This is a genomic window from Pseudomonas sp. SZ40, from assembly GCF_052958135.1.
The window spans coordinates 1-111,613 of sequence record NZ_JBQWIF010000015.1; the positions used below are offsets into that span (position 1 = coordinate 1).

Sequence of the window (111,613 nt, forward strand, 5' to 3'; positions counted from 1 at the left end):
ATACGCCACTCGCCCCTTCAGGAGGCCGAACGGAATCGTTGTGTAGAGGGCCAGGCGGACAGCCTTGAATGGATGGCAGGCGTCGGGGTGCGATATCCAACCGCAAACCATGTGTTGCTGCCGATGGAGATTCGCGGGCATGGCCCGCTCCCACAAGTTGCTGTCCCACAGTTCCCCTCGCACAGGCATGGGCAGCACGCGGACTTCTCGGGCACCAACAAAAAGACCGATCAACTGATCGGCCTTTTCGTTACCTCACATCCCCTCAGCTATTACTCGGAAACGCAAATTGCGCGGCCTCGTGGCTCTTGCGCTGCGGCCAGCGCTGGGTGATGGATTTACGGCGGGTGTAGAAGCGCACGCCGTCGGGGCCGTAGGCGTGGAGGTCGCCGAACAGCGAGCGCTTCCAGCCGCCGAAGCTGTGGTAGGCCACCGGTACCGGCAGCGGTACGTTGACGCCGACCATGCCGACTTCGATCTCGTCGCAGAACAGCCGCGCCGCTTCGCCGTCTCGGGTGAAGATGCAGGTGCCGTTGCCGTACTCGTGATCGTTGATCAGTTGCATGGCCGCTTCCAGGCTGTCGACGCGGACGATGCACAGCACCGGGCCGAAGATCTCGTCGGTGTAGATGGTCATGTCCGCCGTCACCCGGTCGAACAGGCTGCCGCCTAGGAAGAAGCCGTTTTCATTGCCGGACACGCTCAGGCCACGGCCATCCACCACCAGCTCGGCACCCGCCTGCACGCCAGCCTCGATATAGCCGGTGACCTTGTCCTTCGCCGCGGCGGTGACCAGCGGGCCCATGTCCAGGCCGCATTGGGTGCCGGCGCCGATCTTCAGGGCCTTGATCTGCGGGACGATTTTGTCGACCAGCGCATCGGCGATCTGGTCGCCCACGCACACGGCCACGGAGATGGCCATGCAACGCTCGCCGCAGGAGCCATAGGCGGCGCCCATCAGTGCGCTGACGGCGTTGTCCAGGTCGGCATCGGGCATCAACACCGCGTGGTTCTTGGCGCCACCCAGGGCCTGTACGCGTTTGCCGCGTTTGCTGCCTTCGGCGTAGATGTATTCGGCGATGGGCGTGGAGCCGACGAAGCTCAGGGCCTTGACCTCGGGCGCCTGGATCAATGCATCCACTGCGGTCTTGTCGCCGTGCACGACGTTGAGCACGCCTTTGGGCAGGCCGGCTTCGTGGAGCAACTGGGCGATGTACAGGGTGGAGCTGGGGTCGCGCTCGGAGGGTTTGAGGATGAAGCAGTTGCCGCAGACGATGGCCAGCGGATACATCCACAGCGGCACCATGGCCGGGAAGTTGAACGGGGTGATGCCAGCGACCACGCCCACCGGCTGGAAGTCGCTCCAGGCGTCGATGTTGGGGCCGACGTTGCGGGTGTATTCACCCTTGAGGATTTCCGGCGCAGAGCAGGCGTATTCGACGTTCTCGATACCGCGCTTGAGTTCGCCGGCAGCGTCTTCGACGGTCTTGCCGTGCTCTTCGCTGATCAGTTTGGCGATGGCGTTCTCGTGCTGCTCGAGCAGTTGCTTGAAGCGGAACATGACCTGAGCGCGCTTGGCCGGCGGCGTGTTGCGCCAGGCCGGGAACGCCTCCTTGGCGGAGTCGATGGCCTGCTGCACGGTGGCCACATCGGCCAGGGCGACGCGACGTACCGCTTCACCGGTAGCGGGGTTGAAGACCTCGGCGCTGCGGCCGCCCTGGCCGTCGGTGAGTTCGCCGTGGATCAGGTGCTGGATGGTGGTCATGGAGCTTCCTCGATTGGAGACGTTGCGTAGGAGCTGGCTTGCCGGCGATCAATCCTGCAAGCATCGCCGGCAAGCCGGCTCCTACAGAAATGGGTTCAATGCGCTTTGATTTCGGTTTCGACGAAGACCACTTCATGGTCGCTGGCGTTGATCACGTTGTGTTCCACCCCCGCCTTGCGGAAGTAGCTCTGCCCGGCCACCAGCGGGGCGTGCTTGTCGCCCTCCGGGGTTTCCAGCAGCAGCGTGCCGTCGGTCATGGGTACCACCACGTAATCGTAACCATGCCGGTGGCGACCGGTTTCGGTACCCGGCGCGAACCGCCATTCGGTGACGATCACCTCGTCGTTATCCACCTGCACGGTGGCTACCGCCTGCTGCCGGACAGCCATCAGTCGATCCTTTGCAGGACATCGCCCACGGCGCTGAACACGCGGTCGAGGTCTTCGATCTTGGCGTTGAACATCGGCCCGAACTGCAGGCCGTCGCCGCCGAAACGGACATAGAAGCCGGCTTTCCACAGTGCCACACCGGCCTCGAAGGGACGGATCGACGGGTCGCCATCACGGGGCGCCAGCTGGATCGCGCCAGCGAGGCCGCAGTTGCGGATGTCGACGATGTGCTTGGCGCCCTTGAGGCCATGGATGGCGCTCTCGAACTTGGGCGCCAGCTCGGCGGACTGCTGCACCAGGTTCTCGCGTTTGAGCAACTCCAGGGAAGCCAGGCCAGCGGCGCAGGCTACCGGGTGGGCTGAGTAGGTGTAACCGTGGGTGAATTCGATCATGTGCTCGGGCGTCGGCTGGCCCATGAAGGTCTGGTAGATCTCGCGGGTGGCGATCACCGCGCCCATGGGCACAGCGCCGTTGGTGATCTGCTTGGCGACGTTGACGATGTCCGGGGTGACGCCGAAGTACTCGGCGCCGGTCCATTTGCCCATGCGCCCGAAGGCGGTGATCACCTCGTCGAAGATCAGCAGGATGTTGTGCTGGGTGCAGATCTCGCGCAGGCGCTGCAGATAACCGGCAGGCGGCACGATGACACCGGCCGAACCGGACATCGGCTCGACGATCACCGCGGCGATGTTGGAGGCGTCATGCAGTTCGATCAGCTTGAGCATCTCGTTGGCCAGTTCGACGCCGCCGGTCTCGGCCGCACCCTTGGTGAAGGCCATGCCTGGCTGCAGGGTGTGCGGCAGGTGGTCCACATCCATCAACTGGCCGTACATCTTGCGGTTGCCGCCAATGCCGCCGAGCGCGGTGCCGGCGATGTTGACGCCGTGGTACCCACGGGCACGGCCGATCATGCGGGTCTTGCTGGCCTGCCCCTTCAGGCGCCAGTAGGCCTTGGCCATCTTCACGGCGGTATCGGCGCACTCGGAGCCGGAGCCGGTGAAGAACACGTGGTTGAGGTCGCCCGGCATCAGGTCGGCGACTTCCTCGGCCAGCTTGAAGGACAGCGGGTGGGCGTACTGAAAACCGGGCGAGTAATCGAGGGTGCCGAGCTGCTTGGCCACGGCCTCCTGAATCTCCTTGCGGCAATGACCGGCGCCGCAAGTCCACAGGCCGGACAGGCTGTCGTAGACCTTGCGACCGGAGTCGTCGGTCAGCCAGGAGCCTTCGGCGCTGACGATGATCCGCGGGTCGCGCTGAAAGCTGCGGTTGGCGGAAAACGGCATCCAGTGGGCGTCCAACTTGAGCTGGCTGGCCAGGTGCGGCGTGGCGGTCTGCGGCATGTTCATGGAGTCAGCCTCGTAATGGCGTTTTCGTGAAGATGGATAGAAGCGTATCGGTTGCCTGAAAAGGTGCCACAGGCATAAAGTCACTCAAACCCGACTCTTCTTATCCTCAGTTCAGCGGTGACTAAACAATGAGCGTTCGACGCCCGGAGCCCCTGGCCCAGGTCAGCGATTTCGATATCCGCCTGCTCAAGCTGTTTCGCAGCGTGGTCGAGTGCGGCGGTTTTTCCGCTGCGGAGAGCGCGCTGGGCATCGGTCGCTCGGCGATCAGCCAGCAGATGAGCGACCTGGAGCAACGCCTCGGCCTGCGCCTGTGCCAGCGCGGCCGCGCCGGCTTCGCACTGACCGAAGAGGGTCGCGAGGTGTACCAGTCGACCCAGCAGTTGCTGGCGGCGCTGGAAAGCTTTCGTACCGAGGTCAATGGCCTGCATCAGCACCTGCGCGGCGAGCTGAATATCGGCCTGACCGACAACCTGGTGACGGTGCCGCACATGCGCATCACCAGCGCCCTCGCCCGCCTCAAGGATCGCGGCCCGGACGTGCACGTGCATATCCGCATGACGCCGCCCAGCGAGGTCGAACAGGGCGTGCTCGACGGGCGCCTGCACGTGGGCGTGGTGCCCATGGTCGGTGGCCTGTCCGGCCTCGATTACCAGCCGCTTTACGACGAGCGCTCGCTGCTCTACTGCGCGGTCGGCCACCCGCTGTTCTATGTGGATGACCGGGAGCTGCCCGACGAACGCCTCAATGCCCAGCATGCCATCGCCCCGACCTTTCGCCTGCCGCCGGACATCCAGAACCACTACCAGGCCCTGAATTGCACGGCCAGCGCCTCGGATCGCGAAGGCATGGCCTTTCTGATCCTCACCGGGCGCTATATTGGCTACCTGCCGGATCACTACGCCGCCGCCTGGATCAAGGAAGGCCGCCTGCGTGCACTGAAAGCCGATACGCGCTTCTACGACATCAACCTGGCCTCGGTCACCCGCAAGGGCCGCCGCCCGCACCTGGTGCTGGAGACCTTTCTCGAAGAGCTGGCGGCGAGCGCCTGAATGGTCGTTTCGATCAATTAGAGGCGTGTTTGAATTGGCTGCTATAAGGCGATAGCGGACCTTCGATTTGGTGGGCTGAAGCCCACCCTACAGCCGCGCACCTAGCCGTAGGGTGGGCTTTAGCCCACCAATTGGTCCCCGACTACGAACGGCGGCTATCGCCACCACCCTGCCATGCAGCGCTTACTCGATCTTCTGGTAACTGCCGCCACATTTGACGAAGCAGTTCTTGTAGACCTGCGAGCAGGTTCGGTAGTCAGGCCCGTCGATTGCCGTGGGCTTCGGGCACAGGGTCTTGAGATTGGGATCTTCGGTGGTGTGCAGGCAGTTCTGGTAGCTCTGGTTCTGGCTGTCGTGGATGACTTTGAAGCCTTGGTAGGCCTGATCCTCACGGCGTTCACAGGCCCGCTGCGTTTCGTTGCACTGCTGAACGCAGGCCTGGCCTTCGGCAGTTTGCGGCGGCACTTCGCGGTACTGGGTACAACCGCCGAGTAGCGTCAGTAGAGTAAATACGGGTAATAGCGAGTGGCGAGACAACACGGGTTGCAGGGTCCTTCGGCAACGGTTCGGGCAGGCGCCCTGAACATTCCAGGCGCATCGGAGAAGCTCATGGGCTCTGCTGTGATGGCCCTCGCGAAGGTTGGTTCCCTCTTCGCCGGCCAGCCGCTAGCGACATACCCGGTAACAGGCTGTCGATACTCCCTTGGGCTGGGCGTCTAGTCTCAAGCCATTGTCTCTTCAACCAGCCTCTGGAGCATGCCATGCCCAATCGTCGCCATTTCCTGCAGGGCAGCGCTGCTCTGATGACCCTCGCGGCCGGCAGCCAGTTGTTGCCGGGCTTCGCGTTCGCGGCCAACCCGGCCCCGCTGCTGCAGCGCAAGATTCCGTCGAGTGGCGAGGCACTGCCGGTGATCGGCCTGGGCACGTCGCAAACCTTCAACGTAAGCCTCGACGACGCCAGCCTGAAACCACTGGACGAGGTGGTGCGAGCCTTCATCAATGGCGGCGCCACGCTGATCGATACCGCGCCCAGTTACGGCGCCGCCGAGGCGGTGACCGGCGAGCTGCTCAAGCGCACCAAGACTCAGGGCAAGGCATTTCTCGCCTCCAAGCTGTCGAGCAGCGGACGCGAGCGCGGCCTGGCGCAGTTCGAGGCGAGCCTGAAAGCCTTGCAGACCGACAAGATGGACCTGCTGCAGGTGCACAACCTGCAGGACACCACCACGCAGTTGGCATTGGCCCGTGAGCTGCGCGAACAAGGCAAGGTGCTCTACATCGGCATCACCCATTACATCGAGTCGGCCCACGACGACCTGCTGGAGGTGCTGGCCAAGGAGAAGGTCGATTTCGTCCAGTTCAACTATTCGGTGGGCGAGCGCAACGCCGAGAAACGCCTGCTGCCTTACTGCGCCGAGCACGGCATCGCCACGTTGATCAACCGTCCGTTCCAGCGCGCGCAACTGCTCGCCCGGGTGAAAGGCAAGCCGCTGCCGGAGTGGGCCAACGAGGTGGATGCAACGTCCTGGGCGCAGTTGCTGCTCAAGTTCATCCTCGTCAACGAAGCGGTTACCGCGGTGATTCCGGCCACCTCGAACCCGCGCTATGTGGTCGATAACCTCAAGGCAGGTCAGGGTCGGCTGCCCAATGCCGAGCTGCGTGAGCGCATCGTCCAGGCCTTCAGTTGAGCGGATACAGTGGCCGGCAGTGAGACCGGCCAGATATTTTCAGCGACCAGCGCTTGTCACGTCGGCGGGTTCTGGAGTATCTGTTCTTGCGCTGTGCCCCCTGAACAGAACGGAAGCCTCCGATGTCCCTCGACGCCCTCGCCCCTAGCGCCACCTCCGGCAAGCCGAATGGCCGGATTCGGCAGAAGAACGTAGAAGCGATCATCGCCGCCGCCGAAGACGAGTTCGCCCGGCACGGCTTCAAGGGCACCAGCATGAACACCATCGCCCAGGCGGTGGGCCTGCCCAAGGCCAACCTGCATTATTACTTCAGCAGCAAGCAGGGCCTGTACCTGGCGGTGCTGAACAACATCCTCACGCTGTGGGACAGCGCCTTCAGCAACCTGCGTGCCGAGGATGACCCGGCCGAGGCCCTCGAGCGCTACATCCGCGCCAAGATGGAGTACTCGCGCCGCTACCCCAAGGCCTCGCGCATCTTCGCCATGGAGGTGATCAGCGGCGGTGTGTGCCTGTCGCAGCATTTCGGCAAGGACCACCAGAGCTGGTTTCGCGAGCGCGCGGCCGTCTTCGAAAGCTGGATCACCGCCGGCAAGATGGATGCGGTGGACCCCATGCACCTGATTTTCCTGCTCTGGGGCAGCACCCAGCATTACGCCGACTTCGCCTCCGAGATCTGCCGTGTCAGTGGCCGCTCGCGCCTGACCAAGCAGGATTACCAGGCCGCTGCCGATAACCTGGTGCGCATCATCCTCAAGGGCTGCGGACTGAAACCGAGCGTCTGATGGCCTTTCTGTTACTCGCTCCTTGCGACTACCGCGAGGAAATCCGCAAGAGCCGCTTTCTCGCCCAGGCCCGCGCCATCAAGGATGCAGCGGACGCTCAGGCGCTAATCGAGCAGCTCAGCGACCCGAGCGCATCGCACAACTGCTGGGCCTGGAAGCTCGGCCAACAGTATCGATTCAGCGACGACGGCGAGCCTGGTGGCACCGCAGGTCGGCCAATCCTCGCCGCCATCGAGGCTCAAGGGTTCGATGGCGTGGCGGTGGTGGTGACGCGCTGGTACGGCGGCATCCAACTCGGCACCGGCGGCCTGGCCCGCGCCTATGGCGGCAGCGCCAACAAATGCCTGCAGAACGCCGAACGCCAGGAGCAGGTCGCGCGGCTCTCCTGCTTCTGCCATTGCGGGTTCGCCGAGCTGGCGTTGCTCAAGTCGCGCCTGGCCGAGTTCGATGCGGTATTGGAGCAGGAAACCTTCGACGCCCAAGGCGCCGAGCTGCAACTGGCCGTGCCGCAGGCGCACATCGACGACCTGCAGCTCCTGCTCGCCGACATCAGCCGCGGGCGCAGCCGCCTGCAATTGCCTGGCTGAGGCTTGACCTCGCCGCGCATGACGCGACATGGTTGTGGCTTTGCACCGGGAGCCGCCCCATGAGCCTGCAATCCGTTCGCGCCTTCTTCGCCGAGAAGGCGCCCGACCTGCACGTCATCGAACTCGACACCAGCACCGCTACCGTGGCCCTGGCCGCCGAGGCCCACGGCGTGGAGCCCGGGCAGATCGCCAAGACCCTGGCCTTTCGCATGGGCGAGCGCACTCTGCTGATCGTCGCCCGCGGCGATGCGCGCATCGATAACCGCAAGATCAAGGAAACCTTCGGCAGCAAGGCCAAGATGCTCGATGCCGACACGGTACTCGCCCTGACCAGCCACCCAGTCGGCGGCGTCTGCCCGTTCGGCCTCGCCACGCCACTGCCGGTGTATTGCGATGTGTCGCTGCGCGCGTTCGAGGAAGTGGTGCCGGCTGCGGGATCTATCCACAGCGCGGTGCGCATCGCCCCGGCGCGCATGGCCGAGCTGGTCGAAGCCGAGTGGGTGGACGTGTGCCAGTCGCTGCCCGTTGAAAACCGCGAAGTCGCGGCCCCCTGAAACTGGAGAAACCATGAAACCGCACCTGCTGATTCTCAACCCGCTCAGCGAGGCCAGCCTGGCGCGTATCGCCGAGCGCTTCGAAGTAACCCATGCGCCCAATGCTGCAGCGCGGGAAGCGGCCATCTCGGAGCACGCCGACAGCGTGCAGGCGGTACTGACCATCGGCACCATCGGCCTGACCGGCGAAGAAATCGCCCGCCTGCCGAAACTGGGCTTCGTCGGCACCCTTGGCGTGGGCTATGAAAAGGTCGACCTGGAGGCCGCCCGCGCCCGTGGCATCGCCATGAGCAATGGCGCCGGCAGCAACGCCGATTGCGTCGCCGATCACGCCATGGCCCTGCTGCTGGCTGCCATTCGCGATGTGCGGCGGCTGGACGTCGCCTGCCGCGCCGGCATCTGGCGCGATGCGCTGCCGATGACCGATGGCGTGTGCGGCAAGCGCCTGGGCATTCTCGGCCTCGGCGCCATCGGCGAAAAACTCGCCCGCCGCGCAGCGGCCTTCGACATGCCGGTGGGCTATCACAACCGCTCGGCCAAAGCGGACAGCCCACACCGCTACTTCGCCAGCGCCCTGGAACTGGCGCGCTGGAGCGACTGCCTGGTGGTGGCTATTCCTGGCGGCGCCTCGACCCTCCATCTGGTCAACGCCGAGGTGCTCGACGCCCTGGGGCCGCAGGGTTACTTGGTCAACGTGGCGCGCGGCAGCGTGGTGGACACCGCCGCGCTGGGCCGTGCACTGCGCGAAAAACGCATCCGTTCCGCGGCGCTGGATGTCTACGAAAGCGAGCCGCTGCCGCCCAGTGAACTGCTCGACCTCGACAACCTGACCATCACCCCGCACGTGGGCGGCAACTCGCCCCAGGCGCTGGAGCAGTCGCTAACGCAGTTCCTTGGCAATATCGACCGGCATTTCCGTGGTGAGCCGCTGCTGACGCCGATCTGATAGCGCGACGCAATTGGTGGGCTAAAGCCCACCCTACGGCCAAAAACCACGGCGCATCCATCGAATCCGGTCACGAGGTCAACAAGCGCCCTACCCACCACCGCGGACCTGCAAACCAATACCCAGGGCCTTGGCGAGCGACAGCGGCAACAGCAGGGTATCGAGCAAGGCACTGGCTGGCAGGTCCACCGCGGCATAGGCAGGCGCTTCGGCCCCGAAACGCTCGACCGGGCAGCAACCGCCTTGCAGCGCGTACCAGTCCAGCCGAGTACCGGCGTACACCACTGGCGCACCGGGCTTGGCGGCGTCCAGGGTACGCGCGGCGGCACAGCCGCCCACGTGCAGGCAGGCCAGCAGGACCGCGCAGAGCGCGTGCTTACTCATCGCCACTGTTGAGGTGCTGCTCGCCCCAGCGCGGCAGCATGTCCTGGGGGATATTCAAGCAGTTGAGAATCCGCGCGACGACGAAGTCGATCAGATCGTCCAGGGTCTGCGGCTGGTGATAGAAACCAGGCGAGGCCGGCAGGATGGTCACGCCAAGGTTGGAAAGCTTGAGCATGTGTTCGAGATGAATGCTCGAGTACGGCGCCTCGCGGGGCACCAGAATCAGCTGGCGGCGCTCCTTGAGAGCCACGTCGGCGGCACGCTCGATCAGGTTGTTGCAGGCCCCGGTGGCGATCGCCGACAGGGTGCCGGTGCTGCACGGCACCACCACCATGGCCGAGGGCGCGCCGGAGCCGGAGGCCACCGGGGCCATCCAGTCTTCCTTGCCGTAGACACGAATCTGCCCGTCGGTGGCACCGGTGTATTCGGTGAGAAACGCCTGCATGGCCTGGGGCTTGGCCGGCAGGCTGACGTCCGTCTCGGTGGCCATCACCAACTGCGCGGCCTTGGAGATCAGGAAGTGCACTTCCCGGTCCTCACGCACCAGGCAGTCGAGCAGCCGCAACCCATACTGCGCGCCGGAGGCGCCGGTCATGGCGAGAGTGATGCGCTCCGGTCCGGCCATGCTCATGCCTCCAGCGCCGCGGCCAGCTTGCCGTGCAAGCCGCCGAAGCCACCGTTGCTCATGATCACCACCTGGGTGCCGGGACGCACCAGCGCCTTGACCCCAGCGATGATCGCCTCCAGCGAATCGCAGACCTGAGTCGGATTGGCAGCGCCAGCCACGGTAGCCGCCAGATCCCAGCCCAGATTCGGCGGCGCGTACCAGAACACCGCATCGGCCTGCTCGGCAGATTCCGCCAGGCCATCGCGATGGGCGCCGAGCTTCATGGAATTGGAACGCGGCTCGATGATCGCGATGACCTGCTCGTCGCCAACCCGTTTGCGCAGGCCGTCGAGGGTGGTGGCGATGGCGGTCGGGTGGTGGGCGAAGTCGTCGTAGACGGTCACGCCCTTCACCTCGGCGACCTTTTCCATGCGCCGCTTGGCATTGATGAAACGTCCCAGCGCCTCGATGCCCAGCGCCGGCACCACACCCACATGCCGCGCGGCAGCCAGCACGGCCAAGGCGTTGGCGACGTTGTGCTGGCCGGTGAGCCCCCACTCCACCACGCCCTCGACCTTGCCATCGAAACTCACCTCGAACCGCGAGCCGTCGGCAGCCAGCAGGCGCGCCTGCCACTGCCCACCGTCGCCAGTGGTCTGCACGGGCGTCCAGCAGCCCATGCCGATCACCCGAGTCAGCGCGGTTTCGCTGGCCGGGTGGATGACCAGGCCTTCGCCGGGAATGATCCGTACCAGGTGGTGGAACTGCCGCTCGATGGCCGCCAGATCCGGGAAAATATCCGCGTGGTCGAACTCGAGGTTGTTGAGGATCGCGGTACGCGGGCGGTAGTGGACGAACTTGCTGCGCTTGTCGAAGAACGCACTGTCGTATTCATCGGCTTCGACCACGAAGAACGGCGTATCGCCCAGACGCGCGGAGATGCCGAAATTCTGCGGCACGCCACCGATCAGGAAGCCTGGCGCCATGCCCGCATGCTCGAGCACCCAGGCGAGCATGCTCGAACTGCTGGTCTTGCCGTGGGTGCCGGCCACTGCCATCACCCAACGGCCCTGCAGCACATGGTCGGCCAGCCACTGCGGCCCGGACACGTAGGGCAGCCCCTTGTTGAGCACGTACTCCACCGCCGGGTTGCCGCGGCTCATGGCATTGCCTACCACCACCAGATCGGGTGCCGGCTGCAGGTGAGCGGGATCGTAGCCCTGCATCAGCTCGATGCCCTGGGCCTCGAGCTGGGTACTCATGGGCGGATAGACGTTGGCATCGGAGCCGGTGACGCGATGGCCCAGCGCCTTGGCCAGCACGGCCAGCGACCCCATGAACGTACCGCAGATGCCGAGAATGTGGATATGCATGAAAACCTCGAAAACAGGCGCGCCGAAAGCCGGGCGAGCCGAATGAAAACATGGCCGCAGATTAGCACAGCGGCGCCCCGCATCCTGCCTGCCAGGCGTCCCAGGCGCGCAAGCCCGGTCGCGTGGCGCTGCCAGGTGCATCTGCCAGGCGAACAGGCATGCCGTGGCCCTTCAACAGCGCGTAACGCCTGCGCGCTTGCGGTAAGCGGATGGCCTGCTTAAGGTGACGCCACCCTGCCATCGAGCTTTTGTCATGTGGTCGTTCAGCGCCTGGCGCCGTAAGCGCATCCTCTCCCGCAACCCTGTCAGCGACAGCAGCTGGGCCATCGTGCGCCAGCGCCTGGCGATTCTCGACGGGCTCGGCGAAGAGGAGCTGCAGCGCCTGCGCGAACGCGCCGTGCTGTTCCTGCACAACAAACACCTGACCACCCTGCCCGGCCTCGAACTCGACAACGACGATCGCCTGGCCCTGGCGACGCTGGCCGAACTGCCGCTGCTCGGGCTGGCCGAGCTGAATTGGTACCAAGGCTTTCACGAGGTGATCCTCTACCCGGACGACTTCGTCAGCCCGCAACGGCATCGCGACTCCGGCGGTATCGAACATGAGTGGGATGGCGAGCACAGCGGTGAAGCCTGGCAACAGGGCCCGGTGATCCTCGCCTGGCCCGGCGTACAGGCCAGCGGCGGCTGGGAAGGCTACAACCTGGTGATCCACGAACTGGCACACAAGCTGGACATGCTCGGCGGCGACGCCAACGGTCTACCGCCGCTGCACAGCAATATGGATATTCAGCAATGGGCCAGCGCCATGCAGCAGGCCTTCGACAGCCTGAATGCCGAACTGGACGCCGATGAGGAGGCGCAGACCGCCATCGACCCCTACGCAGCCGAAAACCCCGCCGAATTCTTCGCGGTGACCAGCGAATATTTCTTCAACGCTCCCGACCTGCTCGACGAGGCCTTTCCAGCGGTCTACGCCCAGTTGCGGCTGTTCTATCGACAGGATCCGCTGGCACGTTTACGCCGCCTGCAGGTCGAACACCCGGACTATCAGGAACCCAACCCCGCTCAGCCGGATACGACCAATGGCTGTAATGGCAACGACGCGGGAATCCACCTATAATCCGGCCACTTTTTTGGCCCACATCAGGGAGTCACCCATGAGCTACAGCAAGGTTCCGGCCGGTAAAGACCTGCCGAATGACATCTACGTCGCTATCGAAATCCCGGCCAACCACGCGCCGATCAAATACGAAATCGATCACGACACCGACTGCCTGTTCGTCGACCGTTTCATGGCGACCCCGATGTTCTACCCGGCCAACTACGGTTTCATCCCGCACACCCTGGCCGACGACGGTGACCCCCTCGACGTGCTGGTCGTGACCCCGTACCCGGTAGCACCAGGCTCGGTGATCCGCGCCCGTCCGGTCGGCGTGCTGCACATGACCGACGAAGCCGGTGGCGACGCCAAACTGATCGCCGTACCGCACGACAAGCTGACCACCATCTACAAGGACGTTCAGGAATACACCGACCTGCCCCCACTGCTGATCGAGCAGATCAAGCACTTCTTCGAGAACTACAAGGATCTCGAGAAAGGCAAATGGGTCAAGGTCGAAGGCTGGGGCAACGCTGAAGCGGCCCGCGCCGAGATCACCAAGGCGGCTGCTGCTTATCAAAAGTAAGCACAACCTGCCTTACGAAAGCCGGCCACAAGCCGGCTTTTTTATGTATTTTTGAAAGCGATTCTCATCTGCTGAAATCTGCGAAAGCCGTCGCTAGATCAAAGGTTTCGGCCTATGTTTGGTCTTGCGACTTCCGTTTTTATCCGTTGTGCTACACGCGAAAGTGGGGGAACAGAGGGAAGGGCCATAGGCAAGCTCACCGCGAAACAGGTCGAGAATCTGACTGAGCCAGGCACCTATGAAGACGGTGATGGACTCAGGCTTTTCGTAAAACCCACCGGTAGAAAAACCTAGGTTCTACGTTTCCAACTGAATGGCAAGCGACGGGAAATGGGGTTGGGTAGCTAGCCCCCTGCTCAATCTCAAGAAAGCCCGTGCGGCGGCGTACGAAAACCACATTCAGATCCTGAAGGGGAATGACCCGCTCGCGAAACGCCAAGCTGAGCAAACGGCGAAGAAAGAGGCTGAACGGCGCGAGAAAGCACAGCTAATAACCTTCGAGATGTTAGCGAACGATTACCGGGATGCCCACGGGTCGAGCTGGTCGGAGAAATGGCGCAAGGGCTGGTGTCGCAAACTCGAGCTCTATGCCTTTCCCTATTTAGGGAAACTATCCGCAGACTTGATCGAGACCAAGCAAGTTCTCAAAGCTCTGCAACCGATCTGGTCTACCAAGACACGAACCGCCGACTAAGTAAGCGGACAAATAGAGCAAATTCTGGACGCAGCTAAATCCCGAGGGCTTGCGAACTGGTGAAAACCCTGCTTGCTGGCGTGGCCATCTGGAAAATTTGCTCAGCCGTAATGAGAAGAAGAAAGCTCGCAAGCGTATTCATCACCCTGCCCTCGCGTGGCAGGAACTACCTGAGCTCATGCAGGCATTGCGTAGTGCCCCAACGCCGCATCGTTAGCAGCTCAACTCTTGATCCTTACCGGCGCAGGTAGCCACATGGTGAGATTTGCTCAATGGGGCGAGTTCGATCTGGAGTCAGGTCGATGGTCGCTGCCGGCTGAGCGAATGAAGACGCGCCAGTCACTCGCTATCCGCTCGCACCTGAGGTCGTCAAACTGGTGAAAGGCATATCACTAGTTCGAGTACGAAGCCCATACCTATTTCTTGGAAACGGCCGTAGCGGCGTGATGCACGCTAACGGCATTCGCAGCCTACTTCGAAAATTGGGCTACGAACACATCACGCGCCATGGCTTCCGCTCGACATTCCGAGACTGGGCAGGCCCCTCGAGAGATCTGTTAGCTTGCATTAGCTCAGTCACCAGCAACAGCGATGCCGACGATGGTGCCGCAGCCCAAGGAATGGACTGCACCTGACTGATAGTCATGCATGCCCCGGTCATCGCATTACTGCCTTCAACCGACTCAGGGTCTCGCAGTACCGGTCTCGTCAGCCAGGGCAGCCTCCACCCGCCCAGCGGTATCGGTGCTCAGGAGGCCAGATCATGAGATGCCCTTGCTCCCGGCCGTAAGGAGCCTCCAGCCCCGCGTAGTGGACATTCCCCACGGGTCGCAGGGACCTTGATCCCTGATAACACTCAGCATTCTTGGCGGGATGACGTGGGGAGGGTTTTAACGGTTTGGCTTTGAGAGGAGTTCGGATATAGCACTGGTCAGTGGACGGGATGGACGCTATTTCACTCTGACACTGCTTCATTAACAGATGCCCTTTCAACGAGCAAGGTTATAGAGTGACGAGGTAATATCAAAATGGCATGATCGTGTAAGACGCAACTGTCGTATGTCCTGATGAGAGGGAGCTAATTAATGCCTGACATTCGAGAGCAAAAACTGCTTTATCACCTGACGAGCGTGACTAACATTCCATCGATTCTTGAGAGAGGTTTGATGCCACGAGCGCAGCTTCAAGAATTTCAAGATGTCGCCGATCAAGAAATCATCACCAACCGTCAAGCGTTGGCGCTTGAGAATTACGTTCCCTTTCACTGGTTCGCTCGAAACCCCTTCGATGGTCGAGTCCAACGTGACCGACCGAACGCGCAATTCGTGTTAATTACGGTGAGAAGGGCATTGGCCCAGCGAGGGAACTGGAAGGTTGTCCCATGCCATCCCTTGGCAAGCGGCAATATCCAATTGCTTGACTACACGCCTGGGGTGGCTGCGATAGACTGGGAGGTGATGAACCTTCGCGATTACCTTGATCCGACCTGCAAAAGCGTCTGTATGGCGGAGTGTTTATCGCCACATCCAGTACCGCCTACGTGGTTTTTTAAGGTTTACGCGCCCTCAGATCAGGTTGCAGAAAGCGTAGCCCGCGTAGTAGCTGGGCTGAGGCTCTCACTTGAGGTTGAGGTCAACGGAGCAATGTTTACCCGATGATCTATAAGAATTTGAATCCGGAGAAAGCGCTGATTTGGCGTATTGTCCACCGTGACAACCTACCTTGGCTGCTTGATAATGGGCTGCATTGCGCTGAGTCGGGGATTCTGTCGCCCAGTTACGTCAGCATCGGCAATCCGGATTTAATCAGCAAGCGTCGTCACCGTGCCGTACCTATCGCTCCTGGAGGCACGCTGGGCGATTATGTGCCGTTCTATTTCACGCCTTTCTCAGTGATGATGAAAAACATTCATTCGGGATGGGGTGTGCAGCAACGTAAAAATGAAGAGATAGTGATTCTTGTGTCCAGTTTGTACCACATTCAAAATCTAAGCCTACCCTTCGTTTTTACAAACGCACACGCTTACCCTCACTGGACTGACTACTACAGCGATCTTGAGCGACTTGATCAAATCGATTGGGATGTACTTCAACGTCGTGATTTTAAGCGTGACCCTGACGACCCTAAAAAAATGGAACGCTATCAAGCCGAGGCCCTCGTGTACGGCCATGTGCCAGTAGAGGGCCTTCTGGGGATTGTCTGCTATACAGAAGCAATAAAGCGTCGCGTTGAAAAGGGGATTAAGGAGCGTGGACTGGATCTACCTGTTCATGCCCGGGCAAGGTGGTATTTCTGATGATTAGGTTCACACAAGGCAACCTGCTTGAGGCTAAGGTCGAAGCACTCGTCAATACGGTCAACACCGTCGGCGTGATGGGCAAAGGCATTGCGCTGATGTTCAAGGAGCGTTTTGCCGATAATTACCGATTATACGCAACTGCTTGCAAAGCAAATCAGGTGCACACGGGTAAGATGTTCATCACAGAAGTGCGTGAGCTCGATGGTCCGAGGTGGGTGATCAATTTTCCGACAAAGCAACACTGGCGCTCTCCCTCCAAGATAAGTTGGATTTCTGAAGGACTAGACGATCTCCGTCATTTTTTGATCGACCAGCAGGTTAAGTCAATCGCCATTCCGCCATTGGGTGCGGGTAACGGTGGACTTGAGTGGAACGTTGTCCGAGAACTGATCGAGGTGCAACTCAAGGATTTAGAAACCGATATCCTTGTCTTCGAGCCAACTAAGCAATATCAAAACGTTGCCAAACGCAGTGGAGTGGAAAAACTGACACCAGCCCGTGCTTTAATTGCCGAACTAGTGCGCCGCTACTGGGTACTAGGCATGGAGTGCAGCCTTCTAGAAATTCAAAAGTTAGCCTGGTTTTTAGAGCGTGCAATAGAACGCTTATGCCCCGGCGAGAACCCTCTAAACTTGAAATTTGCAGCACACAAATATGGGCCATATGCCAATCGACTCCAACATTTGCTAAATAATTTGGATGGAAGCTATCTGCACTGCGGTAAGCGAATAAGCGATGCGGGACCGCTAGATGCTATCTGGTTTGATGAAAGCCGCAAAACATTCGTTCAAGCCTATTTAAAAAGCGAAGGTAAAGCTTACGCGCCGGCTTTGGAGCTTACATCAAAATTAATTGATGGTTTTGAGTCTCCCTATGGCATGGAGCTTCTAGCTTCGGTGGACTGGCTGTTAGTAAATGATGGAATTAAACCGAACGTCACAGAAGTCCGCAAAGGCTTGTCTTCATGGAAAGCAACGACACCAGATGCTGGGGAACGCAAGAGTCGTTTATTTGATGATAAGTCCTTGGAAATCGCCATAGAGCGGTTAACCACCATATAAACTCACTACTCCTAGTCATCACTTGGCAGGCATATGGCGAGACCCCCCTACATGAGATCTCGCCGGCCTTTAGTTTTTAATCAACACCGAGTGGCCGCAATCGGCCGGCTCCTAGCGGTCCTTGCAGCTTCCCTTTTGTTAACTCCGGCTCGACGCGGTTAGTCTCGTCAATCAAGATCCTGTCAGCAAACAAATGTGGACTTTTGGTCAAACGCCTTAGTATGCCGAGAACAAAGCAACAGTTGCGAAAGCAAAGTCTTACGCCGCTTCATGATCAGCTCACATCCTTGAAGCTGTTGAGCAAGTATGCTTCAAAAAATGCTGCGCCACGCAAGGTGTACGAGAGCAAGTTGGTTTGCACCGTCAAACGTAGCCATCTCTCCAACTTTTTTGCGGTTCGGGAGCCTTCATCGATACCGAGCCTAATACGTATGACGCACTCATCGTTGACGAGCCCACAGGCTCAATGAGAAAAGCGGGCTTTACGGAAACCTGGGTGAAAACTAGATCAATTAGCTGATCGAATCAGCAAAATGCTCGATTTTTTCATCGACAAAGACCAGCGCGTGACCTTGAACGACATTGGTAACAAGTAGGCTATCCGCGCCCTTGCCAAAGCCAAAGGCGCAACCGTGGAGGAATACATACTGTCTTCCCAGTTCCGTTGCAGTGGTTCTGATGGCTACCTGGCGTGGTTGGATGACGTATTGGGGATTCACGCGATAGCCAACCCGCTGCTCAATACCAGCGAGTATGAGTTCAAGGTGTTCGACTCCCCTCAGACGATGCATGCGGCTATCGAGCAGAAAAACCGCGGAAACAAGGCTCGCGTTGTCGCGGGTTACTGCCGGTCTTGGCTCAGCAAGAAAGACTCCAAGGCCGCTGACATCGTTATCGGCAATGACTACGCACACCAATGGAATCTGGATCAGGATGGCAGCTTGTGGATCATCGCTGAAAATTCCATTGAACAGGCCGGTTGTATCCACACCTGCCAAGGGCTGGAAGTTGACTATGTTGGAGTAATCATCGGACCGGATCTAGTCGTGCGTGATGGGCAGGTGGTGACGTCGCCGCATGAGCGAGACAAGCACGACAAATCAATTCGTGGCTGGAAGAAGTTGATCCTGCTATGGCGCAGCAAGAGACAGACCTGATCATCAAAAACACGTATTGAACATTGATGACTCGTGGGATGAAGGGCTGCCACCTATACTGTACAGATCAGGAGACCGCTCAATACTTTGAGAGTCGACTTGCCGGGTACAGCAACGACTAATGGCCGCGCGGGCTGGATGTCACTATTCGGGTTCAGCCTCACGAAAAAAATGTAGGCTGAACCACAAAAAAACCAGGGCAGATGCCCTGGCTTCGATTGCACGGCCTCAGCACTACACCGCTTTCAGGCGCAGTTCCTTGGGCATGGAGAAAGTCACGTTCTCGGGGCGACCGTCGAGTTCCTGGACGTTGCTGGCGCCCCATTCGCCGAGTTTGTCGATCACGCCGCGCACCAGCACTTCCGGAGCGGACGCGCCGGCGGTGATGCCGATGCCTTTGGCACCTTCGAACCACTCGCGCTTGAGGTCTTCGGCGCCGTCGATCAGGTAGGCAGGCGTGCCCATGCGCTCGGCCAGCTCGCGCAGGCGATTGGAGTTGGAGCTGTTGGGGCTACCGACCACCAGCAGGACGTCGCACTCGTCGGCCAGTTGCTTGACCGCATCCTGACGGTTTTGGGTGGCGTAGCAGATGTCGTCCTTGCGCGGGCCGCCGATACTGGGGAAGCGTGTGCGCAGGGCATCGATGACCTTGCTGGTGTCGTCCATCGACAGCGTGGTCTGGGTCACGAAAGCTAGCGAATCGGGGTCGCGCACCTGAAGCTTGGCGACATCCTCTTCATCTTCTACCAGGTAGATGGCGCCGCCATTGCTGGCGTCGTACTGGCCCATGGTGCCTTCGACTTCCGGGTGACCGGCGTGGCCGATGAGAATGCACTCGCGGCCGTCACGGCTGTAGCGCACCACTTCCAGATGCACCTTGGTGACCAGCGGGCAGGTGGCGTCGAACACTTTCAGACCACGGTTGGTGGCTTCGTTGCGCACGGCCTGGGATACGCCGTGGGCGCTGAAGATGACGATGACGTCATCGGGCACCTGATCCAGCTCTTCGACGAAAATCGCGCCGCGAGAACGCAGATCCTCGACCACGAACTTGTTGTGCACCACTTCGTGACGCACGTAGATCGGCGGACCGAACACCTCGAGGGCACGGTTGACGATCTCGATGGCGCGGTCGACACCGGCGCAGAAACCGCGGGGATTGGCGAGTTTGATATGCATGGCACGCTCGGCACGGAGGCTTGAGTGGAGAGTCTATCGCGTAAGCCCAAAAGACCTTACGCGATAGACAGCGCGTTCGCGAGGAATGTCCGACTGGATCGATGTCGCCGCTTCAAATCGCCTGGACGTCGATGATCTCGACGTCGAACGTCAGCGTCTTTCCAGCCAGAGGGTGGTTGAAGTCGATGGTCACCTGGGCGTCATCGAAGGCTTTGACCACACCGGGCAGCTCGGTATTGGCGGCGTCGTTGAAGATTACCAGCAGCCCTTCGGACAACTCCATGCCCTGGAACTGCGAACGCGGCATGATCTGCACGTTCTGCGGGTTCGGCTGGCCAAAGCCCTGCTCCGGCAGCACGGTCACGCTGCGCTTGTCGCCGGCCTTGAAACCGTACAGCGCGGATTCGAACCCCGGCAGCAGGTTGCCATCGCCGACCTTGAAGGTGGGCGGCTGCTTGTCGAAGGTGCTGTCGACTACATCGCCGTTGTCCAGCTTCAGCGCGAAATGCAGGGTTACCTGCCGGTCCGGGCCGATACGTACATCAGTCACGTGCCACCTCTTCTTCCGACTTCTTGCTCTTGAACATGTCCAGCGCCAGCAGCACGGCACCGACGGTGATCGCGCTGTCGGCCAGGTTGAAGGCCGGGAAATACCAGCGGTTCTGCCAGTGCACCAGGATGAAGTCGACCACGTGGCCGAACACCACGCGATCCACCAGATTGCCCAGCGCGCCGCCGAGCACCAGGGCCAGGCCGACGGCCAGCCAGGTCTCGTCGGGCTTCAGACGCTTGAGCCACACCACCAGCACCACGCTGACCACCAGGGCGATCAGGGTGAACAGCCAGCGCTGCCAGCCGCCCGCACCGGCCAGGAAGCTGAAGGCGGCGCCGGTGTTGTAGGCCAGGGTCCAGCTGAAGTAGTCGGGGATGACCACGATGCGCTCGTACATCTGCAGGTTGTTGTCGAACCAGTACTTGGTGATCTGATCGACCACGAAGATCACCACACTCAACCACACCCAGCCGAGCTTGCCGAAACGCGCGCTCATGATGGCATCTCCGTGGTGCGGGCTGGGGCGTTACGCATGATGGCGCACCTCGCCCTTGCCTTCGATGTTGTCCACGCAACGGCCACAGATATCCGGGTGGTTGGCATGGGTGCCGACGTCGGCACAGAAGTGCCAGCAGCGAGCGCACTTGGTCAGGCCGGATTTGACGATCTTCAGCTTCAGCCCGGCAACCTCGGTCTGCACCGCGTCAGCTGGCGCAGCGGCCAGCGGTGCCAGGCTGGCGCCGGAGGTGATCAGCACGAAGCGCAACTCGTCGCCCAGACGGGTCAGGTCGGCCACCAGCGGCGCTTCACCGTAGAGGGTCACTTCGGCCTGCAGGTTGCCACCGATCAGCTTGGCGCTGCGCTGGTTCTCCAGTTCCTTGTTGACCGCGGTCTTGACCGCCATGACGCGATCCCAGAAGGCGCGATCCAGCTCGCAACCGGCCGGCAGCTCGCTCAGGCCTGCGTACCAGGTATTGAGCATCACCGACTCGTTGCGCTCGCCCGGCAGGTACTGCCAGATTTCGTCCGCAGTGAACGACAGGATCGGCGCGATCCAGCGCACCAGCGCTTCGGCGATATGGAACATGGCGGTCTGGCAGGAACGACGCGCCACGCTGTCAGCTGCGGTGGTGTACTGACGGTCCTTGATGATGTCGAGGTAGAAGCCGCCCAGCTCCTGCACGCAGAAGTTGTGCACCTTCTGGTACACGTTCCAGAAGCGATAGCTGGTGTAGGCCTCTTCGATCTCGCGCTGCAGCAGCAGAGCACGATCCACCGCCCAGCGATCCAGGGCCAGCATGTCTTCGGGGGCCAGCAGGTGCTGAGCCGGATCGAAGCCGCTGAGGTTGGAGAGCAGGAAGCGCGCCGTGTTGCGGATACGCCGATAGGCATCGGCGCTGCGCTGCAGGATCTGGTCGGAGACGGCCATCTCGCCCGAGTAATCGGTGGAGGCGACCCACAGGCGCAGGATGTCGGCGCCCAGGCTGTCGATCACCTTTTGCGGGGCGACCACGTTGCCCAGCGATTTGGACTGCTTGCGGCCCTGCTCGTCGACGGTGAAGCCGTGTGTCAGCAGTTCCTTGTAGGGCGCGTGGCCGTCGATGGCACACCCGGTCAGCAGCGAGGAATGGAACCAGCCGCGGTGCTGGTCGGAGCCTTCCAGGTAGAGGTCGGCGGCCGGGCCATTCGGGTGCGCCAGCTCGGCATGGGAGCCGCGCAGCACGTGCCAGTGGGTGGTACCCGAATCGAACCAGACGTCCAGGGTGTCGCGGCTCTTGTCGTACTGGCCGGCTTCGTCACCCAGCAGCTCGGCGGTGTCGAGCTTGAACCAGGCTTCGATGCCTTCCTGCTCGACGCGCTGCGCCACCTGCTCCATCAGCTCGGCGGTACGCGGGTGCAGCTCGCCGCTTTCCTTGTGTGTGAAGAACGGGATCGGTACGCCCCAGTTGCGCTGACGCGAGATGCACCAGTCGGGGCGGCCAGCGATCATGCTGTGCAGACGCGCCTGGCCCCAGGCCGGTACGAACTGGGTTTCTTCGATGGCAGCCAGGGAGCGCTCACGCAGAGTGGAACCCTCGTTCGGCTGCTTGTCCATGCCGATGAACCACTGTGCCGTGGCACGGTAGATCAGTGGCGTCTTGTGGCGCCAGCAGTGCATGTAGCTGTGGTTGATCGCTTCGTGCTTGAGCAGCGCGCCGACTTCTTCGAGCTTGGCGACGATGGCCGGGTTGGCCTTCCAGATGAACTGGCCACCGAAGAACGGCAGCGAGTCAACGTAGACGCCGTTGCTCTGTACCGGGTTGAGGATGTCGTCGTTGCTCATGCCGTAGCGCTTGCAACTGTAGAAGTCGTCCTCACCGTAGGCTGGCGCGGAATGCACGATACCGGTACCGGCACCCAGTTCGACGTAGTCGGCCAGGTACAGCGGCGACAGACGATCGTAGAACGGGTGACGGAAGTTGATCAGTTCCAGCTTGGCGCCCGCCGCGATGGCGACGACTTCGCCCTGCAGGCCGTAACGCTGCAGGCTGCTCTCGACCATTTCTTCGGCCAGCAGCAGCAGGCGATCACCGACGTCCACCAGGGCGTAGTTGAATTCCGGGTGCACGTTCAGTGCCTGGTTGGCCGGGATGGTCCAGGGCGTGGTGGTCCAGATGACGATGGCGGTCGGCTTGCTCAGGCTGGCCAGGCCGAATGCGGCAGCCAGCTTGTCGGCGTCTTCCACCGGGAAGGCGACGTCGATGGCATCGGACTTCTTGTCTTGATACTCGACTTCGGCCTCGGCCAGTGCCGAACCGCAATCGAAGCAGAAGTTGACCGGTTTCAGGCCCTTGAACACGAAGCCCTTCTTGACGATTTCCGCCAGGGCACGGATTTCACCGGCCTCGTTGGCGAAGTTCATGGTCAGGTACGGGTTGTTCCACTCGCCCAGCACGCCGAGACGGATGAAGTTGCCCTTCTGCTCTTCGACCTGCTCGCCAGCGTAGGTACGGCAACGCTCGCGGGTCAGATCCGCAGGCTGATTCTTGCCAAAGGTGGTTTCGACCTTGTGCTCGATCGGCAGGCCATGGCAATCCCAACCCGGAACGTAAGGTGCATCGAAGCCCGCGATGGTCTTGGAGCGGGTGATGATGTCCTTGAGGATCTTGTTCAGCGCGTGACCGATATGAATGCTGCCGTTCGCATAGGGCGGGCCGTCGTGCAGGACGAACTTCGGCCGGTCGGCGCCAATCTCACGCAGCTTCCGATACAGACCAATCTCGTCCCAGCGTTGCAGGATCTGCGGCTCGCGCTGCGGCAGGCCGGCCTTCATCGGGAACTGGGTATCAGGAAGATTCAACGTGGCTTTATAGTCGGTCATCTCGGCTCTTCACTTAAGCGGTTGGCCGTGCCAATGGGCGCGGGCGGCGGCAATATCGGCAGCAATTGCCGTCTTCAGTGCCTCGAGTGAGGCGAAACGCTGCTCATCGCGCAGCTTGTGGTGGAATGCCACCGTCAAACGCCGGCCATACAGGTCGCCGGCAAAATCCAGCAGGTGCACCTCGAGGTGGGCGCTCCCGTCACCGGCCACGCTGGGGCGCACGCCGATATTGGCGACGCCTGGCCATGGCCGGCCATCTATCTCGGCGCTGACCAGGTAAACCCCGGTCAGCGGTACGCGCTTGCGCTTGAGCTGCACGTTGGCGGTCGGCGCGTTCAACTGGCGACCGAGCTTCTGCCCGTGCAGGACCCGCCCAACGATCCGGAACGGCCGCCCGAGCATGCCTTCGGCGACCTTGAAATCACCGCTGGCCAGGGCCTCGCGCACACGCGTGCTGCTGACCCGCTGGCCATCGACTTCCACGGTCTTGGCCGCCTCGACGGTGAAGCCTTCGCGTTGCGCGGCTTCGGCCAGAAAGGCGAAATCGCCGGCGCGGTCGCAACCGAAGCGAAAGTCGTCCCCGACCTCCAGATGCAGAACGCCCAGGCCATCGAGCAATACGCGCTGCACGAACTCCGCCGCGCTCAACTCACGCAGACGTGGGTTGAAGGCCAGGCACAGCACGCGGTCGACACCTTCGGCAGCCAGCAGGGCGAGCTTGTCACGCAGCCGGCTCAACCGGGCAGGAGCACCGCTGGGGTCGAAGTATTCACGCGGTTGCGGCTCGAACAGCACCACGCAGCTCGGTACGCCAAGCTCCGCCGAACGCTCACGCAAACGCGCCAGAATCGCCTGGTGGCCACGATGAACGCCGTCGAAATTACCGATGGTGGCGACACAGCCCCGATGCTGGGGCCGCAGATTATGAAGGCCTCGAACCAGCTGCATAACGCGCTTCTTGCTCACAAAGTGGCCAATTATACGCACAGCGGCTGGCGCCGGGTAGGCTGATCCGGCGCTCTATTAGCGTTAGCCCGCTCAGCCGACCGAACGTCGGGCGAAGTCGCGCAAGCGGAAACCGAGAATGCCCAGCACCGCGAAATAGCTCAGCGCCCCGGCCGCGACCAATGCCCCCAGGCGCAGCAGGCGCTGCAGCATGTTGCCGTCGCTCCAGGCGGGCATCAGCCACAGCATGCCGACCAGAACCACGACCATCACCAGCATCGCCGCCAGCAGCTTGCTGGCGAACATGCCCCAACCGGGTTGCGGCTGATAGAAACCGCGCGCGCGCAACTTCCAGAACAACAGCCCGGCATTCAGGCAGGCCGCCAGGCCAATGGCCAGGGCCAGGCCAGCATGGGCCAGGGGAATGACGAAGACGAACAGCACGTTCATCACCTGCGTCATCAGCAGCGTGAACATGGCGATGCGCACGGGGGTACGGATGTCCTGACGGGCGTAGAACGCCGGGGCCAGCACCTTGACCAGCAGCATGCCGAGCAGGCCCACCGAGTAGGCGAGCAAGGCGCGCTGGGTCATGTCGGCGTCGGCAGCGGTGAACTTGCCGTACTGAAACAGTGCCACCACCAATGGCTCGGACAGCAGCGCCAGGGCCAGCGCACAGGGCAGCGCCAGCAGAACGCAAAGGCGCAGGCCCCAGTCGAGCAGTTTCGAGTAGGCGGCGGGGTCCTCGGCGGCATGGGTCTTCGCCAGCGACGGCAACAGGATGGTGCCCAGCGCCACGCCCAGCACACCGGCCGGCAGTTCCATCAGGCGGTCGGCGTAATACATCCACGACACCGAACCGGCCACCAGGAAGGAGGCGAACACGGTGTTGATGATCAGGGAGATCTGCGCCACCGACACGCCGAGAATCGCCGGGCCCATCTGCCGCAACACACGCCACACGCCGCTATCGCGAAGGTTGAGACGCGGCAGCACCAGCAGGCCGATCTTGCGCAGGTGCGGCAACTGATAAAGCAGCTGCAGCAGGCCACCCACCAGCACGGCCCAGCCCATGGCCATGATCGGCGGGTCGAAGTACGGCGTCAGGAACAGGGCGAAGACAATCATGCTGACGTTGAGCAGCGTCGGCACGAAAGCCGGTACCGCGAAGCGGTTCCAGGTGTTGAGCAGCGCGCCGACGAAGGACGACAGGGAAATCAGGAATATATAAGGAAAGGTCACCCGCAGCAGGTCACTGGTCAGCTCGAAGCGCTCGGGGTTGTCGCTGAAGCCCGGCGCCGATGCCCAGACAATCCATGGCGCGGCCAGCACGCCGAGCAGCGTGACCAGGGCCAGGACCAGAGTCAGTTGACCGGCAACGTACGCGACGAAGGTACGCGTGGCCTCCTCGCCCTTCTGGGTCTTGTACTCCGCCAGGATCGGCACGAAGGCCTGGGAAAAGGCTCCTTCGGCGAAAATGCGCCGCAACAGGTTGGGCAGTTTGAACGCCACCACGAAAGCATCCGAGGCGATGCCCGCCCCGAAGATCCGCGCCATGATGGTGTCCCGCACGAAACCGAGAATGCGCGACAGCATGGTGATGGAACTGACCGCGGCCAGCGACTTGAGAAGATTCATTCGGCAGGGATGCTCTATCGACGATTACAGGGCCCACTACGCGCAACGCCCGTCGCACGCCAGCAACAGACCGCGACACCGCACGAAGGTGCGGCGCCACAAGTGCGGGCCGGGAGTGTAGAATCGCCGGCCCGATAAAGCATCCTTTCTTGCAACGGCTCTACGACGACTGACCAAGGATCGACCTTGACAAGTGCTTCGCTCGCCTGCATGATTCGCGGCCTTATTTGTCTGTAACCCCTTAGTTTTCGAGGAGCTTGACGGTGGCCAATACACCTTCTGCCAAAAAACGCGCAAAACAGGCTGAGAAGCGTCGTAGCCATAACGCCAGCCTGCGCTCCATGGTTCGTACCTACATCAAGAACGTAGTCAAGGCTATCGACGCCAAAGACCACGAAAAAGCACAAGCTGCTTACGTTCTGGCTGTGCCTGTTATCGACCGTATGGCCGACAAAGGCATCATCCACAAGAACAAGGCCGCTCGTCACAAGAGCCGCCTGAACGGTCACGTAAAAGCACTCAGCCAAGCTGCTGCTTAAGCGTCCCGTTTCGTGAAAAACCGACCTCAGGGTCGGTTTTTTATTGCCTGAAGAAAAGTACGATCAACGACCCCCGGACCATTTCAAGCCCGCGAGAACCCTGCCGATACCCTCAACATCGTCCGCTGCATGGTGCGCGGATAACGGAAAGGATGTCTGCTATGTGGTCGAGAGGATTGGATATAGGAAAGCGCGCCGGCCTGGCATTCGCATTGCTGGCAGCCCTGCTGCTAGGGCTCGGGCTTTTCGCGCTGTCGCAGATGAATCGCATGGACAGCGCCTCGGACCAGATCCGCGACAACTGGTTACCGTCACTGATCACCGCCGAAGGCCTGGCCACCAACATAGGCCGCATCCGTGCCCTGACGCTACGCAGCGTACTACTGACCGACGAAGCCGAACGGCAGAGCACCCTCGGCACCATCGACGGCCTGGTGAAGGCGGTTCCGGGACAGTTCGACGCCTACGCCAAACTGGTCAGCTCGCCCCAGGAGCAGGCACTGCTCGATCAGCTTCATAAAGCCTACGACGAATACTCCAACCTGCAGCAGCAGGTAGTCGGCGCGGCGCGCGCCGGGCGCATCGACGAAGCCACGCGCCTGGCCAATGGCCCGCTGTCCACCTATGCCGACGGGCTGGCGGCAGCGATCAAGAGCATTTCCAGCTTCAACAATGACGGCGCCATACAATCCACGGACGCCAGCCAGGCCGCCTTCGATGACGCACAACAGATGGTCATCGCCACCCTGGTCGCCAGCCTGGCACTGACCGTACTGCTGGCCGTGGTGCTGACCCGCAGCATCGTCGTGCCACTGGGCGAATCGCTGCGCGTCGCCGAAGTCATCGCGGCTGGCGACCTGACGCAAAGCATCCAGGTGAAGGGCACGGATGAGCCGGCTCGCCTGATGACCGCCCTGCAGGTCATGCAGAAGAACCTGCACGCCGCCATCCAGAGCATTTCCGACTCCTCGAACCAGCTGGCGTCCGCCTCAGAAGAACTGCATGCGGTCACCGAAGACTCCACGCGCGGCCTGCATCAGCAGAATACCGAAATCGAACAGGCCGCCACCGCGGTCAACGAGATGACTGCCGCCGTGGAAGAAGTGGCGCGCAACGCGGTAAGCACCTCGGAAGCCTCCCAGGCATCGAACAGCACAGCCCTGAGGGGCCGCGAGCAGGTACGTGAAACCGTCGAGTCGATCAGCCAGCTGACCCGGGACGTAACCGCCACATCCAGTGAAGTGGAACAGCTCGCCGAGCGGATTCGCGAAATCAGCAAGGTGCTCGACGTGATTCGCTCCATCGCCGAGCAAACCAACCTGCTCGCCCTCAACGCAGCCATCGAAGCGGCACGAGCCGGCGATGCCGGGCGCGGATTCGCCGTGGTCGCCGACGAGGTTCGCGCCCTGGCGCACCGCACTCAGCAGTCGACCCAGGAAATCGAGGGCATGATCGGCGGCATTCAGGTGGGTACCGAGAAAACCGTCGCCGCCATGCAGAACAGTAATGACCGGGCACGCTCGACACTGGAAGTGGCGAAAGGCGCAGGCAGCGCGCTGGAGCAGATCACCGAAGCCATCGCCATGATCAACGAACGCAACCTGGTGATCGCCAGCGCCTCGGAGGAGCAGGCTCAGGTCGCCCGGGAAGTCGATCGCAACCTGGTGAACATTCGCGACCTGTCGCTGCAGACATCCGCCGGCGCCAACCAGACCAGTGCGGCCAGCCAGGAACTCTCGCGCCTGGCCGTCGACCTCAACACACTGGTGGCGCGCTTCCGGATCTGAATGTCAGCAAGGGAAAGGGTCGGCAAGCGCCCGCCCCCACGCCCGGAAGCGCGCGACGCAGGTCGCAAGGAGGATTACTGCGCTTTCGGCCAGGGCAGAATCGGGATGGCGGTCACCGCATTCTGCGGGCTACCTTCGATGATTCTGTCGCTGTAGACCAGATACACCAGCGTGTTGCGTTTCTGGTCGAAGAAGCGCACCACCTGCATGGTCTTGAACACCAGCGAGGTACGCTCGCGGAAGACCTCCTCGCCATCCTTGAGCTCACCGGCGAAGCTGATCGGGCCGACCTGCCGACAGGCAATCGATGCCTCGGCGCGGTCTTCCGCCAGGCCGAGACCACCCTTCACGCCACCGGTCTTGGCGCGCGACAGGTAACAGGTCACGCCCGCCACCTTCGGGTCGTCGAAGGCCTCGACCACGATCTTGTCGTTAGGCCCCACCCACTTGAAGACGGTAGACACCTGCCCGATCTCTTCGGCAGACACCCACAGCGGCAACAGACACAACAACCCCAGCCATCCTGCCTTCATACGTCACCTCTCATGGATACCGACAAAACACTCGCAACCTGTAGCGGCGTCTAAACCAGAATCAGGTTGTCGCGATGCACCAGTTCGGTCTCATCGACATAGCCGAGCAGACGCTCGATGTCATCCGAAGGACGGCCAATGATCTTCTGCGCCTCGAGCGCGCTGTAGTTGGCCAGACCGCGGGCGATCTCACGACCGTCCGGCGCCACGCAAACCACCATCTCACCGCGCCGGAAACTGCCCTGCACCGCCTTCACGCCCACCGGCAGCAGGCTCTTGCGGTCGGACACCAGCGCCTTCACCGCACCGGCATCCAGCACCAGCGTACCGCGCGTCTGCAGATGCCCCGCCAGCCACTGCTTGCGCGCCGCCAGCATGCCGCGCTCCGGCACCAGCAGGGTACCGAGCAACTCGCCGGCCTTGAGCCGCGCCAGCACCTGCTCGATGGCACCACCGACAATCACGGTATGCGCCCCGGAACGCGCCGCCAGCCGTGCAGCCCGCAACTTGGTCTGCATGCCACCACGGCCCAGTGCACCACCGACACCACCGGCGACGGCATCCAGCGCCGGATCGTCGGCACGCGCCTCGTGGATCAGCTGGGCATCGGGGTTGTTGCGCGGATCAGCGTCGAACATGCCGTCGCGGTCGGTGAGGATCACCAGCAGGTCGGCCTCTACCAGGTTGGCCACCAGCGCAGCCAGGGTGTCGTTGTCACCGAAACGAATGCCGTCGGTCACCACGGTATCGTTCTCGTTGATCACCGGGACCACGTCGAGATCGATCAGCGTGCGCAAGGTACTGCGCGCATTGAGGTAACGCTTGCGATCGGACAGGTCGTCGTGGGTCAGCAGAATCTGCGCCGTGCGCCGACCGTGCTCGCCGAAACTCGACTCCCAGGCCTGCACCAGGCCCATCTGACCGATGGCGGCAGCCGCCTGCAGCTCGTGAATGGCACTCGGTCGCGCAGTCCAGCCAAGGCGGCTCATGCCCGCCGCCACAGCGCCGGACGACACCAGCACCAGCTCGACGCCCTGCGCCCGCAGCGCCACCATCTGCTCGACCCACACCGCCATGGCGCCGCGATCCAGGCCCTTGCCATCGGCCGTCAGCAAGGCACTGCCAATCTTCACCACCCAGCGCTGCGCACCGCTTACCTTGTCACGCATGTTCACCAACCCCAGCCAGAAGCTCATTTCGCAAGCCATCACCGACGGCAACGGCCAAAACTTACGAAAACGCCGCTAAAAAGCGGCGTCTGTCGTCCAATCAGTCCCGGACGTAAATGATTTCCGGGCCATCGTCTTCATCTTCCTCGTCCCAGAAGCTGTCATCCTCTTCAGCCTCAGCGACAGGCCGCACACCGGAGCGGCGCAGCGCGCGCTTGTCATCCAGCGCCTGCAACTGAGCGCGCGCCTCATCTTCGATACGGGTATCGAGCTCGGCCAGCTCGGCTGCATATTCTGGATTCTCCTGGATGCGCTCAGCGCGCGCCTCGAGGAAGTCCATGATGTCATAACACAGCTGCTCGGTGCCCTGCCGCGCCAGGGCGGATACCACATACACAGGTCCAGTCCACTCGATCCGCGCAACGATCTCGGCGATCCGCGCCTCCTGCTCCTCATCGAGGATCTGGTCGGCCTTGTTCAGCACCAGCCAGCGTTCACGCTCAGCCAGCGACGGACTGAACTTGGTCAGCTCGGCGACGATGACGGCAGCCGCTTCGGCCGGATCGGTCAGGTCCAGTGGAGCCATGTCGACAAGATGCAGCAGCAAGCGAGTACGCGACAAATGCTTGAGGAAGCGAATCCCCAGGCCCGCACCGTCGGAAGCACCTTCGATCAGACCCGGAATGTCGGCGACCACGAAGCTCTTGTAACGATCGACACTCACCACCCCCAGATTCGGCACCAGCGTGGTGAAGGGGTAATCGGCGACCTTCGGCTTGGCCGCCGAAACCGAACGGATAAAGGTGCTCTTGCCAGCATTGGGCAGGCCAAGCAGACCGACGTCCGCCAGCACCTTCAACTCCAGCTTGAGGTCACGCGCATCACCCGGCTTGCCTGGCGTGGTCTGCCGCGGCGCACGGTTGGTACTGGATTTGAAGCGGGTATTGCCCAGACCATGCCAGCCACCCTGAGCGACCAGCAGGCGCTGTCCGGCCTTGGTCAGGTCACCAATCACTTCCTGGGTACCAGCGTCGATCACCGTGGTGCCAATCGGCACTGGCAGAATGAGATCTTCACCTTTGGCACCGGTGCAATCGGTGCTGCCACCCTTCTCACCATTGGGCGCCTGGAAGCGACGGGTGTAGCGGTAGTCCACCAAGGTATTGAGGTTGGCCATCGCCTCGATAAAGATCGAGCCGCCATCACCACCATCACCACCGTTGGGGCCACCGTTCTCGATGAACTTCTCACGACGGAAGCTCATCATGCCGTTACCACCATCACCAGCCTTTACAGAAATCGATACTTCATCGACGAATTTCATGGATACGCCTCCCGCTTAAAACGCGGGTCACTGAAACAAGAAACACCGGGTGCTTGCAAAATTGCCCTGAAACCGCCCGCGTCAACCCAGGACAGTTTGGCAAGAACCCACGCAATACGTGCCTCGCAGCCACTTTGCAGATAGCAAGCAGAGCCAAGCCACGCCATAGGATACAGAAACAAAAAAGCCCCGTCGCAGGACGGGGCTTTTCCAGCAACGTCGCGGTTAAGCTGCGACGACGCTCACGTAACGACGACCGAAGGCGCCTTTTACTTCAAACTTGATCACGCCTTCGATTTTCGCGAAGAGGGTGTGATCCTTACCCATGCCAACGCCGTAACCAGCGTGGAATTGGGTGCCGCGCTGACGCACGATGATGTTGCCAGGAATGATTTTCTGGCCGCCATACATCTTCACGCCAAGGCGTTTGGCTTCTGAGTCGCGACCGTTGCGGGTACTACCGCCAGCTTTTTTGTGTGCCATGAGTTCAATACTCCTATAAAGGGTTCAGGCGAAACGAATCAGGCCTGAATACCGGTGATTTTGATCTCAGTGAACCACTGACGGTGGCCCTGACGCTTCATGTGGTGCTTACGACGGCGGAACTTGATGATGGTGACTTTATCGTGACGACCTTGCGAAACGACTTCAGCCGACACCTTGGCGCCTTCGATGACCGGACCACCGATGGTCACGTCGTCACCGTTGCCGATCAGCAACACGCGGTCGAAAGTAACGGCTTCGCCAGTGGCGATTTCCAGTTTCTCGACCTTGAGGTATTCGCCTTCGGTGACTTTGTATTGCTTGCCACCAGTAACAATTACTGCGTACATGGTAAATCTCCGTTAATCCTGCTCACCCAGCGCTTTATAGGAATAAGTGTCGGCTGGCATGGCTGCTTGGGGCCGGAAGGACACCCTTGCAATTGCGTAAGGCAGGGAAATACCCAGGGGGAAGTTCAGGGTGCGCGATTGTACGCAAGCCCCCGGAGCTGCGCAAGCACCATGAGCGCTCGCCACGACCGCTCTGCCACGGCACGCCGGGTCGCAGCCTTTTAAGCGCGCCCTTCGGCTTGCACTGAAACGTCAAGAGCCCCTAACATGCCGCGCAACCTAGAAGGAGCACGTGTCGCTGATGCAACCCCAGGCTTTTTACAGTGTGGTAGCGGATGACTTTACCGCCGTGGACGGCATTATCCGTCAACAGCTGGTTTCCCGCGTCCCGCTGGTCGAGAAGATCGGCGACTACATCATTTCCGCCGGTGGCAAACGCCTGCGCCCGCTGCTCGTGCTGCTCAGCGGCAAGGCACTGGGCATGAGCGACGACCGTCTGCGCCTGCTGGCCGCCACCATCGAGTTCCTGCACACCGCCACCCTGCTGCATGACGATGTGGTCGACATGTCGGACATGCGCCGCGGCCGCAGCACCGCCAACGCACAGTGGGGCAATGCGCCAAGCGTGCTGGTCGGCGACTTCCTCTATTCGCGCTCGTTCGAAATGATGGTCGAACTGGGCTCGATGCCGGTCATGAAGATCCTTGCCAAGGCCACTCGCGTGATCGCCGAAGGCGAAGTGCTGCAGCTGACCAAGATCCGCGACGCCAGCACCACCGAAGAAACCTACATGGAAGTCATCCGCGGCAAGACGGCCATGCTGTTCGAGGCCTCGACCCAGAGCGCCGCAGCGCTGGCCGAAGCCACGCCAGAGCAGAACGAAGCACTGCGCACGTTCGGTGATCACCTGGGCGTGGCCTTCCAATTGGTCGACGACCTGCTCGACTACAAAGGCGATGCAGCCACCCTGGGCAAGAACGTCGGTGACGACCTGGCCGAAGGCAAGCCCACCCTGCCACTCATCTACACCATGCGCGAAGGCCAGCCGGAGCAGGCGGCACTGGTACGCAAGGCGATTCAGAAGGGTGGCCTGGAAGACCTGGAAAGCATCCGCAATGCCGTGGAAGCGGCCGGTGCCCTGGATTACACCGCCAACCTGGCCCGCGACTACGCCGAACGCGCCATCGCCTGCCTGGAAGTGCTGCCGCCAAGCCCGTATCGCGACGCGCTGGTGGAACTGAGCCACTTCGCCGTAGCCCGCACGCACTGACCGCGAGAACAGCGTACCGAGGCCCGTCCATGTGACGGGCTTTTTTGTGGCACACGCTGCGGGTTGCCCGCTCCCCGCTCATCGGCAGGGACTGGAAATCAGCGCTGACGGCTGGATCGACGAAAGGCTGCGATTAACGCTTGCTATTATCGTAATAAGAATTATTCTCATATCTACCATTGACTCAGGGAGATGATGAGCATGACTTACTTGATAGACGCCTGGCTGGATCGCCCTCACCCCTATCTGCGCATCCTGCACCGGGAAACGGGCGAAGTCTGCGCCGTTCTCGAAGAAGAAGCGCTGGATGAACTGCGTAAACAGGGTGATCTGGATCTGCACGAGCTGAATTCCAGCGAGCCACTGGTGCTCAAGGAACTGGTCCGCAGTTTGTTCCTGTACTGCTACGCCCGGGCCTTGCGCCCGTGAAGTTGGCGTATGCGAAGGCTCGCGAGCCAGCTGTAGGGTGGGCAGCGCTGCACCGCCCACCACCACTGGACCGCAATGCTGGATGAATAGCGCGACCGCAGGCGCACCATCCACCCTGTGCCGCGATTACAGAATGTCGAGCAGCTCGACATCGAATACCAGCACGCTGTGTGGTGGGATGCTGCCAACGCCCTGGGCGCCATAGGCCAGCTCGCTCGGCACGTAGAGGCGCCATTTGCTGCCGGTACCCATCAGTTGCAGGGCCTCAGTCCAACCGGCGATCACGCCACCGACCGGGAATTCGGCCGGCTGGCCGCGCTCGTAGGAGCTGTCGAATACGCTGCCGTCGATCAGGGTGCCGTGATAGTGAGTGCGCACGCTGTCATCACGCGATGGCTTGGCGCCCTCGCCTGCGGTCAGTACTTCGTACTGCAGACCGGATTCCAGCACGGTGATGCCCTGGCGCTTGGCGTTCTCGGCCAGGAAAGCCAGGCCGGCACCAGCAGCAGCGTCGGCCTTGGCCTTGGCTTCGGCCTGCATGACATCACGGATTACCTTGAAGCTGGCCGACAGCTCGGCTTCGCTGACACGGCTTTCCTGACCAGCGAATGCATCGGCCAGCCCCGCCAGAACGGCTTCGAGGCTGACGCCCGGCGGCGGATTGTCACGCAGTTGGCCACCGAGTTGGCGGCCGATGCCGTAGCTGACGCGTGCTTCGTCAGTGGAAAGATTGAGTTCGGGCATGTCGCCGCTCCGCAAGCTGGAAAAAAGGCTGACTAGCCTATGGGCTGTTGGCGCTTCAACGCAAGCCGCGTTGCAGCGAGAAATCTCGCAAGGTCGGGCGGCGAGGCGAGGCGAAGAACGCAGGGAGTGGTATTCCCTTTTCAAGTCATCCAGCGACGCATGGCGAAATTTCCCGCGCAACCCACAGTGCCGCGCCGGCGCGGTCCTGCTGAAACGTCAACAGACCCGATGACGGCTCACCAGCGGCTGCGCAGGCTGACAGGCACACGCAGCGCGTCACGGGTTCCGCCTGGCAGGCCACACATCTCGTCGTACGCCGAGACATGCACCAGAAACAGCGGCACCTCGGGCAGCTCCTGCAGCAGGTCCCTGGCGTGTTCCACGGAGCGCAAGCGCAGGTTGCGGCCGGCGTCATCGAGGAGATGACAGCGCCGCTGGCTAGCGACGATCTGCAACAGGTAGATCCCCCCTTCCAGAGAAATCAGTTCGAGTTCGCTTACCGCACCATCGCGAGCCGCGCGCAGCAATTCGGGCAGAGTCATGGCATATCCTCGAGAGCTGGAACCGTCACTATACGTTCGCCGCCACGCAGATAACAAAACGCCCGGCCTTGCAGTGCAAAGCCGGGCGTTCCTGGCTGCATCGGCGTACCGATCAGTGCTTGGTCAGCTTGTCCAGGTAGCCCATGGCGAAGGCTGAAACGACGAACGTCATGTGGATGATCACGTACCACATGAGGTGATCGGCTTCGTGATTACGTGCGTCCATGAATACCCGCAGCAGGTGAATCGAGGAAATGGCCACGATGGAGGCCGCGACCTTCATCTTCAGCGAGCTGGAGTCCATCTTGCCCAGCCAGCTGAGCTTTTCCTTGCCTTCATCAATATCCAGTTGCGAAACGAAGTTCTCGTAGCCGGACATCATCACCATCACCAGCAGACCACCGACCAAGGCCATGTCGACCAGCGACAGCAGCACCAGAATCAGATCCGCTTCGGCAATGGCGAAAACGTTGGGCAGGACATGAAAGACTTCCTGGAAGAACTTCAGTGCCAGCGCCAGCAGGCCAAGCGACAGACCTAGATAGATGGGGGCCAGCAGCCAGCGCGATGCGTACATCGCGTTTTCGATAAAGCGTTCCATGGACTCTCACAAATGATTGAAACAGCGGGCGAGTATACCCAGCAGCGAGGCGCAGGCAAGCCAAGGCCGGCAGCCTGAAAGGGGCCTATATAACGCAATCGATAGCAGCAATGCACATTGTGGATAAGAACTGCGACGCATAGCCGCAGTGCACCGCTCAGCCCCTCGAAAAAACATCCGAGAGGCTCCTCGCTCAGCTGTCAGGCAACAACGGATGGGCAGCAGTCGAGTGGCGATTGTCACCGTTGATGCGCCGCAACTCGGCCTGGGCATGCAGGCGCCAGATCGGCGGTTCACTGCAGGCACCATACCCCTGAACGGCCAGGCTCTCGGCGATTTCATCGAGCAGCTCTTCAACCACCAAAGGCCCGTGGAATGGGCCTTGTGCCTTGACGGCGGAGGGTTGCCTGGCGGACATGCCGGCGATGCAGATCAATGTCCAAAGACCTCGATCACCCGCCAGCGGCAGTACCGCGCACTCGATGCGCGTGGTCACGCCCAGGTATTCACGAGTCAGGCAGAGGCTACGCGACACGGCGGCAATCCTCGCGGAAACAGACTTGCAGCCTACACCTGTAACCTCTATTGGCAAAGGCAGGCTTATTCACAGAACCTGTGGATAACTCTGTGCATGACAGGTGCGCAAGCGCGGCCATCCAGCATGCTGAATAGCCGCGGGCGAGACGTTCATGAATTGATCAGCTCGCCCGCGCCTACCTCACTCGACCAACGGTTTTTTCACCCGCGGCTTCTTGGGCGCCTTCTCTGGCAGCGCAGCGGTCAGCGCTTCCTTGGCCTGCTCGGGTTTGTCTTCCTCACCCATGCCGATCTCGGCGATCTCGCGCAGGCGCTCGACCACTCGCGCATTGACGCTGCCTTTCGGGAAGACGCCCTTGTCGTCCGGGGTACCGGCGTCTTCGCCGACCAGCAGGCTCAGCGCCTCGTCGACATGGCGCACCGAATAGACATGGAATTGACCGGCACGCACGGCCTGCAGCACACGCTCGTCGAGCATCAGGGTGGAGACGTTCGAATGCGGGATGATCGCCCCTTGCTCGCCCGTCAGCCCGCGTGCCTCGCACAGGCGGAAGAAGCCTTCGATCTTCTCGTTGACCCCACCGACGGCCTGCACTTCACCGAACTGGTTGATCGAACCGGTAATCGCGAAACACTGCTTGAGCGGCGTGCGCGACAGGGCCGAGATCAGCGTGCAGACTTCGCCGAGCGAGGCGCTGTCGCCGTCCACGTACCCGTAGGACTGTTCCAGCGCGATACTGGCGGAGATCTCCAGCGGGAATTCCTGAGCGTAACGGCTGCCGAGAAAGCCGGTGAGGATCATCACCCCCTTGGAGTGGATCGGCTGACCGAGATTGACCTCACGCTCGATGTCGACGATGCCCGAGCCGCCTGGATAGACGGTCGCGGAAATTCGCGCCGGTACGCCGAACGCCGAGTCACCGACCTCGAGCACGGTCAGGCCGTTGCATTTGCCGATGGCCGCACCGGCGGTGTCGATGAGGATGATACCGGCCAGCATGTCGTCGATGATCCGCGCGGAGACCCGCCCGGTGCGCGTGGCCTTGGCCTTTAGCGCACGCTCGATATGGTCGGCGTCGGTAACCGTTTCACCGGCCAGGTTGCGGATGAAGTCCGCCTCGCTGACCAGCTGGAACAGATCGCCGATGCGCGCCGACAGCCGCCCCTGGTGCTCCGCCAGGCGGGCGCTGTAGGTCGCCAGCCGCGCGACTGCCGCAGCGCTCAGCGGTGCCATGCCTTCTTCGTTGGTACGGGTTTTCATCAACTGGGCGAACTGCTCCAGGCTGTCGTCGGCAAGCGGAATGTCCTCGTCGAAATCGACCAGCACCCGGAACATCTCCTGAAAGTCAGGATCGGCGTCCTGCAGCGCGTAATAGAGCTGGCGCGAGCCGATGATCACCACTTTGAGCTGCAGCGGGATGGTTTCCGGGTTGAGAGTGACCGTGGCGATACGGCCCAGATCGGCCAGCGGCGACTCCATCTTCAGCTTGCGTGACTGCAGAGCCCGCTTCAGGGCCTCCCAGACGAATGGCTCGCTGAGGAACTTCTCCGCCTCGAGAATCAGGAAGCCGCCGTTGGCACGGTGCAAGGCACCCGGGCGCAACTGGCGATAGCTCGTGTAGAGCGCGCCCTGGTCGGTGTTGTACTCGATACGGCCGAACAGGTTGTCGTAGGTCGGATGCGGCTCGAACACCACCGGCGCGCCGCCGTCGGCATGGTGACCGACGATCAGGCTGGGGGCGTACAGTTCTTCGAGCAGCTTACGGGTCTGGGCGTCGGCCTTTTCCACCTCGATGAGCAGGTCGACCACGCTTTTCAGCAGGTCCACCTGCATCGCCTGCAGGTAGGCGCAAACGCCCGCGTTCTCGGCGTATTTCTCCGAGAGCGGCGCCAGCAGCGGCTGCAGGGCGACGGTGATGGTTTCCTCGTTGAGCTGACGCAGCTGGTTGCTCGACTCGCGCTTCCACTGCGGCAGGCTGGCCAGCTCCTCGTTGAGGCGCTCTTCCAGCGTGGCGATATCAGCATGGAACCGTTCGCGCTCCGCTTCCGGCAACTGGGCGAATTCGGTCTCGTCCACGGACTTGCCTTCGAGCATCGGCGTGAAGGCGATGTTGGTGCTGTCACGGTACAGGGCGATGCCGCGCTCCAGAGACAGCTTTTCGATGACGTCCAGCGCCTGGTCGTAGCGTTTGTTGAAGGCGCGGTCGATGGCGCTCTTCTTCTGCTGGAACGACGGGTGCTCGAAAACCGCCGGAAAGGTCGCCAGCAGGTTGTCGATCAGTGCGTTGATATCGGCGATGAACTCGCCAGCGGTGCCGGCAGCCAGTTCCACGGCGCGGGGCTCGCGGGGCTCGTCGAAGTGATTGACGTAGACGCGGTCCGGCGGGGTTTCCAGGCGCTTGCCTTCGGCGCGCAGGTAACGTTTGACGAAAGAGAACCGCCCGGTGCCCGGCTCCCCCATGACGAATACGTTATAACCGGGGCGCGGCATGGCCACGCCGAACTGCAGCGCCTGGACGGCACGTTCCTGGCCAAGCACGCCACGGAAAGGCTCCAGGTCATCGGTGGTGGTGAAGGCGAACTGCTGAGGCGAGAAGGGACGAGTGAGTGCATCGGGCGCCAGGCGCAGGCCGGCTGCAACGGGATCGGGCATCGGAGATCCTTAATTACCGCAGAGAAGTGTCTGCATTCTCGCGCCGCCCGCTTCCCCCTGGCAAGGCACCGATGCCAACCGGTATCGACCTGCCCCGCAGAAAGCAAAACGCCCGCAGCAGGTGCGGGCGTCTGGTGTCACCGCAAGGCTTACAGGTAGAAGGATTTCAGCGGCGGGAAGCCGTTGAATTCCACCGCGCTGTAGCTGGTGGTGTAGGCGCCGGTGGAGAACCAGTACAGGCGATCACCACTGGCCAGGTTCAGCGGCAGGCCGTACTTGTAGTGCTCGTACATGATATCGGCGCTGTCGCAGGTCGGCCCGGCGATGACCACTTCTTCCATCTCGCCCTTCTTCTCGGTCCAGACCGGGAATTTGATGGCTTCGTCCATGGTTTCGATCAGGCCGCTGAACTTGCCCACATCGGTGTACACCCAGCGCTCCACGGCGGTACGCGACTTGCGTGCGACCAGTACCACTTCGCTGACCAGGATGCCGGCGTTGGCGATCAACGAACGGCCTGGCTCGAGGATGATTTCCGGCAGCTCGTCGCCGAAATCGTCCTTGAGGAAGCGGATGATTTCTTCGGCGTAGGTTTCCAGGCTGTTGGTACGGGTGATGTAGTTGGCCGGGAAGCCGCCACCCATGTTGATCATCTGCAGCACGATGCCGTCTTCTTCCTTCAGACGCTCGAAGATCACCTTGACCTTGGCGATGGCGGCATCCCACACGTCGATGTCGCGCTGCTGCGAGCCCACGTGGAAGGAAATGCCGTAAGGCACCAGGCCCAGTTGCTTGGCGAGGATCAGCAGGTCCATGGCCATGTCGGTCTGGCAGCCGAACTTGCGCGACAGCGGCCAATCGGCAGAAGTCGAGCCTTCGGTGAGGATACGTACGTAGATCTTCGAGCCCGGTGCGGCCTTGGCGATGTTGCGCAGGTCGGCTTCCGAGTCGGTGGCGAACAGGCGCACGCCCTTCTCGTAGAAATAGCGAACGTCGCGGGCTTTCTTGATGGTGTTGCCGTAGCTCATGCGGTCCGGGCTGACGCCAGCCGACAGCACCTTGTCCAGCTCGTAGATCGAGGCGATGTCGAAGTTCGAGCCCTTGTCGCGCAGCAGCTCGATGATCTCGATCGCCGGGTTGGCCTTGACGGCGTAGTAGACCTTGGCGAATTCGAAACCGGCGCGCAGGTCATCGTAGGCCTGGCTGATGATCGCGGTGTCGATCACCACGAACGGGGTTTCATGCTGGTCAGCGAAGTTCTTCATGCGGTTGAAGGTTTCGCGTGGGTAGTAATCTTCGACCTTGATCGACATGCGGGGCTCCAAATGGCTAAACCATGAACACTATGATTCGGGCAGTTGAACCGGGCACAGGTTCAACCGGGTGTCGGGGGCGGCCATCGACAATCGGCCGGAAAGCCTGCTGCCAGGCCTGGAACGTCTGATCAGTTTCCCCACTTTGGTTCGCCTACTTCCCAAGGCATGTCGCCGAGAATTGTCGTGCCTGGAATCAGGCGCCACAACCTCTCGTCGTCAGTACTTGAGCCGGATGGATCGTTGCCAGCATGGACGTTCGGCCGCGGACTTTAAGACCATGCCCCGCTCAGATCAATCAAAAATTGCCCTCGAGGGCACTCTCGCTTGCCGAGCGTTTTGGATTCCACACGAAACGCGGCGAAATGCTGCACAGCCGCGGCCCCACGGGAAAACCCGGTGCCCGGCGTCGAGCCTGGCACAGGGAGCTTTCATGACGATGACAGGGGGCTTTCGGTTGACCCGGGCGGGTCAGCCAGGCGGCGGTGGCGCAACTGTCAGTCAGTTGCGCCTGCCGTAGAGAGGGCTTAGCGGAAGCGCTCGACTTCGCGGTGCAGATCGGCGGCCAGGGTCTCCAGTTCCTTGGAGGTATGGGCCAGGTTGGCAATCACTTCGCGCTGCTCGCCGTTGGCCTGGGCGATGCTTTGCAGGTTGCTGCTGAGCACCGTCGCGGTGCTGCTCTGCTCGCTGGTCGCGGTGGTGATGGCGGCGAACTGATCACCAGCGGCGCTGGTCTGCTCGGCAATGTGGGTCAACGCCGCGGCGACCTTGGCATTGAGCTGCAAACCGTTCTGCATCAACTGACGGCCCTGCTCCATGCTGCTGATGGCGCTGCTGGTTTCGCCCTGGATGCTACCGATCATGCTGGAGATTTCGGTGGTCGCTTCACGGGTACGCCCTGCCAGGCTGCGCACTTCGTCGGCGACCACGGCGAAACCACGGCCCTGCTCACCGGCGCGGGCGGCCTCGATGGCCGCGTTGAGCGCCAGCAGGTTGGTCTGGTCGGCGATCGAGGTGATCACGCTGAGGATGCCGCCGATCTCCTGGGAGCGCTGGCCAAGGCTGTCGATGACCTTGGCGGCGCTGTTCAGCGACGAGGAGATCTGCTCCAGTGCATTGGAGGCCTCTTCCATGGAGGTACGGCCGATGCGGGTCTGGCTGGCGTTATCGCTGGCCATGCGTTCGGTGCTGCGCATGTTGTCGGCGATGTTCAGCGAGGTGGCGCTGAACTCTTCCACCGCACCGGCCATGCTGCTGATCTCACCGGACTGCTGCTCGATCCCCTCGTAGGCACCGCGTGACAGACCGGACAGTGCTTCGGCGCGCTGGTTTACGTTACCGGCAGCGGCGCGGACGCGCTCGACCATGGTCGATAGCGCAGCACCCATCTGATTGAAATTGCGCGACAGTTCGCCGATCTCGTCGTTACTGGTGACTTCCAGGCGTACGCTCAGGTCACCGGCGCCCAGCGCCTGAGCCTGACGCACCAGGTCGCCGAGTGGGCGCAGCTTGCGGCGCAGCAGCCAGATCACCGCGAGCACGGCAAGCACCAGCGTCACCAGGCTGCCGATCGCCAGCTGGCTGCCGACGCGCCAGGTCACCGCCTGGATTTCCTCTTCCGGCATGCTCGCCACGACCGTCCACGGACCGCCAGGGAACGGCACGGCGACGCTATAGAACTGCTGCTCGCCATCGCTCCAGAAACCACCTTTGCCCGGTTTGCCCAGCACGCTGGCCATGTTGGCGGTCAGTTGCTCGGGGCGCTGCGCGGCATAAGGAGGCACCAGCCACTTGCTCTGATCGTCGAGCAACGCAAGAGAGCCAGTGCTGCCAATGCGGAAACGCTGCAGGTTGGCGAACTGGGCGTTCTGCGCATCGGTGTAATCGAAGCCGACGAACAGCACGGCGATCACTCGACCCGCGCTGTCACGCACCGGGGTGTACTGGGTCATGTAGAAGCGCTCGAACAGCAGCGCCCGGCCAACGTAGTTGTTGCCGGCCAGCAGTCGTGCGTAGGCAGGATGATTGCGATCGAGCACGGTGCCGATGGCACGGCCGCCGTCCTGCTTGGTCAGCGAGGTGGTCACGCGGACGAAATCATCGCCGTCACGCACGAAGATGGTCGCCACACCAGCAGTGAGCTGGCGGAACTCGTCGACTTCGGCGAATTCGTTGTTCAACCGCGTGGAGCCCAGATACAGGGCAGGAGCCTGCAATGAACCCACTGCAACGCGCTCGTCCGGGCTGACGGTCAAGCCGCTGCTGAAACGCCGCTCGAACAACCCGGCCAACCGCTGCGTGCTCTCGCGCAGGCTGTCGTGAAAGGTGCTCAGTTGGTCAGCCAGCAGACGCGCTTCGCTGCCCAGGTGCTCTTCACGGGTCACGAGGTTGGCGCTGCTCAGCGAGCGCAGGGCGAACAGCGTGCTGACGCTGATCAGCAGCACCAGCATGGCGGCAAGGGCCGTCGCCAGTTGCCAGGCGATACGGGAACGGGGTTGGTTCATGAAAATCTCCGAGCTCCATCGTCCCTGTATGGAGTAATTGAATAAATTGTGATCAGCCTGTAAGTCGGCGAGCGCGGAGAATACTTGAGAGTTTTAGTGCGTCAATGGCCATCATGACGCTATCACCACATTTTTTGCGTGGAGTAATAAAAACGTCTCGTCGATGAACGTTTTAGCGGCTTCTTAGAGCCTGTTCAAAGTCTCGCGAGCTAGAGCAATGCAAGGCGAAAACAGGTGAGGACGCGGAGTTTACGAGCTGTAAATGAGCAGTCCGAGCCTGTTTTTAACGCCGCAGTACCGACGCGCAGCAGACTTTGAACAGGTTCTTAGCGGCGCAGCTCGACCTCGGGAAACTGCATGGCCGCCACTTCGGCAAGCAGAAATTCGGCTAACCGCCCGAAACGCTCCTGCCCACGGCGGGCCTTGGGCCACACCAGATAATAGCTTTCGCCGCTGGACACGGCGGTCGACCAGGGTAGCGCCAGGTGGCCCAGCAGCACATCCTCGGCGACCATGGCCAGATCGCCGATCGACACGCCGTAACCACGCGCGGCGGCGACGATGCCCAGCTCCAGGGTGTCGAACACCTGGCCGCCCTTGAGCGACACCTGGTCGGTCAGGCCCATGGCCTGCAGCCAGCGGCGCCAGTCACGCCGATCGGGAGTCGGATGCACCAGCTCGGCCTGCTGCAGGCGGCTGACGTCCCACGGCTGCTCGCCGAGCACAGCAGGCGCGCACACAGGGATCAGCCATTCCTCGAACAGCCGCACGCTATGCCATTCGTTGCTGAAGGTGCCTGCGCTGAGTAACACGGCGCAGTCAAAAGGCTCATGGAGAAAATCCACACGATCGAGATCCATCCATGCGCTGGTGAGCTGCACCTCAAGGCCTGAATGCCGGGCGCGAAACAGCGACAGGCGCGCCAGCAGCCAGCGCATGGTCAGGGTCGAAGGCGCCTTCAGACGCAAGGTGCCGTCCTCCACGAGCAGGGTCGCGCATGCTCGCTCCAGGGACTCGAAACCTTCGTGCACGCCCGGCAGCAGCAGACTCGCCGGCTCCGTCAGGTGCACCGCCCGGCCGCGGCGCTCGAACAGCCGACAGGCGAAGTAATCCTCCAGGCTGCGAATGTGCCGGCTCACCGCGCTCTGGGTGATCGCCAGCTCATCAGCGGCACGGGTGAAAGAGCAATGCCGCGCGGCGGCCTCGAAGGCGCGCAGGGCATAGAGCGGTGGCAGGCGCCGCGTCACTGCATTGAACCATGAGTTTTAATCATGCCTTGCATCGCTATTTTCCTTTTGTGGGCACTGGCTACAAACCGGAGAATAGCCGTCATTGCTCATCTCCCGACAGTCTGGGGATGCTCACCCTACCGAAGTTTTACTCATCATGAAAAATCCCCTTGGTCACGAGCTGCGTGCGCTGCTGCGCCTGGCAGGCCCGCTGATTTCCGCGCAACTGGCCCATGCGCTGATGATCTTCACCGACACATTGATGATGGCCATGCTCGGCCCTGGGCAGTTGGCCGGCGGCGCGCTGGGCGCGACCTGCTACTTCATTTTCTCGATCTTCTGCACGGGGGTGATCGCCGCCGTGGGCAGCATGATCGCCATTCGCCACGGCGCTGGCGACCCGGAGGGCGTCACTCGCCTGCTGCGCAACGGCCTGTGGCTGGCCCTGCTGCTGGGCGTCATCAGCGCGCTGTGTCTCAATGGCCTTGGCCCGCTGCTGCCGCACCTGGGTCAGGATCCCGACGCCGCCAGTCAGGCCATGAATTTCCTGCGCCCGCTGTCGCTGGGCCTGCCCGCTTACCTGTGCTTTATGGCCCTGCGCGGCTTCACCAGCGCCATCGGCCGTCCCGGCCCGGTGATGACCATCAGCATCGTCGGCACCCTTGCCAACTTTGCCGTCAACTATGCGTTGATCAAAGGCTGGCTGGGCGTAGACCTGGGCCTGAGCGGTATCGGTCTGACCACCGCGCTGGTCAGCAGCGCCATGGCGCTGGCCCTGGGGCTGTACATCCTGATGTCGCCGAACTACCAGCGTTACAAGCTGCGCGGCGGCCTGGGTCGCCCGCAGCGCGCCGAAATCCGCGCCCTACTGCGCCTCGGCCTGCCGATTGGCGGCACCTATGCCGCGGAGCAAGGCCTGTTCACCTTTGCCACCCTGTGCATGGGCGCCCTGGGCAGCGTGCAGTTGGCGGCGCACCAGATCGCCATGCAGTCGGTCGCCCTGGCCTTTATCGTGCCCCATGGTCTTTCTTATGCGGTGACCTTTCGGGTCGGCATGCATTACGGCGCCGACCGCCTGCACATGTCGCGCCTGGCCGGCTACCTGGGCATGGGTATGGGCGCCGCGTTAATGCTGCTGTTCGCCCTGGCGTTCTGGCTACTGCCAGAGTGGATCATCGGCCTGTTCCTCGACCGCCACGATCCGGCGTTCGCCGATATCGTCACCCTGGCGGTGAGCCTGCTGGCGATCGCCGCCTGGTTCGAGCTGTTCGACGGCCTGCAAAGCATCGCCATGGGCGCGATACGCGGCCTTAACGACGGCCGTCTGACCCTGGTGATTGGTCTGACCGGCTACTGGTGCATTGGCGCACCGCTGGCCTGGCTGCTGGCCTTCCCGGCCGGCTGGGGCGCCCACGGCGTGTGGTGGGGCTTGGCTGCGGGCCTGGCGGTGACGGCGAGCGGCCTGGTGCTGGGCTTTCGCTGGAAGACTGCGCGCCTGCAACGGCCGAAAACCATGCAGGCCTACCAGTCATAAGCGGCTGCCTGCGAATCCGGATTGCAGCAGCTAGGGTCGACCGCTGAGCAGCGACTGGTGCTCGCCCGCCGACAGAAAGCGCGCCAGCTCGGCCAACGGCATCGCCTTGCTGACCAGATAACCTTGCACCTGATCGCAGCCGAACTCGCGCAGCAGCTGCAACTGCTCGACATTCTCCACGCCTTCGGCCACCACCTGCAGATCCAGGTTATGGGCCAGATTGATCATCGCCTGCACCAGTTGCTGGCTCTGCGGACGCAACTCCATGCCCGTGACGAAACTGCGGTCGATCTTCAACAGGGCGATGGGCAGATTGCTGAGGTGCTCGAATGACGAGAAGCCCGTGCCGAAGTCATCGAGAGAAAAGCGCACCCCCAGGTGGCCGAGGCGCCGCATGGTCTGCAGCACGTATTCGCTACGGCGCATCACGGCGGTTTCGGTGAGCTCGAACTCCAGCCAGCTGCTGTCGATACCGCAGCTTTCGATCAAGCGCTCCAGGGTCGGCAGCAACTGGCTGTCCTGGAACTGGCGGAACGACAGGTTGACCGCCATGTGCAGCGCCGGGTGGCCGCGCCCGGCCAACCACTGCATGTCACGCAGCGCGCGATCGATCACCCAGTAACCGAGCGGCACGATCAGCCCGCATTCCTCGGCCAGCGGCACGAACGAGCCGGGCATCAGCAGGCCATGTTCCTCGTGTTTCCAGCGCACCAATGCTTCCAGCCCGACGATTTCGCCACTGTGCAGGCACAGCCGCGGCTGATAGTGCAGCTGCAACTCTTCACGGCGCAGCGCCCGGCGCATTTCCCGCTGCAGATCGGCCTGACTGCGCAGGTTGCGATCCAGGTGTTCGTCATACAGGTGATAGGTGCAACCCTGGCGACTCTTGGCCTGCTGCATGGCGACATGGGCATGCCACATCAGCGTATCGGCATTGCTTGCCGGCTTGGCCTCGGCCACGCCAAGGCTGCACCCGAGCAGCAGGCTCTCGCCGTCGATCCAGTAAGGTTCGCCGAGGGCATCGGCGATACGCCGAACCCAGGACCGGGCGCGCCGAAGATCGCCACGGGTGTCGAGCAGCAGGGCGAATTCGTCACCGCCCAGCCGTGCCAGCTGGTCACCACGCCCCAGGTGCTGCTTGAGACGCGCCACCACCTGCTGGATGAGTTGATCGCCAGCCTGGTGCCCGAGAGCATCGTTGGCCTGGTGGAAGTTGTCGAGGTCCAGATGCACCAGAGCCAGGCCACGCTGGCTGTGATCGCCAAGGCGAGCGGCCAGCAGGGTCTGAAAGCCCTGGCGGTTGGCGATGCCGGTCAGCGCGTCCTGCTCGGTAAGGCGCTGCAGCGTGGCCTGCAAACGCCCCTGTTCGCGGACATAGCGCAGGCAGCGGCGCACCACGTCATCGCTCAACTGGTCGCGCACCAGCCAGTCACAGGCTTGCGCCGGCGCCTGCTCGGGTTCGTTATCCAGCAACAGGATGATCGGTGCGCGGCATTGTTCAGGGCTGGGCAGATGAGCCGGCGTGGTCAGCAGAACCCCATCGGGGCTATCGCCCAGCAACGCTTCGGCGGCTGGCCAGCTGGAGGCGCAGGTCAAGGGCGCCGGACCGCCAAGGGCCTCCAGGCGTTCGTGCAGCAACTCGCTCCACTGCGGCGTTTCAGCCAGCAGTATCAGGCGCAATGGCTCGACGAATGCGCTCAAGAAAACTCCCCGATACAAGAAAGTGCGGGCTGAAAAATGCCCCTGAGTGCGCCATATCCGACGTCAAATCAAGCACTTCCGTGTTAAACGCGGGACATCCTGCGACAAACGCGCCACGCCTACAAGCCCACAGGCGAAACTCCCCGCCAACCCCGTCACATAACGGCAAGGCATTGGCCATGGTCAGAGCACGGCTGTTGGTGGAGGCTAACTTCCTTCATCAAAGCAACGAATGACAGTCGACTTTCAGCTAAAATGCGTGGCCATTTCCCTTCGCGATAAACACGATGTCCCGACTCAATCCCCGGCAACAGGAAGCCGTGAACTACGTCGGCGGCCCTCTTTTGGTGCTCGCCGGCGCAGGCTCCGGCAAGACCAGCGTGATCACCCGCAAGATCGCCCATCTGGTACAGAACTGCGGAATTCGCGCCCAGCACATCGTCGCCATGACCTTCACCAACAAGGCCGCTCGCGAGATGAAGGAGCGTGTCGGCACCCTGCTCAAAGGCCCCGAGGCCCGCGGCCTGACCGTGTCGACCTTTCACAACCTGGGCATGAACATCATCCGCAAGGAATACGCGCGCCTGGGCTACAAGCCCGGCTTCTCGATCTTCGACGACGGCGACATCAAGGCGCTGCTGACGGACATCATGCAGAAGGAGTACGCCGGCGACGACGGTGCCGATGAGGTCAAGAACTACATCGACAGCTGGAAGAACGACCTGATCCTGCCTGACGAGGCCCTGGCCAATGCTCGCGGCCCCAAGGAGCAGACGGCCGCCATCGTCTACCTGCACTACCAACGCACGCTCAAGGCGTACAACGCGGTGGATTTCAACGACCTGATCCTGCTGCCGGTGAAGCTGTTCCAGGAACACACCGACATTCTGGAGAAGTGGCAGAACCGCATCCGCTACCTGCTCGTCGACGAGTACCAGGACACCAACTCCAGCCAGTACCTGCTGGTGAAGCTGCTGGTGGGCATGCGCAACCAGATCACCGTGGTGGGCGACGACGACCAGTCGATCTACGCCTGGCGCGGTGCGCGACCGGAGAACCTCAACCTGCTCAAGGAAGACTACCCGTCGCTCAAGGTGGTGATGCTCGAGCAGAACTACCGCTCCACCAGCCGCATCCTCAAATGCGCCAACGTGCTGATCGCCAACAACCCTCATGCGTTCGAAAAGCAGTTGTGGAGCGAGATGGGCATGGGCGACGAGATCCGCGTGATCCGCACCCGCAACGAAGACGCCGAGTGCGAGCGCGTGGCGCTGGAGATTCTCACCGAGCACTTGCGCACCCAGCGCCCCTACAGTGATTTCGCCATCCTCTATCGGGGCAACTACCAGGCCAAGCTGATGGAGCTGAAGCTGCAGCACCACCAGATCCCCTATCGCCTGTCTGGTGGCACCAGCTTCTTCGCCCGTCAGGAAGTGAAGGACCTGATGAGCTACTTCCGCCTGCTGGTCAACCCGGACGACGACAATGCCTTTCTGCGGGTGATCAACGTGCCACGCCGGGAGATCGGCTCCACGACCCTGGAAAAGCTCGGCAACTACGCCAACGAACGCAAGATCAGCATGTACGCCGCCAGCGACGAAATCGGCCTTGGCGAGCACCTGGACAGCCGCTACACCGAGCGCCTGGCACGCTTCAAACGCTGGATGGACGGCGTGCGCGAACAATGCGTGGTCAACGAGCCGATCGCCGCCATCCGCAGCATGGTGATGGACATCGACTACGAGAACTGGCTGCGCCAGAACGCCTCCAGCGACAAGGTCGCGGACGCGCGCATGGGCAACGTCTGGTTTCTGGTCGATGCCCTGAAGAACACCCTCGACAAGGACGAAGAGGGCGACATGACCATCGAGGACGCCATCGGCAAGCTGGTACTGCGCGACATGCTCGAACGGCAGCAGGAAGAAGAGGATGGCGCCGACGGTGTGCAGATGATGACCATGCACGCCTCCAAGGGGCTGGAATTCCCTTCGGTGTACATCATCGGTTTCGAGGAGGAAATTCTTCCCCACCGTTCCAGCATCGAAGCCGACACCATCGAAGAAGAACGGCGCCTGGCCTATGTGGGCATCACCCGCGCCAAGCGCAACCTGGCACTGACCTTCGCCGCCAAGCGCAAGCAGTACGGCGAGATCATCGACTGTTCGCCGAGCCGTTTTCTCAACGAACTGCCGCCCGAGGACCTTACCTGGGAAGGCATGGAAGAGGCGCCGGTGGAGGTCAAAGCCGCTCGCGGCAACGACGCCCTGGCCAGCATGCGCGCCATGCTCAAGCGCTGATACGAGCAATCGGTGGCCCCGGCCGAGCGCTACGACAGCCGGGGAAATGCTCCGGATGTCGCGCCGCGCAACCCAGGTCAGGTTTTCGCCGCGCCCAATACCTTCACGGGCACCTGCGTAACATTTCGTAGTCAGAATGAGAGGCCGGTAGTTGCCGCCGGCCATTCGTTATCGCCAAGCTACCTTTGCAAGAGGCCCGGAACCATGCGCACGCTCACTCTCGACCTCGATACCCTGACCCCGTTGATCAATGGTCGCGAAACCCTGGAGCACTGGCTCGACCTGGAGGCCGGTACGGTTCTGAGCCTGTCGCCGGACGATCAGGGCAGCGACGAACATCAGCAGGTCCAGCTGAACCCCGAGCGCTACGCCGCGGTGCCCAACCTCGACGTAGTCCAGCGCGTGGCCATGCGTGAGTCCTTTCTGTTCACCCTCAACGATCTCAACGCACACCCGCTGCTCAGCGCCGCACTGACCGGGCGCAAGCCGCTGCGCTCATTCGATTACGAAATCGACTACTTCCCCGTGCTACGCCAGCAATGGCAAGACTACGAACAGAAGCAACTGCGCGAATACGCCCTCAACTGGCTGTTCGAACTGGGCCTGGAACCGGCGCCGGACAAACTGCCACTGGACACCCGTGGCATTCCCAAGGACATCCTGCGGCGGCTGACCAAAAGCGCCTGAGCCGGACAGCCTGCCAGGGTCTGTTGACGTTTCACGCACGGCCGCGCCGGAGCCCTACGGGTTGCGCGGGAAATCTCGCCATGCGTCGTTGGAGGACTTGAAAAGGGAATGCCATTCCCTGCGTCCTCCGCCTAGCTTGGCGAGAGTTCTCGCGGCAACGCGGCGCGCGCTGAAACGTCAACAGACCCTAACGTTGCGGTTGATACACCGGCTGCACCGCCGGCCGGCGCAAGCCCATGGCCAGCAACGCGCCGAACACGGCAATCAGGGCACTGAAGAAAAGGGCCCGGTTCAACCCCTGCACCGGATCCTCGGTGGCATTGGCAACCGACACCAGAATGGCCAGGCCAAGCGCCCCACCGATCTGCTGCACGGTAGATGTCATGCCGGACGCCACGCCCTGCTGGCCGGTGGGGATGCCCTGCCCCGCGCACACCCACATCGCCGTCCAGGTCATGCCCTGACCCAGGCTCAGCAGCGTGATGGCCGGCAACAACTGCAGATAGCCGTCGACGCGAGCCAGGCCGAACGTCTGCCAGGCAATGCCCAGAGCGCCGGCCAGCAGCCCCAGGAGCAGCGTCACGCGCGGGCCGAAGCGGGCCAGCATCGGTTCGGCCAGAGCAATACCCAGCGTGCACACCAGGGTCGCCGGTAGAAACGCCAGACCGGTTTGCAGCACACTGAAGCCGTACACCTGCCCGTAGTAGATGGCCAGGAAGTAGTACTGAACCCCAAAACTGCTCATGAACACCGCAGTGATCAGCATCGCCAGCCACAGGCTGCGGCGACGTAACAGTTGCAGATGCATCAGGGGATCTGCGGCCCTGCGTTCGATCCACACGAACAACCCCAGCAACAGCACAGCCAGCCCGAAGGCACCGACAACTTCAGGCGTCGCCCAGCCCCACTCCGGCCCCTGGATGAATGCCAGCACCAGCAGGCTGCCCCCGGCGGTGACGCAAAACGCCCCAGGCAGATCGAAGCTGCGACCCTTGTCGAGCGGTGCGTCTTCGCCGATCCAGCGCCCCGCCGCCCAGGCGCAGCCGCCTGCCAGCGGCACATTGACGAGAAATACCGCCTCCCAGCCGAAGCCCTGGGTCAACACACCGCCCAGTAACGCCCCCAATGCCAGGCCGGCAGCCGATGCCGCACTCCAGATCGCCAACGCTCGATTACGCGCGGCCCCTTCGGCGAAGTTGCCATTGATCAGTGCCAGCGTGGCGGGGAACAGCATCGCCGCGCCAACCCCTTGCAGCGCCCGGGCCAGTACCAGCAGCCATGGCGAATCCGTGCAACCACCGGCCAGAGACGCCACGGCGAACAGGGTCTGGCCGATGCGATACATGCGGCGGCGACCAAGCAGGTCGGCGCAACGCCCACCGAGCAGCAGGCAACCACCGAAAGCCACGCTGTAGGCGCTGATCACCCACTGCAGTTGCTGCGCGGAGAACCTCAGCTCGTCGCCGATGCTCGGCAGGGCGACGAAAAGGATGGTCGCATCCAGGGCGATGATCAGTTGGGCGCAGGCGAGTAGCGCCAGCATCAGGCGGGGACGGGAAGACGGCATGCACAGAACTCTGCTAATGGACGGCTCTGCAGTTTCATTCATGCGTCACAGATGATAAATACGCTACAAATCCTTTCAATGATGATAAAAATCATGGATCTGAACGCCGTGCAATTGCTGCTCAAGGTGGCCGAGCTGCGCAGTTTCACCCTTGCCGCGCATGCCACGGGCCTGACTCAGTCCGGTCTGTCACGCGCCATCGCTCGCCTGGAGCGGGAACTGGGCACACGCCTGCTCAACCGCAATACTCGCAGCGTGAGCCTGACGCCCGACGGCACCCTGTTGCGCGACCAGTGCGCGCCCCTGCTCGCGGGCCTGGAGGATGCCGAACGGGAGTTGCTCGACCGCCGCTGCGAGCCTAGCGGCGTGTTGCGCCTGACCGCGCCTTCGGCCTTTGGGCGCATCGTGTTGCTGCCGCTGCTGGGCGAATTGAGCCAGCGTTATCCACAGTTGCACATCGAAAGCACCCTGAGCGACCGGGTGGTGGATATCGTCGAGGACGGCTTCGACCTTGCCGTGCGCACCGGGCGTATCGACGATCAGCGCATGATCGCCCGCCCACTCAGGGCCACGCGCTGGACTTGCGTGGCCACGCCCGCTTACCTCGCTCGTCGCGGCGTACCGCAGCACCTCGACGACCTGGCCAGTCACGATTGCCTGGCAGTACGTAATCCACGGGACGGAAAGCTGGTCGCCTGGCAGTTCATCGATACCGGTCGACCACGAGATGTGGAGGCCAGCGGCCGGCTGATCTTCGATAACGGTGACGCCCTGCTCGAAGCCGCTCGCCTTGGCCTGGGGGTCGCCCAGCTGATGGACTTCGCGGTGGCCGATGACCTTGCCGCCGGGCGCCTGATCGAAGTGCTGCAGCCCTTCGCTGGGCGCCAGCGGGAAATCGCCATCGTCTACCCACCATCACGACAACGCTCGCCACGGATCACCGCATTCACGCAGATCCTGTTCGAGCGCTGGGGCCGTGCCTAAGGTCTGTCGAGGTTTCTCGCTGCAACGCGGCTTGCGCTGCTAACGTCAACAAACCCTGGCCGCGATATTGGCTGCACAGGTACTGCCTGCGGGTCAGCCGTCGGACGCCAAGTGGCGAGCGGTGCGGTTTCGCTACAAATGATCGGCAATTTGAGGGAAAATCCGCCGCTTTGCTCTTGAGCCCAGAGGATCGATCGTGGAGTCGTTGAAACAGAAGATATGCAGTGAAGGTACCGTCCTGTCCGAGCAGGTGCTCAAGGTCGACGCCTTTCTCAATCACCAGATCGACCCACAGCTGATGCAGCAGATCGGCCACGAGTTCGCCGAACGCTTCAAAGGTCAGGGCATCACCAAGATCGTCACCATCGAGGCCTCCGGTATCGCCCCGGCGGTGATGGCTGGCCTGGAGCTGGGCGTGCCGGTGATTTTCGCGCGCAAGTACCAGTCGCTGACGCTCACCGACAACCTCTACATCTCCAAGGTGTTCTCGTTCACCAAGCAGACCGAGAGCACCCTGGCGATTTCCTCCAAGCACCTGAATGCCAATGACCACGTATTGCTGGTCGATGACTTCCTGGCCAACGGCCACGCCGCCAAGGCGCTGATCGATCTGGTCGGCCAGGCTGGCGCCAGCATCGCCGGTATCGGCGTGGTCATCGAGAAGTCGTTCCAGAGCGGCCGTGCAACGCTGGACGCCGAGGGCTATCGCATCGAGTCCCTGGCACGCATCCAGTCCCTGGCCGGCGGCAAGGTCACGTTCCTCGAATAGTCGTCGCCTTCAGCCCGCTCAACAGCAGCCTTTGGTACAGCTCCTCGCGCAAGCCGTCGGGCTGCTCCAGCGACATGCGCTGCAGGTGCGCGGGAAAGTCTTCGGCGGGCGGTGGATCGAGCGCCGCCTTGCCCAGTTCCAGCACTTCGCTCAGTCGGAACTTGCCCTTCAACCAGGTCAAGGCGCGCAACAAGTCCTGCTCCTCCGGGCTGAAATCGCTGCCCAGTGGATACTCCGCGAATGACGCCCCATGCCGATCGGCAATCGCCTGCAAACGCTCGGGGGTGTTGCTCGTGAAGCGCGGGTCGAGCTGAAAATCCTTCGGCAGTTTGCCGGCCTCGATGGCCTGTTCCATCAGCTGCGCCTGAAAGCGTGAATCACTGACGCTCAGCAAGGCCTCGATCACCTGCGCATCGGTCTTGCCGCGCAGATCGGCGATGCCGTATTCGGTGATCACCACGTCGCGCAGATGCCGCGGGATGGTCACGTGACCATATTCCCAGACGATGTTGGATGTCACCTCGCCTGCGGATTCGCGCCAGCTGCGCAGCAGCAGAATCGAGCGCGCATCCGGCAATGCGTGCCCCTGGGCGACGAAGTTGTACTGCCCGCCCACGCCGCTGAGCACGCGGCCATCTTCCAGCTGATCGGCCACCGCCGCGCCAAGCAGGGTGACGGTGAACACGCTGTTGATGAAGCGCGCCTCGACGCGCTGCAGGCGCTTGAGCGCCTCCTCGCCGTACAACTCGTTGATGAAGCCGATGCCGGTCATGCCGAAGCGACTGCGCTGCCCGGCATCCATATCGGCGAGACGCTGATAGAACGATTGCGGGCCCAGGAAGAAGCCGCCATGCACCCACACGCCATGCTTGGCCGGCGTCAGGTAATCGCGCAGGGCCGCCTGACTCAGTGGGTCGGAAAGTTCGGTGGAGCATTGCTGATCGGTCGGCAGTAGCAGGTTCTCGCCCTGCAGCTTGAGGTTGGCATCCAGCAGCCCGCCCTCCTGCATCCAGTTCAGGGTCGCTTCATCCAGGCGCTCCGGCAGCCCGGCGTCGAGCATGGCCTGCACGCCGCGTGGCTGGCCATTGGCATCCAGCGCACCGGCGCTGGCCAGACGCTGTACCCGCACGTCGGGGTAAACGACGCGGCGGATCACACCGGCGTCGGTCAACGCCAGCAGGCCATTGACGAACATCTCGCTGCAACCGTACAGCCCCACGTCGAACGGTTGCTGATCGCCGAGCAGCGCAGTCAGCGGATGCGCCTGACCGTCGTGCAAGTCGGCCAGCACCGCACGGTAGCTGGGGTTATCGGCGTGGCGCGCCAGCAAGGCTGCGCTGACCGCATCGCCCATCGCGCCAATGCCGATCTGCAAGGTGCCGCCATCACGCACCAGAGCGCTGGCGTGCAGGCCGATGCAGTGGTCCTGCACCGTCACCGGCATGTTCGGCGTGGAGAACAGCGTGCTGGCTTCGTTTTCCTGTAGCTGAATATCGAAGGTTTCACGGGGCAACTCGGCATCGCCCGGCATGTAGGGCAGATGGCCGTGGACCTGAGCGAGGCAGAGGATGGTTTCGCCGCGCTCACGCCTTGCCTGTAGCAGGGGCAGCAGGTCCAGGGTGATATCCGGATTGCAGCTCAAACTGAAATGGCCGGGCCGACTGCTGTCCTCAGCGACCAGTTGCGCTACCACGTTGACGCCCTTGGCGTTGATGTCGCGGGCAGCGTGGCTGTAATTGCTGCTGGTGTAATCCTGCTGGGCCGAGTCGCTATCGAGCAGGCTGCCGGGCTGCAGAAAGAACTGCTCGACCCGCACATTGGCTGGCAACGTGTCGCCCTGCAAGTCGGCGAGAAAGTCCAGCTCCGGATAATCGCCATATACACGCTCGACGAAGGGGTCGAGAAAGCGCTGCTGCAAATCCTGGCCAGCACGGGGCCGCCCCAGGCACAGGGCTGTGTAGATGGTCAGCTGGCGTTCGGGACATTCGCGCAGACGCGCGTAAAGGGCATTGACCCAGCGATTGGGTTTGCCCAGCCCCAGTGGCAGGCCCAGACGAATAGGGCCGTCGATTTCGTCAAGAATGCGCTCGACGGCTTGCTCGATGGAACACTGTTGGGGCATGCAGCTCTCCAGGCAGAATGGTCTCGGCAGTGTGCGTTGGACTGCCCGATCTGGCCTTTTGCTGCAATTTTGTCATCACTCTGAAATGACAAAGCCGCCCGAAGGCGGCTCTGATACGGCGTGGACGGGCCCTAGAGCCCGGACATCTTCTCGATGGCGGCGCGCAGTTCGTCGTCTGAGCAGTCACCACAGGTGCCCCTCGGCGGCATCGCATTGATACCGGCAATCGCCTTCGCAAGGATGCCATCCATACCGCCCTGCTCGTCTGCCCGGTTTCTCCAGGCAGCGGTATCACCGATCTTCGGCGCACCGAGCAATCCCGGCGTGTGGCAGGCCGTGCAGTGCCTGGCCACGATGTCGTCGGCGCTACGTGCGGCACCGCCGGTGACAGCCGCTACAGCTTCGACGCCTTTGCACGCCTGCCCGGAAATGCACACTTGCCCTACTGGCTTGATTCGCTCGGCAATCGCTTCGTCTGTAGTAGCCTGGGCATTCACGGCCCATAGCGCCAAGGCGATTGCCGGCACTACGAGCATGCTTCTGATTGGGTTCACACGTACGCCCTCATGGGTGGCTAGTCACGCTCGCGGCCACGGTTTCGCAAGCCCGAGAATTATAACGACTGCCCTACGGGGCCGGAATGACCCAACTTGTCGCAGGGTTATTGAACCCATGACGCAGATCAACGGCAGCGTGAATTGCCACGCTGCCGCTCACGGTTTTAGAAGTTTGCCGGGGTGGTGGCACTGATCAACCGGGCGGGTTGATCGAAGGGATTGCGAAAACGATGGGGCTTGCTGCTCTCGAAGTAATAGCTGTCGCCGCTCTCGAGCACGAACACTTCATCACCGACGGTGAGCTCGAGACGACCTTCGACCAGCATGCCGGTCTCCTCGCCCTCATGGGCGTACATCTCCAGGCCGGTGTCGCTGTGCGGCGGATAGGTTTCGTCGAGAAAGGAAATGGCGCGGCTCGGATGCGCCTTGCCGATCAGCTTCATGGTGATCGCGCCACTGTGAATATCGGTCAACTCGCTTGCCCGATAGACCACCTGCACCTGATTGTCCTGCTCGGCCTCCAGGGAAAAGAACTCCACCAGCGACATCGGAATGCCGGCCAGCACCTTCTTCAGCGAACTGATCGAGGGGCTGACGCTGTTCTTCTCGATCATCGAGATGGTGCTGTTGGTGACCCCCGCCCGTTTGGCGAGTTCGCGCTGGGAAAGCCCTTTGAGCTTACGGATCGATTGCAGGCGTAGACCGACGTCCAATGCAGGATGCCCCCAGGGAAGACATGGAATTGGCCGTATCATGGCAACAGTGTTCAGTATTTACAACAGTCTGAACACCTTGAAACACCCGTGAGCCAAGGACTGTTGATGTTTCAACGTGAGGGATTGCCATGCCGGACGGAGACCCGCCAGGCGAGCGCCCTTAGCTTTCGCTGTAAATCAGCGGCACGCGTCGCACGTTGCAGAACAGTTGATAGGGAATGGTACCCGCCGCGATGGCGACATCGCTGGCCAGCACGCCGGAGCCCCAGAACTCGACACGGCTGCCCAGCCCGGCAGCGGGCAGATCGCTGAGGTCGACGGTCAGCATGTCCATCGACACCCGGCCGATGATCCGCGATGGCTGGCCATCGATGAGCACCGGTGTACCAGTCGGTGCGTGACGCGGGTAACCGTCGGCATAGCCCATGGCGACCACCCCCACGCGGGTGGCCCGCTCACTGGTGAAGCGCGCGCCGTAGCCGACCGGCTCGCCTGCGGGCAGGTCGCGGACGCTGATCACCCGCGACTCCAGAGTCATCACCGGCTTTAGCCGGGCCGCGACATCGTGAGCCTGCTCGAAAGGCGTGGCGCCATAGAGCATGATGCCGGGGCGCGACCAGTCGCTGGGAATGCTCGGCCAACCGAGCAGCGCTGGCGAGTTGCGCAGGCTGACCTCGGCGGCAAGCCCTTCGCGAGCCGCGAGGAACACCGCAAGCTGCTCGTCGCTGCGCACGTTGTCGAGCTCGTCGGCGCGGGAGAAGTGGCTCATCAGCACGATCTTCGCCACCTTGCCGCTGGCCAGCAGGCGCCGGTAGGCGGCCTGATAGTCGGCCGGATGAAAGCCGACGCGGTGCATACCGCTGTCGAGCTTCAGCCAGACGTTCAGCGGCCGCTCGAGCGACGCCTGCTCGATGGCTTCGAGTTGCCATTGTGCGTGTACCACGCACCACAGCTCGTGCCTGTCGATCAGCTCCAGCTCGGCCGCTTCGAAAAAGCCCTCGAGCAGCAGGATGGGCCCGCTGATCCCCGCCTCGCGCAGTTGCAACGCCTCTTCGATGCAGGCCACGGCGAAACCATCTGCACCCTGTAGCGCCTGCGCGCAGCGCACCGCGCCATGCCCGTAGGCATCGGCCTTGACCACCGCCAGCGCGCGCGCGCCGGACAGTTCACGGGCCAATTGATAGTTGTGACGCAGGGCTTGCAGATCGATCAGGGCACGGGCGGGACGCATGGTTATCTCGAATAACGGAAGAAGACATACTACTGAGGCGGGTGCGGACGTTCGATTGGGTGGGCTGAAGCCCACCCTACAGCCTGTGGGAGCGGCAACGGCTGCTAGCGCCTTATTGCAGTCGGAACATCTCGTTTGGATCGTGAGCCGGCCTTTAGGGTAAAGCAGCAATCACGGTCATCTCCACGAGCACGTCCGGCGAATACAGTTTGGCTTCGACGCAGGCGCGGGCCGGAGACTGGCCAGCCGGTACCCAGGCGTCCCAGACCTTGTTCAGGCCTTCGCGATCATCGATGTTCTTCAGGAAGATGGTGATCGACAGGATACGCGTCTTGTCGGTGCCGGCTTCGGCGAGGAACGCATCGATGCTGTCCAGGGTCGCCTTGGTCTGGGCCTCGATCCCTTCGCTGTGGTCTTCATCCAACTGGCCGGCCAGATAGACGGTGCCATTGTGAATGACGATTTCGCTCAGACGCGGCTCAGTTCGCAGGCGCTGTATGGACATGGGTGTTCGACTCCTTGGTTGTGCCATAACGGGAAATATCCAGGCCTTCGCTGCTGATCTGCGGGCGCTTTCTGGCGATGATATCGGCGAGCAAACGCCCAGAGCCACAGGCCATGGTCCAGCCTAGGGTACCGTGTCCGGTGTTCAGAAACAGGTTTCGATAGGGTGTTGCGCCAACGATCGGCGTGCCATCGGGGGTTGCCGGGCGCAGGCCCGTCCAGAAATCGGCCTGGCTCAGATCACCGCCCTGGGGATACAGGTCACCGACGATCATCTCCAGGGTTTCCCGGCGGCGCGGATCGAGGCTGAGATCGAAGCCGGCGATTTCGGCCATGCCGCCCACGCGGATGCGCTGGTCGAAACGGGTGATCGCCACCTTGTAGGTCTCGTCGAGGATGGTCGAAGTCGGCGCCATGGCCGGGTTGGTGATCGGCACGGTCAGCGAATAGCCCTTGAGCGGATACACCGGCGCGCGCACGCCCAGCGGCTTGAGCAATTGCGGGCTGTAGCTGCCCAACGCCAGCACGTAGCGGTCTGCGGTTTCCAGCTGGCCGTCGATCCACACGCCGTTGATGCGATCACCGGCGAAATCCAGGCGCTGGATGTTCTGCCCGAACCGGAACTGCACACCCAGCGTGGCGGCCATGTCGGCCAGCTTGCGGGTGAACATCTGGCAATCGCCAGTCTGGTCGTTGGGCAGGCGCAGGGCACCGGCGAGCTTGTCGGTGACGCCCGCCAGCGCCGGCTCGACCTTGGCGATGCCAGCCCGGTCGAGCAACTCGTAGGGCACGCCGGACTGCTGCAGCACGGCGATGTCCTTGGCAGCGTTGTCCAGCTGGGCCTGGGTGCGGAAGATCTGCGTGGTGCCCAGTTGGCGCCCTTCATAGGCAAGACCGGTTTCCGCACGCAGCTCGTCGAGGCAGTCGCGGCTGTACTCGGACAAGCGCACCATGCGTTCCTTGTTCACCGCATAGCGGCTGGCCGTGCAGTTGCGCAGCATCTGCGCCATCCACAGGTACTGGTCGATATCGCCGGTCATCTTGATCGCCAGTGGCGCATGCTTCTGCAGCAGCCACTTGATGGCTTTGAGCGGCACACCTGGCGCCGCCCAGGGCGAGGCATAGCCTGGCGAGACCTGGCCAGCGTTGGCGAAGCTGGTTTCCATGGCCGGGCCATTCTGGCGATCCACGACCACCACCTCGAAACCCTGACGGGCCAGGTAATACGCACTGGCCGTACCGATCACACCACTACCAAGCACCAGAACCCGCATATGTTCTCCCCGCCGCGACGATGCACTGGCGTATTACGTTCCGAGAAGTCGATGCGTACAGTATAGAAAGTGAATAGCAGTGCTTTTCACTGTATACACACCTATATTTGAAGGGAATTCTGGGTTTAACAGCCTTTCATGGAGGGGCGCCGACCATGCGTACGCAACATCAGAGCCGCCGCGAGCTGGACAAGATCGATCGCAACATCCTGCGCATCCTCCAGGAGGACGGCCGCATCTCCTTCACCGAGCTGGGCGAACGGGTCGGCCTGTCCACCACGCCCTGCACGGAGCGGGTACGCCGCCTGGAGCGCGAAGGCATCATCATGGGCTACCACGCCCGCCTCAATCCGCAAAACCTCAAGGCCAGCCTGCTGGTCTTCGTGGAGATCAGCCTGGACTACAAATCCGGCGACACCTTCGAGGATTTCCGCCGCGCAGTGCTCAAGCTGCCCCACGTACTGGAATGCCACCTGGTATCCGGCGATTTCGACTACCTGGTGAAGGCGCGCATCAACGAAATGGCCAGCTACCGCAAACTGCTCGGCGACATCCTCCTCAAGTTGCCCCATGTGCGCGAGTCGAAGAGCTATATCGTGATGGAAGAGGTGAAGGAGAGCCTGGCGCTGCCGGTGCCGGAGTAAGCAGCGGCAAGCTGCGCGTTTCGAGCGGTAAGTTGCTAGGCGAACGGCAACTGACCGTAGGGTGGAAAACCGCGAAGCGTTTTCCACCGGTTGGTTCAACGCCGGCCCAGCCTTGTGCCGTGATTGGTGGATAAGCTTCGCGTTATCCACCCTACTTGCTGCCCGACGCAACGCCCCGGTTAACGTTCTCACACGGGAGCGTGGATACCATCAGCCCCCGCCAAATGCCTAGACCAGCACCTGCCGCGTGCTGGCGATGAGCTGATGCACCTCGCGCTCGACGCCTGCCTCGATTGGCTGCTCGGGCGCACGTCCATGCGGACATGGCAGGTTCGGTGTGGTACCGAAAAGGCGGCAGATCAGCGGGCGCTGGTCGTAGACCTGACAACCCTGAGGGCCGAGGTGGACGCAGTTGTACTCGGCCAGCGCGGCGTCCTGCTCGGCGGCGGTCTTGCGCGGCAGGCGCGACATTTCTTCCGACGAAGCGGTCACCGGGCCGCAGCAGTCGTGACAGCCGGGCACGCACTCGAAGCGCGGGATCTGTCGGCGCAGCAGGTCAATCTTGCGGCTGGTGCAGCTCATGGTCACGGCTCGGAAATGGATGGCGCGCATGGTACAGGCGAGCCCGCCCGCCGCAAAGGATGCGACGGCAGCATCCTCTGCGCGCCATCGCGGGTTGGCGCAGGGCAAAGTCAGCGCTTATGCTTCGTCAATTTTTACAAACACAAAACTCAGGATTTCGCACATGACCGCCCGTGCCCACCCGCCGGTTCATAGCGCCGAGCATGCCCCGTCCTACTACGCCGCGAGCGCCAACCTGCAGGTCGATTATCCGCCGCTGCAGGGTGAGCAGCGTGCCGACGTGTGCATCGTTGGCGGGGGCTTCTCCGGCCTGAACACGGCCATCGAGCTTGCCCAGAAGGGCCTGTCGGTGGTGTTGCTGGAGGCCCATAGGATCGGTTGGGGCGCCAGCGGACGTAACGGCGGGCAACTGATTCGCGGCGTCGGCCACGGCGTCGAGCAGTTCGAGTCGGTGATCGGCGCCAGCGGCGTACGCGAGCTGAAACTGATGGGCCTCGAAGCGGTGGAGATCGTGCGCCGCCGGGTCGAACAGTTCGGCATCGCCTGTGACCTGACCTGGGGTTATTGCGACCTGGCCAACAAGCCCCGCAACCTCGCCGGTTTCGCCGAGGACGCCGCCGAGCTGCAGAGCCTCGGCTATCGCCACGAACTGCGCCTGCTGCAACCGGAACAGATGCACGAAGTGGTCGGTTCCAACCGCTATGTCGGCGGCCTTATCGACATGGGCTCGGGGCACCTGCACCCGCTCAACCTGGCCTTGGGCGAAGCCGCTGCGGCACACAGCCTGGGTGTACGCCTGTACGAGCATTCAGCGGCCACACGCATCGACTACGGCAGTGAAATCCGTGTGCACACGGCTCAGGGCGTGGTGCGCGCCGGGCAACTGGTGCTGGGCTGCAACGCCTACATCCGCGACCTGAACCCGACCCTGGGCGGCAAGGTGCTGCCGGCTGGCAGTTACATCATCGCCACCGAGCCGTTGAGCGAGGAGCAGGCCAGCGCGCTGATCCCGCAGAACATGGCGCTTTGTGACCAACGGGTGGCGGTCGATTATTACCGCCTGTCCGCCGACCGTCGCTTGCTGTTCGGCGGCGCCTGCCACTATTCCGGCAGCGACCCTGCGGATATTGCCGCCTACATGCGGCCCAAGATGCTGGCCGTCTTTCCGCAGCTGGACGATGTGCGTATCGACTACCAATGGGGCGGGATGATCGGCATTGGCGCGAATCGCCTGCCGCAGATTGGTCAACTGAAGGATCAGCCCAACGTCTTTTATGCCCAGGCCTACGCAGGCCACGGCGTGAACGCCACGCACCTGGCCGGCAAGCTGCTCGCCGAAGCCATCACCGGGCAGGCTGGTGGCGGCTTCGAGCTGTTCGCCAAGGTGCCGCACATGACCTTCCCCGGCGGCCGCTACCTGCGTTCGCCGCTTCTGGCACTGGGTATGCTCTGGCACCGGCTGAAAGAGCTGGCCTGACGCAGCCCGCAGCGCAGCGATACTCAGGACGGAGAATTCCGGGTACCGCTGCGCTGCATGCCCGCCTCTAGAGTTTCCAGAACGGCAGCGAGGCTTCTCTGCGGGCTTGATCCCGGGTCAGGCCGATGTCGTGAAGCTGCGCATCGCTCAGCTCGTGCAACGCGCGGCGAGTCATCAGGCGGCGGATGAACAGCTTCCAGCGATGGGCCAGTGCCTCGCGCGCCGGCATCAGCTCCGCCACACGCTGGCGCGCCGCACCATTGAGTTCGCTGCTCTTGAGGGTCAATCGCACATCGCTTAATCCGTTCATCTCGCTCTCCTGCACCGGGTGGTCATGGGAGATCATGATGGCAAGCGATGAAAAGACATGACAGATCCAAAAAAACGGAATTAAATCCATACAGATATCGGCGAAACCCAACTGAATGGTTGGTTACGCAGCTATCTGTATCGGTTTTTCATTCAATTCCTGCATACAGGCGCCGACCATGACCCTCTATACCAACCTGGCCGAGCTGATTGGCGAGCGCATCGAACAGGGCCTGTATCGCCCGGGGGATCGCCTGCCGTCGGTGCGCGCCCTCAGCCAGGAACACGGGGTCAGCCTGAGTACCGTGCAGCAGGCTTATCGGCATCTGGAAGATCGCGGCCTCGCGCTGCCGAAGCCGAAATCCGGCTATTTCGTCCCTCAGGGCCGTGCCAAACCAGCGCTGCCGAAGATCAGTCGGGCCCCCCAGCGACCAGTCGAGGTGTCGCAGTGGGATCAGGTGCTGGAGCAGATCGCCTTTGCACCGCGCAACGATTTCATCCAGCTTGGTCGCGGCCGACCGGACATCGACAGCCCGACCCTCAAGCCGCTACTGCGCTCACTGTCGCGCCTGAGTCGCAAGCAGGATCTGCAGACCCTGACCTACGGCAGCATTCACGGTGACCAGCGCCTGCGCGAGCAGATCGCCCGCCTGACGCTGGATTCGGGCTGCCAGCTGAGCCATGAAGACATCGTCATCACCACCGGCTGCCACGAGGCACTATCGGCAGCGATCCGCGCGATCTGCGAACCGGGCGATATCGTCGCCGTCGACTCGCCCAGTTTCCATGGCGTGATGCAGGCGCTCAAAGGCTTCGGCATGAAAGCTCTGGAGCTGCCGACCGACCCGCTCACCGGCATCAGCCTGGAAGCCCTGGAGCTGGCCCTGGAGCAATGGCCGATCAAGGCCATACAGCTCACCCCGACCTGCAACAACCCGCTGGGCTACATCATGCCGGAGGCCAACAAGCGCGCCCTGCTGGCCCTCGCCCAGCGCCACGACGTGGCGATCATCGAAGACGATGTATATGGCGAGCTGGCCTTCCACTACCCGCGCCCGCGCACCATCAAATCCTATGACGACGACGGCCGGGTACTGCTCTGCAGTTCGTTCTCCAAGACCCTGGCACCGGGCTTCCGGGTTGGCTGGATAGCACCGGGGCGTTATCTCGATCAGGTACTGCACATGAAGTACATGGGCACCGGCGCCACCGCCCAGTTACCGCAACTGGCCCTGGCCGAGTACATCGAGGACGGCCATTACGAGCCCCATCTGCGCCGCATGCGCGCGCAGTACGCCCGTGGCCTGGATCAGATGAGCGACTGGGTGAGCCGTTACTTTCCCCCTTCGGTACGGGTCAGCCGGCCCCAGGGCGGCTTCATGATCTGGGTGGAAATGCCGGAGGGCTTCGACAGCCAGCGCCTGAACCGCGAACTGGCGGTGCACAAGGTGCAGATCGCGCCGGGCAGTATCTTTTCCGCAGCGGGCAAATACCGCAACTGCCTGCGCATGAACTTCGCCTCACGGCATACCGCGAGCATCGAGGCGGCCGTGCGCAAGGTCGGCGAAACCGTGGCGGCCATGCTGGAAGAATCCCCGCAGTCTAGAGACTGAATCTTTTCAAGCGCAGCGGCGTCCTATCAGCACTTCCCCAGACAGCCGATGGAGGCTGCGACTGTGCCCTTGCGCTTGCTCTTTATTCTTCTGCTGAGCCTCGCTGGCTGCGCCAATCAGGTGCCCATCGTGCCCAGCCAGGCGATTCCCGCGGCCGATTCCTCGTTCGGTGCGGCGCTTGAAGCACGTGCCGCCGAGCATCAGGGCCACTCGGGGTTTCGCCTGCTGCCGGCGAGCAATGAAGCCTTCGCGGCCCGTGCCGAACTGATCCGCGCGGCGCAGCACAGCCTCGATCTGCAGTACTACATCGTGCATGACGGCTTGAGCACCCGGGCGCTGGTCAAGGAATTGCTGCAAGCGGCGGATCGTGGCGTACGGATTCGTTTTCTGCTCGACGACACCACCAGCGACGGCAAGGATTATCAGATCGCCCTGCTGGCGGCTCACCCGAACATCCAGATCCGCGTGTTCAACCCGCTGCACCTCGGCCGCATGACCGGCGTCACGCGTATGCTCGGCCGTGGCCTGAACCTGTCGCAGCAGCACCGGCGCATGCACAACAAGCTGTGGCTGGCCGACAGTGCCGCGGCCATCGTCGGTGGCCGCAACCTGGGCGACGAATACTTCGACGCCGAGCCGAACATGAACTTCACCGACATCGACATGCTGGCCGTCGGCCCGGTGGCACGGGATCTGTCGCAGAGTTTCGACCAGTACTGGAACAGCTCCTTGAGCAAACCCATCGAGCAGTTCGTCTGGCAGCGACCTTCGCAAAAGGACCTGGGCAAGGCAAGCAAGGGGCTGCGCGATTACCTGGACACCGCCCGCGTGGAGCAACCGACGCTCTACAAGCGCCTGCTCGCCTACCAACAGGAGCCACAGTTGCAGAAATGGCTGGGAGAGCTGATCTGGGCCCCCGGCACCGCCCTGTGGGATGCGCCGAGCAAGGTGCTGGCCAGTGGCGAACCGGACCCGCACCTGCTGCTGACCACCCAACTGGGGCCCCATCTGCAGGCCACCAAGAGTGATCTGGTGATGGTTTCCGCCTACTTCGTGCCGGCCCAGGCGGGCCTCGAATTCCTCACCGGCCTGGCCGACCGGGACGTGGATATCCGCTTGTTGACCAATGCCCTGGAGGCCACCGACGTACCTGCCGTACACGGTGGCTACGCACCCTACCGACAGGAAATGCTCGAACACGGCATTCGCCTGTTCGAGTTGCGCCGCCAACCGGGTGCCGACTCGCCACCGGCCTACAGTTTCAGCGGCGGCTCCGATTCCAGCCTGCACAGCAAGGCGCTGGTGATCGACCGGCAGAAATCCTTCGTCGGCTCCTTCAACGTCGACCCGCGCTCGGTGCTCTGGAACACCGAAGTGGGCGTGCTGGTGGACAGCCCCAAGCTGGCTGCCTACCTGCGCGAACTGGCCCTGCAGGGCATGAAACCCTCGGTCAGCTATGAAGTGCGCCTGCAGCCTGACGGCAACGGCACGCGCATGGTCTGGGTCGGTGAGGACGACGGCAAGGCGTTCGAGCTGCACGAAGAGCCCGGCAACCGCTGGCAGCATTTCAACGCCTGGTTCTCGCGGGCCATCGGGCTGGAGAAGATGCTATAGCAGGCCGTTGAAAAACGTAGGCGAGGCAGGTAAGACAAGGCAAAAACGGCCGAAAAAGCGCAGTTTACGCGTTGTAAATGAGCATTTTGAGGCCGTTTTTAACGCAGTATTGCCAACGCAGGTAGTTTTTCAACGGCCTGCTAGCGTGACGCGCTCGTCGAATGCATCAGGCCGCCAAGCCAACCACACGAAGCCTGCCGCACCGAGCGCCATGAGGATTGGCAAGGCATGCCCACTGACCCACTGGCTGACCGCCCCGGTCGCCAGCGGGCCGATCAGGCAGCCGATGCCCCACAGCTGAGCCACGTGGGAGTTGGCGCGCACCAGTTGATCATCCCGGAAGCGCTCGCCGATCAGGATCAGCGACAGGGTGAACAGGCCGCCAGCACTGGCGCCGAACAGCACCAGCACCGGCCAGATCAGCGGCGTATGCAGGAGCAGCGGAATTCCCAGGCTGGAGAACAGCAGCACCACGCCGCAGCCGCGGAACAGCGTGACCCGCGAGATACGATCGGCGAGCAGGCCGATGGGCAGTTGCAGCGCCGCATCACCGACCACCACCACGCTGGCCATGAACAGCGCGACTTCCTGGGTGAAGCCCTGACGCAGCCCATAGATCGGCAGCAGGGTGAGCATCATCGCCTCGAAGGCGGCGAACAGCATCACTGCCCAGGCGATCGCCGGCATGCGCTGGCAGAACACCAGCAAGCCTCGACCCGAAGCGCTGTGAGCATCGACTACGGGCGCGCCGGTGCGGCCGATCAACAACAGCGCCCCGCTGATCAGCAAGCTGATACCGAACCAGAAGCCCAGATCCGTATCGGTGCCGAGCACGCTCAGCAACAACGGCCCGCAGAGTTGGCTCAGCGCATAACCGGTGCCATACAGCGCGACCAGGCGGCCACGCCATTTTTCCACGGCCAGCTGGTTGATCCAGCTTTCACCGAGGATGAACACCACGGTCAGGGTCACGCCCAGCAGCAGCCGCAACAGCAGCCACACGGCGTAGCTCTGCATCAACGCCAGCCCGGCGACCGACAGCGCACCGACCAGTAGGCACAGTTGCATCAGCCGCGGCGTGGGGCAGCGCGAGGCCAGCCGCCCGGCCAGCGAAGCGCCGAGCAGCACGCCGATGGCCGGTGTCGCCGCCATGATGCCGATGGCGAACGAGCCATAACCCCAGCTCTCCAGACGCAAGGACACCAGCGGCATGGTGGTGCCCATCGCCAGGCCGATACTGATCACCGCCGCGCAAACGGCGAAGTAGGTTCCCCAACGCATTGCGACTCCAGAGACAAAGCACAGCGGCCGGGCTCCATGGAGCCCGGCCGCTGGGTTGATCGAGCCCGCCCGCTGGCGAGCTTAACCGTGCAGGATCAGAGTTTGATCCAGGTGGCTTTCAGTTCGGTGTACTTGTCGAAGGCGTGCAGCGACTTGTCACGGCCGTTGCCCGACTGCTTGAAGCCACCGAACGGTGCGGTCATGTCGCCGCCATCGTACTGGTTGACCCACACGCTGCCAGCACGCAGCGCACGAGCGGTCAGGTGGGCCTTGGAGATATCCGCCGTCCACACGGCTGCGGCCAGGCCGTAAACGGTGTCATTGGCGATCTGCACGGCCTGCTCGGCGCTGTCGAAACCGATCACCGAGAGCACCGGCCCGAAGATCTCCTCGCGGGCGATGGTCATCGCATTGGTCACGCCGTCGAAGATGGTCGGCTCGACATAGGTGCCGCCGCTCTCCTGCAGGGTGCGCTTGCCACCGAGCAGCAGCGTGGCGCCGTCCTTGTGACCGGCCTCGATGTAGCCGAGCACGGTGTTCATCTGCTGGGTATCGACCAGAGCACCGACGTTGGTTTCCGGATCCAGCGGGTTGCCAGCCTTCCAGCCTTTCAGGGCCTCGACCACCATGGGCAGGAAACGCTCCTTGATGGAGTTTTCCACCAGCAGGCGCGAGCCCGCGGTGCACACTTCGCCCTGGTTGAAGGCGATGGCGCTGGCCGCGGACTCGGCCGCGGCCTGCAGATCCGGCGCATCGGCGAAGACGATGTTCGGGCTCTTGCCACCCGCCTCCAGCCATACGCGCTTCATGTTCGATTCGCCGGCATAGATCATCAGTTGCTTGGCGATCTTGGTGGAGCCGGTGAACACGATGGTATCGACGTCCATGTGCAGGGCCAGGGCCTTGCCCACGGTATGGCCATGACCCGGCAGGACGTTGAAAACACCAGCCGGAATACCGGCCTCCACGGCCAGGGCGGCGACGCGAATGGCGGTCAGCGGCGATTTCTCGGACGGTTTGAGGATCACCGAGTTACCGGTAGCCAGCGCCGGGCCGAGCTTCCAGGAAGCCATCGTCAGCGGGAAATTCCACGGCACGATGGCCGCCACCACCCCAACCGGCTCGCGGGTGACCAGGCCGAGCTGGTCGTGGGGCGTCGGCGCGACTTCGTCGTAGACCTTGTCGATGGCCTCGGCGCTCCAGCGGATGGCATTGGCAGCCGCCGGAATGTCGATGCTCAGCGAATCGCTGATCGGCTTGCCCATGTCGAGGGTTTCCAGCAGCGCCAGCTCCTCGGCGTTGGCCAGCAACAGCTCCGAGAAACGGATCATCTTGGCCTTGCGCTTGGCCGGCGCGAGGCGCGACCAGGCGCCCGAGTCGAAGGCTGCGCGCGCCGACTTGACCGCCAGCTCCGCGTCGGCCAGGTCGCAACTGGCAACCTGGCCCAGCACCCGACCATCGACCGGGCTGATGCAATCGAAGGTTTCGCCGCTCTGGGCGGCCTGGTATTCACCCTGCACGAAGGCACGGGTCTCGATCTTCAGATCCTTGGCACGCTGTTCCCAGTCGGCACGAGTCAAACGGCTCATCTGATCATCCTCTTCTAGTAGGTGAAGGCGCCTGGCGCCTCGGAAACTGCGAACCACACTAAACCAGCGTCCGCAGGATTTTCAATATTCTTGACACTTTGTCGGGAAATGCCCTTGCTGCGTTCAATTTATTAAACATAGACTCGAGCGAATCGTTAGGGTCCGTTGAAAAACGCAGGTGCTTTCAACAGCCTGTAACGCCCTGCCGTCCCAAGCCGTCGATGGGCATGGGATGATCGCTGCACGTTCTCGGATTGACCACGGAAGCGAATATGAATATCCAGCAGATTGTCGATTTCGCCCAAGGCGGCAGCAGCGCCGAAGAGTACCGCCCAGCCCCTGAAAAAATCCTCAAGGGCGACCCGCTGCAGCAGGTACGCAACCACTACGCCAGTCCCTGCGGCCAGTTCAATGCCGGCGTCTGGGAGGGCGACATCGGCCAGTGGACGGTGAGCTACACCGAGCACGAATACTGCGAAATCCTTCAGGGGGTTTCCGTGCTGCGCGACGGCGAAGGCAACGCCAAGACCGTGCGTGTCGGCGACCGCTTCGTGATCCCGGCCGGCTTCGTCGGCACCTGGGAAGTGCTCGAGCCGTGCCGCAAGGTCTACGTGATCTTCGAGCAGGCCTGAACATCATAGGGAAGAGCGGCGATTTAAAGGGTCACCGCTCGATCCGCCAGCACCAGCGGCCAACCGGCGGAACAGCGCTCGATACGCGCCTCGACGCCATAGGCCAGCCGTAGCCAGTCGGCATCCAGCACCTGATCCGCCGTGCCCAGCCGATAGTGGCCGCCGGGCGCCAGCAAGAGCAGGCGATCGCAATGGCGCAGCGCCAGGTTGAGATCGTGACAGGCGACCAGGGCGATACAGCCTCGCTCCTGGGTGAGCTCGCGCACCACCTGCAACACCCGTAGCTGCCAGCGCAGATCCAAGGCGCTGGTCGGCTCGTCGAGCAATAGCAGGCGTGGCTCGCTGACCAGCACCTGGGCCAGGCCGACCAGTTGGCGCTGCCCACCGGACAACTCACTGAGCCGGCGCAACGCCAGCCCCTCGATACCCAGCCGTGACAGCACGGCGGCGATGCGAACGTCGGCACCCCCTGCTGCGCCGCCGCGTGCCCGGCAAGCGCCCTGCAGCAGCTCATACGCCAGCAGGGAAGTCGCCTGTGGCAGGTGTTGCGGCAGGTAGCCGACCCGCGCGCGCTGTCGCCAGGGCGCAATGCCGAGCAGCGGCTGATCGCCCAGTAGCGCCTCCCCCGTCGCCGTGTGCATGCCCGCCAACGCGCGGATCAGCGTCGACTTGCCCACCCCGTTGGGCCCCAGCACGGCCACCATGGCGCCGGGCTCGATAGGCTCAAGGCTCAGGTTCTCCAGCACCAGCCGCTTGCCGTGGGCCAGGCGCAGATCGCGAATCAGCAGGCTCATCCACTCACACTCCGCCCACGGGCCAGGATCAACGCCACGAACAGCGGCACGCCGACCACTGCGGTCACCAGGCCGACCGGCAAGATGACGCCGGGCAGCAAGGCGCGGCTGGCCAGCGATGCCAGCGACAGCAGCAAGGCGCCAGCCAGGGCGCTGCCGGGCAGGAAGAAGCGGTGATCCTCGCCCAGCAGCAGGCGCGCCACATGGGGGCCGACCAGGCCGACGAAGCCCACCTCACCAACGAACGCCGTCGCCACGCCGGTCAGCAGGCTGACCCGCAACAGCGCCAGCGCGCGCAGGCGCTCGACACGAATGCCCAGGCTGCGTGCCTGCTCCTCCCCCGCACGCAAGGTGGTCATCGCCCAGGCCTGACTCATGGCCCAAAAAAGGCACAGCGACAGTACCCCGGCGACCAGTGCGACCCGCTGCAGGTCGGCACGGGCCAGGCTGCCCAGGGTCCAGAAGACGATCTGCTGCAAGGCGTCGGCGCTGGCCAGAAACTGCAACATGCCGACCAGCGCATTGAGCCCGAACAGCAGGGCGATTCCGAACAGCACCAGGGTGTGCAGCGCCGGGCCGAGCAAGCGCGCCATCAGCAGCAACAGCAGGCAGGCGAGCAAGGCGCAGACGAACGCCGCCAGCGGCAGCAGCACCTGCTGGCCCAGGCTGCCAAGCGACGGGCTGAACACGATGACCAGCGATGCGCCCAGTGTCGCGGCGGCGCCAACACCCAAGGTGAAGGGGCTGGCCAGGGAGTTGTTCAAGGCGGTCTGCATTTCCGCACCGGCCAGCCCGAGGCTCGCGCCGACCACCAGCGCCATCAGCGCGTACGGTACGCGCACTTCGTGAATGATCACCCACTGCGCAGGCGCCAGGCTTTGCGGCTGCAGCAGTCCCTGCAGCACCTGCCACCAGCCGAGGCCCGCCGGGCCGGTGGCCAGGTCGCTGACGAAGGACGCGCCGAGCAGCAGGGTCAGAATCCCCAGGCAGATCACCCGGCGCCAGGCCAATCGCCGATAACCTCGGCGCAGTTCGCTCGCGCTCACAGGCTGATCCAGTAGGTGCCCTGCAGCGGCACCGGCTGAAACTCGCCATACAACTGCGCGAGCGTGGCCTGGGGGTCGAGATCGGCGAAAACGTCGGGGTACAGCCAGCGGGCGAATACCTGCACCGCCACCACATTGAACGGGCTGTTGTAGAAACCGTGCCAGATGGCATGGGTCTGCCCATTGCGGATCGCCGCCAGGTGGCGGATACCGCCCGTGCTGACCAAGCGCTGCAACGACTGGCGGGCCGGCTCGGCTTGCACGCCAGGCCCCAGGGCAATGTAAGGCGCACCCTCGGCCAGGCTGTTCGCCGAGCCCACGGCACTGGCCACGTAATGATCCACCGGCTGGCTGAGCAACAGTTCCAGGCTCAACACACCGGCATGCCCCGGCAGATAGTCCGTTGCCAGGCTACGGCCACCCGCCGCTTCCAGCAGGCCGGCGAGCATGCCGCGCGCCATGCTCTCGCAGCAGCCATCGCCCAGCCCGGCCCGGCTATGCAGAAATACCTGAGGGCCGGGCGGGCCGGGCAACGCATCGCTGACAGCGGCAAGTGCCCTGGCGTGGGCAGCGACGAATGCCTCGGCACGCGCCTCGCGCCCCAGGGCTTGGCCGAGCACGCGAATGCTGCGTGGCGTATTGATCAGCGGCTGCTCGCGGAAATCGACGAACAGCACGGCGATACCAGCGCGCTGCAGCTGCTCGGTCAGACGCTGCTGATGGCTGCCGGGACCGTGACCGGACAGGCTGAAGATCGCCAGGTCCGGCGCCAGGCTCAGCACCTGCTCCAGGCTGAAAGTATCGGCCGAGCCCTGTCCGATACGTGGCACCTGCTGCAACGCCGGAAAGGCGTCGCGGTACTGCCGCTCGGTGCCGGGGTCGATCAGCGCCAGATCCGCCGGCATGCCCACCAGGCGGTCGAGCACCTGCTGGCCCTCGAGAATCCCCAGCACCGGCAACAGGCGCCCTTCGCCGAGAACGATGCGCTGCACCTGCCTGGGTACCTCGACCTGCCGCCCGGCGATATCGGTGAGCACCTGCCCAGCGGCAGCCAGGCCGGACTGCAGCGCCAGCCAGACGAGCAAGATGCCCGGCATCACACCGGGCGTACGCGTCGACCACGCCATCAGATACGCAGCGCCACGCCGAGGCGCAGCTCGCGGCCTGGTTCGTAGGAACCCCGCACCCCCTCGAAGCCGGGAATGTGGGTGAAGTCCTCGTTGCTGGCGTGATCCAGGTACTGCTTGTCGAACAGGTTCTTCAGGGTCAGGGTCAAGGTCAGGCGGTCGGCCGCCAGCGGCAGCCATTCGGCGTACAGGTCATGCACGCCGTAACCGGGCTTGCTCACCGTGCCCTGCCCGGTATGCACCGAGTCGATGCTTTCCACGAAACGGCCCTGCCAGCCAACCGTCAGGTCATCGGTGGCACGGTAGTCGGCGAAGGTCGTCCAGGTATCGCCGAGGCTGGTGCCCTGACCGTTGTGTTCGTAGACGTTCAGGCGGCGCCCATCGAGCCGGGCGTTGTTGTGGTGATAGCTCAGGCCGGCACTCACGCGCTGCCAGTGGTAGGCGGTCTGCAGCAGCACGCCTTCGCTCTTCAGGTCACCGATGTTGCCGTAAACGTTGGGCGCGCCGATGGGGTCGGCGACGGCGTCCTCGATGCGCGTCTCGTAGAGCTTGCCGGACAGCTCCCAACGGGCCAGACGGTACTCGAAACCGACCTCGCTGGTGCGAGCACGCTCGGCCTTGGTGTTAGGGTCGTTGCGCGAGGAGTCCATCTTGAAGGCATCACGCACCTGCGGCCCGCGCAGGGCACGGGTATGCCCCGCGAGCAGGGTCAGCTCGGGCGTCAGCGCATAGCGGGCGCTGAGGTTGGGGCTGACGCCGTCTTCACGGAAGCGCTGGTCGTCACGATCATCGAGTTTGTAACGGTCGTAGCGCAGGCCGGCGCCGATCTGCAGGCGCTCGGTCAGTTGCAGGCTGTCTTGCACGTAGAGGCCGAGGATGCTGCCGTCTTCGCTGCTCTCTTCACGATTGCCTTCTGGGCCGAGGGTGCCGCGGTCGTCGCGATAATCGACGCCGTAGGTGAGCGTATGACGCCCCAGGTGGCTGGTGTTGCGCAGGTCGAAACCGCTGCTGCGCGTGCCACCGAAGTACAGGCCGAAACGCCCGTCCTGCTGCAGCTCCACCTCATTGTGGAAGGTGGTCAGCTCGACATCGACAAGGTCGTTGTCCAGCGGTTTGAAAGCGTAATTGAGCGTCCAGGTTTCCCGCTCGCTGCGCATCGGATACAGGCGGTTGAAGCCGCTGGGAATCCACTGCGGGCGCTGGCTGCGCTCGCCGTCGTCGGTGCGCTGCTCGTAGCTCAGGCGCAGGGTCTGGGATTCGCTGAGCTTGCCCACCAGCTTGGTGAAGCCGAGCTTTTGCCGCGCCCCGGTGCCCAGTACGTCGTCGTTGTTGCCGTCCTCGTAATCGTTCTGATCCTGATAGCTGGCCACTGCCAGCGCCGACCAGTTCTCGTTGAAGCGGCCATACAGGCTGGTGCTGCTCTTGTAGCCCTCGGCATTGCTGAAGTAACCGCCCTTGACCAATGCACCGAAGGACTCGCCCTCGCGCAGCAGATCGTCCGGGTCCTTGGTCACGAACCGGATGGCCCCGCCCAGGGCTCCAGGGCCCGCGGTGGCGTCGCCGGTTCCGGCCTGTACCTCGACGCGCTTGAGCAACTCGGGCTCGATGCCGATACGCCCAGTGTGGTGGAAGGTCTGCCCAGCCTGGCTGGCACCGTCGATGGTGATGTTCAGCTGGGTGTCTTCGAAGCCGCGCAGGTAGAGTTTCTGGGCGATCCCTGCACCGCCGCCGACGGTGACTTGCGGGTTGCTCTCGAACACGTCCTGCAGATCGTTGGCCTGCAGACGCTGGATCTGCTCGGCCTCGACGGTTTCAGCGCGCTCGCTGGCCACCGCCGTCACCGAACTGGGCGCCAGCTCGAGCGAGGAAGCAGCGCTCTGCGCCTGAACCTGGCCCATGAAGCTGCCAGCGACCATGGCGCCCAGCAGTGACAGACGATACGGACAACGGTGCATGACTGATCCCTCCCCAAGAAAGATGCAAATATTTCGTATTCGCAAATTCTTATCGAATCCAGCCGAGGGCACGTACAACTTTTACAACTGTTACGACTGCCCGCTTGCCTGCTGCGGCAGGCAGATGGTCAGCTGCAGCCCACCGCCCTCACGATTGCTCGCCCGGATGCTGCCGCCGGTAGCGCGAACCTGCCGCTGCGCCAGTGCCAAGCCCAGGCCGTAGCCGGCACGCTCGCCGCCCACCCGGAAGAACGGCTGGAAGATCCGCTCCAGCCACTGTTCGTCGACGCCCGGGCCCTGATCACGAATCTGCAACTGCCAGGCCTGTTCATCGGCCTGCAGGTCGACCTCGACCACCCCACCTGGCGGCGTGTGGTCGAGGGCATTGCGCACCACGTTCTCGATGGCCTGGCCCAACGCACGATGGCTGCTGCCGGCCAGCACCGCCTCTTCCGGCAGTTGCGCCAGCAACTGGCGATCCGGGTACTCGAAGCGGGCATCATCGAGAATGCTGTCGAGCAGTTCGGTGAGGTCGAGGGTTTCGTCACGCAACTGCGGACGCTCGTTTTCCAGCCAACTGAGGGTCAGGGCATCCTCGACCAGTTGGCGCATGCCGTTGCAATCGTCACGGATGCGTTCGAGCAGCACGCGACTGTCGGCGCCCTGCTCGGCCAGGCTGACCGCCATTTCGATGCGGGTCAGCGGCGTGCGCAATTCGTGAGACATGTCCGCCAGACGCTGGCGCTGGTCGATGATCAGTTGCCCAGTGCGTTCGGCCATGGCGTCGAAGGTATCCGCCAGACTGGCCAGCTCGTCGTTGCGCGAGCCGAGCAGCGAGCGCACCCGTACGTCGTAGCGGCCATCGCTGAACTGCCGCGTGGCCTGTTCGAGCCGCCGTAGCGGCTGCATCAAATGGCGGTACAGCACCAGGCAGACGATCAGCAGCAGCACCAGCGGCACCACCAGTTGCAGCAGCAGTTTGGCGTAGTGCCAGTTGAGGCCGGGGCGCATGCGCTGGGGCAGCTGGATCAGAAAACTGGCGCTGCGATCACTGAAGGGAATATCCATGATCGGGTTTTCCGCGAAGTACAGGTGGATCTTCCAACTGACATCGCGGCCCAGGCCGAAACCTTCCTGAAAGCGTTCCGACAGCTCGCCGGCCAGCGGGCGCACCTCGGCTCGTACCACGGCGGCCCAGGTCCGCTCCTGCTGCTGCAACGTATTGAGCCAGCGCTCAAGCGCCTGGTGATCGCCACCACGATACAGCGACTCGGCCTGCTCGCCGTAATGACGAAGGGTGCGCTGGTGCTCGGCGTCGATGAAACTCATGCGCTCTTCGGTCTGCCAGGCGACCCGGGCGATGATCCAGAACAGCCCGACGCTGCCTACGGCGATGACGATGCACAGCTTCCAGAACAGGCGCCGGTTCATTGGAATACGTAACCCCGGCCATGCAGGGTCTGCAGGCGATCCGTCGCTAGGCCCGCCTCTCCCAGCAACCGGCGTATGCGGCTGATGTGCATGTCCAGGCTACGGTCGTAGCTGCTGTAGTCGCGTTCCAGCACCGTGCGATACAGGTAGGGCTTGCTGAGCGCTTCGCCACGGTGACTGACCAGGTGCCAGAGCACACGAAACTGGATCGGCGTGAGGCTGACCTCGCGCTCGTTGACCGTGACCCGCTGAGCGTGACGCTCGAGGCGCAACTCGTTGGCCTGCAGTTGCTGCACGTCTACCGGGCGCACGCTGTCGGTCACCCGGGTACGCCGCAACACGGCATCGATGCGCAGTTGCAGTTCGGTGATGTTGAATGGCTTGGGCAGGTAGTCATCGGCACCGTGGCGCAGGCCGCGAATGCGCTCCTCCTCGGCGCCACAGGCGGTCAGCATGATCACTGGCGTCTGCTGTTGCTCACGCAGGCGGCGCAGAACGGAAAAGCCATTGAGATCCGGCAGCAGCACGTCCAGCAGCACCAGATCCGGCGCATCGCTGATCGCCATGCCGAGCCCCGCTTCGCCCAAGTGACTCGAGCTGGTGGCATAGCCCTGGCCGCGCAACAGCTCGCCAAGCTGGGCGCACAGGGTTCGGTCGTCCTCGATGATCAGAATGCGTGCCAGGCTGGCCGGCATGGCCCCTCCCAGGGGCCGGGAGCGGCACCCATCAAAGATAATAATTCTCAGATAGATTACGCGAGTTGCGGCGGCATGGTAATGGCCGTCACCGAGCCCGGCTAGGCGCAGAGATGGAGGTCAGGCTGCGGCGCTCGCAGCCTGTCTCTACAAGATGGGGCTTATGGCGATCGGGTAGGAGCCCGCTTGCGGGCGATGAAGTGGCTGCCCTGCAGCCGATATCTCTGTCGGCTGCAGGGATCGCCCGCAAGCGGGCTCCTACGGGACACTGCAATCCACGAAACGATGGCGTTGAGTGGCCGGAGAGCCCCAGCCCTCCTTAGACCGCCACCTGCTCCGCCGGCGAGACGATGCTGCTCTTGCCACGCGAGCGCCCGGAGCTGAGGTAGTCGGCGATGGATTCCTGGGTGACTTCGCCGAGGAAGTCGTTGTCGGCGCTGAGTACCGGCAGCCAGGAGCGATTGAACTCGTACATGCGCGACAGCAGGATGCGCAGGTGTTCGTCGTGGGAGGCGGTGGCGTTGAACGGCTGCAGGAATGGCTGCACCGAACCGCCCTGCCCGCGCAGGTCGCGGCGGCGGATGTAGCCCAGGCCCTTTTTCTGCCCATCGGTCACCACCAGGTGACGGCGGTCGTGCTCCTCCATCAATTCCACGGCATCGGCTACCGAGGTTTCCGGCAACACCGACGGGGCATCGTCGGCAGCGTCTTCGGCGCGGATCAGCAGCAGACGCTTGAGGGTGCTGTCCTGGCCGACGAAGCCACTGACGAAGTCGTCTGCGGGGTGCGCCAGCAGGGTGTCAGGGTGGTCGAACTGGAGCAGCGTGCCGTCCTTGAAGATGGCGATCTTGTCGCCCAGCTTGATGGCTTCGTCGATGTCGTGGCTGACCATGATCACGGTCTTGTTGAGCGCCCGCTGCATCTGGAAGAACTCGTTCTGGATGGCGTCGCGGTTGACCGGGTCGACCGCGCCGAAGGGTTCATCCATCAGCAGCACCGGCGCATCGGCTGCCAGGGCGCGAATAACGCCGATACGCTGTTGCTGGCCGCCGGACAGCTCACGGGGATAGCGCGACAGGTATTGTTTGGGCTCCAGTTGCACCATGCTCATCAGCTCGACCGCCCGCTCGTGGCAGCGCTTCTTGTCCCAGCCGAGCAGCTTGGGCACCACGGTGATGTTTTCCTCGATGGTCATGTTGGGGAACAGACCGATCTGCTGGATCACATAGCCGATGTTGCGGCGCAGGGTCACCTCGTCGATGCCGGTGGTGTCCTCGCCGTTGATCAGCACCCGCCCGGAGGTCGGTTCGATCAGCCGGTTGATCATCTTCAGGGTGGTGCTCTTGCCGCAGCCGGACGGGCCGAGGAACACGCAGATCTGCCCTTCGTCGACGGTCAGACTGACTTCGTTGACGGCTACGACGTCCTTGCCTTTCTGGTGGAATTTCTTGGTCAGCTTATCGAGTTGAATCATGTTCGAGTCCTCAGTGGGCGGCTTTCAGGCCACGGGGAGTGAGCGTTTTCTGCAGCCACTGCAAAAACAGGTCGGCGACGATGGCGAGCAGGCTCACCAGCACCGCGCCGACGAGAAGGGTGGCCATGTCGCTGCGACTGATGGCCGTGAGAATCAGCACGCCAAGGCCGCCGGCGCCGATAGTGGCGGCGATGGTCATCACGCCGATGTTCATCACCACGGCAGTGCGCACGCCAGCCAGAATGACCGGCACGGCGATCGGCAGCTCGACCATGCGCAGGCGCTGCCAGAAACTCATGCCAATGCCCTTACCCGCCTCGCGGATGCCCGGCTCGACGCTGCTCAATGCCAGGTAGGTGTTGCGCAGGATCGGCAGCAGTGAATAGAGGAACACGGCGGTGACGGCCGGCAGGGGCCCGAGGCCCTGGCCGAACTGCGAGTAGAACGGCAACAGCAGGCCGAACAGCGCGATGGCCGGCAGCGTCAGCACGACCGTGGCGGCGCCCTGCAGCGGTCCGGCAATCCACGGGAAGCGGGTCATCAGAATGCCCAGCGGCACGCCGATGACGATCGCCAGGCCGACGGCGATGCCGACCAGGGCGATGTGTTCACCGGTCAGGCTGACGACCTGTGCCCAGTCGATATGTTGAAAAGCGGTCATGAAATCCATATCAACGATCCCCCTCGATCAATTTCTGTTCACGAAGGAAGTCGGCGGCCACCGCAGCGGGCGTCTCGCGCTCGACGTCGACGCGGGCGTTGAGGCGACGCATGGTGGCGTCGTCCAGGCGCTCGGCCAGGGGTTTGAGCAGGGCTTCCAGATCAGGGTGCTCCTTCAGGTAGTCGGCATTCACCACAGGGGCTGCGGTGTAATCAGGGAAGTAGCCCTTGTCGTCCTCGAGCAGGCGCAGGCCAAAGGAGTCCAGACGGCCATCGGTGGTGTACACCAGGCCGACGAACACCTGGCCGTTGCGCAGCGCGGTATAGACAAGGCCGGGGTCCATCTGGCGGATCTCGTTGCGGGTGAAGCTCAGACCGTATTCCTTGACCAGCCCGTCGAGACCATCGGAGCGGTTGGCGAATTCGATATCCAGCGCCAGAAGACGATTGCCCTTGCCCGGCTGCTGCAGAGCCTCCGCCAGGTCGCTGATGCTCTTGATATCCGGGTGTTCCTCGGCGACCTTTTCCGGCAGCGCCAGGGCATAGGTGTTGTTGAAGCGGGTCGGCGCCAGCCAGATCGCGCCGGTCTTGGCATCCAGCTCCTTGACCCGCGCGTAGGCCGCGTCCTTGTCGAGGCGCTCGGTCACCTTGTTGTAGGCCACCAGCGAGGTGCCGGTGTATTCCCAGGTCAGATCAAGCTGGCCATTCTTCATGGCATTCCAGGCAATGGTGCTGCCCAGATTGCCGACGATGCGCGACTGATAGCCGTGGGGCTGCAGGTACTGCGCGGTGAGTTCCGAGAGGATCGCCTGCTCGGTAAATACCTTGGCGCCGATGCGAATTTCCGCCGCCTGGCTGGTAGCGGCCAGCAGCATGCCGAGGCCAAGAACAAATGACTTCATCAAGGTCTCCATTAGCGGGCCAGGCCTCGCTCGAACCAGAAACGGCTGACCGCGGCCACCAGGCCGTCGAGCAGCAGTGCCAGCAGGGCTGTGGCTGCCGCGCCCAGAATCAGCAATGGCTGATCTTCCAGAGCGATGGCCGGAAAGATCAGACTGCCGAGGCTGTTGGCGCCGATCAGAAAAACCAGCGGTGCAGTGCCAACGTTCAGCGCCAGCGCGACGCGCACGCCGCCAACGATGATCGGTACGGCGTTGGGCAACTCGACCTGCCAGAGCACCTGGCCGGGTGTCATGCCGATACCGGTGGCCGCTTCCTTCAGCGAACCCGGCACGTTGCGCAGACCTTCATAGGTGTTACGCACGATGGGCAGCAGTGAGGCGAGAAACAGGGCGAGCACCGCCGGGCCATTGCCGATACCGACGATGGACAGGGCAATCGCCAGCACCGCCAGCGGCGGCACGGTGTTGCCCACGTTGAACACCTGCATGATGCGCTCGGCACTGTGCTCGCGCCCCGGTCGACTGAGCAGGATGCCCGCGGGGATTCCCACCGCCAACGCTGCGAACATCGACAGGAACACCAGATACAGATGCGCCTGCAGGTAGAAGATGAGGTCTTCGCGGTGCGAAGCGAGCACTGCGGGGGTGATCCAGTGGATCAGCAAGGCCAGTACCGCAACCAGCGCCGCAGCGCCCAGCAGCACCTTGCCCAAGCTTTTCAACATGTTTCGACTCCAATCAGCGACGGGCAACAGCCCGTCGAGCTGGCCGGACGCGTTGCGCGTCAGCCGTCAAACACCGGAAGGGAACATCGCTCGCCAGACGTTCTGCATGCCTCTGCAAATGCGCCTCGCAGCCTTCCGGCCCATGGTTACTCGACCCTCACGAACGGCTCCGGTTCAACCTTCTTGCCATCGTTCTGCCATGTACCAAAAGGCCAGCAGCACCACACATCCGGTTACAACGCAGGTATCATCGGGCCTCCAGGGTGTTCGCCGGGATGGCGAACACCAGCCCTCAAAGGAGACCCTGTGCTCGACCTCGTAGCCGCTTTCATCGTCCTCACCACCCTGCTCACCTACGTCAACTACCGTTTCATACGCCTGCCACCGACCATTGGCGTGATGGCCACCGCGCTGATCTTCTCGCTGATCGCCCAGGGCCTGAGCCAGCTCGGCTACCCGCTGATCGAGCTCGAAGCGCAGGAAATCATTCGCCGCATCGATTTCTCCGACATCCTCATGACCTGGTTCCTGCCGGCACTGCTGTTCGCCGGAGCGCTGCACGTGGACCTCAGCGACCTGCGCAGCTACAAGTGGCCCATCGGCCTGCTGGCCACCGTCGGCGTGCTGATCGCCACCAGCGTGATCGGTACCCTGGCCTACTACATCTTCGCCCTGTTCGGCTGGCACGTGGATTTCATCTACTGCCTGCTGTTCGGCGCGCTGATCTCGCCTACCGACCCGATCGCGGTGATGGGCATTCTCAAGTCGTCGGGTGCACCGAAGCCGCTGGCGACCACCATCGTCGGTGAGTCGCTGTTCAACGACGGCACGGCGGTGGTGGTGTTCACCATCCTGCTCGGCATCCTGCAACTGGGCAGTACGCCAACGCTGGGCACGGTGAGCTGGCTGTTCATCCATGAAGCGGTTGGCGGGCTGCTGTTCGGCGCTGCGCTGGGCTATGGCGTGCTGCTGATGCTGCGCAGCATCGACCAGTATCAGGTAGAAGTGATGCTGACCCTGGCGCTGGTATTCGGCGGTGCGGCACTGGCTTCGCGCCTGCACGTTTCCGGACCGATCGCCATGGTGGTGGCCGGTCTGATCATCGGCAACATGGGCCGCAAGCATGCGATGTCGGATGAGTCGCGGCGTTACGTGGACGGTTTCTGGGAACTGATCGACGAAATCCTCAATGCCCTGCTGTTCGCCCTGATCGGCCTGGAGCTGCTGCTCCTGCCGTTCTCCTGGCTGCACATCATCGCGGCGTTCGTGCTTGGCGGCGCGGTACTGGTGGCCCGCCTGCTGACCGTGGCGCCGGCCATTCTGATCATGCGCCGCAGCGCGGGCGGGCGCCGCCAGGTGTCCCACGGTGCGATCCGCATCCTCACCTGGGGCGGCTTGCGCGGTGGCGTGTCGGTGGCCCTGGCACTGTCGCTGCCACTCGGCGAGGAGCGTGATCTGCTGCTGAGCCTGACCTACATCGTCGTGCTCACCTCGATCCTGCTGCAGGGGTTGTCCATCGGTCCGCTGGTCAGCCGCTTGTACCGCGACATGCCGCAAGCGGCTGTCGACGACCGCCACTGACCGGGCGCGCTGGCGATGACGCTATCGCCAGCCGTGACTCAAAGACGGGACTCGAGCACCAGCAGGTTGTTCTCCACCCGCCAGCCGATCCGATTGAGAAAGCTCATGCCGAGCAGCGCTTCGGCCGGCGAGGCGCCTTCCAGAACAACCGCCTCGACACCCAGCACCTGCAGCGCACCGACGCTGACCTTGTCCAGCGTCACGCGCCAGCCACGGGCAGTACCGCTGGCGGTGCTGACCTGGGTCGGCTGCCCCCGGGTACGGTAGTCGATGCCAAGGCGGCGGGCCTGATTCTCGTTGAGCGCCACCGAAGTGGCGCCGGTATCGACCAGAAACTGCTGCGCGCGGCCATTGATCGCGCCCTCGGCCCAGTAATGACCACCATTGCTGCGGGCGATGCTCAAGGTCTGTTTCTGCGGTTCGACGAAACCGCTGACGTTGTACTCGCGGCTGAGGCTGTAACTGCGCTCCACGCCGTCGACTCGCAACACGGCGCTGCGGCTGTCGGCACTCACCACCTGCACGCCACCCGGGCCACTCTGGCCGACACGCACCAGCTTGCGCTGGCCATCGACGGAAATCACCGCAGCCCCCGGAAACAGGCCTACAACCTGTACCTGCGGCGCAGCCAGACTCAGTTGAGCAGCCAGCAGGCCGGCCATGCCAAAGATCAATCGACGCATCCCTGCCTCTCTGCTAATCGAAGGGGTAGTGCTGGCCCCAGCGCTCGAAGACCGGACGCAGCGCGTCCTGCTCGACGAGTTGGGCCATACGCTGGTCGTACAGTTTCGCCAATGCCCGCCCACGCGGCGTATCGGCGAAGCCGATGTACAGGGGCAGGCGTATCAGATCGGTGACCCGGTACCTGGAGGTGTCGGCAGCGCCCGCGAGCACTTCCTGAACCTCCGGTTGGGCATCGATGTAGTAGTCGGCATGGTCGTAATCGAGCATCGGCAGGATGCCGCCACGGCGCAGCAATTCGTTGTAATGGGTGAGACCGGGGATGTAGCGCTGGTACTCGTAACCGCGCATCCATACCAGGCGCGAAGCGGAGAGCGTCTTCTGGTCCGGCAGCGGCTTGCTGGCCAGGCTCAGGGCGCTGATCAGGTCCGAATCGTAGTGCCAGGTGGGGTACACCACGCCACCGCTGACCTCGTTCTGATAAGACGCCACCCAGGCATCCGCCTCACCACGCTTCACCAGGCCGACGGATCGGGTGTAGGGCACGATCTGCATGTCCAGCTTGACCCCGGCGGGCTCGAATAACAGGCGCAGGATGTCCCAGGACAGGCCCGTACCGTCGGCATTGATTCGATCCACCCAGACATCGCTGGCCATGCGAATGTTCGCGGGCACGTCGTCGCTCGCCTGAACGCAGGCGCCGAGCGATAACAGCAGAGCCAGCCAGAAACCGCGAATCATCGCACCTCCAGGATTAGGCGAAGCCCAGGTTGGCCGCCAGGCCGTTGCTCCAGCCCCACACCAGGACCTGCATGGCCAGCCAGGCGAACACACCGGCCAACACATCGTCGAGCATGATGCCGAAGCCACCGTGCACGTGCCGGTCGATCCAGCGGATCGGCCACGGCTTGAGAATATCGAAGAAGCGAAATACCAGAAAACCCACCAACACCCAGCCCCACCCTTCCGGCACCAGCCACAGGGTGATCCACATGCCGACCATCTCGTCCCAGACGATACCCTCATGGTCGTGTACGCGCAGATCCTCGGCCACTTTGCCGCACAGCCAGACACCGAACAGCATGGTGACGCCCAGCATCAGCCAGTAGCCCCAGTCTGGCAACATCTGCCACAGCGGGATGAACGGCACTGCAACCATCGAGCCCCAGGTGCCTGGCGCTTTGGGCAACGTGCCGGAGCCGAAACCAAAGGCGATGAAATGCCAGGGGTTGCGCCACACGGAGGGCGGCACGAATTCGGCGGGGACTTGCTTGGGATGATCAGTCACGTTGCGATCCGAAATGTTGGTAGCCACGCTGCAGCGGCTGGATGGCTCGGCCTTCGGCGTCCTGCAGGTGTACGCCCTGTCCGGCCTCGACGCGACCGATCACGTGCACAGGCTGCCCCATGGCGCGCAGCCCGTCCAGCTTCTCGGCAGGCAGAGTAAAGGCAAGCACGTAGTCATCGCCACCGGCAAGCGCCAGCTGGCGTGCCGTTTCGTCGCCCGCACAGGCTCGCAGGGCTGCTGACAGAGGCAGGCGTTGCTGTTCGACGATCAGTGCCACGCCGGATGCCCGGGCGATATGCCCGCAGTCGGCGAGCAGGCCATCGGAGATGTCCAGCGCCGCCGTGGCCAGCCCGCGCAACGCCTGCCCCAGTGCCAACTGCGGTGACGGCGACCAGTAGTGGGCCAGCAACGCGTTGGCTTCCTCGCGCAGCGGCTGCTCGCCGAGAACGAAGGGCAAGGCACCTGCGGCGTCACCAAGCGAACCGCCGACACACAGCAGATCGCCTGCGCGCGCCCCGGCACGGGTCAGCGCCAGGCCCTTGGGCACACGGCCGAATACGGTCAGGGTCAGGCTCAACGGCCCACGGGTGGTATCGCCACCGATCAGGTGCACGCCGCAATGGCGCGCCATGCTTTCCAGCCCGGCGGTGAAATCGGCCAGCCAGTCAGGGGCAACGTCGGGGAGCGTCAGGGCCAGGGTGAAGGCAAGAGGTGTCGCCCCCATGGCGGCCAGGTCACTGACCGAAACGGCCAGGGCACGCTGGCCGAGTAACAGGCCCGCCGCATCGGCGGGAAAGTGCACACCGGCAACCAGGGTGTCGGTGGAGACCGCCAGTTGTTCATCGACGGGCACTTCCAGCAGGGCGCAGTCGTCGCCGATCCCCAGCACCACACCATCTGCCGCCTGCGCGCAGGCGGCAGCAGCGAAGTAATGACGGATCAGCTCGAACTCGCCCAACACACTCAGCGCTTGCTGTTGAAATCGCGGACTTCGTCGGCACGCAGCTTCGGCGCCAGCTTGTCCAGCACGCCGTTGACGAACTTGTGCCCGTCGGTGGCGCCGAACACCTTGGCCAGCTCGATGCCTTCGTTGATCACCACGCGGTACGGCACGTCGATGCGGTTGCGCAGCTCGTAGGTGGACAGACGCAGGATGGACAGCTCGACCGGATCGATCTCTTCCAGCGGACGATCGAGCAAGGGCTCGAAGGAACTGTCGATCTCGGTCTTCTGACGCGGCACGCCGTGCAGGATCTCGTGGAAGTAAGCCCCGTCGACCGCGCTGAAGTCGTTGTCGACACGGAACTGGGCCTCGATCTCGTTGAGCGCCTGCCCGGCGATATGCCAGGAGTACAGCGCCTGCATGGCCAGCGTACGCGCCTGACGGCGAGCCAGTACCTTGGCGCTTGGGCCCTTTTTGACCGGCTTGTTGTCGTTCTGGCTCACTTGGCCTCCAACTGCGCCAGCAGGCTGACCATTTCCAGGGCGGACAGGGCAGCTTCGGCACCCTTGTTGCCAGCCTTGGTGCCGGAGCGCTCGATGGCCTGCTCGATGGAGTCGACGGTCAGCACGCCGAAAGCGACCGGTACGCCGAATTCCATGGATACCTGGGCCAGGCCCTTGGTGCATTCGCCTGCCACGTATTCGAAGTGCGGCGTGCCGCCACGGATCACTGCGCCAAGGGCGATGATCGCGCTGTACTCGCCGCGCTGGGCGACTTTCTGGGCAACCAGCGGAATTTCGAACGCGCCAGGAGCACGGATGATGGTGATGTCGCTTTCGCTGATGCCATGGCGTACCAGGGCGTCGACGGCGCCGCTGACCAGGCTTTCGACCACGAAGCTGTTGAAGCGGCCGACCACCAGGGCGAAGCGGCCCTCGGGAGCGATGAAAGTACCTTCGATGGTCTTCAGTGTCATAGCGAGTTCTCGAGCTGTCTTTAAAGAGCCAGGGCATGCCGTGGCAGGCCCTGAAAATAGTGTCGGTGAGCTAACCGTAGCTCACCGTGACGGTCACCCGTTATTTCGGGGGCAGGTATTCTACAACTTCCAGATCGAAACCGGATATCGCATTGAACTTCATCGGCGCACTCATCAGGCGCATCTTGCGCACACCGAGGTCGCGCAGGATCTGCGAACCGGCACCGACCGTACTGTAGGTGCTCGGTGCCTTGCTGGCAGCACCATCCGCCTCGCGAATATGTGCCAGCACCTCGTCGCCATCCAGCGAATGGCCCAGCAGCAGTACCACGCCACTGCCGGCGTTGGCCACTTCGGTCATTGCCGCACGCAGGCTCCAGCGACCGGGTTGACGCACCATCAGCAGGTCGCGCATCGGGTCCATGTTGTGCACGCGTACCAGGGTTGGCTCTTCCGGACAGATGGTGCCCAGGGTCAGGGCCATGTGCACGTCGCCTTCCACCGAATCCCGGAAGGTCACCAGATTGAACTGGCCCACTTCACTGTCCAGCGGCTGCTCGGCGATGCGGGTCACGGTACGTTCGTGGATCAGCCGGTAGTGGATCAGGTCGGCGATGGTGCCGATCTTGATGCCGTGCTGCTCGGCGAACACTTCCAGCTCCGGGCGACGGGCCATGGTGCCGTCGTCGTTCATGATCTCGCAGATCACTCCGCTCGGCTCGTAGCCGCCCATCCGAGCCAGGTCGCAGGCCGCTTCGGTATGCCCGGCGCGGGCCAGGGTGCCGCCGGGCTGGGCCATCAACGGAAAGATGTGGCCGGGGCTGACGATGTCTTCGGCAACCGCGTTCTTCGCCGCCGCAGCCTGCACGGTGCGAGCGCGGTCAGCGGCGGAGATACCGGTGGTGACGCCCTCGGCGGCTTCGATGGAAACGGTGAACTTGGTGCCGAACCCCGAGCCGTTGCGCGGTGCCATGAGGGGCAGCTTGAGGGTTTCGCAGCGCTCGCGGGTCATCGGCATGCAGATCAGGCCGCGGGCGAAGCGCGCCATGAAGTTGATGTGCTCGGCGGTCACGCATTCCGAGGCGATGATCAGGTCGCCTTCGTTCTCACGGTCTTCGTCATCCATGAGGATGACCATCTTGCCGGCGCGAATGTCTTCGACCAGCTCTTCGATACTGTTGAGTGCCATGGTGGCGGTGTCCTTAATTCTTCAGGTAGCCGTGTTCGGCGAGAAAACCTTCGGTGAGCCCTGCGCTGCTGGGCTCTGCCGCCTTGTCACCGAGCAGCAGGCGCTCCAGGTAACGGGCCAGCAGGTCGACCTCCAGATTCACCCGACGCCCGGGGCGGTAGTCAGCCATGATGGTCTCGGCCAGGGTGTGCGGCACGATGGTCAGCTCGAACTCGGCGCCATCCACGGCGTTCACCGTGAGGCTGGTACCGTCGACGGTGATCGAGCCCTTGTGGGCGATGTACTTGGCCAGCTCACGCGGGGCACGCACCCTGAACTGGATGGCGCGGGCGTTCTCCTCACGGGAGACGATCTCGCCGACGCCATCGACATGGCCGCTGACCAGGTGACCACCCAGGCGGGTGGTAGGCGTCAGCGCCTTTTCCAGATTGACCCGGCTGCCGCTCTTGAGGTCGATGAAGGCGGTACGCGCCAGGGTTTCCCGGCTGACGTCGGCCCAGAAGCCGTCACCCGGCAACTCCACGGCGGTCAGGCACACGCCGTTGACGGCGATGCTGTCGCCCAGGGCCACATCGCCCAGATCGAGTTTGGCGGTCTTGACGTAGACACGCACGTCGCCGCCCTTGGGGGTGATGGCGGCGATGCTGCCGATGGACGCGATGATTCCGGTGAACATAAGTGCTCCTCGTCAGACCGGCAGTTCTTTGAGCTTGCGCAGCGTATCGGCACAGGTGCGCGCGGCCTCGGCGCCCTTGACCAGGAAGTGCTCGCGGAAGAACGTCTGGTGCTCTTCACCGGCATGGAAATGATGGGGCGTGAGAACCGCCGAGAACACCGGCACGTCGGTTTCCAGTTGCACCTGCATCAGGCCCTCGATCACCGCCTGGGCGACGAACTCGTGACGGTAGATACCGCCATCGACCACCAGCCCGGCAGCGACGATGCCAGCATAACGACCGCTCTTGGCCAGGCGCTTGGCATGCAGGGGAATTTCGAAGGCGCCGCCGACTTCGAAGCAGTCGATCTCGCTCGCTGCATAGCCCTGGCGCTGCATTTCTTCGAGGAAGGCGTTACGGGACTGATCGACGATTTCGCGGTGCCAGCAGGCTTGCACGAAGGCAACCCGGCGCACGTGAGAAGCAATGGACATGTTCAACTCCTGTTTATGGTTAAAACAGGGCAGCTTGGATCGATAGGGACATTACGGACGTCGGCAGCCGCAAGGGCGCCTTGTCAGGCAATCCCGCTCTCTCTTCATCCGGACTATACCGTCGGCTCCGGAATCGCACCGGATCTGCTGGACCCCGGGCGGCTGGTGCCGTACCGGGCGCTCGCGGGCTAGATGCGTTGCGCACCATTACCGCCGGTGGGGAATCGCACCCCGCCCTGAGAACGTTGTGGCCACGCTGTGCGGCCGACAGGCGTTTTACCATAGTTGCCGTGGCGGTGCACGGAGGGCGTGCCCCAGCGGCAACGCTCAGTCGCCGGAATCGGGCACCGCGATGATGCGCCAATCGTCACCCACGGCGCGCATATCGACGATCTTCAACGCTTTGGCCTCGGCCATCCGCGCCAGGGGCAGATCGAGTAACGGCCTGGCACTGGAGCCGAGGAACTTGGGCGCGACGAACAACTGGTACTCATCGACCAGCCCCAGACGGGCGAACGCACCGGCGAGTTTCGGCCCGGCCTCGACCAATACCTCGTTGGCACCACGGCCTGCCAGCTCCTGCAGCAATTTGCGCAAGTCGACATGGCCGTTGTTGCCGGGCATCGCCAGGAGTTCGTGGCCATCGTCGAGATAACGGTCGCGCGACGTCGCCGCCGCGCAGGTCGCCACCAGTGCCGGCCCCACCTGGAAGAACGGTGCACTCAGCGGTACCCGCAAGCGCCCGTCGATCAGCACGCGCAATGGCGGGCGAGCCTGAGCCAGCGCCGTGAGCTCGGCGCCCAGGCCCAGTTCGTCGGGACGCACCGTCAGACGCGCCGCATCGGCCAGCAACGTATCGGCCCCAGTCAGTACCACGCTGGAGCGCGCCCGCAACCGCTGCACCGCTGCGCGAGCGGCTGGCCCGGTGATCCACTGGCTTTCGCCGCTGGCCATGGCGGTGCGCCCGTCCAGGCTCATGGCCAGCTTGACCCGCACCAGCGGCAAGCCCTTTTCCATGCGTTTGACGAAGCCGGCATTGAGCGCCCGCGCCTCGCTTTCCAGCACGCCGCTCTGCACCGAGATGCCGGCGTTCATCAGCCTCAGCAGGCCACGACCGGCCACCTGCGGATTGGGATCCTGCATGGCCGCGACGACCCTCGCGACGCCTGCCTCGACCAAGGCATCGGCGCAAGGCGGCGTACGTCCGTGGTGGCTGCAGGGTTCGAGGGTGACGTAGGCGGTAGCACCACGCGCCTTGTCACCGGCCTGGCGCAGCGCATGAACCTCGGCATGGGGCTCGCCAGCCTTGGCGTGCCAGCCCTCACCGACGATCTTGCCGTCGCGCACGATCACGCAACCGACACGGGGATTGGGATGGGTGGAATACAGCCCCTTGCGCGCCAGCTCGAGCGCGCGCGCCATGAATGCCTGATCGCTGGTGCTCATCTCAGTCCTGATTGGGCTCGCGGGAAAGACGGTCGATTTCCTCGCGGAATTCGTTGAGATCCTGGAAGCGCCGGTACACCGAGGCGAAACGAATGTAGGCCACTTCGTCGAGCTTCTGCAGTTCGGTCATCACCAGTTCGCCCAGCACCAGCGACTTGATCTCGCGCTCGCCGGTGGCCCGCAGGCGGTGCTTGATATGGGCGATGGCCGCCTCCAGCCGCTCGATGCTCACCGGACGTTTCTCCAGTGCGCGCTGCATGCCTGCTCGCAGCTTGTCTTCGTCGAAGGGCTGGCGGCTGCCGTCCTGCTTGATCAGACGCGGCATCACCAGTTCGGCGGTCTCGAACGTGGTAAAGCGTTCACCGCAGGCCAGGCACTCTCGGCGGCGACGCACCTGATCGCCCTCGGCGACCAGACGGGAATCGATGACTTTGGTGTCGTTGGCGGAGCAAAAGGGGCAATGCATGGTCGGGAAAGCCAGGCGGGAAAGCCAGCATGGTAGCGCATCCCCCCGGCCCGGTGCCAAGCGCCGCAGGGCCACTTTCCTTTGCATTCGCCGTTGGCTATGGGGAGAATCCAGCCACTGCCCCGAGGAATTCCCCATGCCATTGCGCCCGCTCGCCCTGCTCAGTCTCGCCGCCTTGCTCGCCGCCTGCGCCAGCGAAACACCGCCACCCGCCGCACCACCCGCAGCGCCTGCGCCGAAACAGGAGCCAGCGGCAACGCCGGCACACCTGCGTGACCTCACCGGCACGCTACTCGACGTGCCAGCGGGCGCCGATGTGGAGCTGGCCCTGCTGACCATCAACGAACGCGGTCTGCCTAACAAGCTGCTGGGTAACATCCAGCTGCGCGGAACCGGCGCGCCGCTGCCGTTTCGCCTGCAGTTCAACCCCGAGAACTTCGACCAGGGCATCCGCGTGGAACTGCGTGGCCGGGTTCATCAGTCCGGCAAGCTGGTGCTGCACATGCCTAGCCAGTTGATCCGCCAGCCACAAAGCCAGGCGCTCGGCGAAGTACGCGTAACACCCGCGCTGTGACACCACCGCGCCACCTGCAGGCGGCCCTGAGTGAGCTGCTCGGCGATGCCCACCTGAGCGCGACCGCCCTGCCGGGTAGCGACCTGCGCCTGTGGTTGATCGACCCGGCGAACATGGATCGCTGCTTCAGCCCCGAGGAAACCCGGCGTATTCTCGAGGAGCCGCCTTACTGGTGCTTCTGCTGGGCCAGCGGCCTGGTGCTGGTGGACTGGCTGGCCCAGCACCCGCAATGGGTACGCGGCAAACGAGTACTGGATGTCGGTGCTGGCTCCGGCGTGGCAGCCATTGCCGCCATGCGAGCAGGCGCGGCGCAGGTGGTGGCCTGCGATCTGGACCCGCTTGCGCTGGCGGCCTGCAAGGCCAACGCCGAACTCAATGGCGTGCAGCTGGAGTATTCCAGCGACCTGTTCGCCGAGCGGCGCGACTACGACCTGGCGATAGTCGCCGACGTGCTCTACGACCGCGCCAACCTGCCCCTGCTCGACCGCGTTCTCGAACATGCCCGACAGGTGCTGGTGGCCGACTCGAGAGTGCGCGACTTCAGCCACCCGGCCTACCGCCGCATCGGCGGCCTGGAGGGCTGTACCTGGCCGGACCTGGCTGAGCCCGAAACCTTCCGCCACGTCAGCCTCTATCATGCCGACGGCGGCCCCTTGTAGCCGCGCACCGGCGCCCACATTTATAGTCATCTCCAATTAACCACTTTCCGCCCGGACAGAGACCGACCATGAGCGACACCCCGTACATCTTCGATATCAATGGCGCCGTCCAGTTTGAACAGCTGGTGATCGAGAACTCGTTCAGCAAACCGGTACTGGTGGACTTCTGGGCCGACTGGTGTGCGCCGTGCAAGGCGTTGATGCCCCTGCTGACGCAGATCACCGAGGGCTATCAGGGCGAACTGCTGCTGGCCAAGGTCAACTGCGATATCGAACAGGAAATCGTCGCGCGCTTCGGCATCCGCAGCCTGCCGACCGTGGTGCTGTTCAAGAATGGCCAGCCGGTCGACGGTTTTCAGGGGGCGCAACCCGAGTCGGCGATCCGCGCCCTGCTCCAGCCCCATGTTCCAGAACCTCAGGCGCCCGAGGCCGATCTGCTGGACGTCGCCCAGGAAGCCTTCGCCGATGGCCGCATCGGCGAAGCCGAAGCCCTGCTCAAGCAAAAGCTCGGCGAGGACAACAGCAACGCTGCCGCACTGATTCTGTATGCACGCTGCCTGGCAGAGCGCGGCGAACTGGGTGAGGCGCAACAGGTACTCGATGCCGTCCAGGGTGATGAACACAAACAGGCCCTGGCCGGAGCCCGCGCGCAACTGACCTTCCTGCGTGAAGCGGCCGATCTGCCGGATGCCGCCACCCTGAAGAGCCGTCTGGCGCAGAACGCCGAGGACGACGAAGCCGCCTATCAACTGGCCATTCAGCAGCTCGCCCGCCAGCAGTATGAGCCGGCTCTGGACGCCCTGCTGAAACTCTTCGTGCGCAACCGCAACTACGCCGACGGCCTGCCGCACAAGACGTTGCTGCAGGTGTTCGACCTGCTCGGCAACGACCACCCGCTGGTAACCACCTACCGCCGCCGGGTGTATCAGGCGCTCTATTGATTCCGAGAACCTGTCCCGTAGCCGACTGTGTGAAAACTACTGCGCTCGATCATGCGGCCTGGTAGGAACCCGCCTGCGGGCGATGTAACGTTGATTTCGACATCGCTATCGCCGGCAAGCCGGCTCCTACCGATACCTGCCGGCTACGGCTGCTCTACCCAGCAATAAACCGGCGCATCCGGGCCGGTTTCCATGCGCACCTGCTCGCAATGACGCAGGCGCACCAACAACCGCTTGCCCGCCACCTCACCGCCAGCCAGTGCGGCCAGTTGCGCCAGCAACTGCGGCCCCTCGATGCGTCCGGCCCGGCGCAACAACTCGAGCACCGTTTGCCATTGCCCGTCCTGATCGGGCTGAACGGCCTGAGGGCTAACAGCGGCCGGGCTCTGCAGCGACCCCGGCACGGCGGCCGCCAGCTGCGCCCAGTCCTGGGGGTCGAGCTCCACCGTCAAATCCACCGGCCAGTCACCGATCCGTCCACGTATACGCACCATCACCACCTCCGAACTTTCCGGATGCCATGCTCCCACAGGCAGGCAAACCAAGCATCCCCTCTATCTCCGTCCATAAATTTGTTATAACGTATCAACAACTTTCACGCACCGGAGCCCTCTCATGCGCCGCCTACTGCTCGCCCTGCCCTTCGCCCTGCTTCCCCTGGCCGCTGCTCACGCGCAGAATCATGACCACGATCACGACCATGAACACGGTAGCCTCGGCAAGCATGAGCACGGCGTCGCCACGCTGAACGTCGCGCTCGAGGGCAACGAGCTGGAGATCGAACTGGAAAGCCCGGCCATGAACATCGTCGGTTTCGAGCACGCGGCAACCAGCGAGGCCGACAAGAAAACCGTCGCTGCCGCTCGCGCCTTGCTGGAAAAACCACTCGCCCTGTTCAGCCTGCCCGCTGCTGCCGGTTGCAGCCTCACCGAGCATGAACTGAAAAGCCCGCTGTTCGGCAACGATGACCATGATCACGATGAAGCTGCCGCTGGCCACGATCACGACCATGAGCACAGCGACATCGATGCCGACTACAGCTTCACCTGCAAGCAGCCGGACGCCCTGAAGACGCTCGACCTGTCGGCCTTCTACAAGCAGTTCCCGGCGACCCAGAAGATCAACGTGCAACTGATCGGCCCAAGCGGCCAGCAAGGTGTCGAGTCGACGCCAGCCAATGCACAATTGAAGTTCTGATCGGCCTCGCGGACGCCTCCAGCTGGAGGCGTTTGCATTCGCACATGTCCTGCAACACCCCTCGGGGCAGCATTTCGCGCCCATAGGGGCACCTGTAAAAACGTAGGCGAGGCAGTCAGCGCGAGGCAAAACAGGCAAACGAGTATTTTGATTGGACTCGCATTCGAGCCTGTTTTTAACGTCACGATGACAACGCAGGTAGTTTTTAGAGGTGCCCATGACTGGCACACTTGCCCCCGTCACCTCAATCGCCAGCAGCCCCCATGACCTCAGCACTGATCGAACTCACCGACCTCGGCTTCGCCTGGCCCGGCCAGGACGAGCTTCTGGATATTCCGAACTTTCATCTGCAGCGCGGCGAGACCCTGTTTCTCAAGGGCCCCAGCGGCAGTGGCAAGACCACCCTGCTCGGATTGCTCGGCGGTGTGCAGAAACCTGGCCGAGGCAAGATTCGTCTGCTCGGCGAGGATCTCGCCGCCCTCTCGGCCGCCCGCCGGGATCGTTTCCGTGTCGACCACACCGGCTACATCTTCCAGCAATTCAACCTGCTGCCCTTTCTCAGCGTTCGCGCCAACGTCGAGCTGCCCTGCCGCTTCTCCAGCCTTCGCGCACAACGTGCAGCGCAGCGCTATGGCAGCGTGGATCAGGCGGCGGCGAAACTGTTGGAACACCTCGGCCTGCGCCCGGAGTTGCTCGAACGGCGTGCGGATTCGCTGTCCATCGGCCAGCAACAGCGCGTAGCCGCGGCTCGCGCACTGATCGGCCAGCCGGAACTGGTGATTGCCGACGAACCGACTTCGGCGCTGGACGCCGATGCGCGTCAGGCGTTCCTCGAGCTGCTGTTCGGCGAATGCCGTGATGTCGGCGCCAGCCTGCTGTTCGTCAGCCACGACCAGAGCCTGGCCCCGCTGTTCGACCGCAGCCTGTCGCTGGCCGAACTGAACCGCGCCAGCAAACCCCAGGAGGTCTGAGGTGTTCCTGTTACGACTCGCCTTGGCCAGTCTGGCCAACCGCCGCTTCACCGCTCTGCTCACGGTCTTCGCCATCGCCCTGTCGGTGTGTCTGCTGCTCGCCGTGGAGCGGGTGCGCACCGAAGCCCGCGCCAGCTTCGCCAATACCATCAGTGGTACCGACCTGATCGTCGGCGCCCGTTCCGGCAGCGTGAATCTGCTGCTGTACTCGGTGTTCCGTATCGGCAATGCCACCAACAACATCCGCTGGGACAGTTTCGAGAAGCTCGCCGCGCACCGCCAGGTCGACTGGGCCATCCCGATTTCCCTGGGCGACTCGCACCGGGGCTACCGGGTGATGGGCACCGACACGGGTTATTTCGACCATTACCACTATGGTCGTGGCCAGGCATTGCAGGTTGCCCAGGGCGAACGCTTTCACGATCTGTTCGACGTGGTGCTTGGCGCCGAAGTGGCCCAGGCCCTGAACTACAAGCTCGGCGACAAACTGGTGCTGTCCCATGGCGTGGCGGCCATCAGCCTGCAGCAACACGATGACAAGCCGTTCGTGGTCAGCGGCATCCTCGCCCGCACCGGCACGCCCGTGGATCGCACCCTGCATATTTCCCTGGAGGGCATGGAAGCGCTGCATGTCGACTGGCAGAACGGTGTCCCCGCCCGCGGTGCTGGCAAGATAAGCGCTGAACAGGCCCGTGAGATGAATCTGCAGCCCAAGGCCATCACCGCGGTGATGCTCGGCCTGAAGAGCAAGATCGCCACTTTCGCAGTCCAGCGCGAGGTCAACGAGTACCGCGGCGAACCGCTGCTGGCGATTCTCCCTGGCGTTGCCCTGCAGGAATTGTGGAGCCTGATGGGCACGGCGGAGAAGGCGCTGTTCGTGGTGTCGCTGTTCGTCGTACTGACTGGGTTGATCGGCATGCTCACGGCCATCCTCACCAGCCTCAACGAGCGGCGCCGGGAGATGGCCATCCTGCGTTCGGTGGGCGCACGGCCGTGGCACGTCGCCAGTTTGCTGATCCTCGAAGCCTTCTCGCTGGCAGTGGCTGGCGTCGTCGCCGGTGTCGCCCTGCTGTACGGCGGCATCGCCGGTGCACAGGGCTATGTGCAGGCCAACTACGGGCTGTATCTGCCATTGAGTGCACCGACACCCTATGAGTGGACGCTGCTCGGCGCTATTCTGGCGGCCGCTCTGCTGATGGGCTGCGTACCGGCCTGGCGGGCCTATCGGCAGTCATTAGCAGATGGTCTGTCCATCCGCCTCTGAGAACCTACTCACGATCGGCTGCGCGTCGGCCCTGCGGCGTTGAAAACAAGCTCGGAAAGCTCATTTACATCAGTAAACTCCGCTTCCTCGCTTATTTTCACCTTGCAGGGCTCTAGCTCGCACAATCGTGAATAGGTTCTGAATATTCGGAGCCGGCAGCGGCTCCGTTTTCAATCAAGAGGTAGTGTCATGTTTCGCGCTCTGCTCATCGCCCTTCTCATGACCCTGGCGGCTCCGCTATGGGCAGCCGAACTGCGTACGCTGAACTGGCAGGAGCTGATCCCCAAGGATGCACCGCCGCAGATCGCCCAGATGACGCCGATGCATGACATGTCGCAGTTGGGTGACGCGCTGTCCGAAGGGGGCGCCGCTTCTCTGCAGCAGTTTCCGTCCGCGCCGGTGGTCAAGGAGATGGAAGGCCAGCAGGTCAAGATTCCGGGCTACATCGTGCCGCTGGACGTGACCGAGGAAGGCCGTGTTACCGAGTTCCTGCTGGTGCCCTACTTCGGCGCCTGCATCCACGTACCGCCACCACCCTCCAACCAGATCATCCATGTCACCGCCGAACTGGGCGTGCTGCTCGACGCGCTGTACCAGCCGTTCTGGATCGAGGGCCCACTGAAGGTCGAGCACAGCAGCAGCGAGCTGGCCGAAGTCGGTTATCAGATGGCAGCGGACAAGATCTACCCGTACGAGCTGCCGGCCAACTGACATCGTGGCAAAAAGTCGCACCCTGCCGGCCATGAGCATTGAGCTGAGTCAAAGGACGCTTCGCCAGGCGCCCTAACCTGACGTCATCCGAGATTATCGTATGACCCGTTAGGAGCTCACCATGTACAAGTCGCTGTTCTCTGCCTCTCTGATCGCCCTGGCGCTGGCTGCCCCTGCGGCGCAGGCGCACCAGGCCGGAGATATCCTCGTGCGCGCGGGCGCCATCACGGTCAATCCGAAGGCCGAGAGTTCCACGGTCAAGGTCGACCGTGGCGGCCTCGCCGGTACCGACCTGGGCGGCAAGGCGACCATGAGCAGTGACACGCAGCTGGGCCTCAACTTCGCCTACATGCTCACCGACAACATCGGCCTCGAGCTGCTTGCCGCAACACCGTTCGAACACGACGTGAAAATCAAGGGAACCGCGCTGGATGCCGCCAACGGTAAACTCGGCACCTTGAAACACCTGCCGCCGACCCTGAGCGTGGTCTACTACCCGCTCGACTCGAAATCGGTGTTCCAACCCTATATCGGCGCCGGCATCAACTACACCTGGATCTACGACGAGCACGTGGGCAGCCGCGCCACCTCGGCCGGCTTCGACAATTTCCGGGCGAAGAATTCCTGGGGCCTGGCCTGGCAGATCGGTGCCGACTACATGCTCACCGACAACCTGCTGATCAACGCCCAGGCGCGCTACATCGACATCGACACCACCGCCTATGTCGACCATCCCGGCCTCGGCGTGCGCGCCAAGGTCGACGTCGACGTCGATCCGTTCGTGTACATGGTTGGCCTGGGCTACAAGTTCTAAGCGCGCGACAAGGCGACAGCGGACATCGTTATGGCGCCGTGACGCGGCGCCTTGGTGGGCGCCGCCTGCAGTTCGCAGTGGGAGCGGGCCGCGCCCGCGATTCGCGCGCATGGCGCGCTCCCACAATGACGAAGCTGGCGCCTTGTCAAAGCCCGATAACGCAGAAAGCCGGCATTGCCGGCTTTCTGCGTTTCAGGAACATGGCAGCTCAGCTATTGAGCAACGCGGCCAGCCCATCGCGCAATGTGGTCTGCGCGGGCAACTGATAATGCGTGGCCAGGCGACCATTGTCTGCGCGGGAATGACGGATGTCGCCCGCCCGTGGATCGAGGTGGGTGACTGCCGGCAGGCCGCCAAGCAGCTCGCCGATCTGCGCCAGCAGTTGCTTGAGGCTTACGGTCTGGTTCCAACCGACGTTCACCGCGCCTTGCGCTACCTGCTCGGCGTCCAGCGCCTGCTGCAGCAACTCGACCAGATCGGCGACATAGAAGAAATCGCGGGTCTGCTCACCGTCGCCGAACACACTGATCGGCAGCCCCTGCTGGGCGCGCTGAGTGAAGATGCTGATCACCCCGGAATACGGCGAGGACGGATCCTGACGCGGGCCGAAGACGTTGAAGAAGCGGAAGATCGCCGGCTCCAGGCCATGCTGGCGCGCGTAGAACTCCAGGTAATGTTCGCTGGCCAGCTTGTCGGCTGCATAGGGCGTCAGCGGTGCCTTGGCGGTGTTTTCATCGATCGCCAGCCCCTCCCCGTTGTTGCCGTAGACCGCGGCGCTGGAGGCGAACACCACACGTCGCACGCCGTGCTCGCGCATGGCCTCGCAGATGTTCAGGGTGCCGATGAAATTGCTCTGGTGAGTACTGACCGGATCGTCCACCGACGCCTGCACCGACGCCACGGCGGCGAGATGCACCACCGCGCCACAGCCGGCCACGGCGCGACTGACGAGCCCGGCGTCTGCCACATCGCCCTCGATGAAGGTCAGCCGCGGATCGTTCACCGGCAGATTGGCCAGTTTGCCCATGGACAGGTTGTCCAGCACACGAACGCTGTGGCCGCGCGCCAGCAGGGCGTCGATCAGGTTGGAGCCGATGAAACCGGCACCGCCGGTAACGAGAATGGGTCGATCAGACATGACGATAGTACTGCTCCAGCAGGCTCGGCAGGCCGGCACGCCAGGCGCGCGGCTTGACGCCGAAGGTGTGAAGGATTTTCTTGCACGACATCACGCCGTGCTGCGGCTCTTCGGCAGCGTCGCCCCGCAGGGCGTGGGCCTGGCCGGATATCTCCTCGAGGAGGTTCTGGCGCATGTGCCGTGCCTCGCCCAGGATCGCCTGACCGAGTGCCAGCGATGTAGTCGCCTCATGCCCGCCGTAGTGGTAAGTGCCCCACAGCGGCGCAGCGCAATCGAGCTGCTTGAGCACGGCCAGAATGACTCGGGCGGCATCGTCTACCGGCGTCGGGTTGCCTCGCCGATCATCGGCCAGGAACAGCGCTTCTTCGCGCTCGGCGCGCACCAGAAAACGCGCCAGCAGCCCATCCGGGCTGTCATCGAGCAACCAGCCGAAGCGCAGCAGCACATGCCGCGGGCACAGGGCTCGGACACTCTGCTCCATGCGGGCCAGCACCTGCCCCCGCAAGCCGAGCGGCTGCGCCTCATCCTTTTCGTTGTATGCGGTGGCGCGAGCGCCGTCGAACACACGGTAGCTGGACGGTTGCAGCAGACGAATATCGTGATGCTGACAGAGCTCGGCAAGGCGTTCCACGGCGCGTTCCTGCGCGACGAAACGCTCCTCGCTGACCTGCGAAGCCTGGAACCAGTCGAAATAATAGGCAAGGTTGATCACCGCATCGGGGCGGGTATCGTCGACCAACTGGGTCAGGCTGGCGGCATCCCAACCCTGGGCCGGCGGGCGGGGTGCGAGGAAACCGATGTCTTCTTCGGCTCCCAGGCGAATCAACGCCCGACCCAGCGTACTGCCGCCACCCAGTAACAACAGGCGCATGCGCATAACGAAACTAGAGGCTCCACAATCAGGTTTGAGCGTGCACCGCGCAATGGCGCGCCAGCCGCTGAATTCTCGGCAGATCCCGGACGGTTCAGCCCTATGGCCTGCATTTTGCTGTTTTTACCCCGCGGCGTCATCAACCACGAACTACCTTGACGCACGTCGATGGATCAAGGACACCTGGTCACTGAATCGGCATCCCCGGCAACCGCAGCCGGATGCGGTGGTCATAGTGCCAAGCGAAGAAGAGATGAAAGGACAGAAAATTTGAGAAAGCTGATGTTCCTGGCCTGCTGCGCGGTACTCGCCTACGGCCTGTTCCGACCGGAGCCGCCGCCGGACCTGTTCGACGAATCGGACAAATTCCTCCACCTGCTGGCCTTTGCCGGCCTGTCGCTGGTCAGCCGTATCGCCTTCCCGACCGTGCCAGGCTGGGCGCTCTGGAGCCTGCTCTACATTCAGGCGCCGCTGCTGGAATGGCTGCAGCACTACTTCCAGCCTAGTCGCGAATTCAGCCAGCTGGACGTTCTTGCCAACCTGTGCGGCATCAGCATCGCGCTGGTGCTGTGGATCTGCCAGGGCCTGCTGCGCAAACGCTTCTTCAGCCCAGCCTGAAATTGGCAGCAAGCGAAACGAAAAAGGCCCCGCATTGCGGGGCCTCTTGCTGTCACGGCTGACGATCAGAACGGAATATCGTCATCGAAACTGTCGTAGTCCTGAGCCGGCTGCGGCTTCTGCTGTTGCGGAGCGGACTGGCGCGGAGCCTGTTGCTGCGGCTCGCGCTGCGGTGCCGGGCGCGACTGACGCGGGGCGGAGTCGCCACCGCCAGCGTTGTCCGGACGGCCACCAAGCAGCTGCATGGTGCCCTGCATGTCGACGATGATTTCAGTGGTGTAACGCTTCACACCGTCCTTTTCCCACTCGCGGGTCTGCAGCTTGCCCTCGATGTAGACCTGAGAACCCTTGCGCAGATACTCACCGGCAATTTCCGCAACCTTGCCGAACAGCGAAACACGGTGCCACTCGGTCTTTTCGACCTTCTGCCCGGTCTGCTTGTCCGTCCACTGCTCGCTGGTAGCCAGACTCAGGTTGGTCACGGCGTTGCCGCTGGGCAGATAGCGCGTTTCCGGATCCTGTCCGCAGGTACCGACCAGAATGACTTTGTTAACCCCACGGGCCATAACGCTCTCCTACTTTCAGCACGTCACCGGCGCCGCTTCGATCAAGCGCTGCAGCGACGTGCGATCCAATTGTTGGGTATCCACTTTCACATAAATGGCGGCTTCTTCGGCCACCACGACGGCATCCGCCACTCCGGGCACTGCCTGAATTCGCTCGGCCAGACCTGCTTCCTGTAACGCCGCAGTCGATAGCGGCAAACGCAGGCTGGTTACATACGGCGGTTCGCGCATAGTAACAGCAAAGGCCAGCCAAAGAAGCGTCAACAGCGCACAGCCACCGAACACGCCGGGCAGACCATGATGCTGATACAGCCAGCCACCCATGATGCCGCCCAGGGCCGAGCCGAGGAACTGGCTGGTCGAATAGACCCCCATCGCGGTGCCTTTGCCACCTGCTGGCGCCACCTTGCTGATCAGCGATGGCAGCGAGGCCTCCAACAGGTTGAACGCGGTGAAGAACACCACGATGCCAAGCACCAGATTGCGCAAACCATGGCCGAACGCCCAGAAATACAGCTCACAGCAAAGCAGGACGATCACCGAGCCGATCAGCACACGGCGCATCTGACGCTTCTTCTCGCCGTAGATGATGAATGGCACCATCAGGAAAAAACCACCGAGCAGTGCGGTCAGGTACACCCACCAGTGCTGCTCCTTGGGCAAGCCGCCCTGCTCCACCAGAGCCAGCGGCAGAGCGATGAAGCTGGCCATCAGGATGGCGTGCAATGCGAAGATGGCGAAGTCCAGACGCAGCAGGTCAGGATGCTTGAGGGTCGGCCACAGCGCCTGTTTGGCGACCCCGGATTCACGGTGCTGCAGCGGCCCGGCGCTGGATGGCACCAGGCCGGCGACAATCACTATCCCCAGCAGCGCCATGGCGCCAGTGGCCAGGAACAGGCCGGACAACCCGAACGCCCGGGTCAGCAGCGGCCCGACCACCATGGCGACGGCGAAGGACAGACCGATGCTCATGCCGATCATGGCCATCGCCTTGGTGCGGTGCTGTTCGCGGGTCAGATCGGACAGCAGCGCCATTACCGCCGCGGAAATCGCCCCGGCGCCCTGCAGCACGCGACCGGCGATCACCCCCCAGATGGAGTCGGCGTTGGCCGCCAGCAGACTGCCTGCGGCAAACACCACGAGGCCGAAGTAGATAACCGGTCGCCGACCGATGCGATCGGACAGCACACCGAAGGGAATCTGCAGAAAGGCCTGGGTCAGGCCGTAGGCGCCGATGGCCAGGCCGATCAGAGCCGGGGTTGAACCGGCGAGCTCTTGCCCATAGGTAGCCAATACCGGCAGTACCATGAACATGCCCAGCATGCGGAATGCGAATACCAGTGCCAGCCCACCGGCTGCCCGAGTCTCCGCGCCACTCATGCGTTCGCTGTGCGAATCGCGCATCGTCGATAACCTGTTGAAACAAGCCAGCGATTCTACCAGTCGAAACCCTACTGGCACAGCAGCGGCGCTTTGCCGCACGGCTGTCGCCCCCCGTATACTCGGCGGTTTATCCGCCCGCCACGCGAGGCTGCGACCAGAGCCTTTCTTTTACGAAGCGATGACAACGTAGGCAGCTTTTAGAGGTTCCTTGTGGACAAGATTTTGATCCGGGGTGCTCGCACCCACAACCTGAAGAACATCGACCTGACCCTGCCACGCGACAAGCTGATCGTGATCACCGGCCTGTCCGGCTCGGGCAAGTCATCCCTGGCGTTCGACACTCTGTATGCCGAGGGTCAGCGCCGTTACGTCGAGTCGCTGTCGGCCTATGCCCGGCAGTTCCTGTCGATGATGGAAAAGCCCGACGTCGACACCATCGAAGGCTTGTCGCCGGCCATCTCCATCGAGCAGAAGTCCACCTCGCATAACCCGCGCTCGACGGTCGGCACCATCACCGAGATCTACGATTACCTGCGCCTGCTCTATGCACGCGCTGGCCAACCGCGCTGCCCGGATCACGATCTGCCACTGGAAGCGCAAACCGTCAGCCAGATGGTCGACCAAGTGCTCGCCCTGCCCGAAGGCAGCAAGCTGATGCTGCTGGCTCCGGTGATTCGCGAGCGCAAGGGCGAGCACTTGGCCGTGTTCGACGAGCTGCGCGCCCAGGGCTTCGTGCGTGTACGGGTCAACGGCAAGCTCTATGAGCTGGATGAGTTGCCGAAGCTCGACAAGCAGAAGAAGCACAGCATCGATGCCGTGGTCGACCGCTTCAAGGCGCGTGGCGATCTGCAGCAGCGCCTGGCCGAGTCGTTCGAGACGGCACTCAAGCTGGCCGATGGCCTGGCCCTGATCGCGCCCATGGAAGGCGAAGACGGTGAGGAGATCATCTTTTCCGCGCGCTTCGCCTGCCCGGTGTGCGGCCACTCGATCAGCGAGCTGGAACCCAAGCTGTTCTCCTTCAACAACCCGGCCGGTGCCTGCCCGACCTGCGATGGCCTGGGCGTGAAGCAGTTCTTCGATGCCAAGCGCCTGGTCAACGCCGAGCTGACCCTGGCCGAAGGCGCGATACGCGGCTGGGACAGACGCAACGTTTACTACTTCCAGATGCTCGGCTCGCTGGCCTCGCATTACGGCTTCAGCCTGGACACGCCTTTCGGCGAGCTGGACAACGACCACCAGAAAGTGATTCTCGGTGGTAGCGGCTCGCAGAACGTCGACTTCAAGTACCTCAACGACCGGGGCGACATCGTCAAGCGCTCGCATCCGTTCGAAGGCATCGTGCCCAACCTAGAGCGCCGCTATCGCGAGACCGAGTCGACCAGCGTGCGCGAAGAACTGGCCAAGTTCCTCAGCACCCAGCCCTGCCCCGACTGCCGTGGCACTCGCCTGCGTCGTGAAGCGCGTCACGTCTGGGTCGGCGAGAAGACCCTGCCGGCGGTGACCGGCATGCCGATCGGTTCGGCCAGCGACTACTTCGGGGGCCTGACCCTGGAAGGTCGACGTGGCGAGATCGCCAGCAAGATTCTCAAGGAAATCTGCGAACGCCTGCAGTTCCTGGTCAACGTCGGCCTCGACTACCTGACCCTGGATCGCAGCGCTGACACCCTGTCCGGTGGTGAGGCGCAGCGCATTCGCCTGGCCAGCCAGATCGGCGCCGGCCTGGTGGGCGTCATGTACATCCTCGACGAGCCCTCCATCGGCCTGCACCAGCGCGACAATGAGCGCCTGCTCGGCACCTTGCGCCACCTGCGCGATATCGGCAATACGGTGATCGTGGTCGAGCACGATGAGGACGCCATCCGCATGGCCGACTACGTGGTCGACATCGGCCCGGGCGCAGGGGTGCACGGCGGCCGGATCGTCGCCGAAGGCACGGCAGAAGAAGTCATGGCCCATCCGGACTCGGTAACCGGCAAGTACCTGTCCGGCCGGGTCAAGATCGCCGTGCCGGCCAAACGCACACCGCGCAACAAGAAGCTGTCGCTGAAGATCAAGGGCGCCCGCGGCAACAACCTGCAGAACGTCAACCTGGATATCCCCATCGGCCTGCTGACCTGCGTGACCGGTGTATCGGGCTCGGGCAAGTCGACGCTGATCAACAACACCCTGTTCCCGCTCAGCGCCACCGCACTGAACGGCGCCACCACGCTGGAAGCGGCGGCCCACGACAGCATCGACGGCCTGCAGCATCTGGACAAGGTGGTGGACATCGACCAAAGCCCCATCGGTCGTACGCCGCGCTCCAACCCGGCCACCTATACCGGGCTGTTCACGCCGATCCGCGAGCTGTTCGCCGGTGTTCCCGAATCGCGCTCGCGGGGTTACGGCCCAGGGCGCTTCTCGTTCAACGTCAAGGGTGGGCGCTGCGAAGCCTGCCAGGGCGATGGCCTGATCAAGGTGGAGATGCACTTCCTGCCGGATATCTACGTGCCCTGCGACGTGTGCAAGAGCAAGCGTTACAACCGCGAGACACTGGAGATCAAGTACAAGGGCAAGAGCATCCACGAAGTGCTGGAGATGACCATCGAGGACGCCCGCGATTTCTTCGATGCAGTACCGGCACTGGCGCGCAAGCTGCAGACGCTGATGGACGTGGGCCTTTCGTACATCAAGCTGGGGCAGTCGGCGACTACTCTGTCCGGAGGCGAGGCGCAGCGGGTCAAGTTGTCACGCGAGCTGTCCAAGCGTGATACCGGCAAGACCCTGTACATCCTCGACGAGCCGACCACCGGCCTGCACTTCGCCGATATCCAGCAGTTGCTGGACGTGCTGCACCGCCTGCGCGATCACGGCAACACCGTGGTGGTGATCGAGCACAACCTCGACGTGATCAAGACCGCCGACTGGCTGGTAGATCTCGGCCCGGAGGGCGGTTCCAAGGGTGGCCAGATCATTGCCGTCGGCACGCCCGAAGAAGTCGCCGAAATGCCGCAATCGCATACCGGGCACTTCCTCAAGCCGCTGCTGGAGCGTGATAGGGCCTGACCCAGCGGCCTGAAACGAAAACGCCCCGCAGATGCGGGGCGTTTTTTTGCCGCGATTCTTACATCTGGCTTTGCAGGTACTTTTCCAGGCCCAGCTTGCCGATCAGTTGCAGCTGAATCTCCAGCCAGTAGGCGTGATCTTCCTCGGTGTCCTTGAGCTGCAGCAGCAGGATGTCGCGGCTCTGATAATCCTGATGGCGCTCGCACAGCTCGATACCCTTGCTCAACGCTGCACGCACCTGATACTCGAGGGCCAGGTCCAGCTTCAGCGCATCGGGCACTGTCTGGCCGAAGGTGAAGGCATCGGGAACCATGTCCGGCACGCCTTCCAGGAAGATGATGCGCTTGAGCAGCGCGTCGGCGTGCTGAGTCTCTTCTTCCATCTCGTGATTGATGCGCTCGTAGAGTTTGGTGAAACCCCAGTCCTCGTATAGACGCGAGTGGATGAAGTACTGATCGCGCGCGGCCAGCTCGCCTTTCAACAGGGTTTTGAGGTAATCGATGACTTCGATGTGGCCCTTCATGGGGGAAAATCCTTGGTGCAGCGGATGGAATGGGTGAATGCTCGACCCATCATCCGTCGCGGTCAAGTAAAAAGCACAACGCCCCCGTGAGGAGGCGTTGGTTACAGCGGCTCACCAGGCCGGACGCAAGCGCCCGGACGGGAATCAGGCGAGGTCGAAACGGTCGAGGTTCATGACCTTGGTCCAGGCAGCCACGAAGTCTTCGATGAAGCGGGCATCGGCACTGGCATAGACTTCGGCCTGGGCGCGCAGGATGGCGTTGGAGCCGAACACCAGATCGACACGCGTGCCGGTCCACTTCACCTCACCGCTTTTGCGATCGCGCCCTTCGTACAGATTGGCGTCGCCTGGCACTGCCTTCCACGCCGTACCCATGTCGAGCAGGTTGACGAAGAAGTCATTGCTCAGCGCCCCCGGCCTGTCGGTGAGCACACCGTGGCCAGCACCACCCACGTTGATATTGATCGAGCGCAGGCCACCGATCAGCACGGTCAACTCAGGCGCGGTCAAGGTCAAAAGCTGCGCCTTGTCGATCAGCAACGCTTCGGCGGGTACGCTGTAGCGCCCCTTGAGGTAGTTGCGGAAACCGTCGGCGATCGGCTCGAGCACGGCGAAGGATTCGACATCGGTCTGCTCCTGCGAGGCATCCGCCCGCCCGGCCGAGAACGGCACGTTGACGGCGTGACCGGCCTGGCTGGCGGCCTGCTCGATACCGGCATTACCGGCCAGCACGATCAGATCGGCCAGGCTGACCTGCTTGCCGCCGGTGGCGGTGCGGTTGAACTCGCCACGGATACCCTCGAGCGTCGCCAGAACCCCGGCCAGTTGCTCGGGCTGATTGGCAGCCCAATCCTTCTGCGGTGCGAGGCGCAGGCGTGCACCGTTGGCACCGCCGCGCTTGTCGGATCCACGGAAGGTGGACGCCGAAGCCCAGGCCGTGCCGACCAGTTCGGAGACCGACAGACCGGAGGCCAGCACGCGGGCCTTCAGCGCGGCGACGTCCGCCTCGTCGATCAGCGGGTGGTGAACAGTCGGCAGAGGATCTTGCCAGAGCAGGTCTTCCTTCGGCACTTCCGGCCCCAGATAACGCGATTTCGGACCGAGGTCACGGTGGGTCAGCTTGAACCATGCGCGAGCGAAGGCTTCGGCGAATGCCTGCGGGTTATCCAAGAAGCGCCGCGAAATCTTCTCGTAAGCTGGGTCGACGCGCAGCGACAGGTCGGTGGTCAACATGGTCGGCAGACGCTTCTTAGAGGGATCGTGAGCGTCGGGGATGATCGCATCGGCGCCTTTGGCCACCCACTGGTGAGCGCCCGCCGGGCTCTTGGTCAGCTCCCACTCGAACTTGAACAGGTTCTCGAAGAAGTTGTTGCTCCACTGCGCAGGCGTGGTCGTCCAGGTCACTTCCAGACCGCTGGTGATCGCATCACCGGCTTTCCCGCTACCGAACGAGCTGGCCCAACCCAGACCCTGCTCTTCGAGACCGGCGGCCTCGGGCTCGGCACCAACGTTGTCCGCAGGTCCAGCACCATGGGTCTTGCCGAAGGTGTGACCGCCAGCGATCAGCGCGACGGTCTCTTCATCATTCATGGCCATGCGCGCGAACGTCTCGCGGATGTCATGGGCTGCCGCGAGCGGATCGGGGTTACCCTCCGGGCCCTCCGGGTTGACGTAGATCAGCCCCATCTGCACGGCAGCGAGCGGATTCTCGAGATTGCGGCCCTGACTGTCGGTGCGATCGTGCTCCTGGCCATGCAGCTCTTCATCGGCCACGACCACGCCGGTATCGTCATCACGGCCTGCAGCGCCCTTGCCGTAGCGGTTATCGCCGCCCAGCCAGGTCTTCTCGGTACCCCAATAGACGTCCTGATCCGGCTCCCAGGTGTCCTGCCGCCCACCAGCGAAGCCGAACGTACGGAAGCCCATGGTCTCCAGAGCGACGTTGCCGGTCAGCACCAACAGGTCGGCCCAGGAAATCTTCTGACCATATTTCTGCTTGATCGGCCACAGAAGGCGGCGCGACTTGTCGATGTTGACGTTATCCGGCCAGCTGTTGAGCGGTGCGAAACGCTGCTGTCCACGCCCGGCGCCGCCGCGGCCGTCGCCAGTACGGTAGGTACCGGCAGCGTGCCAGGCCATACGGATGAATTGCGGACCATAGTGGCCGAAGTCAGCTGGCCACCAGTCCTGGGAGTCGGTCATCAACGCGCGCAGATCTTTTTTCAGCGCTTCGTAATCCAGCGATTGGAAGGCTTCGGCATAGTTGAACGTCTCACCCAACGGGTTGGACTTGGAGGAATGCTGGTGCAGCAGGTCGACACGCAGTTGGTTCGGCCACCAGTCGCGATTACCGGTACCACCGCCAGCGGTATGCTTCGGCGTTGTCTCGGAAGCGCCTCCCGAGAAAGGGCATTTACCTTCGGTCTTCTCACTCATCATCTATCTCCTTACCAGGCCTGATCGTTCCCGACTGAGCGGGATTGGCATTGAGTATCGACGAGCGGTAGCGAACTCTCAAATGAATAAGACCTTACAGACCGATAGTTTTTAACTAAAAATTAGGCATAAAAAAACCGGGCCTGAGCCCGGTTTTTCTTGCAACGATGCCTTACTCGGCAGCTTCTACTGCGCCGCCGACCGGACGGTCAACCAGCTCAACATAAGCCATCGGGGCATTGTCACCAGCGCGGAAACCGCACTTGAGGATACGCAGGTAACCGCCCTGACGGGTGGCGTAGCGCTTGCCCAGATCGTTGAACAGTTTGCCAACGATGGCTTTCGAACGAGTACGGTCGAAAGCCAGACGACGGTTGGCAACGCTGTCTTCTTTAGCCAGGGTGATCAGCGGCTCGGCAACGCGACGCAGTTCCTTGGCTTTCGGCAGAGTAGTTTTGATCAGCTCATGCTCGAACAGCGATACCGCCATGTTTTGAAACATGGCCTTGCGGTGAGCGCTGGTGCGGCTGAGGTGACGGCCACTTTTACGATGACGCATGGTTCAATTCCTTACCAAACTTCACGTTCGGTGATGATGACGATCAGGCAGTCGCCTTATCGTCTTTCTTCAGACTTGCCGGCGGCCAGTTGTCGAGGCGCATACCGAGGGACAGACCACGGGAAGCCAGAACGTCCTTGATTTCAGTCAGGGATTTCTTGCCCAGGTTCGGCGTTTTCAACAGCTCTACTTCGGTGCGCTGGATCAGGTCACCGATGTAGTAGATGTTTTCTGCCTTGAGGCAGTTGGCCGAACGAACGGTCAGTTCCAGGTCATCAACCGGACGAAGCAGGATCGGGTCGATCTCGTCTTCCTGTTCGATTACAACAGGTTCGCTGTCACCTTTGAGGTCGACGAATGCAGCCAACTGCTGTTGCAGGATGGTTGCAGCACGACGGATGGCCTCTTCAGGATCCAGGGTACCGTTGGTTTCGAGGTCGATAACCAGTTTGTCCAGGTTGGTACGCTGCTCAACACGAGCGTTTTCCACCACGTAGGACACGCGACGCACCGGGCTGAAGGAAGAGTCGAGCTGCAAGCGACCAATGCTGCGGCTCTCATCTTCATCACTCTGGCGCGAATCAGCTGGCTCATAGCCGCGACCACGAGCTACTACGAGCTTCATGTTCAGCGCGCCATTGGAGGCCAGGTTGGCGATAACGTGGTCGCCGTTGACGATTTCAACATCATGATCCAGCTGAATATCGGCAGCGGTTACGACGCCAGAGCCCTTCTTCGCCAGAGTCAGTGTAACTTCGTCTCGACCGTGCAGCTTGATTGCCAGACCTTTAAGGTTGAGCAGGATTTCAATTACGTCTTCCTGAACACCTTCGATGGCGCTGTACTCATGGAGTACACCGTCAATCTCGGCCTCGACTACTGCACAGCCAGGCATGGAGGACAACAGGATGCGACGCAGCGCGTTGCCCAGGGTATGGCCGAAACCACGCTCGAGAGGCTCGAGAGTGATCTTGGCGCGGGTCGGACTGACCACCTGCACATCGATGTGGCGGGGGGTCAGGAACTCATTTACCGAAATCTGCATGGATGCACCTATTTTCTAGCCCTTACTTGGAGTAGAGCTCGACAATCAGGCTTTCGTTGATGTCAGCGGAGAGATCACCGCGAGCCGGGACGCTTTTGAAAACGCCAGACTTCTTCTCGGTATCTACATCTACCCATTCAACGCGGCCACGCTGGGCACACAGCTCGAGAGCTTGAACGATGCGCAGCTGATTCTTCGATTTCTCACGAACTGCAACCACGTCGCCAGCTTTAACCTGGAACGACGGTACGTTTACAGTCTTACCGTTGACGCTGATCGCTTTGTGCGAAACCAGCTGACGGGATTCGGCGCGGGTAGCACCGTAGCCCATACGGTAAACAACGTTATCCAGACGGCATTCGAGCAGTTGCAGCAGGTTCTCACCAGTAGCGCCTTTCTTGCCGGCAGCTTCTTTGTAATAACCGCTGAATTGACGCTCGAGGACGCCATAGATACGACGAACTTTTTGCTTCTCGCGCAGCTGGGTGCCGTAGTCGGACTGACGGCCACGGCGCTGGCCGTGGATACCTGGGGCTGCTTCGATGTTGCACTTCGATTCCAGAGCGCGAACGCCGCTTTTCAGGAAAAGATCTGTGCCTTCACGACGAGACAGTTTGCATTTGGGACCAATGTAACGAGCCATTTCTCACTGTCTCCTGATTACACGCGACGCTTCTTCGAAGGACGGCACCCGTTATGCGGGATGGGCGTCACATCGGTGATGCTGGCGATCTTGTAACCGCAACCGTTAAGAGCACGGACTGCGGACTCACGACCCGGACCTGGGCCCTTGACGTTTACGTCGAGGTTCTTCAGGCCGTATTCCAGCGCAGCTTGACCAGCACGCTCAGCAGCCACCTGGGCAGCGAACGGGGTGGACTTGCGAGAACCGCGGAAACCCGAACCACCGGAGGTAGCCCAGGACAGGGCGTTACCTTGACGGTCGGTAATGGTCACGATGGTGTTGTTGAAAGAAGCGTGGATGTGGGCGATGCCATCAACCACCGTCTTCTTGACTTTCTTACGAGTACGAGCAGCAGGTTTTGCCATGACTAAATTCCTGTCGATTCGCGAACGCGATTACTTGCGGATCGGCTTACGCGGGCCCTTACGGGTACGCGCGTTGGTCTTGGTACGCTGACCGCGAACCGGGAGGCCGCGACGATGACGCAGACCGCGGTAGCAGCCCAGATCCATCAAGCGCTTGATTTTCATGTTCACTTCACGGCGCAGATCACCCTCGGTATTAACCTTGGCGACTTCACCACGCAGCTGCTCGATCTGCTCGTCAGAGAGATCCTTGATCTTTGCTGCCGGGTTTACACCGGTAGCAGCACAGATTTTCTGTGCAGTAGTGCGACCGACACCAAAGATGTAGGTCAGCGAGATAACAGTGTGCTTGTTATCCGGAATGTTAACGCCTGCAATACGGGCCATTCAGTGGAACTCCAATTGACAGCTACCTACGCCCCGGAAGCCAAGAAATGGGGCGCGAGATATTATCGCTGTAGAAACAAATAATCAACCCGGCAGCGCACTAGCTGCCGGGCTTATAGCTTCGATCACACTCAGCCTTGGCGCTGTTTGTGACGCGGTTCCGCGCTGCAAATCACTCGCACAACACCTTCACGGCGAATAATTTTGCAGTTACGGCACAGCTTTTTCACCGATGCACGAACTTTCATCACCAACTCCTCGAACCTTATGGACACTTCAGCGGAGCATGCCGCTGCCGTAGCCCTTCAGGTTGGCTTTCTTCATCAGGGATTCGTACTGGTGCGAAACGAGGTGCGATTGTACTTGCGACATGAAGTCCATCACAACCACTACCACGATCAGCAACGAGGTCCCGCCAAGGTAGAACGGTACGTTGGCCGCCACCACCAGGAACTGGGGCAACAAGCATACGGCCGTCATGTACAGAGCACCGAACATGGTCAAGCGAGTCAGAACGCCATCGATATAGCGTGCGGACTGCTCACCGGGACGGATACCCGGAATAAAGGCACCGGACTTCTTCAGGTTTTCCGCTACGT

The 111,613-nt window shown here is 62.8% G+C and carries 109 protein-coding genes, 4 pseudogenes and 1 riboswitch (1 of these 114 cut by a window edge); of the genes and pseudogenes, 39 read left to right on the forward strand and 74 right to left on the reverse strand.

The window, feature by feature from the left end; translation table 11 throughout:
• Nucleotides 1-265: 265 nt before the first annotated feature.
• From ACT9T4_RS13520 to aptA, 3 genes are all read right to left on the reverse strand, one after another.
• Nucleotides 266-1,765: a CoA-acylating methylmalonate-semialdehyde dehydrogenase gene (locus tag ACT9T4_RS13520; RefSeq protein ID WP_499117447.1), complete on the reverse strand. Its 1,500-nt coding sequence runs from the start codon at nucleotides 1,763-1,765 to the stop codon at nucleotides 266-268.
• A 95-nt stretch (nucleotides 1,766-1,860) separates the two neighbouring features.
• Nucleotides 1,861-2,154, reverse strand: a complete 294-nt coding sequence (locus ACT9T4_RS13525; protein ID WP_042556329.1) for a cupin domain-containing protein — start codon at nucleotides 2,152-2,154, stop codon at nucleotides 1,861-1,863.
• Nucleotides 2,154-3,500: an omega-aminotransferase AptA gene (gene aptA, locus ACT9T4_RS13530; protein WP_499117450.1), complete on the reverse strand. Its 1,347-nt coding sequence runs from the start codon at nucleotides 3,498-3,500 to the stop codon at nucleotides 2,154-2,156. The genes ACT9T4_RS13525 and aptA overlap by 1 nt, the downstream gene beginning before the upstream one ends.
• Nucleotides 3,501-3,628: 128 nt before the next feature.
• Here aptA and ACT9T4_RS13535 point away from each other — a divergent pair, with 128 nt between their 5' ends.
• A complete protein-coding gene (locus ACT9T4_RS13535; protein ID WP_499117452.1) occupies nucleotides 3,629-4,549 on the forward strand; it encodes a LysR family transcriptional regulator in 921 nt (306 codons plus the stop codon).
• 183 nt (nucleotides 4,550-4,732) lie between these two features.
• Here the strand turns inward: ACT9T4_RS13535 and ACT9T4_RS13540 are convergent, their stop codons facing one another.
• A complete protein-coding gene (locus ACT9T4_RS13540; RefSeq protein ID WP_499117454.1) occupies nucleotides 4,733-5,089 on the reverse strand; it encodes a hypothetical protein in 357 nt (118 codons plus the stop codon).
• 221 nt (nucleotides 5,090-5,310) lie between these two features.
• Here ACT9T4_RS13540 and ACT9T4_RS13545 point away from each other — a divergent pair, with 221 nt between their 5' ends.
• The 5 genes from ACT9T4_RS13545 (at nucleotide 5,311) to ACT9T4_RS13565 (ending at nucleotide 9,103) form a co-directional block, all read left to right on the forward strand.
• On the forward strand, nucleotides 5,311-6,234 hold the full coding sequence (locus ACT9T4_RS13545; protein ID WP_499117456.1) for an aldo/keto reductase: 924 nt from the start codon (nucleotides 5,311-5,313) through the stop codon (nucleotides 6,232-6,234).
• Between the two features lie 122 nt (nucleotides 6,235-6,356).
• Nucleotides 6,357-7,016 (forward strand): TetR/AcrR family transcriptional regulator, encoded by a 660-nt coding sequence (locus tag ACT9T4_RS13550; protein WP_042556324.1) that lies wholly within the window; start codon nucleotides 6,357-6,359, stop codon nucleotides 7,014-7,016.
• On the forward strand, nucleotides 7,016-7,603 hold the full coding sequence (locus ACT9T4_RS13555; RefSeq protein WP_499117459.1) for an IMPACT family protein: 588 nt from the start codon (nucleotides 7,016-7,018) through the stop codon (nucleotides 7,601-7,603). Before ACT9T4_RS13550 ends, ACT9T4_RS13555 begins: the two co-directional genes overlap by 1 nt.
• A 59-nt stretch (nucleotides 7,604-7,662) precedes the next feature.
• Nucleotides 7,663-8,157, forward strand: coding sequence for a YbaK/EbsC family protein (locus ACT9T4_RS13560; RefSeq protein WP_042556322.1), 495 nt, complete (start codon nucleotides 7,663-7,665; stop codon nucleotides 8,155-8,157).
• Between the two features lie 13 nt (nucleotides 8,158-8,170).
• On the forward strand, nucleotides 8,171-9,103 hold the full coding sequence (locus tag ACT9T4_RS13565; protein ID WP_499117461.1) for a 2-hydroxyacid dehydrogenase: 933 nt from the start codon (nucleotides 8,171-8,173) through the stop codon (nucleotides 9,101-9,103).
• A gap of 90 nt (nucleotides 9,104-9,193) precedes the next feature.
• On the opposite strand, the gene ACT9T4_RS13570 is transcribed toward ACT9T4_RS13565, so the two are convergent.
• From ACT9T4_RS13570 to mpl, 3 genes are read right to left on the reverse strand one after another with little or no spacing between them, the layout of a single operon-like run.
• Entirely contained in the window at nucleotides 9,194-9,487 is a 294-nt protein-coding gene (locus tag ACT9T4_RS13570) for a YceK/YidQ family lipoprotein (protein WP_499117463.1), read from the reverse strand.
• Nucleotides 9,480-10,112, reverse strand: a complete 633-nt coding sequence (ubiX, locus tag ACT9T4_RS13575) for a flavin prenyltransferase UbiX (RefSeq protein ID WP_179540106.1) — start codon at nucleotides 10,110-10,112, stop codon at nucleotides 9,480-9,482. Before ubiX ends, ACT9T4_RS13570 begins: the two co-directional genes overlap by 8 nt.
• A gap of 2 nt (nucleotides 10,113-10,114) precedes the next feature.
• Complete coding sequence (mpl, locus tag ACT9T4_RS13580) at nucleotides 10,115-11,467, reverse strand: UDP-N-acetylmuramate:L-alanyl-gamma-D-glutamyl-meso-diaminopimelate ligase (RefSeq protein WP_499117465.1); 1,353 nt, start codon at nucleotides 11,465-11,467, stop codon at nucleotides 10,115-10,117.
• Between the two features lie 253 nt (nucleotides 11,468-11,720).
• Between mpl and ACT9T4_RS13585 the strand changes: the two genes are divergently transcribed.
• From ACT9T4_RS13585 to ACT9T4_RS13615, 7 genes and pseudogenes are all read left to right on the forward strand, one after another.
• Nucleotides 11,721-12,590: a M90 family metallopeptidase gene (locus tag ACT9T4_RS13585; RefSeq protein ID WP_042556317.1), complete on the forward strand. Its 870-nt coding sequence runs from the start codon at nucleotides 11,721-11,723 to the stop codon at nucleotides 12,588-12,590.
• 37 nt (nucleotides 12,591-12,627) lie between these two features.
• The gene (gene ppa / locus ACT9T4_RS13590) at nucleotides 12,628-13,155 is read left to right on the forward strand and encodes an inorganic diphosphatase (protein WP_042556316.1); all 528 of its coding nucleotides are present in this window, start codon (nucleotides 12,628-12,630) and stop codon (nucleotides 13,153-13,155) included.
• A gap of 186 nt (nucleotides 13,156-13,341) precedes the next feature.
• Nucleotides 13,342-14,407 (forward strand): annotated as a pseudogene (locus tag ACT9T4_RS13595) (tyrosine-type recombinase/integrase); the annotation flags it as partial.
• A 527-nt stretch (nucleotides 14,408-14,934) separates the two neighbouring features.
• Nucleotides 14,935-15,507 (forward strand): DarT ssDNA thymidine ADP-ribosyltransferase family protein, encoded by a 573-nt coding sequence (locus tag ACT9T4_RS13600; RefSeq protein ID WP_499117468.1) that lies wholly within the window; start codon nucleotides 14,935-14,937, stop codon nucleotides 15,505-15,507.
• Nucleotides 15,504-16,145 (forward strand): type II toxin-antitoxin system toxin DNA ADP-ribosyl transferase DarT, encoded by a 642-nt coding sequence (gene darT, locus ACT9T4_RS13605; RefSeq protein ID WP_499117470.1) that lies wholly within the window; start codon nucleotides 15,504-15,506, stop codon nucleotides 16,143-16,145. The genes ACT9T4_RS13600 and darT overlap by 4 nt, the downstream gene beginning before the upstream one ends.
• Nucleotides 16,145-17,209 (forward strand): type II toxin-antitoxin system antitoxin DNA ADP-ribosyl glycohydrolase DarG, encoded by a 1,065-nt coding sequence (darG, locus tag ACT9T4_RS13610; protein ID WP_499117473.1) that lies wholly within the window; start codon nucleotides 16,145-16,147, stop codon nucleotides 17,207-17,209. The genes darT and darG overlap by 1 nt, the downstream gene beginning before the upstream one ends.
• Before the next feature lie 275 nt (nucleotides 17,210-17,484).
• Nucleotides 17,485-18,488, forward strand: a pseudogene (locus ACT9T4_RS13615) (DNA/RNA helicase domain-containing protein); the annotation flags it as partial.
• 112 nt (nucleotides 18,489-18,600) lie between these two features.
• Here the strand turns inward: ACT9T4_RS13615 and ispH are convergent.
• The 6 genes from ispH to murJ all read right to left on the reverse strand — a co-directional run bounded on the left by ispH (nucleotide 18,601) and on the right by murJ (nucleotide 26,042).
• On the reverse strand, nucleotides 18,601-19,545 hold the full coding sequence (ispH, locus tag ACT9T4_RS13620) for a 4-hydroxy-3-methylbut-2-enyl diphosphate reductase (RefSeq protein ID WP_042556315.1): 945 nt from the start codon (nucleotides 19,543-19,545) through the stop codon (nucleotides 18,601-18,603).
• Between the two features lie 112 nt (nucleotides 19,546-19,657).
• The gene (locus ACT9T4_RS13625) at nucleotides 19,658-20,095 is read right to left on the reverse strand and encodes an FKBP-type peptidyl-prolyl cis-trans isomerase (protein ID WP_042556314.1); all 438 of its coding nucleotides are present in this window, start codon (nucleotides 20,093-20,095) and stop codon (nucleotides 19,658-19,660) included.
• Nucleotides 20,088-20,594 (reverse strand): signal peptidase II, encoded by a 507-nt coding sequence (gene lspA, locus ACT9T4_RS13630; RefSeq protein ID WP_042556313.1) that lies wholly within the window; start codon nucleotides 20,592-20,594, stop codon nucleotides 20,088-20,090. The genes ACT9T4_RS13625 and lspA overlap by 8 nt, the downstream gene beginning before the upstream one ends.
• A 30-nt stretch (nucleotides 20,595-20,624) precedes the next feature.
• Complete coding sequence (gene ileS / locus ACT9T4_RS13635) at nucleotides 20,625-23,459, reverse strand: isoleucine--tRNA ligase (RefSeq protein WP_179539123.1); 2,835 nt, start codon at nucleotides 23,457-23,459, stop codon at nucleotides 20,625-20,627.
• A gap of 9 nt (nucleotides 23,460-23,468) precedes the next feature.
• Complete coding sequence (gene ribF / locus ACT9T4_RS13640) at nucleotides 23,469-24,407, reverse strand: bifunctional riboflavin kinase/FAD synthetase (RefSeq protein ID WP_179539124.1); 939 nt, start codon at nucleotides 24,405-24,407, stop codon at nucleotides 23,469-23,471.
• Between the two features lie 90 nt (nucleotides 24,408-24,497).
• Nucleotides 24,498-26,042 carry a murein biosynthesis integral membrane protein MurJ gene (gene murJ / locus ACT9T4_RS13645; RefSeq protein ID WP_042556310.1) on the reverse strand — a complete coding sequence of 515 codons (1,545 nt, stop codon included), beginning with the start codon at nucleotides 26,040-26,042 and terminating at the stop codon, nucleotides 24,498-24,500.
• A gap of 263 nt (nucleotides 26,043-26,305) precedes the next feature.
• Between murJ and rpsT the strand changes: the two genes are divergently transcribed.
• The 3 genes and pseudogenes from rpsT (at nucleotide 26,306) to ACT9T4_RS13660 (ending at nucleotide 28,368) form a co-directional block, all read left to right on the forward strand.
• The gene (gene rpsT / locus ACT9T4_RS13650) at nucleotides 26,306-26,581 is read left to right on the forward strand and encodes a 30S ribosomal protein S20 (protein WP_042556309.1); all 276 of its coding nucleotides are present in this window, start codon (nucleotides 26,306-26,308) and stop codon (nucleotides 26,579-26,581) included.
• Between the two features lie 161 nt (nucleotides 26,582-26,742).
• Nucleotides 26,743-27,282 (forward strand): annotated as a pseudogene (locus tag ACT9T4_RS13655) (MCP four helix bundle domain-containing protein); the annotation flags it as partial.
• 30 nt (nucleotides 27,283-27,312) lie between these two features.
• Entirely contained in the window at nucleotides 27,313-28,368 is a 1,056-nt protein-coding gene (locus ACT9T4_RS13660; RefSeq protein WP_413694627.1) for a methyl-accepting chemotaxis protein, read from the forward strand.
• 74 nt (nucleotides 28,369-28,442) lie between these two features.
• On the opposite strand, the gene ACT9T4_RS13665 is transcribed toward ACT9T4_RS13660, so the two are convergent.
• The 5 genes from ACT9T4_RS13665 to rplU form a co-directional block, all read right to left on the reverse strand.
• Nucleotides 28,443-28,901, reverse strand: coding sequence for a CreA family protein (locus ACT9T4_RS13665; protein ID WP_042556307.1), 459 nt, complete (start codon nucleotides 28,899-28,901; stop codon nucleotides 28,443-28,445).
• A gap of 50 nt (nucleotides 28,902-28,951) precedes the next feature.
• Entirely contained in the window at nucleotides 28,952-30,070 is a 1,119-nt protein-coding gene (gene proB, locus ACT9T4_RS13670) for a glutamate 5-kinase (RefSeq protein WP_179540107.1), read from the reverse strand.
• 100 nt (nucleotides 30,071-30,170) lie between these two features.
• Nucleotides 30,171-31,394, reverse strand: a complete 1,224-nt coding sequence (gene cgtA / locus ACT9T4_RS13675) for an Obg family GTPase CgtA (RefSeq protein ID WP_042556306.1) — start codon at nucleotides 31,392-31,394, stop codon at nucleotides 30,171-30,173.
• Between the two features lie 225 nt (nucleotides 31,395-31,619).
• The gene (gene rpmA, locus ACT9T4_RS13680; RefSeq protein ID WP_042556305.1) at nucleotides 31,620-31,877 is read right to left on the reverse strand and encodes a 50S ribosomal protein L27; all 258 of its coding nucleotides are present in this window, start codon (nucleotides 31,875-31,877) and stop codon (nucleotides 31,620-31,622) included.
• A 38-nt stretch (nucleotides 31,878-31,915) separates the two neighbouring features.
• Complete coding sequence (rplU, locus tag ACT9T4_RS13685; RefSeq protein ID WP_042556304.1) at nucleotides 31,916-32,227, reverse strand: 50S ribosomal protein L21; 312 nt, start codon at nucleotides 32,225-32,227, stop codon at nucleotides 31,916-31,918.
• Nucleotides 32,228-32,528: 301 nt separating this feature from the next.
• Between rplU and ACT9T4_RS13690 the strand changes: the two genes are divergently transcribed.
• Nucleotides 32,529-33,497, forward strand: coding sequence for a polyprenyl synthetase family protein (locus tag ACT9T4_RS13690; RefSeq protein WP_042556303.1), 969 nt, complete (start codon nucleotides 32,529-32,531; stop codon nucleotides 33,495-33,497).
• 201 nt (nucleotides 33,498-33,698) lie between these two features.
• The gene (locus ACT9T4_RS13695; RefSeq protein WP_042556302.1) at nucleotides 33,699-33,926 is read left to right on the forward strand and encodes a PA4570 family protein; all 228 of its coding nucleotides are present in this window, start codon (nucleotides 33,699-33,701) and stop codon (nucleotides 33,924-33,926) included.
• Between the two features lie 126 nt (nucleotides 33,927-34,052).
• On the opposite strand, the gene bamJ is transcribed toward ACT9T4_RS13695, so the two are convergent.
• The 9 genes and pseudogenes from bamJ to ACT9T4_RS13740 form a co-directional block, all read right to left on the reverse strand.
• Nucleotides 34,053-34,670: a BamJ family beta-barrel-assembly machinery protein gene (gene bamJ / locus ACT9T4_RS13700; RefSeq protein WP_042556301.1), complete on the reverse strand. Its 618-nt coding sequence runs from the start codon at nucleotides 34,668-34,670 to the stop codon at nucleotides 34,053-34,055.
• Between the two features lie 236 nt (nucleotides 34,671-34,906).
• Nucleotides 34,907-35,212: a DUF6482 family protein gene (locus tag ACT9T4_RS13705; protein WP_499117479.1), complete on the reverse strand. Its 306-nt coding sequence runs from the start codon at nucleotides 35,210-35,212 to the stop codon at nucleotides 34,907-34,909.
• Between the two features lie 112 nt (nucleotides 35,213-35,324).
• Nucleotides 35,325-35,813: a TIGR00645 family protein gene (locus tag ACT9T4_RS13710; protein ID WP_042556299.1), complete on the reverse strand. Its 489-nt coding sequence runs from the start codon at nucleotides 35,811-35,813 to the stop codon at nucleotides 35,325-35,327.
• 193 nt (nucleotides 35,814-36,006) lie between these two features.
• Nucleotides 36,007-36,348, reverse strand: coding sequence for a PA4575 family protein (locus tag ACT9T4_RS13715; protein ID WP_042556298.1), 342 nt, complete (start codon nucleotides 36,346-36,348; stop codon nucleotides 36,007-36,009).
• 183 nt (nucleotides 36,349-36,531) lie between these two features.
• Nucleotides 36,532-39,003, reverse strand: coding sequence for a Lon protease family protein (locus ACT9T4_RS13720; RefSeq protein WP_042556297.1), 2,472 nt, complete (start codon nucleotides 39,001-39,003; stop codon nucleotides 36,532-36,534).
• Nucleotides 39,004-39,152: 149 nt separating this feature from the next.
• The gene (locus ACT9T4_RS13725) at nucleotides 39,153-40,316 is read right to left on the reverse strand and encodes a type III PLP-dependent enzyme (protein ID WP_179539127.1); all 1,164 of its coding nucleotides are present in this window, start codon (nucleotides 40,314-40,316) and stop codon (nucleotides 39,153-39,155) included.
• 527 nt (nucleotides 40,317-40,843) lie between these two features.
• Nucleotides 40,844-41,704, reverse strand: coding sequence for a methyl-accepting chemotaxis protein (locus ACT9T4_RS13730; protein WP_373565158.1), 861 nt, complete (start codon nucleotides 41,702-41,704; stop codon nucleotides 40,844-40,846).
• Nucleotides 41,699-42,820: pseudogene (locus ACT9T4_RS13735) on the reverse strand (Cache 3/Cache 2 fusion domain-containing protein); the annotation flags it as partial. The pseudogene ACT9T4_RS13735 and the gene ACT9T4_RS13730, both read right to left, overlap by 6 nt.
• Nucleotides 42,821-43,146: 326 nt before the next feature.
• Complete coding sequence (locus tag ACT9T4_RS13740) at nucleotides 43,147-44,067, reverse strand: LysR substrate-binding domain-containing protein (protein ID WP_499117481.1); 921 nt, start codon at nucleotides 44,065-44,067, stop codon at nucleotides 43,147-43,149.
• 139 nt (nucleotides 44,068-44,206) lie between these two features.
• Here ACT9T4_RS13740 and ACT9T4_RS13745 point away from each other — a divergent pair, with 139 nt between their 5' ends.
• Nucleotides 44,207-45,583, forward strand: coding sequence for a NorM family multidrug efflux MATE transporter (locus ACT9T4_RS13745; RefSeq protein WP_499117483.1), 1,377 nt, complete (start codon nucleotides 44,207-44,209; stop codon nucleotides 45,581-45,583).
• 30 nt (nucleotides 45,584-45,613) lie between these two features.
• Here ACT9T4_RS13745 and ACT9T4_RS13750 read toward each other — a convergent pair whose 3' ends face one another.
• Complete coding sequence (locus tag ACT9T4_RS13750; RefSeq protein ID WP_499117485.1) at nucleotides 45,614-47,284, reverse strand: putative bifunctional diguanylate cyclase/phosphodiesterase; 1,671 nt, start codon at nucleotides 47,282-47,284, stop codon at nucleotides 45,614-45,616.
• Between the two features lie 287 nt (nucleotides 47,285-47,571).
• Between ACT9T4_RS13750 and rep the strand changes: the two genes are divergently transcribed.
• Nucleotides 47,572-49,581: a DNA helicase Rep gene (gene rep / locus ACT9T4_RS13755; protein ID WP_042553250.1), complete on the forward strand. Its 2,010-nt coding sequence runs from the start codon at nucleotides 47,572-47,574 to the stop codon at nucleotides 49,579-49,581.
• Nucleotides 49,582-49,785: 204 nt separating this feature from the next.
• On the forward strand, nucleotides 49,786-50,268 hold the full coding sequence (locus ACT9T4_RS13760) for a UPF0158 family protein (protein WP_042553251.1): 483 nt from the start codon (nucleotides 49,786-49,788) through the stop codon (nucleotides 50,266-50,268).
• Between the two features lie 187 nt (nucleotides 50,269-50,455).
• Here the strand turns inward: ACT9T4_RS13760 and ACT9T4_RS13765 are convergent, their stop codons facing one another.
• Nucleotides 50,456-51,811 carry an MFS transporter gene (locus ACT9T4_RS13765; protein ID WP_499117540.1) on the reverse strand — a complete coding sequence of 452 codons (1,356 nt, stop codon included), beginning with the start codon at nucleotides 51,809-51,811 and terminating at the stop codon, nucleotides 50,456-50,458.
• Nucleotides 51,812-51,928: 117 nt separating this feature from the next.
• Between ACT9T4_RS13765 and ACT9T4_RS13770 the strand changes: the two genes are divergently transcribed.
• Both ACT9T4_RS13770 and ACT9T4_RS13775 read left to right on the forward strand, forming a co-directional pair.
• Nucleotides 51,929-52,819, forward strand: a complete 891-nt coding sequence (locus ACT9T4_RS13770) for a LysR family transcriptional regulator (RefSeq protein ID WP_042553253.1) — start codon at nucleotides 51,929-51,931, stop codon at nucleotides 52,817-52,819.
• Between the two features lie 196 nt (nucleotides 52,820-53,015).
• Nucleotides 53,016-53,588: a xanthine phosphoribosyltransferase gene (locus tag ACT9T4_RS13775; RefSeq protein WP_042553254.1), complete on the forward strand. Its 573-nt coding sequence runs from the start codon at nucleotides 53,016-53,018 to the stop codon at nucleotides 53,586-53,588.
• Here the strand turns inward: ACT9T4_RS13775 and ACT9T4_RS13780 are convergent.
• From ACT9T4_RS13780 to dadA, 6 genes are all read right to left on the reverse strand, one after another.
• Nucleotides 53,572-55,710, reverse strand: coding sequence for an acetyl-CoA hydrolase/transferase C-terminal domain-containing protein (locus ACT9T4_RS13780; protein WP_499117489.1), 2,139 nt, complete (start codon nucleotides 55,708-55,710; stop codon nucleotides 53,572-53,574). The two genes, ACT9T4_RS13775 and ACT9T4_RS13780, sit on opposite strands and share 17 nt — an antisense overlap.
• 131 nt (nucleotides 55,711-55,841) lie before the next feature.
• Nucleotides 55,842-56,264 carry a c-type cytochrome gene (locus tag ACT9T4_RS13785; protein WP_082045755.1) on the reverse strand — a complete coding sequence of 141 codons (423 nt, stop codon included), beginning with the start codon at nucleotides 56,262-56,264 and terminating at the stop codon, nucleotides 55,842-55,844.
• 167 nt (nucleotides 56,265-56,431) lie between these two features.
• Nucleotides 56,432-56,980, reverse strand: coding sequence for a cupin domain-containing protein (locus ACT9T4_RS13790; protein ID WP_042553257.1), 549 nt, complete (start codon nucleotides 56,978-56,980; stop codon nucleotides 56,432-56,434).
• A 163-nt stretch (nucleotides 56,981-57,143) separates the two neighbouring features.
• On the reverse strand, nucleotides 57,144-58,214 hold the full coding sequence (gene alr, locus ACT9T4_RS13795) for an alanine racemase (RefSeq protein ID WP_499117492.1): 1,071 nt from the start codon (nucleotides 58,212-58,214) through the stop codon (nucleotides 57,144-57,146).
• A gap of 154 nt (nucleotides 58,215-58,368) precedes the next feature.
• Nucleotides 58,369-58,719 carry a RidA family protein gene (locus ACT9T4_RS13800; protein WP_042553259.1) on the reverse strand — a complete coding sequence of 117 codons (351 nt, stop codon included), beginning with the start codon at nucleotides 58,717-58,719 and terminating at the stop codon, nucleotides 58,369-58,371.
• On the reverse strand, nucleotides 58,694-59,992 hold the full coding sequence (gene dadA, locus ACT9T4_RS13805; RefSeq protein WP_499117494.1) for a D-amino acid dehydrogenase: 1,299 nt from the start codon (nucleotides 59,990-59,992) through the stop codon (nucleotides 58,694-58,696). The genes ACT9T4_RS13800 and dadA overlap by 26 nt, the downstream gene beginning before the upstream one ends.
• A 155-nt stretch (nucleotides 59,993-60,147) precedes the next feature.
• Between dadA and dadR the strand changes: the two genes are divergently transcribed.
• Nucleotides 60,148-60,636 (forward strand): transcriptional regulator DadR, encoded by a 489-nt coding sequence (gene dadR / locus ACT9T4_RS13810; RefSeq protein WP_013789818.1) that lies wholly within the window; start codon nucleotides 60,148-60,150, stop codon nucleotides 60,634-60,636.
• A gap of 228 nt (nucleotides 60,637-60,864) precedes the next feature.
• Here dadR and ACT9T4_RS13815 read toward each other — a convergent pair whose 3' ends face one another.
• Nucleotides 60,865-61,218, reverse strand: coding sequence for a YkgJ family cysteine cluster protein (locus tag ACT9T4_RS13815; protein ID WP_499117496.1), 354 nt, complete (start codon nucleotides 61,216-61,218; stop codon nucleotides 60,865-60,867).
• 163 nt (nucleotides 61,219-61,381) lie between these two features.
• On the opposite strand from ACT9T4_RS13815, the gene ACT9T4_RS13820 reads away from it, so the two are divergent.
• On the forward strand, nucleotides 61,382-62,695 hold the full coding sequence (locus ACT9T4_RS13820; protein WP_499117498.1) for an NAD(P)/FAD-dependent oxidoreductase: 1,314 nt from the start codon (nucleotides 61,382-61,384) through the stop codon (nucleotides 62,693-62,695).
• Between the two features lie 67 nt (nucleotides 62,696-62,762).
• On the opposite strand, the gene ACT9T4_RS13825 is transcribed toward ACT9T4_RS13820, so the two are convergent.
• The gene (locus ACT9T4_RS13825) at nucleotides 62,763-63,005 is read right to left on the reverse strand and encodes a DUF1127 domain-containing protein (protein ID WP_499117542.1); all 243 of its coding nucleotides are present in this window, start codon (nucleotides 63,003-63,005) and stop codon (nucleotides 62,763-62,765) included.
• 178 nt (nucleotides 63,006-63,183) lie between these two features.
• On the opposite strand from ACT9T4_RS13825, the gene ACT9T4_RS13830 reads away from it, so the two are divergent.
• Both ACT9T4_RS13830 and ACT9T4_RS13835 read left to right on the forward strand, forming a co-directional pair.
• Complete coding sequence (locus tag ACT9T4_RS13830; protein ID WP_179539137.1) at nucleotides 63,184-64,617, forward strand: aminotransferase-like domain-containing protein; 1,434 nt, start codon at nucleotides 63,184-63,186, stop codon at nucleotides 64,615-64,617.
• Between the two features lie 48 nt (nucleotides 64,618-64,665).
• On the forward strand, nucleotides 64,666-66,231 hold the full coding sequence (locus ACT9T4_RS13835) for a phospholipase D family protein (protein ID WP_499117500.1): 1,566 nt from the start codon (nucleotides 64,666-64,668) through the stop codon (nucleotides 66,229-66,231).
• A 129-nt stretch (nucleotides 66,232-66,360) separates the two neighbouring features.
• On the opposite strand, the gene ACT9T4_RS13840 is transcribed toward ACT9T4_RS13835, so the two are convergent.
• Both ACT9T4_RS13840 and ACT9T4_RS13845 read right to left on the reverse strand, forming a co-directional pair.
• Nucleotides 66,361-67,512 carry an MFS transporter gene (locus ACT9T4_RS13840; RefSeq protein WP_042553266.1) on the reverse strand — a complete coding sequence of 384 codons (1,152 nt, stop codon included), beginning with the start codon at nucleotides 67,510-67,512 and terminating at the stop codon, nucleotides 66,361-66,363.
• Nucleotides 67,513-67,607: 95 nt separating this feature from the next.
• Nucleotides 67,608-69,101 carry an aldehyde dehydrogenase gene (locus ACT9T4_RS13845; protein ID WP_179539140.1) on the reverse strand — a complete coding sequence of 498 codons (1,494 nt, stop codon included), beginning with the start codon at nucleotides 69,099-69,101 and terminating at the stop codon, nucleotides 67,608-67,610.
• A 272-nt stretch (nucleotides 69,102-69,373) separates the two neighbouring features.
• On the opposite strand from ACT9T4_RS13845, the gene ACT9T4_RS13850 reads away from it, so the two are divergent.
• Nucleotides 69,374-69,733 (forward strand): cupin domain-containing protein, encoded by a 360-nt coding sequence (locus ACT9T4_RS13850; RefSeq protein ID WP_042553268.1) that lies wholly within the window; start codon nucleotides 69,374-69,376, stop codon nucleotides 69,731-69,733.
• A 23-nt stretch (nucleotides 69,734-69,756) separates the two neighbouring features.
• Here the strand turns inward: ACT9T4_RS13850 and ACT9T4_RS13855 are convergent, their stop codons facing one another.
• The 10 genes from ACT9T4_RS13855 to ACT9T4_RS13900 form a co-directional block, all read right to left on the reverse strand.
• On the reverse strand, nucleotides 69,757-70,527 hold the full coding sequence (locus ACT9T4_RS13855) for an ABC transporter ATP-binding protein (RefSeq protein ID WP_499117504.1): 771 nt from the start codon (nucleotides 70,525-70,527) through the stop codon (nucleotides 69,757-69,759).
• Nucleotides 70,524-71,573 carry a FecCD family ABC transporter permease gene (locus ACT9T4_RS13860; RefSeq protein WP_231570138.1) on the reverse strand — a complete coding sequence of 350 codons (1,050 nt, stop codon included), beginning with the start codon at nucleotides 71,571-71,573 and terminating at the stop codon, nucleotides 70,524-70,526. Before ACT9T4_RS13860 ends, ACT9T4_RS13855 begins: the two co-directional genes overlap by 4 nt.
• A complete protein-coding gene (locus ACT9T4_RS13865; protein ID WP_499117507.1) occupies nucleotides 71,570-72,700 on the reverse strand; it encodes an ABC transporter substrate-binding protein in 1,131 nt (376 codons plus the stop codon). Before ACT9T4_RS13865 ends, ACT9T4_RS13860 begins: the two co-directional genes overlap by 4 nt.
• Nucleotides 72,700-74,655, reverse strand: coding sequence for a TonB-dependent receptor domain-containing protein (locus ACT9T4_RS13870; protein WP_499117509.1), 1,956 nt, complete (start codon nucleotides 74,653-74,655; stop codon nucleotides 72,700-72,702). Before ACT9T4_RS13870 ends, ACT9T4_RS13865 begins: the two co-directional genes overlap by 1 nt.
• Before the next feature lie 90 nt (nucleotides 74,656-74,745).
• The gene (locus ACT9T4_RS13875) at nucleotides 74,746-76,086 is read right to left on the reverse strand and encodes a sensor histidine kinase (protein ID WP_179539142.1); all 1,341 of its coding nucleotides are present in this window, start codon (nucleotides 76,084-76,086) and stop codon (nucleotides 74,746-74,748) included.
• On the reverse strand, nucleotides 76,083-76,781 hold the full coding sequence (locus ACT9T4_RS13880; protein ID WP_042553274.1) for a response regulator transcription factor: 699 nt from the start codon (nucleotides 76,779-76,781) through the stop codon (nucleotides 76,083-76,085). The genes ACT9T4_RS13875 and ACT9T4_RS13880 overlap by 4 nt, the downstream gene beginning before the upstream one ends.
• A 319-nt stretch (nucleotides 76,782-77,100) precedes the next feature.
• Nucleotides 77,101-78,255, reverse strand: a complete 1,155-nt coding sequence (locus ACT9T4_RS13885; RefSeq protein ID WP_042553275.1) for an ABC transporter ATP-binding protein — start codon at nucleotides 78,253-78,255, stop codon at nucleotides 77,101-77,103.
• 10 nt (nucleotides 78,256-78,265) lie between these two features.
• Nucleotides 78,266-78,925: an ABC transporter permease gene (locus ACT9T4_RS13890; protein WP_042553276.1), complete on the reverse strand. Its 660-nt coding sequence runs from the start codon at nucleotides 78,923-78,925 to the stop codon at nucleotides 78,266-78,268.
• A gap of 1 nt (nucleotide 78,926) precedes the next feature.
• Nucleotides 78,927-79,817, reverse strand: a complete 891-nt coding sequence (locus ACT9T4_RS13895; RefSeq protein WP_042553277.1) for a glycine betaine ABC transporter substrate-binding protein — start codon at nucleotides 79,815-79,817, stop codon at nucleotides 78,927-78,929.
• An 11-nt stretch (nucleotides 79,818-79,828) separates the two neighbouring features.
• Nucleotides 79,829-80,542, reverse strand: a complete 714-nt coding sequence (locus tag ACT9T4_RS13900; protein WP_042553278.1) for an ABC transporter permease — start codon at nucleotides 80,540-80,542, stop codon at nucleotides 79,829-79,831.
• A 306-nt stretch (nucleotides 80,543-80,848) separates the two neighbouring features.
• On the opposite strand from ACT9T4_RS13900, the gene ACT9T4_RS13905 reads away from it, so the two are divergent.
• Nucleotides 80,849-82,123, forward strand: coding sequence for a cation:proton antiporter (locus tag ACT9T4_RS13905; RefSeq protein ID WP_042553279.1), 1,275 nt, complete (start codon nucleotides 80,849-80,851; stop codon nucleotides 82,121-82,123).
• 38 nt (nucleotides 82,124-82,161) lie between these two features.
• Here ACT9T4_RS13905 and ACT9T4_RS13910 read toward each other — a convergent pair whose 3' ends face one another.
• The 11 genes from ACT9T4_RS13910 to nrdR form a co-directional block, all read right to left on the reverse strand.
• A complete protein-coding gene (locus tag ACT9T4_RS13910; RefSeq protein WP_042553280.1) occupies nucleotides 82,162-82,806 on the reverse strand; it encodes a retropepsin-like aspartic protease family protein in 645 nt (214 codons plus the stop codon).
• A gap of 13 nt (nucleotides 82,807-82,819) precedes the next feature.
• A complete protein-coding gene (locus tag ACT9T4_RS13915) occupies nucleotides 82,820-83,545 on the reverse strand; it encodes a transporter substrate-binding domain-containing protein (RefSeq protein WP_499117514.1) in 726 nt (241 codons plus the stop codon).
• A 13-nt stretch (nucleotides 83,546-83,558) separates the two neighbouring features.
• Entirely contained in the window at nucleotides 83,559-84,092 is a 534-nt protein-coding gene (locus ACT9T4_RS13920) for a phosphatidylglycerophosphatase A family protein (RefSeq protein ID WP_042553282.1), read from the reverse strand.
• Nucleotides 84,085-85,050: a thiamine-phosphate kinase gene (gene thiL / locus ACT9T4_RS13925; protein WP_499117544.1), complete on the reverse strand. Its 966-nt coding sequence runs from the start codon at nucleotides 85,048-85,050 to the stop codon at nucleotides 84,085-84,087. The genes ACT9T4_RS13920 and thiL overlap by 8 nt, the downstream gene beginning before the upstream one ends.
• Before the next feature lie 5 nt (nucleotides 85,051-85,055).
• The gene (gene nusB / locus ACT9T4_RS13930) at nucleotides 85,056-85,538 is read right to left on the reverse strand and encodes a transcription antitermination factor NusB (protein WP_042553283.1); all 483 of its coding nucleotides are present in this window, start codon (nucleotides 85,536-85,538) and stop codon (nucleotides 85,056-85,058) included.
• Nucleotides 85,535-86,011, reverse strand: a complete 477-nt coding sequence (gene ribH / locus ACT9T4_RS13935) for a 6,7-dimethyl-8-ribityllumazine synthase (RefSeq protein ID WP_042553284.1) — start codon at nucleotides 86,009-86,011, stop codon at nucleotides 85,535-85,537. The genes nusB and ribH overlap by 4 nt, the downstream gene beginning before the upstream one ends.
• A 100-nt stretch (nucleotides 86,012-86,111) precedes the next feature.
• Nucleotides 86,112-87,200, reverse strand: coding sequence for a bifunctional 3,4-dihydroxy-2-butanone-4-phosphate synthase/GTP cyclohydrolase II (gene ribBA, locus ACT9T4_RS13940; RefSeq protein ID WP_042553285.1), 1,089 nt, complete (start codon nucleotides 87,198-87,200; stop codon nucleotides 86,112-86,114).
• A 13-nt stretch (nucleotides 87,201-87,213) separates the two neighbouring features.
• Nucleotides 87,214-87,876, reverse strand: coding sequence for a riboflavin synthase (locus ACT9T4_RS13945; protein ID WP_042553286.1), 663 nt, complete (start codon nucleotides 87,874-87,876; stop codon nucleotides 87,214-87,216).
• A gap of 12 nt (nucleotides 87,877-87,888) precedes the next feature.
• Nucleotides 87,889-88,350: a 6,7-dimethyl-8-ribityllumazine synthase gene (locus tag ACT9T4_RS13950; RefSeq protein ID WP_042553287.1), complete on the reverse strand. Its 462-nt coding sequence runs from the start codon at nucleotides 88,348-88,350 to the stop codon at nucleotides 87,889-87,891.
• Between the two features lie 91 nt (nucleotides 88,351-88,441).
• Nucleotides 88,442-88,598, reverse strand: a riboswitch (FMN riboswitch).
• Between the two features lie 79 nt (nucleotides 88,599-88,677).
• Nucleotides 88,678-89,796, reverse strand: coding sequence for a bifunctional diaminohydroxyphosphoribosylaminopyrimidine deaminase/5-amino-6-(5-phosphoribosylamino)uracil reductase RibD (gene ribD, locus ACT9T4_RS13955; RefSeq protein ID WP_179539145.1), 1,119 nt, complete (start codon nucleotides 89,794-89,796; stop codon nucleotides 88,678-88,680).
• A 1-nt stretch (nucleotide 89,797) separates the two neighbouring features.
• Nucleotides 89,798-90,262 (reverse strand): transcriptional regulator NrdR, encoded by a 465-nt coding sequence (nrdR, locus tag ACT9T4_RS13960; RefSeq protein ID WP_042553289.1) that lies wholly within the window; start codon nucleotides 90,260-90,262, stop codon nucleotides 89,798-89,800.
• Nucleotides 90,263-90,398: 136 nt separating this feature from the next.
• On the opposite strand from nrdR, the gene ACT9T4_RS13965 reads away from it, so the two are divergent.
• The 3 genes from ACT9T4_RS13965 (at nucleotide 90,399) to trxA (ending at nucleotide 92,436) form a co-directional block, all read left to right on the forward strand.
• The gene (locus ACT9T4_RS13965; protein WP_042553290.1) at nucleotides 90,399-90,836 is read left to right on the forward strand and encodes a YbaY family lipoprotein; all 438 of its coding nucleotides are present in this window, start codon (nucleotides 90,399-90,401) and stop codon (nucleotides 90,834-90,836) included.
• Nucleotides 90,833-91,495: a class I SAM-dependent methyltransferase gene (locus tag ACT9T4_RS13970; RefSeq protein WP_042553291.1), complete on the forward strand. Its 663-nt coding sequence runs from the start codon at nucleotides 90,833-90,835 to the stop codon at nucleotides 91,493-91,495. The genes ACT9T4_RS13965 and ACT9T4_RS13970 overlap by 4 nt, the downstream gene beginning before the upstream one ends.
• Before the next feature lie 68 nt (nucleotides 91,496-91,563).
• Nucleotides 91,564-92,436 carry a thioredoxin gene (gene trxA, locus ACT9T4_RS13975; protein ID WP_042553292.1) on the forward strand — a complete coding sequence of 291 codons (873 nt, stop codon included), beginning with the start codon at nucleotides 91,564-91,566 and terminating at the stop codon, nucleotides 92,434-92,436.
• A gap of 143 nt (nucleotides 92,437-92,579) precedes the next feature.
• Here trxA and ACT9T4_RS13980 read toward each other — a convergent pair whose 3' ends face one another.
• Nucleotides 92,580-92,930 carry a hypothetical protein gene (locus tag ACT9T4_RS13980; protein ID WP_179539146.1) on the reverse strand — a complete coding sequence of 117 codons (351 nt, stop codon included), beginning with the start codon at nucleotides 92,928-92,930 and terminating at the stop codon, nucleotides 92,580-92,582.
• A 121-nt stretch (nucleotides 92,931-93,051) separates the two neighbouring features.
• Here ACT9T4_RS13980 and ACT9T4_RS13985 point away from each other — a divergent pair, with 121 nt between their 5' ends.
• The 5 genes from ACT9T4_RS13985 (at nucleotide 93,052) to ACT9T4_RS14005 (ending at nucleotide 97,393) form a co-directional block, all read left to right on the forward strand.
• Nucleotides 93,052-93,633 (forward strand): DUF2796 domain-containing protein, encoded by a 582-nt coding sequence (locus ACT9T4_RS13985; RefSeq protein ID WP_179539147.1) that lies wholly within the window; start codon nucleotides 93,052-93,054, stop codon nucleotides 93,631-93,633.
• 263 nt (nucleotides 93,634-93,896) lie between these two features.
• The gene (locus tag ACT9T4_RS13990; RefSeq protein WP_179539148.1) at nucleotides 93,897-94,604 is read left to right on the forward strand and encodes an ABC transporter ATP-binding protein; all 708 of its coding nucleotides are present in this window, start codon (nucleotides 93,897-93,899) and stop codon (nucleotides 94,602-94,604) included.
• A 1-nt stretch (nucleotide 94,605) separates the two neighbouring features.
• A complete protein-coding gene (locus ACT9T4_RS13995; protein WP_499117521.1) occupies nucleotides 94,606-95,868 on the forward strand; it encodes an ABC transporter permease in 1,263 nt (420 codons plus the stop codon).
• Nucleotides 95,869-96,057: 189 nt separating this feature from the next.
• On the forward strand, nucleotides 96,058-96,579 hold the full coding sequence (locus ACT9T4_RS14000) for a DUF3299 domain-containing protein (protein WP_042553297.1): 522 nt from the start codon (nucleotides 96,058-96,060) through the stop codon (nucleotides 96,577-96,579).
• Between the two features lie 121 nt (nucleotides 96,580-96,700).
• Nucleotides 96,701-97,393: an OmpW/AlkL family protein gene (locus tag ACT9T4_RS14005; protein ID WP_042553298.1), complete on the forward strand. Its 693-nt coding sequence runs from the start codon at nucleotides 96,701-96,703 to the stop codon at nucleotides 97,391-97,393.
• A 208-nt stretch (nucleotides 97,394-97,601) separates the two neighbouring features.
• Here the strand turns inward: ACT9T4_RS14005 and ACT9T4_RS14010 are convergent, their stop codons facing one another.
• Entirely contained in the window at nucleotides 97,602-98,531 is a 930-nt protein-coding gene (locus ACT9T4_RS14010) for an NAD-dependent epimerase/dehydratase family protein (protein ID WP_042553299.1), read from the reverse strand.
• Nucleotides 98,524-99,408, reverse strand: coding sequence for a sugar nucleotide-binding protein (locus tag ACT9T4_RS14015; RefSeq protein ID WP_042553300.1), 885 nt, complete (start codon nucleotides 99,406-99,408; stop codon nucleotides 98,524-98,526). Before ACT9T4_RS14015 ends, ACT9T4_RS14010 begins: the two co-directional genes overlap by 8 nt.
• Before the next feature lie 264 nt (nucleotides 99,409-99,672).
• On the opposite strand from ACT9T4_RS14015, the gene ACT9T4_RS14020 reads away from it, so the two are divergent.
• Entirely contained in the window at nucleotides 99,673-100,020 is a 348-nt protein-coding gene (locus ACT9T4_RS14020) for a VanZ family protein (protein ID WP_156152684.1), read from the forward strand.
• Between the two features lie 65 nt (nucleotides 100,021-100,085).
• On the opposite strand, the gene ACT9T4_RS14025 is transcribed toward ACT9T4_RS14020, so the two are convergent.
• The gene (locus ACT9T4_RS14025; protein WP_042553302.1) at nucleotides 100,086-100,586 is read right to left on the reverse strand and encodes a single-stranded DNA-binding protein; all 501 of its coding nucleotides are present in this window, start codon (nucleotides 100,584-100,586) and stop codon (nucleotides 100,086-100,088) included.
• Between the two features lie 15 nt (nucleotides 100,587-100,601).
• Nucleotides 100,602-101,990 (reverse strand): MFS transporter, encoded by a 1,389-nt coding sequence (locus ACT9T4_RS14030; RefSeq protein WP_042553303.1) that lies wholly within the window; start codon nucleotides 101,988-101,990, stop codon nucleotides 100,602-100,604.
• A 189-nt stretch (nucleotides 101,991-102,179) separates the two neighbouring features.
• On the opposite strand from ACT9T4_RS14030, the gene uvrA reads away from it, so the two are divergent.
• The gene (gene uvrA / locus ACT9T4_RS14035) at nucleotides 102,180-105,014 is read left to right on the forward strand and encodes an excinuclease ABC subunit UvrA (protein ID WP_285404127.1); all 2,835 of its coding nucleotides are present in this window, start codon (nucleotides 102,180-102,182) and stop codon (nucleotides 105,012-105,014) included.
• A gap of 58 nt (nucleotides 105,015-105,072) precedes the next feature.
• On the opposite strand, the gene bfr is transcribed toward uvrA, so the two are convergent.
• From bfr to secY, 9 genes are all read right to left on the reverse strand, one after another.
• The gene (gene bfr / locus ACT9T4_RS14040) at nucleotides 105,073-105,537 is read right to left on the reverse strand and encodes a bacterioferritin (protein ID WP_042552928.1); all 465 of its coding nucleotides are present in this window, start codon (nucleotides 105,535-105,537) and stop codon (nucleotides 105,073-105,075) included.
• 144 nt (nucleotides 105,538-105,681) lie between these two features.
• Nucleotides 105,682-107,976 carry a catalase/peroxidase HPI gene (gene katG / locus ACT9T4_RS14045; protein WP_499117526.1) on the reverse strand — a complete coding sequence of 765 codons (2,295 nt, stop codon included), beginning with the start codon at nucleotides 107,974-107,976 and terminating at the stop codon, nucleotides 105,682-105,684.
• A gap of 169 nt (nucleotides 107,977-108,145) precedes the next feature.
• Nucleotides 108,146-108,532, reverse strand: a complete 387-nt coding sequence (rplQ, locus tag ACT9T4_RS14050; protein ID WP_042552930.1) for a 50S ribosomal protein L17 — start codon at nucleotides 108,530-108,532, stop codon at nucleotides 108,146-108,148.
• A gap of 43 nt (nucleotides 108,533-108,575) precedes the next feature.
• Nucleotides 108,576-109,577 (reverse strand): DNA-directed RNA polymerase subunit alpha, encoded by a 1,002-nt coding sequence (locus tag ACT9T4_RS14055; RefSeq protein ID WP_042552931.1) that lies wholly within the window; start codon nucleotides 109,575-109,577, stop codon nucleotides 108,576-108,578.
• A 22-nt stretch (nucleotides 109,578-109,599) separates the two neighbouring features.
• The gene (gene rpsD / locus ACT9T4_RS14060; RefSeq protein ID WP_042552932.1) at nucleotides 109,600-110,220 is read right to left on the reverse strand and encodes a 30S ribosomal protein S4; all 621 of its coding nucleotides are present in this window, start codon (nucleotides 110,218-110,220) and stop codon (nucleotides 109,600-109,602) included.
• A gap of 17 nt (nucleotides 110,221-110,237) precedes the next feature.
• Nucleotides 110,238-110,627, reverse strand: coding sequence for a 30S ribosomal protein S11 (gene rpsK / locus ACT9T4_RS14065; protein WP_013789773.1), 390 nt, complete (start codon nucleotides 110,625-110,627; stop codon nucleotides 110,238-110,240).
• 30 nt (nucleotides 110,628-110,657) lie between these two features.
• Nucleotides 110,658-111,014: a 30S ribosomal protein S13 gene (gene rpsM / locus ACT9T4_RS14070; RefSeq protein WP_010487012.1), complete on the reverse strand. Its 357-nt coding sequence runs from the start codon at nucleotides 111,012-111,014 to the stop codon at nucleotides 110,658-110,660.
• Between the two features lie 131 nt (nucleotides 111,015-111,145).
• Nucleotides 111,146-111,262 carry a 50S ribosomal protein L36 gene (rpmJ, locus tag ACT9T4_RS14075; protein WP_002555468.1) on the reverse strand — a complete coding sequence of 39 codons (117 nt, stop codon included), beginning with the start codon at nucleotides 111,260-111,262 and terminating at the stop codon, nucleotides 111,146-111,148.
• Nucleotides 111,263-111,290: 28 nt separating this feature from the next.
• A protein-coding gene (gene secY / locus ACT9T4_RS14080; RefSeq protein ID WP_042552933.1) for a preprotein translocase subunit SecY crosses the window boundary here: on the reverse strand, nucleotides 111,291-111,613 show its 3' end. The gene runs 1,006 nt beyond the window's last position; 323 of the gene's 1,329 nt are visible here — the last part of the coding sequence; its start codon lies beyond the right edge, outside the window; its stop codon occupies nucleotides 111,291-111,293.

Coding starts and splice junctions, on each gene's coding strand:
- ACT9T4_RS13990 (WP_179539148.1), top strand. CDS start 93,897: ATGACCTCAGCACTGATCGAACTCACCGACCTCGGCTTCGCCTGGCCC.
- ACT9T4_RS13850 (WP_042553268.1), top strand. CDS start 69,374: ATGAATATCCAGCAGATTGTCGATTTCGCCCAAGGCGGCAGCAGCGCC.
- rpmJ (WP_002555468.1), bottom strand. CDS start 111,262: ATGAAAGTTCGTGCATCGGTGAAAAAGCTGTGCCGTAACTGCAAAATT.
- ACT9T4_RS13815 (WP_499117496.1), bottom strand. CDS start 61,218: ATGAGCTGCACCAGCCGCAAGATTGACCTGCTGCGCCGACAGATCCCG.
- mpl (WP_499117465.1), bottom strand. CDS start 11,467: ATGCATATCCACATTCTCGGCATCTGCGGTACGTTCATGGGGTCGCTG.
- ACT9T4_RS13555 (WP_499117459.1), top strand. CDS start 7,016: ATGGCCTTTCTGTTACTCGCTCCTTGCGACTACCGCGAGGAAATCCGC.
- ACT9T4_RS13870 (WP_499117509.1), bottom strand. CDS start 74,655: ATGCACCGTTGTCCGTATCGTCTGTCACTGCTGGGCGCCATGGTCGCT.
- aptA (WP_499117450.1), bottom strand. CDS start 3,500: ATGAACATGCCGCAGACCGCCACGCCGCACCTGGCCAGCCAGCTCAAG.
- ribD (WP_179539145.1), bottom strand. CDS start 89,796: ATGAGCACCAGCGATCAGGCATTCATGGCGCGCGCGCTCGAGCTGGCG.
- ACT9T4_RS13965 (WP_042553290.1), top strand. CDS start 90,399: ATGCCATTGCGCCCGCTCGCCCTGCTCAGTCTCGCCGCCTTGCTCGCC.
- lspA (WP_042556313.1), bottom strand. CDS start 20,594: ATGAGCGCGCGTTTCGGCAAGCTCGGCTGGGTGTGGTTGAGTGTGGTG.
- ACT9T4_RS13545 (WP_499117456.1), top strand. CDS start 5,311: ATGCCCAATCGTCGCCATTTCCTGCAGGGCAGCGCTGCTCTGATGACC.
- rpsM (WP_010487012.1), bottom strand. CDS start 111,014: ATGGCCCGTATTGCAGGCGTTAACATTCCGGATAACAAGCACACTGTT.
- ileS (WP_179539123.1), bottom strand. CDS start 23,459: ATGACCGACTATAAAGCCACGTTGAATCTTCCTGATACCCAGTTCCCG.
- ACT9T4_RS13585 (WP_042556317.1), top strand. CDS start 11,721: ATGTGGTCGTTCAGCGCCTGGCGCCGTAAGCGCATCCTCTCCCGCAAC.
- ACT9T4_RS13900 (WP_042553278.1), bottom strand. CDS start 80,542: ATGTTGAAAAGCTTGGGCAAGGTGCTGCTGGGCGCTGCGGCGCTGGTT.
- ACT9T4_RS13520 (WP_499117447.1), bottom strand. CDS start 1,765: ATGACCACCATCCAGCACCTGATCCACGGCGAACTCACCGACGGCCAG.
- ACT9T4_RS13945 (WP_042553286.1), bottom strand. CDS start 87,876: ATGTTCACCGGAATCATCGCGTCCATCGGCAGCATCGCCGCCATCACC.
- ACT9T4_RS13720 (WP_042556297.1), bottom strand. CDS start 39,003: ATGCCCGATCCCGTTGCAGCCGGCCTGCGCCTGGCGCCCGATGCACTC.
- ACT9T4_RS13765 (WP_499117540.1), bottom strand. CDS start 51,811: ATGCTGGCGCTACTCGCCTGCGCCCAACTGATCATCGCCCTGGATGCG.
- ACT9T4_RS13705 (WP_499117479.1), bottom strand. CDS start 35,212: ATGACTCTGCCCGAATTGCTGCGCGCGGCTCGCGATGGTGCGGTAAGC.
- ACT9T4_RS13570 (WP_499117463.1), bottom strand. CDS start 9,487: ATGAGTAAGCACGCGCTCTGCGCGGTCCTGCTGGCCTGCCTGCACGTG.
- ACT9T4_RS14025 (WP_042553302.1), bottom strand. CDS start 100,586: ATGGCCCGTGGGGTTAACAAAGTCATTCTGGTCGGTACCTGCGGACAG.
- ACT9T4_RS13780 (WP_499117489.1), bottom strand. CDS start 55,710: ATGCCCCAACAGTGTTCCATCGAGCAAGCCGTCGAGCGCATTCTTGAC.
- rplQ (WP_042552930.1), bottom strand. CDS start 108,532: ATGCGTCATCGTAAAAGTGGCCGTCACCTCAGCCGCACCAGCGCTCAC.
- ACT9T4_RS13690 (WP_042556303.1), top strand. CDS start 32,529: ATGCAACCCCAGGCTTTTTACAGTGTGGTAGCGGATGACTTTACCGCC.
- ACT9T4_RS13880 (WP_042553274.1), bottom strand. CDS start 76,781: ATGCCGGCCAGCCTGGCACGCATTCTGATCATCGAGGACGACCGAACC.
- ACT9T4_RS13830 (WP_179539137.1), top strand. CDS start 63,184: ATGACCCTCTATACCAACCTGGCCGAGCTGATTGGCGAGCGCATCGAA.
- ACT9T4_RS13710 (WP_042556299.1), bottom strand. CDS start 35,813: ATGGAACGCTTTATCGAAAACGCGATGTACGCATCGCGCTGGCTGCTG.
- ACT9T4_RS13985 (WP_179539147.1), top strand. CDS start 93,052: ATGCGCCGCCTACTGCTCGCCCTGCCCTTCGCCCTGCTTCCCCTGGCC.
- ACT9T4_RS13725 (WP_179539127.1), bottom strand. CDS start 40,316: ATGTCGATCAAGGTCGAAGATTACTACCCACGCGAAACCTTCAACCGC.
- ACT9T4_RS14010 (WP_042553299.1), bottom strand. CDS start 98,531: ATGTCTGATCGACCCATTCTCGTTACCGGCGGTGCCGGTTTCATCGGC.
- rplU (WP_042556304.1), bottom strand. CDS start 32,227: ATGTACGCAGTAATTGTTACTGGTGGCAAGCAATACAAAGTCACCGAA.
- ACT9T4_RS14055 (WP_042552931.1), bottom strand. CDS start 109,577: ATGCAGATTTCGGTAAATGAGTTCCTGACCCCCCGCCACATCGATGTG.
- darG (WP_499117473.1), top strand. CDS start 16,145: ATGATTAGGTTCACACAAGGCAACCTGCTTGAGGCTAAGGTCGAAGCA.
- ACT9T4_RS13800 (WP_042553259.1), bottom strand. CDS start 58,719: ATGTCCATACAGCGCCTGCGAACTGAGCCGCGTCTGAGCGAAATCGTC.
- rep (WP_042553250.1), top strand. CDS start 47,572: ATGTCCCGACTCAATCCCCGGCAACAGGAAGCCGTGAACTACGTCGGC.
- cgtA (WP_042556306.1), bottom strand. CDS start 31,394: ATGAAATTCGTCGATGAAGTATCGATTTCTGTAAAGGCTGGTGATGGT.
- ACT9T4_RS13855 (WP_499117504.1), bottom strand. CDS start 70,527: ATGAGCCTGCTGATTCGCGATCTGCGCCTGGCCCACGGCAAGCGGCTG.
- ACT9T4_RS13885 (WP_042553275.1), bottom strand. CDS start 78,255: ATGATTCAACTCGATAAGCTGACCAAGAAATTCCACCAGAAAGGCAAG.
- ACT9T4_RS13695 (WP_042556302.1), top strand. CDS start 33,699: ATGACTTACTTGATAGACGCCTGGCTGGATCGCCCTCACCCCTATCTG.
- ACT9T4_RS14005 (WP_042553298.1), top strand. CDS start 96,701: ATGTACAAGTCGCTGTTCTCTGCCTCTCTGATCGCCCTGGCGCTGGCT.
- ACT9T4_RS13950 (WP_042553287.1), bottom strand. CDS start 88,350: ATGTCCATTGCTTCTCACGTGCGCCGGGTTGCCTTCGTGCAAGCCTGC.
- alr (WP_499117492.1), bottom strand. CDS start 58,214: ATGCGTCCCGCCCGTGCCCTGATCGATCTGCAAGCCCTGCGTCACAAC.
- ACT9T4_RS13665 (WP_042556307.1), bottom strand. CDS start 28,901: ATGAAGGCAGGATGGCTGGGGTTGTTGTGTCTGTTGCCGCTGTGGGTG.
- ACT9T4_RS13890 (WP_042553276.1), bottom strand. CDS start 78,925: ATGGATTTCATGACCGCTTTTCAACATATCGACTGGGCACAGGTCGTC.
- ACT9T4_RS14000 (WP_042553297.1), top strand. CDS start 96,058: ATGTTTCGCGCTCTGCTCATCGCCCTTCTCATGACCCTGGCGGCTCCG.
- ACT9T4_RS13820 (WP_499117498.1), top strand. CDS start 61,382: ATGACCGCCCGTGCCCACCCGCCGGTTCATAGCGCCGAGCATGCCCCG.
- ACT9T4_RS13535 (WP_499117452.1), top strand. CDS start 3,629: ATGAGCGTTCGACGCCCGGAGCCCCTGGCCCAGGTCAGCGATTTCGAT.
- trxA (WP_042553292.1), top strand. CDS start 91,564: ATGAGCGACACCCCGTACATCTTCGATATCAATGGCGCCGTCCAGTTT.
- ACT9T4_RS13565 (WP_499117461.1), top strand. CDS start 8,171: ATGAAACCGCACCTGCTGATTCTCAACCCGCTCAGCGAGGCCAGCCTG.
- ACT9T4_RS13980 (WP_179539146.1), bottom strand. CDS start 92,930: ATGGTGCGTATACGTGGACGGATCGGTGACTGGCCGGTGGATTTGACG.
- ACT9T4_RS13550 (WP_042556324.1), top strand. CDS start 6,357: ATGTCCCTCGACGCCCTCGCCCCTAGCGCCACCTCCGGCAAGCCGAAT.
- ACT9T4_RS13835 (WP_499117500.1), top strand. CDS start 64,666: ATGGAGGCTGCGACTGTGCCCTTGCGCTTGCTCTTTATTCTTCTGCTG.
- ACT9T4_RS13845 (WP_179539140.1), bottom strand. CDS start 69,101: ATGAGCCGTTTGACTCGTGCCGACTGGGAACAGCGTGCCAAGGATCTG.
- ACT9T4_RS13910 (WP_042553280.1), bottom strand. CDS start 82,806: ATGCGTCGATTGATCTTTGGCATGGCCGGCCTGCTGGCTGCTCAACTG.
- ACT9T4_RS13825 (WP_499117542.1), bottom strand. CDS start 63,005: ATGAACGGATTAAGCGATGTGCGATTGACCCTCAAGAGCAGCGAACTC.
- ACT9T4_RS13840 (WP_042553266.1), bottom strand. CDS start 67,512: ATGCGTTGGGGAACCTACTTCGCCGTTTGCGCGGCGGTGATCAGTATC.
- ACT9T4_RS13600 (WP_499117468.1), top strand. CDS start 14,935: ATGCCTGACATTCGAGAGCAAAAACTGCTTTATCACCTGACGAGCGTG.
- ribF (WP_179539124.1), bottom strand. CDS start 24,407: ATGCAGCTGGTTCGAGGCCTTCATAATCTGCGGCCCCAGCATCGGGGC.
- murJ (WP_042556310.1), bottom strand. CDS start 26,042: ATGAATCTTCTCAAGTCGCTGGCCGCGGTCAGTTCCATCACCATGCTG.
- ACT9T4_RS13915 (WP_499117514.1), bottom strand. CDS start 83,545: ATGATTCGCGGTTTCTGGCTGGCTCTGCTGTTATCGCTCGGCGCCTGC.
- ACT9T4_RS13895 (WP_042553277.1), bottom strand. CDS start 79,817: ATGAAGTCATTTGTTCTTGGCCTCGGCATGCTGCTGGCCGCTACCAGC.
- ACT9T4_RS13560 (WP_042556322.1), top strand. CDS start 7,663: ATGAGCCTGCAATCCGTTCGCGCCTTCTTCGCCGAGAAGGCGCCCGAC.
- ACT9T4_RS13660 (WP_413694627.1), top strand. CDS start 27,313: ATGGTCATCGCCACCCTGGTCGCCAGCCTGGCACTGACCGTACTGCTG.
- dadR (WP_013789818.1), top strand. CDS start 60,148: ATGCGTACGCAACATCAGAGCCGCCGCGAGCTGGACAAGATCGATCGC.
- ACT9T4_RS13525 (WP_042556329.1), bottom strand. CDS start 2,154: ATGGCTGTCCGGCAGCAGGCGGTAGCCACCGTGCAGGTGGATAACGAC.
- katG (WP_499117526.1), bottom strand. CDS start 107,976: ATGATGAGTGAGAAGACCGAAGGTAAATGCCCTTTCTCGGGAGGCGCT.
- bamJ (WP_042556301.1), bottom strand. CDS start 34,670: ATGCCCGAACTCAATCTTTCCACTGACGAAGCACGCGTCAGCTACGGC.
- ACT9T4_RS13745 (WP_499117483.1), top strand. CDS start 44,207: ATGAAAAATCCCCTTGGTCACGAGCTGCGTGCGCTGCTGCGCCTGGCA.
- bfr (WP_042552928.1), bottom strand. CDS start 105,537: ATGAAGGGCCACATCGAAGTCATCGATTACCTCAAAACCCTGTTGAAA.
- ACT9T4_RS13875 (WP_179539142.1), bottom strand. CDS start 76,086: ATGAACCGGCGCCTGTTCTGGAAGCTGTGCATCGTCATCGCCGTAGGC.
- ispH (WP_042556315.1), bottom strand. CDS start 19,545: ATGCATATCAAACTCGCCAATCCCCGCGGTTTCTGCGCCGGTGTCGAC.
- ACT9T4_RS13730 (WP_373565158.1), bottom strand. CDS start 41,704: ATGGGTGCTGCGCTATCGACCATGGTCGAGCGCGTCCGCGCCGCTGCC.
- ubiX (WP_179540106.1), bottom strand. CDS start 10,112: ATGGCCGGACCGGAGCGCATCACTCTCGCCATGACCGGCGCCTCCGGC.
- ACT9T4_RS13760 (WP_042553251.1), top strand. CDS start 49,786: ATGCGCACGCTCACTCTCGACCTCGATACCCTGACCCCGTTGATCAAT.
- rpmA (WP_042556305.1), bottom strand. CDS start 31,877: ATGGCACACAAAAAAGCTGGCGGTAGTACCCGCAACGGTCGCGACTCA.
- dadA (WP_499117494.1), bottom strand. CDS start 59,992: ATGCGGGTTCTGGTGCTTGGTAGTGGTGTGATCGGTACGGCCAGTGCG.
- proB (WP_179540107.1), bottom strand. CDS start 30,070: ATGCGTGACAAGGTAAGCGGTGCGCAGCGCTGGGTGGTGAAGATTGGC.
- darT (WP_499117470.1), top strand. CDS start 15,504: ATGATCTATAAGAATTTGAATCCGGAGAAAGCGCTGATTTGGCGTATT.
- ACT9T4_RS13865 (WP_499117507.1), bottom strand. CDS start 72,700: ATGGCGTGGTCGACGCGTACGCCCGGTGTGATGCCGGGCATCTTGCTC.
- ppa (WP_042556316.1), top strand. CDS start 12,628: ATGAGCTACAGCAAGGTTCCGGCCGGTAAAGACCTGCCGAATGACATC.
- nrdR (WP_042553289.1), bottom strand. CDS start 90,262: ATGCATTGCCCCTTTTGCTCCGCCAACGACACCAAAGTCATCGATTCC.
- ACT9T4_RS14030 (WP_042553303.1), bottom strand. CDS start 101,990: ATGCGCGATTCGCACAGCGAACGCATGAGTGGCGCGGAGACTCGGGCA.
- ribH (WP_042553284.1), bottom strand. CDS start 86,011: ATGACACTGAAGACCATCGAAGGTACTTTCATCGCTCCCGAGGGCCGC.
- ribBA (WP_042553285.1), bottom strand. CDS start 87,200: ATGGCACTCAACAGTATCGAAGAGCTGGTCGAAGACATTCGCGCCGGC.
- ACT9T4_RS14015 (WP_042553300.1), bottom strand. CDS start 99,408: ATGCGCATGCGCCTGTTGTTACTGGGTGGCGGCAGTACGCTGGGTCGG.
- rpsD (WP_042552932.1), bottom strand. CDS start 110,220: ATGGCTCGTTACATTGGTCCCAAATGCAAACTGTCTCGTCGTGAAGGC.
- rpsK (WP_013789773.1), bottom strand. CDS start 110,627: ATGGCAAAACCTGCTGCTCGTACTCGTAAGAAAGTCAAGAAGACGGTG.
- ACT9T4_RS13770 (WP_042553253.1), top strand. CDS start 51,929: ATGGATCTGAACGCCGTGCAATTGCTGCTCAAGGTGGCCGAGCTGCGC.